The organism is Clostridium homopropionicum DSM 5847 (assembly GCF_001263795.1).
GTDB lineage: Bacteria > Bacillota > Clostridia > Clostridiales > Clostridiaceae > Clostridium_H > Clostridium_H homopropionicum.
Genome location: NZ_LHUR01000021.1, coordinates 1 through 107661, shown reverse-complemented (window position 1 = coordinate 107661; position 107661 = coordinate 1). Strand labels below are relative to the sequence as shown.

At 32.8% G+C, this 107661-nt stretch carries 97 protein-coding genes and 3 pseudogenes; 85 read left to right on the top strand and 15 right to left on the bottom strand.

All coding sequences use genetic code 11. The annotated features are described in order from the left end of the window. Nucleotides 1-70: 70 nt before the first annotated feature. The 34 genes and pseudogenes from CLHOM_RS08030 to CLHOM_RS18305 all read left to right on the top strand — a co-directional run bounded on the left by CLHOM_RS08030 (nt 71) and on the right by CLHOM_RS18305 (nt 32216). Nucleotides 71-1345, top strand: coding sequence for a recombinase family protein (locus CLHOM_RS08030; protein WP_242846753.1), 1275 nt, complete (start codon nt 71-73; stop codon nt 1343-1345). Between the two features lie 261 nt (nt 1346-1606). After that, nucleotides 1607-3370, top strand: coding sequence for a spore germination protein (locus CLHOM_RS08025; protein WP_052221180.1), 1764 nt, complete (start codon nt 1607-1609; stop codon nt 3368-3370). Further along, on the top strand, nt 3367-4464 hold the full coding sequence (locus CLHOM_RS08020) for a GerAB/ArcD/ProY family transporter (protein ID WP_052221179.1): 1098 nt from the start codon (nt 3367-3369) through the stop codon (nt 4462-4464). Before CLHOM_RS08025 ends, CLHOM_RS08020 begins: the two co-directional genes overlap by 4 nt. Then, nucleotides 4461-5723 carry a Ger(x)C family spore germination protein gene (locus CLHOM_RS08015; protein WP_052221178.1) on the top strand — a complete coding sequence of 421 codons (1263 nt, stop codon included), beginning with the start codon at nt 4461-4463 and terminating at the stop codon, nt 5721-5723. Before CLHOM_RS08020 ends, CLHOM_RS08015 begins: the two co-directional genes overlap by 4 nt. Before the next feature lie 3 nt (nt 5724-5726). Continuing rightward, the gene (locus CLHOM_RS18315; RefSeq protein ID WP_161803210.1) at nt 5727-5894 is read left to right on the top strand and encodes a hypothetical protein; all 168 of its coding nucleotides are present in this window, start codon (nt 5727-5729) and stop codon (nt 5892-5894) included. 22 nt (nt 5895-5916) lie between these two features. Next, complete coding sequence (locus tag CLHOM_RS08010) at nt 5917-6420, top strand: Csac_0668 family 2Fe-2S cluster-binding (seleno)protein (protein WP_052221177.1); 504 nt, start codon at nt 5917-5919, stop codon at nt 6418-6420. 97 nt (nt 6421-6517) lie between these two features. Then, on the top strand, nt 6518-6964 hold the full coding sequence (locus tag CLHOM_RS08005) for an Hsp20/alpha crystallin family protein (RefSeq protein WP_052221176.1): 447 nt from the start codon (nt 6518-6520) through the stop codon (nt 6962-6964). A gap of 739 nt (nt 6965-7703) precedes the next feature. After that, the gene (gene vanR, locus CLHOM_RS08000; RefSeq protein ID WP_052221175.1) at nt 7704-8402 is read left to right on the top strand and encodes a VanR-ABDEGLN family response regulator transcription factor; all 699 of its coding nucleotides are present in this window, start codon (nt 7704-7706) and stop codon (nt 8400-8402) included. After that, nucleotides 8380-9525 carry a vancomycin resistance histidine kinase VanS gene (gene vanS, locus CLHOM_RS07995; RefSeq protein ID WP_074782921.1) on the top strand — a complete coding sequence of 382 codons (1146 nt, stop codon included), beginning with the start codon at nt 8380-8382 and terminating at the stop codon, nt 9523-9525. Before vanR ends, vanS begins: the two co-directional genes overlap by 23 nt. 93 nt (nt 9526-9618) lie before the next feature. Beyond that, nucleotides 9619-10644: a D-alanyl-D-alanine carboxypeptidase family protein gene (locus tag CLHOM_RS07990; protein WP_052221173.1), complete on the top strand. Its 1026-nt coding sequence runs from the start codon at nt 9619-9621 to the stop codon at nt 10642-10644. Nucleotides 10645-10928: 284 nt separating this feature from the next. Next, nucleotides 10929-11480 (top strand): VanZ family protein, encoded by a 552-nt coding sequence (locus tag CLHOM_RS07985; RefSeq protein WP_052221185.1) that lies wholly within the window; start codon nt 10929-10931, stop codon nt 11478-11480. Nucleotides 11481-12132: 652 nt separating this feature from the next. Beyond that, a complete protein-coding gene (locus tag CLHOM_RS07980; RefSeq protein ID WP_052221172.1) occupies nt 12133-12456 on the top strand; it encodes a PadR family transcriptional regulator in 324 nt (107 codons plus the stop codon). Further along, nucleotides 12456-12803: a DUF1048 domain-containing protein gene (locus CLHOM_RS07975; protein ID WP_052221171.1), complete on the top strand. Its 348-nt coding sequence runs from the start codon at nt 12456-12458 to the stop codon at nt 12801-12803. The genes CLHOM_RS07980 and CLHOM_RS07975 overlap by 1 nt, the downstream gene beginning before the upstream one ends. Before the next feature lie 9 nt (nt 12804-12812). Further along, a pseudogene (locus tag CLHOM_RS07970) lies at nt 12813-13195 on the top strand (DUF1048 domain-containing protein). A gap of 112 nt (nt 13196-13307) precedes the next feature. Next, the gene (locus CLHOM_RS17880) at nt 13308-13496 is read left to right on the top strand and encodes a cysteine-rich KTR domain-containing protein (RefSeq protein WP_074782919.1); all 189 of its coding nucleotides are present in this window, start codon (nt 13308-13310) and stop codon (nt 13494-13496) included. A gap of 53 nt (nt 13497-13549) precedes the next feature. Continuing rightward, complete coding sequence (locus CLHOM_RS07965) at nt 13550-14311, top strand: ABC transporter ATP-binding protein (protein ID WP_052221169.1); 762 nt, start codon at nt 13550-13552, stop codon at nt 14309-14311. Further along, complete coding sequence (locus tag CLHOM_RS07960) at nt 14312-15076, top strand: ABC transporter permease (protein ID WP_052221168.1); 765 nt, start codon at nt 14312-14314, stop codon at nt 15074-15076. A gap of 529 nt (nt 15077-15605) precedes the next feature. Further along, nucleotides 15606-16340, top strand: coding sequence for a MerR family transcriptional regulator (locus CLHOM_RS07955; RefSeq protein ID WP_052221167.1), 735 nt, complete (start codon nt 15606-15608; stop codon nt 16338-16340). A gap of 18 nt (nt 16341-16358) precedes the next feature. Continuing rightward, complete coding sequence (locus tag CLHOM_RS07950) at nt 16359-17051, top strand: DUF6273 domain-containing protein (protein ID WP_242846752.1); 693 nt, start codon at nt 16359-16361, stop codon at nt 17049-17051. A 218-nt stretch (nt 17052-17269) separates the two neighbouring features. Further along, nucleotides 17270-19885: a phosphoenolpyruvate synthase gene (ppsA, locus tag CLHOM_RS07945; protein WP_052221166.1), complete on the top strand. Its 2616-nt coding sequence runs from the start codon at nt 17270-17272 to the stop codon at nt 19883-19885. Between the two features lie 178 nt (nt 19886-20063). Beyond that, nucleotides 20064-20315: a hypothetical protein gene (locus CLHOM_RS07940; RefSeq protein WP_052221165.1), complete on the top strand. Its 252-nt coding sequence runs from the start codon at nt 20064-20066 to the stop codon at nt 20313-20315. A 62-nt stretch (nt 20316-20377) separates the two neighbouring features. Continuing rightward, nucleotides 20378-20548, top strand: a complete 171-nt coding sequence (locus tag CLHOM_RS18310; protein WP_161803209.1) for a hypothetical protein — start codon at nt 20378-20380, stop codon at nt 20546-20548. 260 nt (nt 20549-20808) lie between these two features. Beyond that, the gene (locus tag CLHOM_RS07935; protein ID WP_242846751.1) at nt 20809-21861 is read left to right on the top strand and encodes an ABC transporter substrate-binding protein; all 1053 of its coding nucleotides are present in this window, start codon (nt 20809-20811) and stop codon (nt 21859-21861) included. A 13-nt stretch (nt 21862-21874) separates the two neighbouring features. Next, the gene (locus CLHOM_RS07930; protein WP_200903906.1) at nt 21875-22963 is read left to right on the top strand and encodes a FecCD family ABC transporter permease; all 1089 of its coding nucleotides are present in this window, start codon (nt 21875-21877) and stop codon (nt 22961-22963) included. A 3-nt stretch (nt 22964-22966) separates the two neighbouring features. After that, nucleotides 22967-24004, top strand: a complete 1038-nt coding sequence (locus CLHOM_RS07925; protein WP_052221162.1) for a FecCD family ABC transporter permease — start codon at nt 22967-22969, stop codon at nt 24002-24004. Nucleotides 24005-24037: 33 nt separating this feature from the next. Next, on the top strand, nt 24038-24859 hold the full coding sequence (locus CLHOM_RS07920) for an ABC transporter ATP-binding protein (protein ID WP_052221161.1): 822 nt from the start codon (nt 24038-24040) through the stop codon (nt 24857-24859). A gap of 502 nt (nt 24860-25361) precedes the next feature. After that, nucleotides 25362-25871, top strand: a complete 510-nt coding sequence (locus CLHOM_RS18495; RefSeq protein WP_200903905.1) for a hypothetical protein — start codon at nt 25362-25364, stop codon at nt 25869-25871. Nucleotides 25872-25960: 89 nt separating this feature from the next. Beyond that, nucleotides 25961-26545, top strand: coding sequence for a hypothetical protein (locus CLHOM_RS07910; RefSeq protein WP_052221160.1), 585 nt, complete (start codon nt 25961-25963; stop codon nt 26543-26545). A 726-nt stretch (nt 26546-27271) separates the two neighbouring features. Continuing rightward, nucleotides 27272-28018, top strand: coding sequence for a response regulator transcription factor (locus CLHOM_RS07905; RefSeq protein ID WP_052221159.1), 747 nt, complete (start codon nt 27272-27274; stop codon nt 28016-28018). Continuing rightward, nucleotides 27999-29426: a HAMP domain-containing sensor histidine kinase gene (locus CLHOM_RS07900; RefSeq protein WP_052221158.1), complete on the top strand. Its 1428-nt coding sequence runs from the start codon at nt 27999-28001 to the stop codon at nt 29424-29426. Before CLHOM_RS07905 ends, CLHOM_RS07900 begins: the two co-directional genes overlap by 20 nt. Nucleotides 29427-29754: 328 nt before the next feature. Next, nucleotides 29755-29907: an ATP-binding cassette domain-containing protein gene (locus CLHOM_RS18955; RefSeq protein ID WP_479723121.1), complete on the top strand. Its 153-nt coding sequence runs from the start codon at nt 29755-29757 to the stop codon at nt 29905-29907. Nucleotides 29908-30090: 183 nt separating this feature from the next. Next, nucleotides 30091-30897 (top strand): CPBP family glutamic-type intramembrane protease, encoded by an 807-nt coding sequence (locus CLHOM_RS07895; RefSeq protein WP_052221157.1) that lies wholly within the window; start codon nt 30091-30093, stop codon nt 30895-30897. A gap of 43 nt (nt 30898-30940) precedes the next feature. Beyond that, nucleotides 30941-32068, top strand: a complete 1128-nt coding sequence (locus tag CLHOM_RS07890) for a serine hydrolase (RefSeq protein WP_052221156.1) — start codon at nt 30941-30943, stop codon at nt 32066-32068. 10 nt (nt 32069-32078) lie between these two features. Then, complete coding sequence (locus CLHOM_RS18305; RefSeq protein WP_161803208.1) at nt 32079-32216, top strand: hypothetical protein; 138 nt, start codon at nt 32079-32081, stop codon at nt 32214-32216. A gap of 276 nt (nt 32217-32492) precedes the next feature. Here the strand turns inward: CLHOM_RS18305 and CLHOM_RS07885 are convergent, their stop codons facing one another. Beyond that, a complete protein-coding gene (locus CLHOM_RS07885; RefSeq protein WP_052221155.1) occupies nt 32493-33551 on the bottom strand; it encodes a hypothetical protein in 1059 nt (352 codons plus the stop codon). A 454-nt stretch (nt 33552-34005) separates the two neighbouring features. Here CLHOM_RS07885 and CLHOM_RS07880 point away from each other — a divergent pair, with 454 nt between their 5' ends. The 5 genes and pseudogenes from CLHOM_RS07880 to CLHOM_RS07860 all read left to right on the top strand — a co-directional run bounded on the left by CLHOM_RS07880 (nt 34006) and on the right by CLHOM_RS07860 (nt 40414). Further along, the gene (locus CLHOM_RS07880; RefSeq protein WP_242846750.1) at nt 34006-36297 is read left to right on the top strand and encodes a polyprenyl synthetase family protein; all 2292 of its coding nucleotides are present in this window, start codon (nt 34006-34008) and stop codon (nt 36295-36297) included. A gap of 124 nt (nt 36298-36421) precedes the next feature. After that, nucleotides 36422-36715 (top strand): helix-turn-helix domain-containing protein, encoded by a 294-nt coding sequence (locus tag CLHOM_RS07875; RefSeq protein ID WP_052221153.1) that lies wholly within the window; start codon nt 36422-36424, stop codon nt 36713-36715. 59 nt (nt 36716-36774) lie between these two features. Further along, nucleotides 36775-36930, top strand: a pseudogene (locus CLHOM_RS18670) (oxygen-binding di-iron domain-containing protein); the annotation flags it as partial. A gap of 322 nt (nt 36931-37252) precedes the next feature. Then, nucleotides 37253-39160, top strand: coding sequence for an acyl-CoA dehydrogenase family protein (locus tag CLHOM_RS17870; protein ID WP_074782915.1), 1908 nt, complete (start codon nt 37253-37255; stop codon nt 39158-39160). A gap of 54 nt (nt 39161-39214) precedes the next feature. After that, a complete protein-coding gene (locus tag CLHOM_RS07860) occupies nt 39215-40414 on the top strand; it encodes an FprA family A-type flavoprotein (RefSeq protein WP_052221151.1) in 1200 nt (399 codons plus the stop codon). Nucleotides 40415-40649: 235 nt separating this feature from the next. Here CLHOM_RS07860 and CLHOM_RS07855 read toward each other — a convergent pair whose 3' ends face one another. Then, nucleotides 40650-42257 carry a sensor domain-containing diguanylate cyclase gene (locus CLHOM_RS07855; RefSeq protein ID WP_052221150.1) on the bottom strand — a complete coding sequence of 536 codons (1608 nt, stop codon included), beginning with the start codon at nt 42255-42257 and terminating at the stop codon, nt 40650-40652. A 91-nt stretch (nt 42258-42348) separates the two neighbouring features. Further along, the gene (locus CLHOM_RS07850) at nt 42349-43263 is read right to left on the bottom strand and encodes a LysR family transcriptional regulator (RefSeq protein ID WP_052221149.1); all 915 of its coding nucleotides are present in this window, start codon (nt 43261-43263) and stop codon (nt 42349-42351) included. A 230-nt stretch (nt 43264-43493) separates the two neighbouring features. Between CLHOM_RS07850 and CLHOM_RS07845 the strand changes: the two genes are divergently transcribed. The 6 genes and pseudogenes from CLHOM_RS07845 to CLHOM_RS07820 all read left to right on the top strand — a co-directional run bounded on the left by CLHOM_RS07845 (nt 43494) and on the right by CLHOM_RS07820 (nt 47867). Next, the gene (locus tag CLHOM_RS07845) at nt 43494-44318 is read left to right on the top strand and encodes an alpha/beta fold hydrolase (protein WP_052221148.1); all 825 of its coding nucleotides are present in this window, start codon (nt 43494-43496) and stop codon (nt 44316-44318) included. A gap of 115 nt (nt 44319-44433) precedes the next feature. Beyond that, a complete protein-coding gene (locus CLHOM_RS07840; protein WP_052221147.1) occupies nt 44434-44880 on the top strand; it encodes a MarR family winged helix-turn-helix transcriptional regulator in 447 nt (148 codons plus the stop codon). Next, nucleotides 44881-46101, top strand: coding sequence for an MFS transporter (locus CLHOM_RS07835; protein WP_052221146.1), 1221 nt, complete (start codon nt 44881-44883; stop codon nt 46099-46101). A 203-nt stretch (nt 46102-46304) separates the two neighbouring features. Next, entirely contained in the window at nt 46305-46715 is a 411-nt protein-coding gene (locus CLHOM_RS07830) for a YjdF family protein (RefSeq protein ID WP_052221145.1), read from the top strand. A gap of 56 nt (nt 46716-46771) precedes the next feature. Beyond that, nucleotides 46772-47201: pseudogene (locus tag CLHOM_RS07825) on the top strand (helix-turn-helix transcriptional regulator); the annotation flags it as partial. 132 nt (nt 47202-47333) lie between these two features. Further along, nucleotides 47334-47867 carry a hypothetical protein gene (locus CLHOM_RS07820; protein ID WP_139205662.1) on the top strand — a complete coding sequence of 178 codons (534 nt, stop codon included), beginning with the start codon at nt 47334-47336 and terminating at the stop codon, nt 47865-47867. A gap of 328 nt (nt 47868-48195) precedes the next feature. Here CLHOM_RS07820 and CLHOM_RS07815 read toward each other — a convergent pair whose 3' ends face one another. Beyond that, nucleotides 48196-49038 (bottom strand): FMN-binding protein, encoded by an 843-nt coding sequence (locus tag CLHOM_RS07815; RefSeq protein ID WP_052221142.1) that lies wholly within the window; start codon nt 49036-49038, stop codon nt 48196-48198. Nucleotides 49039-49331: 293 nt separating this feature from the next. Here CLHOM_RS07815 and CLHOM_RS07810 point away from each other — a divergent pair, with 293 nt between their 5' ends. After that, nucleotides 49332-49889 carry a V4R domain-containing protein gene (locus CLHOM_RS07810; protein ID WP_052221141.1) on the top strand — a complete coding sequence of 186 codons (558 nt, stop codon included), beginning with the start codon at nt 49332-49334 and terminating at the stop codon, nt 49887-49889. Continuing rightward, nucleotides 49873-52437 (top strand): PAS domain S-box protein, encoded by a 2565-nt coding sequence (locus CLHOM_RS07805; RefSeq protein WP_052221140.1) that lies wholly within the window; start codon nt 49873-49875, stop codon nt 52435-52437. Before CLHOM_RS07810 ends, CLHOM_RS07805 begins: the two co-directional genes overlap by 17 nt. A gap of 134 nt (nt 52438-52571) precedes the next feature. Here the strand turns inward: CLHOM_RS07805 and CLHOM_RS07800 are convergent, their stop codons facing one another. Together CLHOM_RS07800 and CLHOM_RS07795 are read right to left on the bottom strand one after the other, a co-directional pair. Beyond that, entirely contained in the window at nt 52572-52760 is a 189-nt protein-coding gene (locus tag CLHOM_RS07800; RefSeq protein ID WP_052221139.1) for a hypothetical protein, read from the bottom strand. Nucleotides 52761-53125: 365 nt separating this feature from the next. Beyond that, nucleotides 53126-53437 (bottom strand): hypothetical protein, encoded by a 312-nt coding sequence (locus CLHOM_RS07795; RefSeq protein ID WP_139205661.1) that lies wholly within the window; start codon nt 53435-53437, stop codon nt 53126-53128. Between the two features lie 394 nt (nt 53438-53831). On the opposite strand from CLHOM_RS07795, the gene CLHOM_RS07790 reads away from it, so the two are divergent. Further along, nucleotides 53832-54398: a recombinase family protein gene (locus tag CLHOM_RS07790; protein WP_052221137.1), complete on the top strand. Its 567-nt coding sequence runs from the start codon at nt 53832-53834 to the stop codon at nt 54396-54398. A 104-nt stretch (nt 54399-54502) separates the two neighbouring features. On the opposite strand, the gene CLHOM_RS07785 is transcribed toward CLHOM_RS07790, so the two are convergent. Further along, on the bottom strand, nt 54503-55699 hold the full coding sequence (locus CLHOM_RS07785) for an acetate/propionate family kinase (RefSeq protein ID WP_052221136.1): 1197 nt from the start codon (nt 55697-55699) through the stop codon (nt 54503-54505). A gap of 126 nt (nt 55700-55825) precedes the next feature. On the opposite strand from CLHOM_RS07785, the gene CLHOM_RS07780 reads away from it, so the two are divergent. From CLHOM_RS07780 to argB, 14 genes are all read left to right on the top strand, one after another. Beyond that, entirely contained in the window at nt 55826-57010 is a 1185-nt protein-coding gene (locus tag CLHOM_RS07780; RefSeq protein ID WP_052221135.1) for an MFS transporter, read from the top strand. A 300-nt stretch (nt 57011-57310) separates the two neighbouring features. Continuing rightward, the gene (ilvB, locus tag CLHOM_RS07775) at nt 57311-58933 is read left to right on the top strand and encodes a biosynthetic-type acetolactate synthase large subunit (protein ID WP_341376970.1); all 1623 of its coding nucleotides are present in this window, start codon (nt 57311-57313) and stop codon (nt 58931-58933) included. A 15-nt stretch (nt 58934-58948) separates the two neighbouring features. Beyond that, on the top strand, nt 58949-59425 hold the full coding sequence (gene ilvN / locus CLHOM_RS07770; protein WP_052221134.1) for an acetolactate synthase small subunit: 477 nt from the start codon (nt 58949-58951) through the stop codon (nt 59423-59425). Between the two features lie 176 nt (nt 59426-59601). Next, nucleotides 59602-60513, top strand: a complete 912-nt coding sequence (locus CLHOM_RS07765) for a ketopantoate reductase family protein (protein ID WP_052221133.1) — start codon at nt 59602-59604, stop codon at nt 60511-60513. 81 nt (nt 60514-60594) lie between these two features. Further along, nucleotides 60595-61401 (top strand): transporter substrate-binding domain-containing protein, encoded by an 807-nt coding sequence (locus CLHOM_RS07760; RefSeq protein ID WP_052221181.1) that lies wholly within the window; start codon nt 60595-60597, stop codon nt 61399-61401. Between the two features lie 22 nt (nt 61402-61423). Continuing rightward, entirely contained in the window at nt 61424-62065 is a 642-nt protein-coding gene (locus CLHOM_RS07755) for an amino acid ABC transporter permease (RefSeq protein ID WP_052221132.1), read from the top strand. A gap of 10 nt (nt 62066-62075) precedes the next feature. Next, nucleotides 62076-62762, top strand: a complete 687-nt coding sequence (locus CLHOM_RS07750) for an amino acid ABC transporter ATP-binding protein (protein WP_052221131.1) — start codon at nt 62076-62078, stop codon at nt 62760-62762. Nucleotides 62763-62791: 29 nt separating this feature from the next. After that, nucleotides 62792-64045, top strand: a complete 1254-nt coding sequence (locus CLHOM_RS07745) for an EAL domain-containing protein (protein ID WP_052221130.1) — start codon at nt 62792-62794, stop codon at nt 64043-64045. Nucleotides 64046-64443: 398 nt separating this feature from the next. Then, nucleotides 64444-64923 (top strand): hypothetical protein, encoded by a 480-nt coding sequence (locus CLHOM_RS07740; RefSeq protein WP_052221129.1) that lies wholly within the window; start codon nt 64444-64446, stop codon nt 64921-64923. Further along, nucleotides 64898-65554 (top strand): accessory gene regulator ArgB-like protein, encoded by a 657-nt coding sequence (locus tag CLHOM_RS07735; RefSeq protein ID WP_052221128.1) that lies wholly within the window; start codon nt 64898-64900, stop codon nt 65552-65554. Before CLHOM_RS07740 ends, CLHOM_RS07735 begins: the two co-directional genes overlap by 26 nt. A 1-nt stretch (nt 65555) precedes the next feature. Next, on the top strand, nt 65556-65678 hold the full coding sequence (locus CLHOM_RS07730) for a cyclic lactone autoinducer peptide (protein WP_052221127.1): 123 nt from the start codon (nt 65556-65558) through the stop codon (nt 65676-65678). 106 nt (nt 65679-65784) lie between these two features. Next, nucleotides 65785-67647, top strand: coding sequence for a sensor histidine kinase (locus CLHOM_RS07725; RefSeq protein WP_052221126.1), 1863 nt, complete (start codon nt 65785-65787; stop codon nt 67645-67647). A gap of 180 nt (nt 67648-67827) precedes the next feature. After that, entirely contained in the window at nt 67828-69360 is a 1533-nt protein-coding gene (locus CLHOM_RS07720; protein ID WP_052221125.1) for a methyl-accepting chemotaxis protein, read from the top strand. Nucleotides 69361-69421: 61 nt separating this feature from the next. Beyond that, nucleotides 69422-70300 carry an acetylglutamate kinase gene (gene argB, locus CLHOM_RS07715; protein WP_052221124.1) on the top strand — a complete coding sequence of 293 codons (879 nt, stop codon included), beginning with the start codon at nt 69422-69424 and terminating at the stop codon, nt 70298-70300. Nucleotides 70301-70305: 5 nt separating this feature from the next. On the opposite strand, the gene CLHOM_RS07710 is transcribed toward argB, so the two are convergent. Next, nucleotides 70306-71181 carry a LysR substrate-binding domain-containing protein gene (locus CLHOM_RS07710; protein WP_052221123.1) on the bottom strand — a complete coding sequence of 292 codons (876 nt, stop codon included), beginning with the start codon at nt 71179-71181 and terminating at the stop codon, nt 70306-70308. 156 nt (nt 71182-71337) lie between these two features. Here CLHOM_RS07710 and CLHOM_RS07705 point away from each other — a divergent pair, with 156 nt between their 5' ends. The 4 genes from CLHOM_RS07705 (at nt 71338) to CLHOM_RS07690 (ending at nt 75603) form a co-directional block, all read left to right on the top strand. Next, entirely contained in the window at nt 71338-72363 is a 1026-nt protein-coding gene (locus CLHOM_RS07705) for a YeiH family protein (RefSeq protein ID WP_052221122.1), read from the top strand. Between the two features lie 122 nt (nt 72364-72485). After that, entirely contained in the window at nt 72486-72731 is a 246-nt protein-coding gene (locus tag CLHOM_RS07700) for a (2Fe-2S) ferredoxin domain-containing protein (protein WP_052221121.1), read from the top strand. Between the two features lie 2 nt (nt 72732-72733). Beyond that, entirely contained in the window at nt 72734-74443 is a 1710-nt protein-coding gene (locus CLHOM_RS07695; RefSeq protein WP_052221120.1) for a [Fe-Fe] hydrogenase large subunit C-terminal domain-containing protein, read from the top strand. Next, entirely contained in the window at nt 74443-75603 is a 1161-nt protein-coding gene (locus CLHOM_RS07690) for a SpoIIE family protein phosphatase (protein WP_052221119.1), read from the top strand. Before CLHOM_RS07695 ends, CLHOM_RS07690 begins: the two co-directional genes overlap by 1 nt. Before the next feature lie 90 nt (nt 75604-75693). Here the strand turns inward: CLHOM_RS07690 and CLHOM_RS07685 are convergent, their stop codons facing one another. Genes CLHOM_RS07685 through nuoE form a run of 3 tightly spaced genes read right to left on the bottom strand, consistent with a single transcriptional unit; the run spans nt 75694 to nt 79820 of the window. Further along, nucleotides 75694-77412 (bottom strand): NADH-dependent [FeFe] hydrogenase, group A6, encoded by a 1719-nt coding sequence (locus CLHOM_RS07685; protein ID WP_052221118.1) that lies wholly within the window; start codon nt 77410-77412, stop codon nt 75694-75696. Nucleotides 77413-77441: 29 nt separating this feature from the next. Then, nucleotides 77442-79328 carry an NADH-quinone oxidoreductase subunit NuoF gene (locus CLHOM_RS07680; protein WP_052221117.1) on the bottom strand — a complete coding sequence of 629 codons (1887 nt, stop codon included), beginning with the start codon at nt 79326-79328 and terminating at the stop codon, nt 77442-77444. A 12-nt stretch (nt 79329-79340) separates the two neighbouring features. Continuing rightward, nucleotides 79341-79820 (bottom strand): NADH-quinone oxidoreductase subunit NuoE, encoded by a 480-nt coding sequence (nuoE, locus tag CLHOM_RS07675; protein WP_052221116.1) that lies wholly within the window; start codon nt 79818-79820, stop codon nt 79341-79343. Between the two features lie 315 nt (nt 79821-80135). On the opposite strand from nuoE, the gene CLHOM_RS07670 reads away from it, so the two are divergent. Further along, a complete protein-coding gene (locus tag CLHOM_RS07670) occupies nt 80136-82226 on the top strand; it encodes a helix-turn-helix domain-containing protein (RefSeq protein ID WP_052221115.1) in 2091 nt (696 codons plus the stop codon). Between the two features lie 141 nt (nt 82227-82367). After that, the gene (locus tag CLHOM_RS07665) at nt 82368-83765 is read left to right on the top strand and encodes an MATE family efflux transporter (protein ID WP_052221114.1); all 1398 of its coding nucleotides are present in this window, start codon (nt 82368-82370) and stop codon (nt 83763-83765) included. 56 nt (nt 83766-83821) lie between these two features. Here CLHOM_RS07665 and CLHOM_RS07660 read toward each other — a convergent pair whose 3' ends face one another. Beyond that, nucleotides 83822-84259, bottom strand: a complete 438-nt coding sequence (locus CLHOM_RS07660; protein WP_082204388.1) for a hypothetical protein — start codon at nt 84257-84259, stop codon at nt 83822-83824. Between the two features lie 116 nt (nt 84260-84375). Continuing rightward, nucleotides 84376-84819, bottom strand: a complete 444-nt coding sequence (locus CLHOM_RS07655) for a cell wall hydrolase (protein ID WP_052221112.1) — start codon at nt 84817-84819, stop codon at nt 84376-84378. Nucleotides 84820-84971: 152 nt separating this feature from the next. Between CLHOM_RS07655 and lepB the strand changes: the two genes are divergently transcribed. The 10 genes from lepB (at nt 84972) to CLHOM_RS07605 (ending at nt 96615) form a co-directional block, all read left to right on the top strand. After that, on the top strand, nt 84972-85514 hold the full coding sequence (gene lepB / locus CLHOM_RS07650) for a signal peptidase I (protein ID WP_052221111.1): 543 nt from the start codon (nt 84972-84974) through the stop codon (nt 85512-85514). 343 nt (nt 85515-85857) lie between these two features. Continuing rightward, nucleotides 85858-87720 (top strand): ATP-dependent zinc metalloprotease FtsH, encoded by a 1863-nt coding sequence (gene ftsH, locus CLHOM_RS07645; RefSeq protein WP_052221110.1) that lies wholly within the window; start codon nt 85858-85860, stop codon nt 87718-87720. Then, nucleotides 87713-89839: a HelD family protein gene (locus tag CLHOM_RS07640; protein ID WP_052221109.1), complete on the top strand. Its 2127-nt coding sequence runs from the start codon at nt 87713-87715 to the stop codon at nt 89837-89839. The genes ftsH and CLHOM_RS07640 overlap by 8 nt, the downstream gene beginning before the upstream one ends. A gap of 454 nt (nt 89840-90293) precedes the next feature. Beyond that, nucleotides 90294-91706, top strand: a complete 1413-nt coding sequence (trpE, locus tag CLHOM_RS07635) for an anthranilate synthase component I (RefSeq protein ID WP_242846748.1) — start codon at nt 90294-90296, stop codon at nt 91704-91706. Then, nucleotides 91703-92290 (top strand): anthranilate synthase component II, encoded by a 588-nt coding sequence (locus CLHOM_RS07630; protein ID WP_052221107.1) that lies wholly within the window; start codon nt 91703-91705, stop codon nt 92288-92290. The genes trpE and CLHOM_RS07630 overlap by 4 nt, the downstream gene beginning before the upstream one ends. Continuing rightward, on the top strand, nt 92271-93287 hold the full coding sequence (trpD, locus tag CLHOM_RS07625) for an anthranilate phosphoribosyltransferase (RefSeq protein WP_052221106.1): 1017 nt from the start codon (nt 92271-92273) through the stop codon (nt 93285-93287). Before CLHOM_RS07630 ends, trpD begins: the two co-directional genes overlap by 20 nt. Next, nucleotides 93284-94063, top strand: coding sequence for an indole-3-glycerol phosphate synthase TrpC (trpC, locus tag CLHOM_RS07620; RefSeq protein WP_052221105.1), 780 nt, complete (start codon nt 93284-93286; stop codon nt 94061-94063). The genes trpD and trpC overlap by 4 nt, the downstream gene beginning before the upstream one ends. Further along, entirely contained in the window at nt 94053-94649 is a 597-nt protein-coding gene (locus CLHOM_RS07615; RefSeq protein ID WP_052221104.1) for a phosphoribosylanthranilate isomerase, read from the top strand. Before trpC ends, CLHOM_RS07615 begins: the two co-directional genes overlap by 11 nt. 97 nt (nt 94650-94746) lie before the next feature. Beyond that, nucleotides 94747-95220 (top strand): MarR family winged helix-turn-helix transcriptional regulator, encoded by a 474-nt coding sequence (locus CLHOM_RS07610; RefSeq protein WP_074782911.1) that lies wholly within the window; start codon nt 94747-94749, stop codon nt 95218-95220. A 12-nt stretch (nt 95221-95232) separates the two neighbouring features. Then, entirely contained in the window at nt 95233-96615 is a 1383-nt protein-coding gene (locus CLHOM_RS07605) for an MATE family efflux transporter (RefSeq protein WP_052221103.1), read from the top strand. A 137-nt stretch (nt 96616-96752) separates the two neighbouring features. Here the strand turns inward: CLHOM_RS07605 and CLHOM_RS07600 are convergent, their stop codons facing one another. Further along, the gene (locus CLHOM_RS07600) at nt 96753-97853 is read right to left on the bottom strand and encodes a PRK06851 family protein (RefSeq protein ID WP_052221102.1); all 1101 of its coding nucleotides are present in this window, start codon (nt 97851-97853) and stop codon (nt 96753-96755) included. A gap of 84 nt (nt 97854-97937) precedes the next feature. Further along, a complete protein-coding gene (locus CLHOM_RS07595; protein WP_052221101.1) occupies nt 97938-99119 on the bottom strand; it encodes a cation diffusion facilitator family transporter in 1182 nt (393 codons plus the stop codon). Nucleotides 99120-99381: 262 nt separating this feature from the next. On the opposite strand from CLHOM_RS07595, the gene CLHOM_RS07590 reads away from it, so the two are divergent. The 7 genes from CLHOM_RS07590 (at nt 99382) to CLHOM_RS07560 (ending at nt 106832) form a co-directional block, all read left to right on the top strand. Next, nucleotides 99382-100794: a hypothetical protein gene (locus CLHOM_RS07590; RefSeq protein WP_052221100.1), complete on the top strand. Its 1413-nt coding sequence runs from the start codon at nt 99382-99384 to the stop codon at nt 100792-100794. Nucleotides 100795-101158: 364 nt separating this feature from the next. After that, nucleotides 101159-102460 carry a M18 family aminopeptidase gene (locus CLHOM_RS07585; RefSeq protein WP_052221099.1) on the top strand — a complete coding sequence of 434 codons (1302 nt, stop codon included), beginning with the start codon at nt 101159-101161 and terminating at the stop codon, nt 102458-102460. A gap of 311 nt (nt 102461-102771) precedes the next feature. Continuing rightward, the gene (locus tag CLHOM_RS07580; RefSeq protein WP_052221098.1) at nt 102772-103302 is read left to right on the top strand and encodes an O-acetyl-ADP-ribose deacetylase; all 531 of its coding nucleotides are present in this window, start codon (nt 102772-102774) and stop codon (nt 103300-103302) included. A 12-nt stretch (nt 103303-103314) separates the two neighbouring features. Continuing rightward, nucleotides 103315-103764: a flavodoxin family protein gene (locus tag CLHOM_RS07575; RefSeq protein WP_052221097.1), complete on the top strand. Its 450-nt coding sequence runs from the start codon at nt 103315-103317 to the stop codon at nt 103762-103764. Between the two features lie 25 nt (nt 103765-103789). Beyond that, a complete protein-coding gene (locus CLHOM_RS07570) occupies nt 103790-104641 on the top strand; it encodes an NAD-dependent epimerase/dehydratase family protein (RefSeq protein WP_052221096.1) in 852 nt (283 codons plus the stop codon). 141 nt (nt 104642-104782) lie between these two features. Beyond that, entirely contained in the window at nt 104783-105325 is a 543-nt protein-coding gene (locus CLHOM_RS07565; protein ID WP_052221095.1) for a carbonic anhydrase, read from the top strand. Nucleotides 105326-105488: 163 nt separating this feature from the next. Then, complete coding sequence (locus CLHOM_RS07560; RefSeq protein ID WP_052221094.1) at nt 105489-106832, top strand: amino acid permease; 1344 nt, start codon at nt 105489-105491, stop codon at nt 106830-106832. Nucleotides 106833-107661: the final 829 nt, after the last annotated feature.

The following is a 107661-nucleotide window of genomic DNA, read 5'->3' as shown; positions in this document are numbered from 1 at the left end:
CATAAAATAGAATAATTTTTTTTTAGAAACAACTGGCGAGCCGAATACATTGAAAGGTGTACGTTCGGTTCTGAGGGAGGGCTATATAAATCTACCTATAAGGAAAGGCGATATAGTTCTACCCTACCTTAAATACATCCGTCAACTAAAGGATAAGAATATCGCCGTGTTCTTTGAAAAAGAGAATATCAACACAATGGATTCCAAGGGCGAAATCATGCTAACTATTATGGCCTCCCTTGCCCAGCAGGAGAGCCAGTCCTTAAGCCAGAATGTTAAGCTAGGTATCCAGTATCGATATCAGCAAGGTGAAATTCAGGTGAACCACAATCGTTTCTTGGGATATACCAAGGATGAAAACAAGCACCTGGTGATTGACCCAGAGGGTGCAGAAATTGTAAAAAGAATTTACAGAGAATACCTTGAGGGAGCGAGCCTTTTGCAGATAGCAAGAGGATTAGAGGCAGATGGTATTCTTACAGCAGCGGGCAAAGCAAAATGGAGACCAGAAACATTAAAGAAGATATTACAGAATGAAAAGTACATCGGAGATGCCCTCTTGCAAAAAACCTATACGGTAGATTTCCTTTCCAAAAAGCGAGTCAAGAATAACGGAATTGTTCCCCAGTACTATGTAGAAAACAGCCATGAGCTTATCATACCGCGTGACCTTTTTATGCAGGTTCAAGAAGAGATGGTAAGAAGGACGAACATCCGAAGCGGTAAGAGCAGTAAAAAGAGAGTTTATAGCAGCAAGTATGCTTTATCGAGCATAGTTTACTGTGGACAATGCGGTGATATTTACCGCAGGGTACACTGGAATAACCGAGGCTACAAGTCTATTGTTTGGAGATGCGTCAGCCGCTTGGAGGAAAAGGGGTCTGACTGTACCTCCCCTACCGTAAATGAGGAAACATTGCAGACAGCGGTTGTAAAAGCTATTAATGAACTATTAGCCAACAAAGAACCATTCCTTCAGGTACTGCTGAAAAACATAGCAACAGTACTTAATGAGGAAAATGATAATGCTACCGATGATATTGATAGCAAATTGGAAGAATTGCAGAAGGAGCTTCTCAAACAAGCAAAGTCAAAGAATGATTACGATGATGTGGCAGATGAGATATACCGTCTCCGGGAGTTGAAGCAAAATGCACTTGTGGAGAATGCGGAGCGTGAAGGAAAAAGGCAACGAATCACTGAGATGACAGACTTCCTAAATGAGCAGTCCTACGAGCTGGAGGAATATGATGAGCAACTGGTAAGGCGGCTTATTGAAAAAATTACGGTATTTGATGATAAACTCACCGTTGAATTCAAATCAGGTGTTGAAATTGATATATAGAAAGATATTATACTATAAAATATGAAGTTTAAAGATTCTATTCTCTGTTACTGCGGGTAAAAGTGATTGATGCAGGTTTAAGTCCGGGCAGCATACTAGTTATAGTTAATGTAGTCGTGACTAGTGGGTATGTATATTGCCAGATGTTGCTGGGTAAATGAATTATTTAGGCAAAAAAGGGCATAATCTTTTAATAAGAGTGGAATTACTAATATTTTTGGTAAATGCCCTTTAAATTTGCTTGAATAAGGAAGTGTGATAATGCTAAATGTGTTCTTAAAAATACTAAAACTTTTTAAATATACTAGACCAATGAATAATGAGGGCGGGTTCGAATTACTAGAAGACAAATATGAAATTGATAGAACCGAGAAGGTTGATTCCTCTGAATATGAAAAAGACCAAAAGCAAAATGAGCAGAAAGACAGGAATCAAAATGAAGTATCACAAATTATAAAACCAATTAAAGTTGAACAATGGAAGAGGGAGAGGAATAGTAGACCAGATGAGTATAGTCACTCTAAAAATATGCCTTCAGCTACCGTTTTCAAAAACATAGCATCCAATAAAAAATATATCGAAGAAATCTTTAGTATGCCTAGAAATCAAGATTTAATTATCAGGGAATTTAAAATGGCCAGAAAAACAAAAGCTTTTCTGGTCTTTGTTGATGGTATGGTTGATAAAACGTCTATAAATCAATTTATACTTCCTCAGTTAATGAGGCCTGAAAATTTTAATGATTTTTCTGGAACTTGCCCAATTGACTATATCAAGGATAGTGTATTATCCATATCGGAGATTACAAAAGCTACTAATTTTAATGAAATTAAACCTCAAATCCTTAATGGTTTGTCGGTTTTGTTTATCGATGATTGTTCAGAAGCGCTGATGATGGAAACACGGGGATTTGAAAAAAGAAACATTGACAGACCTATTACAGAACAGGTGGTAAAGGGGTCACAAGAAGGATTTACAGAGAACTTGAGAACGAATATTACCTTGCTTCGAAGAATAATAAAAAATGAAAAGCTTATCACTGAAATTATCCCGACTGGAAAATTAAATAAAGTCAACAGCGCAATAATTTACATTGAAGGGATTACTAACCCTAAAATAGTGGAAGAGGTGCGTCGTCGCATTACCGAAATTGACACCGACTTTATTGCTGGTAATGGTATGCTAGAGCAGTTAATTGAAGATAATTATCTCATGCCGTTTCCACAGGTCGTTTCCACTGAGAGACCTGATAGAGCTGCTTCGTTTTTAGTAGAAGGGCAGGTAGTGATTATTACAGAAGGTGATCCATTTGCTTTAGCTGCTCCGGTGACTTTTTACAGATTATTTCACTCCTCTGAAGATTCGATGCTGAGATGGCAATACGGTACTTTCCTGAGGATCATCAGATTTATTGGGGTCATGTCAGCTTTGTTAATTCCGGGACTGTATGTTGCCTTAGTGTTGTATCACCATCAAATGATTCCAACCCCTTTCTTGGAGTCAATCGTAAAGTCTAGGGAAGCTGTTCCTTTTCCAACAATTGTTGAGCTTCTGCTAATGGAAATTGCCTTTGAATTGGTCCGTGAAGGTGGGGTTCGAATACCTGGTGTGATTGGTCAGACATTGGGCATTGTTGGAGCTTTGATTTTGGGTCAGGTAGCAGTACAAGCGGGGCTTGTTAGTCCAATTCTAATTGTAATAATTGCTTTAACAGGCTTGGGTAGTTTCACCATGCCTAATTATTCTATGGCTTTAGCAGTTCGTATAATACGGTTTATCTTTGTTTTTGGGGGAGCGATAGCAGGTTTTTATGGAATATCTCTTGCTTTTATTCTAATTGCATCAATGGCGTGTTATATGAAATCTTTTGGTGTGCCTTTCTTGGCACCCGTTGCACCTAGCGCAAAGATTAATCCAGATTCAATCATTCGTCAACCCCTATTTAACCAAAGTATGCGCTCAGACCCTTTCAACACACCCAACCGAAAAAGAAATGGCAAAAATCAGCGAGGTGATGATGAATGATAAAGGATGGCAAGTTTGGAGCCCATGAAACCATAGCGTTGTTAACAATAACTATCTCATCAAAGGTATTTTTTTCCAGTCCTTCTGTAGTCGCCGCTAAAGTTGGAACAGCTGGCTGGTATATGACGATCATATCTGCATTTGTTGCTTTTATAGTTACTGTTTTGCTAATCAGGCTATTGTCGATATACCCAAACAAAACAATAATGGAGATATATGAAGTTGTATATGGAAGAGTAGTGGGGAAAATACTCTCATTTATTTTATTCGCATCAATTCTTGTTACTGTGGCTGCAAATAGCAGAGAATTTATTGAAATAATGGAGGTATACGACCTTCCTCAAAGTCCTCCAAGTTATCTTTTAATATTATTATTTGTGGCAGTAGGTGTTTTAGCTTACTGGGGACTTGAAACGATAGCACGGTTTTCCAAGCTAATGGCTTTTTTTCTGCTATTATTATATATTTCGGTGTTGGTATTGTCTATGAAGTTATATGAATTCCATCGCCTTTTCCCCATTTTAGGTAATGGATTAGATACAACAGTGCTGACAGGGATTCAAAGATCCTCTGTCTATGGTGAAATAATTATTATTGGAGTAATAATTGGTTCGCTTCATGGCATAAAGCATGCGAAACGAGCGGCTTATTTAAGCTTAATCTTCTCTGCTTCTATAGTAACTACAGCATTACTAGCATTTTCACTTGCTTTTCCTTATTATACAGGAGAGGAGATTACGGCTCCAATTTATTTGATGGTTTCGCTTATTGAATATGGAGAGTTTATACAAAGGATCGAACCATTATTCTTTTTCCTTTGGAATATCAGTACAGTTATATCTGTAGCAGCTTTATTTTATGTCCTGATTATCATATATGCTTATATATTTGAACTTGATGACAAAAGACCGATTATAATTCCCTTAGGGATTATCGTTGTTTTTCTTGCTTTAATTCCTCAAAACATTATTCAACTTACAAATGGCATAGTAAGTATGATTAGGAGCTATGGGTGGGCCTTTTATTTTATACCTCCTGTGATCACTCTCGCGATAGCTAAGATAAAAAAGAAATACGGAGGTAGCTCTCAATGAAGAAAAAAATCCTTTTAATTATTACCATTATAATGCAGATATTCACTTTGACCGCCTGTTATGATGCTAGAGAGGCGACTTCAGTTTCGTTTGTACAGATGATTGGTATTGATCAAGGTATTACAGACAAGTGGAGAATCACTGTAAAAATTGCAAGTATGCAAAATGGTGATGACAGTTCAAATAAAGGAAGTGAATCCTCACAGCAAACGCAGACCAAAACAATTACAATTGACGCCCCTTCTTTTAATGGAGGAATTGACTTGTTTAATACGAATATTCCTCAAAAACTGGATTTCACCCATGCTTCATTGCTTGTAATCTCTGAAGATCTTGCACAAAGTGGTTTAATGGGAGAATACATTACACCTCTTGTTCGCTTTAGGGAGATAAGAAGAACGTTGAATGTTATAGTTGTTCGGGGAAATGCTCAAGAATTTGTTGAAAAGACAGAAGAATGTAATCAAGGCAGCCCTTCCCGGGCAGTAGTGTCCTTGATAAGGCAAGGAGAAAACACAGGTTTTTATCCTAAAATATCCTTGAATGATTTTTACAATGGAATTAAGTCAACCTATAGACAGGCTGTCCTACCTTTAGGAAGTGTACACAAGAAAAACTTTGACGAGGAGGGGGAGTCTTATAATGAGGGGGTTAAAAATACAGGGCAATATTTTGCTGGAGATACACAAAGGAAGGGCGGCAATACTATCGAATTGCTTGGAAGTGCATTGTTTGTCAAAGATAACATGGTCGGTAAGCTAAATGGACATGAAACAAGAATGATGATGTTAATTAGAGGAGAATTTAAAAAAGGGATATTCACCATTCAAGATCCCGAGGCTTCTAAGTGGATAATACCTATTGATACAAGGGTTTCCAGGAAGCCGAATTTAAAAATTTATTTTGACAACGACAGACCGATAATAAGCCTAGAAGTTAAAACGGAAGGAGATATATTAGCAATTCAAAGTGGTATTAATTATGAAAGCGAAGAAATGATAGGAATAATTGAAAACGAAATGACCAGATACTTGGAAAAAGGCATCACTAGTGTTATTCATAAATGTCAATCACTAAATACAGATCCTTTCAATTTTGGGAGAACGGCAGTCAAGCACTTTTTGACCATTAATGAGTGGGAAAAATATAACTGGAATGAAAAATTCATGGAAGCAAAAGTAGAGGTTAAAGTAGATTTCAAAATAAGAAGAACTGGAGGCCTCCTGAGAAATTCAGATAACAATGTGAGGGATGAATAAAAAATGAACATGATTATTATGATGCTTATTATTGGTATGGTAGCCTACCCAATAAGCTATACAAACTATAATTTGTCTATTAAAAATAGATTAGGTGCGTTAGGAATGCTGCTTTTAATAGTGGCTACACTTGTGATATCTAGTTATGTTTTATTTTTTTTACGTAATTAATAAAGTTTAGGAGATTAATAATATGAAAATTGATAATGAATGTTGTTGTGAGTGCAATACTAAAAAAATTGAACAAACAAAGGATACTTGTCCGGTATGCAATAATGAAGGAGTTTCCGTTAGTGGGGTAACCGTTGAACACTTAGTAGAAGACAATTATCGCAATGCCGTTGAGGGAGGGCGATATAAGATTTGCATGAATGAAGAGTGCAGTGTTGTCTACTATAACGTGGATAATGGAATTAAGTTCTTGAAAAATCAAGTTAGAGTTCCTATCTGGTTTAAAAAAGATGCAAATCCGAAGTATGCATGCTATTGCAGTAAAGTTACCGAAGACCAAGTAATAGAGGCTGTAATTAAACACGATGCAAAAACAGTAAAAGAAGTAAATGCTATAACTGGAGCAATGAAAAATTCTAATTGCAAAGAAAACAATCCTCTAGGCGTATGTTGCCATAAGATTATTCAGGAAGCTATTGATAAAGGATTGACTATGAAATTTAAAAAAATAGAGAAAAAATATTGACAAGTAAAAATAAATGGTGTATAAAATAATTAAAGTTAGCACTCGTTAGTCGAGAGTGCTAACAAAAAAATTAAAAAAATGTAAAGGAGTGATTATCATGGCAGGATTAATTCCATTCAACAGAAAACGAAATGATTTGATGAACATTGGTTTTGATGATTTTTCCAACATGCTTGATGACTTTTTTACAGGCAGTTGGCCAGTCCAAAGAAGTTTAGCGGCAGATACATTTAAAATTGACATTCAAGACAACGATACAGAATATATAATAGAAGCTGAACTTCCAGGAGTAAAGAAAGAAGATGTAGAAATTACATTGAATGAAGGAAGACTCAATCTTTCTGTTAAGAAAGAGGAAGTTTCAGAAGACAAGAGCAAAAAATTCATTCATCGAGAGAGAAGATATGCTCAAATGTCACGAAGCATACTGCTTGCAGATTCAAATGATGAAGGGATTCAAGCAAAATTAGAAGAAGGCGTATTGACAATTAAAGTGCCTAAAAAGGAACAAGTTGACACTTCAAAACGCATTATGATCGAGTAATATACAAAAGCACACTGATAATTGATATCAGTGTGCTTTTGTATGTTAGAAAACTTAAACTATATAAGATTTTAATGCTAAATTTAAGCATAATGTTTCTAATGTTTTTTTGGTATGGAAAAAAAGGAAATTGCTATTATGTGGGCAATGCGAAAACTGGGCTACAGTGAAGAACAAACTCAACAAGTATTAGATCTAGCTAATAAAGCTTATCAGAAAAAAGAGTAGATTTTGTTTTACCAGCACATTCTGTTTATCTATGCTAATGTAGTGGATATGTTTCCGTCTACCGATAGTGAAAAAAATGCCGTGGATATGTTCCCGAGAACGGAAAGCTAGAAAGACATTCGTTCTGTCCTCTCGAGCCATGTGGAGTGTGTTATCTTGATGTCAAGAGTTGAGAAGTAAGATACGAAAAAGTGTAGAAAACAAGGGGTTTCCGAGAGCTAGAGTTGTACAGATGATGATTGTGACTCTCGGATTTTTAGTGAAATAAGTTCTTAGGTGCTGTACCTGGTACCATAGGCTTATTTTTCAAGTTGCAAATTGTAAAAATATACTTAGGCTGTCTATGAAAGTATTGTATTTCATATGGCAGTCTTTTATATTAGTATGGGAAATAGATTAAGCCTATATTAATAAAACCTTAAGGTTTTCATAAGAAAATTAATATGATATAAATTTTTGTTTTGCGGTACTATAATAATGAGTGCTTAATTAGGAAGAAGGGATAGAACTTATGAGTATAAATATTTTGGTTGTAGACGATGAGCAGTCCATAGCGGACCTAATTGAAGTTTATTTAAAAAATGAAGGTTTTACAATATACAAATTTTATAACGGTCAAGATGCGTTCCGGTGTGTTGAGTCGGAACAGTTAGAGCTTGCGATACTTGATGTCATGATGCCGGATATTGATGGCTTTACTCTCTGCCAGAAAATTAGGGAAAAACATAATTTCCCGGTTATCATGCTGACAGCCAAAGAAGAAGAAATCGATAAGATTACGGGGTTGACATTAGGTGCGGACGACTATATCACTAAACCGTTTCGCCCTTTGGAACTTGTTGCCCGTGTAAAGGCACAGCTCCGGAGATTTACCAAATATAATTCTGCGGTGCTAAACCAGGAAGAACACCAGATCACTTTTTCCAGCCTGGTTTTGGACATGGATACCCATGAATGTACGCTGAATGAAAAAAAGCTATCTCTCACTCCTACAGAGTTTTCAATTCTTTGGGTCCTTTGCTCAAATCGCGGACGGGTGGTCAGTTCGGAAGAATTGTTCCATGAGGTATGGGGAGACAAATATTTTACTAACAGCAATAATACGGTAATGGTTCATATCCGTCATTTAAGAGAAAAAATGCACGACAGCGCAGAGCATCCTAAATATATCAAAACGGTATGGGGGGTTGGCTATAAAATTGAAAAGTAAGAGAGATAAAAGGAGGAATGATTATACAAAATTAAAAAGGAAAGTATTTTTTCGAATGCTCCTTATTGTTTTTGTGACGGCTGCAACTGTTATCCTCCTACGTTTTACAATTCAAGAACGCTTTAGTTTTGGAGATACTATTGTACGCTTTTTAATGAATACGTTTCATTTGCGAGAAAACGTTGCGCTACTAATTTATCGGCTTATATTTTACAGGAATATAGAAACTGTTACATTAATTGTAATTTTTGTATTCCTGGTTATTTCACTTAAATTTTCGATTTCTTGGTTTACTAAATATTTCGATGAAGTCAGTGCTGGAATGAATAAACTTGCTGAGGAATCCGATGATAAAATTACATTATCACCGGAATTGGATTTTATGGAAAATAAGCTTAATCAGATAAAAAACAACTTGGAAAAACAAAAGAAAGCTGCACTTGATGCCGAGCAGCGCAAAAATGATTTGGTAGTTTACTTGGCTCATGATATAAAGACACCTCTGACCTCTGTTATAGGATACTTAAGTCTTTTGGATGAAGCTCCTGATATGCCTCCTGAACAGAAGGCAAAATATGTTGGCATTACCTTGGAAAAAGCTTATCGATTAGAGCAGCTTATAAATGAGTTTTTTGAGATCACAAGATTTAATCTTCAAACTATTGTTTTGAATAAAGAAAAAATCAATTTACTGTTCATGCTCCAGCAGATGGCAGATGAATTCTATCCTATGCTAACTCCACAGGAAAAGCAGGTGTCCGTCAATGTGCCTGACGGCCTCACTCTGTGGGGAGATGCAGACAAACTGGCTCGTGTGTTCAATAATATTCTGAAAAATGCCATAGCCTATAGCTATGAAAACAGCGTCATTGACATTTCTGCTAAACAGCAAGACAAAAATATTGTTATAACTTTTACTAATCAGGGAAATTCAATCCCGAAGGCAAAGCTTGAAACTATTTTTGAAAAATTTTATCGATTAGATTCTGCACGTTCCACAAACACCGGTGGAGCAGGGTTAGGTTTGGCAATAGCACAAGAAATTGTCACGGCTCACGATGGAACAATCTTTGTGGAAAGCAACACAGAAAATACTAAATTTACAGTAAAGCTTCCGTCATAAGAAAATCTTAAGAAGTTCATAAGATAGAATTCCAACATAGCTCCTTCTTCTGTGTTTAAATAATATCAGCACAGAATAAGGAGTTGTTTTATTATGGTACGAAAAGTAAAAAAGAAAAAGTCAAAAATACTCATATCTGTGGCATTTCTGTTGATGGTTGGAATTACTGCTTTTGTTTATAAATCCATCATTATTCTAGGATACCAGCACATCTTTGAGAAAGAATATGACGATAAAACCACGTTATATTCTTCTTTAAAGATAACGCCCTATTCTTCTGACGATAGAACAACATCGGCTCCCTCGTCAAACATAGAACTCGATCCCTCTGTTTCCATATCTCCCGATAAGCTGAACAGTCCTAATGCGATTCTGATCCGTTTAAAAGATTATACCATTCTGATGCAGAAAAATAGTGAAGAAAAAATCTATCCTGCTTCTTTGACTAAAATGATGACAGCCATTGTTGCGATAGAAAATTTACCTGATCTGAAGGAAGAAATCAAACTATCCAATTCTACGTTTCAGGGGCTGTACGAAGCAGATGCATCAATGGCAGGTTTCAAACTGGGTGAGCAGGTCAGGGCAATCGATCTGTTATACGGAGTAATGCTGCCGAGCGGTGCGGAGTGCTGTATTGGACTTGCTGATCAGATTGCGGGATCAGAGCAGAATTTTGTAAAAATAATGAATCAAAAGGCGGCAGATCTTGGTATGGGCAATACCCATTTTGAAAATGCAACCGGACTTCACAATGAAAACCACTACACAACAGTCAAAGATCTGGCTATTCTTCTAAGCTATGCTTTGCAAAATGATACTTTCCGGGAGATTTTTGCTCCATCCCATCATTTCACACCATCTACTAATAAGCACCCTGGTGGGATAACCTTGTACAGTACCATGTTTAAAGAACTCAACAATCAAAACATTATTGATGGGGAAATTTTAGAAGGAAAAACTGGATATACCGATGAAGCCGGCCTATGTCTCGCGAGTCTCGCCAAAGTAGGTAAACAAGAATATATTCTGATTTCAGCTGGTGCGAAAGGGGATCACCATTCGGAACAGTATAATATTACCGATGCATTAGCTGTATACAACAGTATAGGAAAATAATAAGTTCTTCATAAGAATTTATTAAGATTTTCATAAGCAAAAATTCCAACATCGCCTGCCTGATTTCGGTAAGATGAAATTGCCGGTGCGGACAGGCTTTTACATTCCCGAAAGGAGGTACGGACATGAAAAGAAAAAGAATTACTCAGTTGTTTCCATTCTTACTGCCGACCCGCAGGATACAAAGAAAAATAATCTTCTATGCCAAGATGTACTTTGACCGGAACCGCTATACAAAAACAAAGGTCAAAAACAATAGTGATGAAATGAAAAATGGAGGAATTATGAAGAAACGAAAACGAATTAAAGCAGTATTTCTATATGGTATTTTCATTTGTTACATACTTTTGTTAATTAAAATATTGCTCTTATCAAGAGCTTCACCTTTTGAGCTGTTTAATAGTCAAAGGACTTTATTTAGGTCAATCAATCTCATTCCTTTTCATAGTATAATGGAATATATATCTGGCAGCTCTGATACTTTAAGAAGATTCGCTTTCGGCAATGTGGTTGGAAATATAGTTATTTTTATTCCCCTTGGTATATATTTGCCATTATTTAAAAAAGATAAAAGAGTATTAGTCAATCTCTTATTTATATTCATAGTGAGTTTATTTGTTGAAATCATTCAGGGGCTTTTAGGCATCGGAGTATCAGATATTGATGATATAATTCTAAATTGTTTGGGTGGATGGATTGGTATTTTAGGGTATAAGTTTTTATTATTTATATTACGAGATGAGAAAAAAGTACATACTGCAATCACAATACTATCTGCTATCGTAGGATTACCTGCTATATTGTATTTATTATTCATGGTGAAAATGAGATTCTGAATATTTTTATTGCATATTCAAGAAGATACCCTACACAAAAGGAACGTAGAATTAAGCATTTTCAGTACCAAAACTACTGCGTAGCTCTTATAGAAAACGCAACCTGCAACAAATTCATAATATATGATACGGACAACTACAATATGTAGGTATACACCTATGTTAAGTTGATACCTAGGTAATATTATTGACATGTTCCCTCAGACTGATAGTTTGGGGGAATTTTGCTTTAGGGGGTCACACAAATACGCAGAACTAAGGATATTTGCGCTAAGGTATAGGTTTTGCGCATTTGTTTATGTTGATAGAGGAAAACGACCCCCTTATATAGATTTGAATACAATCAAACGTTAAATATAGAGATGGAGTGAGTTAAATGTCAAATATCTAGTGGTTGGGATTCTTCTTTTTCTGTTTTCAAGGCACCCTATGCTATAACTAAACAGCGTAGAGTGCCTTAAAGGCACTCATATTTAAGCTTAGCTTCTACTGGCACTATTATAAGGTGATTGTTATCATCCTTAGTATTATTTTAAATCCCGCTGATAAAAATAAACATATCATATTGACATTACCACTACTGTGTGATACTATATAGTAGTAGTAAGTAATGCTGAATACAAGTCATACAGAATAGCAAGGAGGGGTTACGTTGGAGAACCTTACAGAAATGCTCAAAGGCGTGCTGGAAGGCTGTGTTCTTGAAATCATCAGCCACGAGAAAATCTACGGTTACGAGATCACGCGGCGGCTGAACGCCCTCGGATTTTCGGACGTTGTGGATGGGACAGTTTACACCATTTTGGTGCGACTTGAGAAGAATAAACTCGTGGACATAGAAAAAAAACCATCCGATATGGGACCGCCGCGAAAGTTTTTCACGCTCAACGACGCGGGGCGTGAGGAGCTGAGGAGGTTCTGGGAAAGATGGGAATTCGTATCATCAAAAATTAATGAGTTAAAGGAGAAAAAATAATGAATTTTTGGGAAAAAATTACGGGAAGCGACATGACTAAAGAATTGAAAACTTTTGAATCGCGAGCCAAAAAGCTGCCGGCTGAGTATAAAGCGGCATGGGAAAAAATTAATGCCAATCTTTGGCTGCACTCAGATTTCACCGGTCGTAACCTCATGCCAATTCTTGACGGTGTGCTTGGACTGCTCGAAGAAACGGCGGCGAACGGTCAGAGTGTCCAAGAGGTTTTGGGTGACGATATCAAAGGCTTCTGTTCAGCGCTGGTCGGCGAAGAAGGGGCAAAGTCTTTTCGCGACAAGTGGCGCGAGCAACTCAACAATAATATCGCTAAAAAATTAGGTAAATAGGAGGATAAAATGAGAATACAAGATATCATCGAAGGCAAAAAAGAGTGGCGAGCGCACGTGGCGCGTGTCAAAGCGCTCCCGCAAGATTATCAGATTGTTTATAAAGAGATTCAAAAATATCTCTTTAAGGTCGGCCCTGTTGAGCTAACCGACGGGATGAGTTTGCTCTCGGGGATTATTGATCTTTTTGAAGAGGGCGCGGCATTGGGGAAAGGCGTGCTGGAAGTGACGGGCAGTGACGTAGCGGCTTTCTGCGACGATCTAATCAAAGATTCAAAAACTTACGCTGACATCTATCAAGAATCTGTTAACCAAGAAGTTAACAAGGCTATGAAAAAGGTTACGGATAAAACAAAGTAAAAGGCGGATATCGGGATGGAAAAAGCAATTGAAATGAAAGGTCTGCGCCTCCCGCAAAGGTGGAGTACATTGAAAAGCAGCTTAATATTTGCAGGCATTAAAATGATAGCGGTCAACAACAACATCAAGTAAGGGGATGGTAGAGTGTGTAAATACCAGTGGATATTATGCCCGGTCTGTGGCAACAAAACACGGGTCAAGATAGGTGTTGATACGGTACTTGAAAACTTCCCGCTATTTTGTCCTAAGTGTAAACAGGAAACGATAATCAATGTAAAACAACTGAATATATCAGTTATCAAAGAGCCAGACGCTAAGACGCAGAGCCGATAACCGTGAGTTAAATCACAGTTGTCGGCTCTTTATTTATAGAGGAGGAAAAGAGAATGAAAAAAAATATCATACAAATTAAAGGGGTAAAGAAATCTTATAAAGATGTAGAAGTACTCAAAGGAGTAGATTTTGAAGTAGAGCAGGGAGGTATCTTTGCATTACTAGGTTCCAATGGAGCCGGAAAAACAACGATGATTAGAATTATGGCTACTTTACTTAAAGCAGATGCTGGAAGTGTTGTGATCAATGGTTTTGATATTGAAAAAAATCCAGGGGACATTAGAGGTTCTATAAGTCTTACTGGTCAGTTTGCTGCTATTGATGAAATTTTGACTGGACGTGAAAATCTTCAAATGATTGCAAAACTTAGACATCTTAAAAATCCAAATCAAGCAGCAGATGCGTTAATTAATCGTTTTGGCATGTCAGAGGCTGCAGACCGCAGAGTGGGTACTTACTCTGGAGGTATGAAAAGAAGAATTGATATCGCAATGAGTCTTGTGGGAAATCCAAAGATTATTTTCCTAGATGAGCCATCAACAGGTCTTGATCCAGAAGCACGTTTAGAAGTTTGGAAGATTGTAAAAGAGTTAACAGCTGCAGGAACTACAGTATTCTTAACGACTCAATATTTAGATGAAGCAGAACAACTTGCAGATAAAATCGCTATTCTTCATGGTGGAAAAATAATTGCTCTAGATACACTCGAAGGATTGAAAAAATTATTCCCACCTGCAAAAGTTGAATATGTTGAAAAACAACCTACATTAGAAGAGATATTTCTAACAATCATTGGTAAAAAGGAGGAGAAATAAATGGAATCTACAAATAAATATTTTTTCAAAGATATGAGTGTTATGTTTGGACGTTCTATGCGTCATATTTCTAGAAGTATGGATACAATTATTACAGTTTGTATCACACCAATTGCAATGATGTTATTATTCGTTTATGTATTTGGTGGTGCAATCCAAACAGGTACAGAAAATTATGTTAATTATCTATTACCAGGTATAATGTTAATGGCTATTGGCAGCGGGATTGCATATGTAGCTTACCGTTTGTATATAGATAAAGAGCGTGGTATCTTTGAACGTTTTCACTCTATGCCTATTGCTCGTTCTACAGTATTATGGGGACATGTATTAACCTCATTAATTTCAAATGGAATTTCTGTAGTAGTAATTATACTTGTTGCATTATTAATGGGCTTCCGTTCTTCAGCAGGAATCTTAGAATGGTTAGCGGTATTTGGAATTCTTGGGATCTTTACACTTGCTTTGACTTGGATTGCTGTAATTGCGGGACTTGCTGCTAAAACACCAGATGGTGCAGGCGCATTCTCTTACCCAATCATCTTCTTGCCATTTATCAGTTCTGCCTTTGTACCAACGGATACTATGCCTTCAGCAGTACGTGCCTTTGCAGAAAATCAACCTGTAACTCCCATCGTAGAAGCTATTCGTAACTTATTAGCAAACCAGCCAGTAGGAAATGAGATATGGACTGCTTTGGCTTGGTGTATAGCAATAATAGTTGTTGCTTATATCTTTGCAATGAGGATTTATAAAAAATTATAACCTATCTTTATATAAGTACATCTAGTTTAGAAATTTAAAGAGCTCGTAATATTATTAGATGGTAATCCATTTGTAAAAATTACTCTATTTACATGTAATATAATTCCTGTATACAAATGTAATGGATATGCTAGAGTTGATAGAGCAGAAATAGGCATATATCATATGCTTTGAAGATTTTTAGATAAAAATTGAAATGTGTTTTATGTTCCCTCAGACTGATAGTTTGAGGGAATTTTTCTTTAGGGGGGTCTAATAAATATGCAGAACTAAGGATATTTGAGCTAAGGTTTGGGTTTTGCGTATTTGTTTATGTAAGTAGAGAAAAACGACCACCTTCTTTAGTATGGATTACATTTATAAGGCTTTAAGCAAAAAACAAAGAATAAGTGCTTATTTTGAGAACTTAAACATTGGCAGTAGAACACTTAGACAGTCAAAATATTAAAACCCTCCACTATCGCACCAGAGTTTTGATTGTATGCTATAATGAGAAATACAATTTGGGTAACAAAGAGGGAGGCATTCAATGAGAACCTATAGTACTTCTGAAATTTCCAGAATAATTGGGATACATCCAAACACTGTTATGTTATACGAGAAATGGGGGTATATAGCTCCCGTTGAAAGAAAGGAAAATGGCTACAGGGTTTACACCGAAACACATCTGAAGCAGATGAAACTGGTAAGAATGGCATTAAGAAGCGATATGATTAAATGGTATATGAAGTTTGAAGTTCAAAATATCATAAGAAGTGCAGCTCAGGGGGATTTGAGAAAGGCTTTAGAGCTAAGCAGAGAGTATTTAACACATATAAAAAATGAAAAGAATAATGAAATTGAGGTTATGAAAGTAATCAGGGAAATATTGAAAAGTGATTCACTTGAAGAAAAGAATATTTCACTAAATAGGAATGGAGCTGCAAAACTGCTTGGGGTGTCAATAAATGTCATTGTATACTGGGAGAGAAATGGACTTCTTGAAGTACCAAGAAGCAAAAATGGCTATCGCGTTTATGGGGAGGATGAAATAAAGCTGCTTAGAGTCATTAAAGCCTTGAGGCAGGAAAACTACAGTACACAGTGCATATGCAGGATGCTAAAAAAGCTGAAAACAAAAAGTAAGGGAAATGATACGCTTTTATCCGAAGAAATAGAGGATTCGGATGACTGGCTGTTGTCTTCCCTATCTGAGGCTGAGTGTAATACAAAGGAATTGGTTGGTTATATATGTGAGTTAATAAGTGAAAAACAGAATGTTTAAAATGAAAGGATGAATGCTATGAATAGAGAAAAACAGGATATGAAAGAAAACGTGCAAAATGCAAAACCCGGAGAAATTATTACTTTCGGTATTTATCCACATACGGCGGATGGCTCGGACAGGACGCCTATAGAGTGGCGGGTGATGCAAAATTCAGGAAGTGAGCTGTTCATTTTGAGCGAGTACATTTTGGATTGCAAGCGGTATCACGGCAAGTCTGCGGATATTAAGTGGCGTGATTGCGTGGATATTACGTGGCGTGACTGTGATTTACGCAAGTGGCTGAACGATGAATTCTATAACACCGCATTCACTGCCACTGAAAAGGAATTTATAAAGACGACTCATTGCACGGACAACGGAGAAGACAGCCCAGATACGGAGGACAAGGTTTTTTTGCTTAGCGTTAATGAGATAAAGCATTTATCTGATATACACGGCAAGGATTTACGGCGTGCCGTTGGAACGGATTTTGCCAAAACAAAAAAAAACGATGGATGCAGCTTATATGTATATGATAAAACGAGAAAAGTTAACTATATCATCAAAAACGGCGAAGAATTTGGCTGTTCCTGGTGGTGGCTGCGAACACAAGGAAACAAGGCTTCGCGTGCGTTTTTTATCGGTACAAATTGCAGTATTCGCAGCTATGCGAATAACAGCTCAGCCCGTGACGGCGTGCGCCCTGCACTAAAAATTAATCTTCAATGATAAAAAACATGATATTTCATCAACAGGATAGAAAAGAGGAAAATTAAATCCTCTCCACTTTAATTATAACATATAAAAAATTGTAAATGTAGACTATTTGTTCCGATTTGCTACTGCTATAATGCAATAGTATGTTAATACGATTTGTTGGAGAGGATTATTATGGAAAGGATATCATCAAAATTATCAAAGAAGGAATTGCTAAAGGAGGTAAATGTATGAGCTTCTATGTGCTTGGTTTTCAGGATATTCACAAAACAAAACTCATGGTTGTTGGGGGTAAAGGGGCGAACCTGGGGGAACTTTCCAAGATTGAAGGAATTCGTGTACCGGATGGCTTTTGTATTTCTACTGAAGCCTTTAAAAGAATCATTGGGGAAACATCGCTGATTAACGAATTACTTGATCAGTTATCGCTTCTTAAGGTGGAAGACCGGAATAAAATTGGTGAACTTAGCGGTGAGATTCGCAGGGTCATCGAAGGGATAGCCATCCCTGAAGACATTAATGAAGAGATCACCCACTTACTCTCCAGGCTTGGTGAGAAAGATGCCTATGCAATACGATCCAGCGCAACTGCAGAGGATTTACCGACGGCCTCCTTTGCAGGCCAGCAGGATACGTATTTGAACATTATCGGAAGAAAGGCAATCCTAAAGCATATCAGCAAGTGCTGGGCATCCCTATTTACCGAGAGGGCAGTAACATACCGCATTCAAAACGGTTTCGACCACCGTAATGTCCACCTGTCTGTGGTTGTTCAGAAGATGGTCTTCCCGCAGGCATCAGGAATTTTGTTTACTGCCGATCCCGTCACTTCTAATAGGAAAGTGTTATCCATTGACGCCAGCTTCGGACTTGGTGAGGCCCTGGTCTCCGGCCTGGTGAATACGGATACCTATAAAGTGTGTAATGGCAAAATTATCGATAAGAAGATATCCACCAAGAAGCTGGCTATTTATGCCTTAAAAGGTGGCGGTACGAAAAAGCATGATATTGAGCCTGAGCAGCAGAATAGGCAAGCTTTGACAGATGAGCAGATTTTGCAGCTTGAGCGCATAGGCAGAAAGATCGAAGAACATTTTTGCTGCCCTCAGGATATCGAATGGTGTTTGGTTGATGATACATTTTATATTGTCCAGAGTCGGCCAATCACTACTATATACCCCATCCCTGAAGCAAATGATCAGGAAAACCACGTTTATATATCTGTCGGCCATAACCAAATGATGACCGATTCCATGAAACCATTGGGATTATCTTTTTTCCTGTTAACGACGAATGCACCCATGTTTAAAGCTGGGGGAAGGTTGTTTGTTGATGTTACACCTATGCTGGCTTCACCTGACAGCAGAGAAGTTTTATTAAATAACTCTGGAAAATCGGATCCCCTCATAAAAGACACACTTATGACCATCATAGAGCGAGGAGATTTCATAAAATCGTTACCAAGTGATAAAAAAGAACAAATTCCCAGTAAAAGCAATAAAGGTATGCCGTCTACGGGTTTTCAAGCACAAATCGAAAACGATCCATCAATCGTTTCTGATTTGATTAAGCGTAGTCAAACATCGATAGATGAGTTAAAACAAAACATCCAAACCAAATCAGGATCAGATTTATTTGATTTTATTCTGGAAGATATCCAGCAATTAAAGAAGATCTTATTTGACCCACAAAGTTCAAGTGTGTTTATGGCCGCTATAGATGCTTCATCTTGGATTAATGAAAAAGTAAACGAGTGGTTAGGTGAAAAAAACGCAGCAGATACCCTTTCTCAATCTGTACAAAACAATATTACTTCGGAAATGGGTCTGGCGTTATTGGATGTTGCCGATGTGATTCGTCCTTATCCGGAAATCATTGATTATTTACAACATGTAAAAGATGATAGCTTTCTGGATGAACTGGTTAAGTTTGATGGTGGGCAGGAAACCCGGGAAGCTATCTATGCTTATCTCAACAAATACGGAATGCGATGTGTCGGGGAAATCGATATTACGAAAACTCGTTGGAGCGAAAAACCAGCTACACTTGTCCCTATGATTCTCAGTAACATCAAAAACTTTGGGCCTAATGCTAGCAAGCGGAAATTTGAGCAAGGGCTACAGGAAGCATTGAAAAAAGAACAAGAGTTAGTAGAGCGATTGAAGGAATTACCGGATGGTCAACAAAAAGCTAAAGAAACAAAACGAATGATTAGTCTCATCCGGAATTTCATCGGTTATCGTGAATATCCAAAATACGGCATGATTAATCGCTACTTCGTTTATAAACAGGCTTTACTGAAAGAAGCCGAGCAACTCGTACAAGCAAACGTTATTCAAGAAAAAGAAGATATATACTATCTCTCTTTTGAAGAACTTCGCGAAGTCGTACGCACAAATAAACTGGATTACCAGGTCATCAGCGAACGAAAGGACGAGTACAAATTTTATGAAAAACTAACTCCCCCACGTGTTATCACGTCTGATGGAGAAATCATTGCAGGTGAGTACAAACGAGAAAATCTCCCAGCGGGCGCTATTGTAGGTCTACCTGTTTCTTCCGGAGTGATAGAGGGAAGAGCACGTGTCATCTTAAACATGGAAGATGCTGATCTAGAAGATGGAGATATATTAGTAACCTCCTTTACTGACCCTAGCTGGACACCATTGTTTGTATCCATAAAAGGCCTAGTCACCGAAGTTGGTGGACTGATGACCCATGGAGCAGTTATCGCACGTGAATATGGCTTACCAGCAGTTGTCGGAGTGGAAAATGCTACAAAACTGATAAAAGATGGGCAACGAATTCGCGTACATGGAACAGAAGGGTATGTAGAAATCCTATAATGAGGAAGATGTTATCTTCCTCCTGGGGGGCTAAATAAAAGATGAAAGCTAGGAAGGCGGCTCAATTAAGGTCGCTTTCTCAGAAAGAAAAAGGTAATTACATGAGTCAATTTTATTTGGTGCAGTCTTATTAGCAGGATTGATTCCGAAAGGTGAGATTCTGCAAGGAGGTTTAATGTTGGAAATTGTTGGGATTGATCTTATTGATATAAGTTCTAATCTTCCTTTTCTTGTTAATATGAATGTTATTTTTGTTGGAGGAATTTCAGTTGCTGTACCAACGCTTATTTCTCCCATTGGTAACCTAGCCGAAGAATCTCGAGGGGTAGCTGTGTCATTATATGCTATTTTGTGTATTGGTTTTTTTATCTTTTCTTGTAAGAATGAACGAAAAATAACTCCTGTAAATGTGTCCGATAAAAATTTATGAAAGAAGTTTCATAATTTTAGACTTTAATACAGGATATAAAATATCAGTAAGGAGGGAAAATTGTGTCTATGTTAAATGAGATAAAAAGAATTTTAAAAGTTAACGGAAAGCTATTAACTATAGAGTTTCATAAAGAAAAGACACCAATGGGCCCACTAGTTGACCATAGAATATCAGAAGAAATATGTAATAGTAATGACTTTAAAACTATAGATAAAAAAATCCTTAGTTGAATTGATTTAGCTAAGGATTTTCTTATTATATAAATATGTCTTTAAGTTGAATTACATACATTGTTTTATATGGATTTCATAAATATGCTTGACATAATATATATTTTAAATTATTATAGACAATATAAATGATAATGATTTTCATTATCGATACCAAATTGCATAAAGGTACTATGTAACTTTGGTATCTTTATAGTTAGTGAGGATTTAAACAAAAAGGCGGTGGGATATAAAGAAATATAAGGATTAAGTACATATAAATGCTGATATTCAATCAAGTTTCACACATGGAATTATCTAATAAACTAGCTTTCAAAAATAGGGAGGAAAAAATGTTGAAGTTTAAAAAAGTTCTATTATCAGTATTAGTTTTAGTAGTAATAATAGCTGTTGTAGGTTGTGGGGTTAATAAGACGCCAGAAGCTTCTCAAAATGAAGCTGCTAGAGTAGTTGAACATGCTATGGGTAAAACAGAAATAAAGGGTACACCTATAAGAATTGTAACTCTATATCAAGGTGCTACTGATACTGCAATTGCGTTAGGGGTTAAACCAGTAGGAGTTGTTGAATCTTGGGTTGAGCCTCCTGTATATAAATATCTAAGAGATGACCTTGCAGATGCTGTAATCGTAGGGGAAGAGACACAGCCAAATTTAGAAGAAATCGCAAAGCTTAAGCCAGATTTAATAATTGCTTCAAAATTACGTCACGAAAAGATATATGATCAGCTTTCACAAATTGCTCCAACAGTAACTCATGAAACAGTTTTCAAGTTTAAAGACACAGTTAAACTGATGGGACAAGCAATGAACAAAGAAACAGAGGCGCAAAAGCTACTTTTGGACTGGGATAATAGAGTAGCAGACTTCAAAGCAAAGATTTCTGCGAAACTAGGAAATGAATGGCCAATAGAAGTGTCCGTGCTGAACTTCAGAGCCGACCACGCTCGTATTTATGTAACAGGTTTTGCTGGTGATATTTTAAATGAGCTTGGGTTTGTGAGATCTGAAGTCCAGAAGAAAGCTGCTGAAGAAGGAAATGTTGTTCTTAAGCTGACTACCATGGAAAGCATTCCTTCCATGAATGCGGAGGTGTTTTTCATCTTTGCTGCAGATGCTCATAATGCAGATGCCAAAGCCATTCAAAGGACTTTTGACGAATGGACAAATCATCCGCTCTGGAAGAACTTAGAAGCAGTAAAGAATAACCGTTTCTATACTGTAGATGAGGTCGCATGGAACATGGGTGGAGGTTATATTTCAGCTAATACGATGTTGGATCAGATTTATGAGCATTTTGGTTTAGACAAATAGAAGTCACCTTTAGTTGAAAATTGGAGTAAAACTTATTGAGCTCTACTCCAATTTTGATTTCTCATTAATAGCAATTGTTTTTGAAAGAGAGATAATTATGAATCCATTATTAACAAAACCAAGAGGAAAAATTGGGGGTCTGATGGCGGGCCTGGTTTTTTTAGGCTTAGTATTTATATTAAGTATGACACTGGGACAGGTTAAAACTCCCATAACAACATTGATAGAAGTCTTAATCAACTTTAATCCATCTTCTACTGAACATATTATTATTGCTACAACTCGGATTTCCAGAACCTTTATAGCCATACTGATTGGAGCTAGCTTAGCAATAGCAGGCGCATTGATGCAGGCTTTAACAAGAAATCCCTTGGCTTCTCCAAGTATTTTCGGAATTAATTCGGGTGCATTGTTTTTTGTAGTGTCTGCTACAGTATTTTTATCAATCAGTTCTTTGTTTCAGCTGATGTGGATTGCGTTTATAGGCGGCTCAATTGCAGCAGTGATGGTTTTCTTTCTAGGTTCACTTGGCAAGGACAGCTTATCTCCAATCAAAATCATATTAAGTGGTACTGCGATTACTGCCTTTTTCAGCTCTTTAACCCAGGGACTGTTGGTATTGGATGAACAGAGTCTGGAAGGGGTGTTGTTCTGGCTGGGAGGCTCAGTATCCGGAAGGAATCTGAATATGATTTTGCCTATCTTGCCCTTTATGGCTGCAGCTGGCGTTATAGCATTCTTATTAGGCAATTCGATCAATATTCTCACCTCTGGTGAAGATATCGCCAAAAGCTTGGGTCAGCGTGTCTTATTGATAAAGACTATAATGGGGATTGTGATAGTTTTTTTAGCAGGGGGATCTGTGGCAGTAGGAGGAGCAATTGGGTTTATTGGTCTGATTGTACCTCATCTGGTTCGTGCAGTGGTAGGCATAGACCATCGTTGGATAATACCCTACTGTGCTGTCTTCGGAGGAACCTTATTGTTGTTGGCAGATATAGTTGCCAGACTTGTCATTATACCTGAGGAAATGCCCATAGGAGTGATGACTGCCTTTATAGGAGTCCCGTTCTTCATCTATATGGCAAGGAGAGGGGCATAATTTATGAATAAGTATAAAATAATTCGAAGCAAATCTGATAGAGTATCTATATTGATAGAAAACAGAGTTCTTATTGTGATGGCTGCTTTATTGGCTTTGACGCTGACCTTATTTATATTGGGCTTGTCTGTGGGAAGCATAATGATTCACCCAGTTTCAGTAATAAGGTATATCACAGGTATTAGTAACGGTGAAAATACATTTGTCATTGAAACCCTAAGATTACCTAGAATGACTCTTGCTTTACTTGTAGGAATTTCTCTTGCAGTATCCGGTCTGATTCTACAAGGGCTTGTGCGCAACCCGCTAGCATCCCCTGATATCATTGGGATCACAGGTGGGGCTAAGGTGTCAGCAGTATTCTTCATTACGTTTTTCTCAACTGTAAGCGTAAAGTGGCTGCCCGTCGTAGCGATTATTGGAGCGGGAGTAGCATCTTTCATCATTTATGCTTTGGCTTGGAAGAAGGGAATAAGTCCTATTAGACTTGTGCTTATCGGCATTGGGATAGAAGCGGGGATGGGAGCTATGGTAACCATGATGATCGTGCTGAGCCCCACATATTCTACAAGCGAAGCATATATTTGGCTGACTGGAAGTGTTTATGGAGCCAACTGGAGAGATGTTTACACTATGCTGCCATGGGTAATGTTTTTTGTTCCTATTTCGATATTGATGGCAAGAAAGATCAACCTTTTAGAGCTGGGAGATGACTTAGCTTTGGGAATGGGTTCCCGTGTCCAGCTGAACCGATTTCTACTGACTTTTATTAGCGTAGCCTTAGCAGGGTCTGCAGTAGCTCTAGCGGGAGGAATAGGTTTTGTTGGTCTTATTGCACCTCACATTGCTAGGAAACTGGTAGGGCGTGCATTTGAAAGCTTAGTGCCGGTGACAGCCTTAATAGGGGGCTTGACGGTAATGCTGGCAGATGTAGCTGCTCGAACAGTGTTTTTACCATTGGATTTACCGGCTGGAGTCTTTGTATCAGGTATGGGAGCGCCATTCTTTATTTTTCTGATCTATAGAAATCGAAATATGTAATTGATGATATAAAGATATAAAGGAGTTAAAATAATGAGCATTTTACAGTCAAGCAAACTTACCTTAGGATATAATGATACAATTATTATTGATGAATTGGACCTAAAGATTCCTACTGGCCAAATCACTGTTTTTGTGGGAGCCAATGGTTGTGGAAAATCCACGTTGCTGCGTTCTCTTGCGCGTCTTCTAAAACCGAAATCGGGTCAAGTGCTATTAGAAGGTGAAGGATTTGATAGTTTATCAACCAAAGATATTGCCAAACGGCTTGCAATATTACCTCAAGGACCGATAGCACCAGAGGGACTAACGGTAATGCAGTTAGTCAAACAGGGAAGATATCCTCACCAAAGTTGGCTGAAACAATGGTCTCGTGAAGATGAAAAGATAGTGAATCAAGTTCTTGAAGCTACTAAAATGAAGGATTTGGAAGACAGGAATGTGAACTCCCTATCTGGAGGACAAAGGCAAAGGGCTTGGATTGCTATGAGCTTAGCTCAAAAAACTGATATCATCTTGCTGGATGAACCAACCACGTATTTGGATTTGGCCCATCAAATCGAAATTCTGGATTTATTGTTTGAGTTAAATGAAGTAGAGAAAAGAACTATTATAATGGTGTTGCACGATTTAAACCTTGCCTGCAGATATGCTCACAATATTGTAGCGATTCAAGATAAAAAAATCTATGCACAAGGAAAGCCGGAAGATATTATTACGAAAGAAATGGTTCGTGATGTCTTTCATATGGATAGTGAGATAACTGTAGATACCTTGTTTGGAACGCCATTGTGTATTCCGTACGGAAAAGGCAGAAAGTTGAAAAATGAAAACAATAGCCTAAGGGCCATTTAAATAAATAATAGGTACCTCACTTTGTCTTAACTTGCCTATGCACTAACTAGAACACACCCTCCATGTGGAGTGTGTTGCGTTGATAGAGAGGAAGTAGCTTGGTAGTAAGGCTTTTATGAGTTTAGGGCTAATTTTAAGATGTATTTTATGTTCCCTCAGACTAGTACTTGAACTTTGCATCATAACTTTCTTGAATGAATATTTCTGAAATAATGATAAAGCTACCTTGGGTACAAGGAAAAGCAGCACTAGCTTTTAGTGCTGTTTTATATGTCAAATTATACTACTCAATATTAATTAACATAATGGTTGATTCCTATTTCCTGCATAATTGTGCTTGAAAAATAACAAAGGGGGCTGTCGCATTAAGAAATTGGACTACAATATATTGTTTTAGAATTTAAAAATCTAATACAATATATTGTAGTTTTTATTCTTTGTGCGACACCCCCTTTTAAATTATATTTTCCAGATGTAGATTCTAAAAGGGAGTAAATTTATAATGAACATTAAGGACAAAGAGAAATTTAAATTAAGCAATTGGAAGAAGATGAAAGACAAAGGCAAAAAATTATATATTTGGAAAACCGAAGTTTTATATAGGGGGTTTTTAATAGGTATAGTATGGGCATTGTTATTTCAGATAACAGAAGAAGGATTTAAGTTTAATAGTCTAATGCATTTAAGTTTTTTAAGACGACTTTTAATAGGCATAGTTATCTTTTCAGTTGGTGGATGCTTTTATGCACTTTTAACATGGAGAAAATATGAAAGAAGATATACCAAAGTTAGTATGGAAGTAATTAAGGAAATATTTTCTCCGAGCCGAAAATATAAAGCAGAAGTCATTAAACGTGAAGATGGCTTATTTCATGTGGATGTTTGCAAATGGGACGAAGAATGGGAAACTTGGTTACAGGTTTCAAGGGGATTTTCTCTAACAGACACAGAAGAAAACGCTATAAAAATTGCTATTGAAAAACTTCGTAATTCTTCTGGAGAAGCCACTTAAAATTATTATACATTGTATAATAGTGTAAGCCGATAAGACAGACTTGTAATTAACTGTATCTGTAGGATTTGAGAATAGGAGGGTATACATTGGGTTGTACTATATTTTATAAGGGAAAGTTAAAGAGTGAATACACTTTTAATGATATAGTTTCTATTGTTCAAAAGCATGCCGAAACTTTTGAGTGTTTATTGAATATAAAGGAAAATATAGTTGAAATTAAGTTTTGCAATGATAAGAGTGAACCTCTCGTTCTAGGCCTTGAAGATACTAAAATAGATGGATTTTGCAAGTGGAATGGTGATATCGAAGAAGAATACTACAAAATACTCGACATGTTTATTGAACTAAAACCCTTATTTAAGCCATTTAGGATTGAAGATGATTTCGGGATATGGGAAAATTATCTTGTTCAAAACAAGCCATGTAAAATAATAAAACGTTCCATATGCACAGAGCAGGAACAAAAACTTCTACAACGCATTATTAATAATACAGAAAAAGGATATTCTGATATAGAAATGGAAGTATTAGATATTATGTACCGTCATACGGAGGTGGCTCCGTTTAGCAAAAACATTTGCCGTTTAATAGTACAGGATTTTATAGAACTATTTGATATAAAATCCTTGTCATCTGAAAAGCACAGTCAAATTATTAAAGCAGCAAATTAGCTGCATTGTATGGAATTGTGTCAAATTTTTTGAATTGTCATAGTGGGACTACTAACTCAAAGCATGCAGAAATAAATAAATTTATGGCAAAGTCTATTTCACACAATAATCCCTTTGTTTTATCAAATTTGGGAGCTGATATAGAACTTGAACTGCTGATTTCAGTACTCAACTACTTGGGATTTAAGTATGAAATAAAATGTAAACATAATTTGAAGTTTAAGTAGTTCACCCCTTCTTGTATGATGAAAAATCGTAAGAATTTGTGAAGGAATCTATGAAAAAAAGTTTAACGGTAATGATAACAATTCTCTTGTTTATAGTTTCATTAATATTTTTACTCATTGGCATTTGGAAAAATATTAATATAGCGAAAATTATAGGATTAATGCCAACCTAATTTAATATCATTAAAGGGTTTAAAAGGCGGAATAATGGTAAATGAGGATAAGCAAATTTGAAAGACTTGAAAAAAGGAAGGATTCAATAATAGGAAAGAGAAGAAGAAAGGGATAATAGAGGAGAATAATGAGCCTGTAGATATTAAAACTTTTAGTAAGTTAGGAAAATTTATCTATAGCTCCTACAGGTTTTATAGGTCTATAAACTTTGAAATTTTATTTCAAATTTCATCGTGAACTGTCTATACTTACAGGTTATTCGTAAATATGATATGATTAAAGTGTTACTTATCTTATTCTAAATATTAAAATAAAAGGTGAAGATATGAGTAGAAGAATTCTTATTGCTGATGACGAAAAGGAAATAATTGAATTGATTGAGCTATACCTCCAAAAGGAAAACTATGAAGTAATTACAGCTTTTAACGGCCTTGAAGCATGGGAAAAGGTAAAAAGTTATGAGATTGATCTTGCAGTTATAGATATAATGATGCCAGGCACGGATGGGTATCTATTAGTACGTAAAATAAGAGAAAAATACAATATACCGATTATTATTCTATCAGCCAGGAATACAAACAATGATATCATACTAGGTCTTGGCCTTGGAGCAGACGACTACGTAAGTAAGCCCTTTGACCCATTAGAACTTTTGGCAAGGATACAATCACAGCTTAGAAGATTTTATCAACTTAACAACAAAAGCAAAAAAGAAACGAAACAAGAAACTAAGATTGAATTGAAAAATATTATTATGGATACGGAAAGCTGTACTATATTCAAAAATGGTATTGAGATTTCTTTAACTTACACCGAATATAAAATTTTATACATGCTTATGAGAAGCCCGGGACGAGTGTTTACAAAAAAGCAAATATTTGAAAAGGTGTGGGATGATTCATATTATACCGATGATGGTACAATAATGGTTCATATAAGTAACTTAAGAGACAAACTTGAGGAAGATGTGAAAAATCTAAGGTATATAAAAACTGTAAGGGGCTTAGGATACAAATTTGAAGCTCCATCCAGATTACAAAAAGGTGATAATAATGAGGAAAAAAATAAATAGTCTTCATGCAACACTAGTTAATAATTATATTGTTTTCCTTATTCTAATGATTGTCACATTGTTTGCTGCAGTGGTTTTTATATATCTTATCACTACACAAAGTATTACAAAAACACAAATACCTTCAGGTTTATCCGCCAGCCACATTGCAAAAACTGATTATAGAAAAATTGATGCTAAAGAAATAAATAAATTAAATGGATGGGTAGAAATAATTGAGAATTATAAAATTGTTTATCTTATTGGAAATAAGAGCGATAACAATAATATTTACTCCCAAAAAGATATCGAAAATTTTTATAAATCAGGTTATATAGAAAATGGATACTTGCATTCAGCTGCATGGTTCCAAGGAGAAGACAGAAAAAATTATATATGCTTGGTAAAAATACCTCGGAAGTCTTTAAACGCACGATATACCTTGTTTTTCACAATAAATGATCCCATTGAAGGGTCAAGTAAACGCACTTTATTGTTTGTTTTAGAAAGCTTTTTAATTATTGTACTGCTGCTAATAATAAATATTTCCTTATACAGTAAGATTACTTACAGAAAGTTTACTAAACCTTTGGAACTCATTACTGCAGGGATAAAAAAGATGGCAAAAGAAAATTATGAAACCAGGCTGGATTATAAAGCGGAAAAAGAATTTGTGGCAATAAGAGATGCCTTTAATGATATGGCCGATAAGCTGCAGGCATCAGAAGCAGCAAGAAAAGAAACGGAAGAAAGAAAAAAACACATGTTATTAAATATATCTCATGACTTAAAAACACCTATAACCACTATATGTGGTTATGCCAAGGCATTAAATGCAGATATGGTTTCTGAAGAAAAAGACAAAAAGAAGTATCTGCAGTATATAATTGATAAATCAATAATGGTTAATAATCTCATAAATGAATTGTTCACATATACAAAACTAGATATGCAAAGCTATCCATTAAAAAAAGAGGTTGCTGATTTTTCAGAATTTTTAAGAGAAACTATAGCTTCTCTCTACATGGAGATGGAAGATAAGGACTTTGAACTTAATTTAGATATACCGGAATACGAAATAAGTTTTAGCTTTGCAAGTGTAGAATTGTATAGAGCAATAACAAATATATTAAATAACTGCCTGAAGTATAATCCTAAGGGGACTGTAATAAGCATTAATTTAACAGATGAGGAAGAGAAAGTTATTCTAACAATTCGTGATAATGGTATTGGTATGTCCGAGGAACTTCAAAAGAATGTATTTAATGAATTTATCAGGGGAGATGCTGCAAGACAAAGCGATGGTGGTACCGGGTTAGGGTTATCTATTGCAAAAACCATTATTGAACTTCATGGAGGCAGTATCATGTTAAATTCTCAACTGGGTAAGGGGAGTGAATTCATAATTACTGTAGGCAAAGGGAAATAAAGTGGTTTACCGTAACCTGTTTGATATGGATAAATAAGTACATTATGGTAGACCACATATTCTATAAAATTCAACACGAGTTACGTGGAGTGCGTAGTCTTGATAGAGCGGGTTTAGAACAGTTTCATTCTCCCTCAAACTGATTAGTTTGGGGGATTTTTATTACAAGCTTGTGTTTTTACATAGAAATAATCTTTAGGAAATCTTAAGGTTCTCTTTATGTGGATTAAAAAATGCAGGATTATAATAAAAATAAGAAAAAAATTCTATATGGTTTGTAGGCATTTTATGGGTCTATAAACAGCCGGTAAAAGACTTCTCTCTGGAGATGAAGCAAAGGCTTGGAATTGCAAGGGCTATTACAACGAAACCGGAATTTTTAATGCTGGATGAACCCGTCAATGGAATGGATCCCATTGCTAATTTCCAGCCATATTTTAGGGGAGATCGAACAAATAGCCGACACAATCGGCGTGATTAATAACGGAAGATTAGTAGAACAGGTTTCTATGAACAGTATCCGAGACAAGAATACTGATTATACTGTCCTTTGCTGCCGTAGGAGCGATCATTGCCTATTTGAGCATAAGAAATATAGAACATAGGGATGTATGCAATTAAGCAGGGGGTAGATGTTACGATATTTTAATGGGAGGAATGAATGATGAAAACATTGAACAAAACTGACTTAAAGGTAAGTCTTATTTTTACTGCCATAGGAATACTAGCGGGAGTATTTTTGGGACTTTTTCAGATTGATACTATTAAAGCAGACCCCAAACAAATGGAGATTGTGTTGAAACAGCTGCCGAGTCTTGAATTGTTAGTGGTTGTATCGATGCTTCAGACGGGATTATATGCTTTCTTATGCAGCTTTTCTGGGCTGAAATTGGCAAGAAAAGTGAATTTGGGTTCACCAATGATAGAGTCATTATTTTACAAGCATGAAAAGAAAATTCCTATCATAAGAAGCGGTATTATTGCAAGCACTGTGATAGGTATTTTATCTGCTGTCTTGATAGCTTTTTCTGATAAATTTATATTTCAAAATCTTATGCCACAAATAAAACCTTCAGCAGGCTATGTGTTTTCACCAGTATACTTTTTCGGCAGTGTGTTATACGGCGGTATTATCGAAGAAGTTATAATGAGACTTTTCTTTATTTCACTTATTGTGTTTGGACTTAATAAATTGTTTGCAAATCAGGGAAATAATAGTATAGGCACAATTTTGATCAATTGGGGGGCAATTCTGTTGGCAGCGCTGCTATTTGCTGCCGGTCATCTTCCTGCAACCGGGCAGCTTTTAGGCTTAAGTACGATTACTATTATAAGGAGTTTTGTGTTAAACGGTTTGGCGGGTATAGGATTCGGTTGGCTGTATTGGAGAAAGGGATTTGAATATGCTGTAATAGCTCATATGCTCACACATATGGTAAATCAGCTGATTTTAATGCACATATTGTATTAATTTTCAAGATTCGCCATTGGCGAAGTATTAAGGAGGAAGGATTATGAAAAAATCATATTGGATTATGGGCGGAGTTTTACTTGTTTCAGTTATCGCGTTTTTTGGTATAAAGCTGTTTGGAACTCCAAAGCCCAATGCAGAGAATGTACTGAAGTTTATCCAGAATCATCCTGAAAAAGCTTCTCTAACTATTATCCATAATGACAAAGTTATTGCAGATTACAACTCAAAACAGATGATGCCGTTAGCCAGCGTAGTGAAAATTATGGTGGCCGTCGAATATGCCGAGCAGGCAGCAGCGAGAGTCATCAACCCGGATGAATTGGTCAAGCTGGATGAATTGGAACGCTATTATTTGCCGAAATCGGATGGCGGTGCCCAGCCGGAATGGGTGAAAAGCCTCAAGGAACGGAAGGTGGTAAAGGATGATTCCGTTTCTTTGGAAGAAGTAGTCAAAGGGATGATAGAGCCCAGCAGCAACGCCAATACAGAGTACTTAATGGAACGATTGGGTCTGGATAATATAAATGACAATATTTCCCAACTTGGCCTAACACAGCATGAACCGCTTTATCCTTTTGTTTCCAGCCTTCTTATACCTTATGAACTGATGAAAAAGTATCCGGATTTGCCGCAAAAAGAGAAGGTGACAAAGGCTAAAGAGGAACTTAAGAATATGACAGCAGAGCAGTTCAGGGCGATGGCTGCGGATATACATGAAAAGCTGAAAAATGATGCAGATGGATCTTATAAAAAAGTAGCGGAGATTGCCAACTGGTATGATGAAGAGTTCGACAGGATGAATTCGGACAGGTTAATTGCTTCAACAACCAGTGATTATGCCTCACTTTTGATGAAAATCAACAGCCGCAAGTTTTTCTCGCCTGCAGCTCAGAAGTACCTGGAGAAGGTAATGGAAACACCTATGGAGAGTCCAGGCAACCAGGCTTTGTTTGAACACCTGGGATTTAAGGGTGGTTCAACTTCGTATATTATTAACACTGCGGCCTATGCTACCGACAAGGAAGGCAACCGTATGGAGATAGCCTTATTCACCAATAACTTGGAACCTCAGGAACTCCAAAATCTCCAGGCAAATATGAATGAATTCATAAAGAAAATCTTCATTGATCCAGCTTTTCTGGCAAAAGTGAATGAACAACTTTTTTAGTTTCTGTCCGATGAATAGTCAAAAAAAGCTGAAAGAATGGTCAACTGATAATAAGCAATTTGTAGTACAGGATACAAAGTATTACATACATCACTATCATCCAGAAATCATTGTTGATGAGATAGTTGATATGATAAATACAAAATAGATTTACATGGGATATATGGAATTTGGTGCCATATATTTAAACTCACCATGGTCTGGTATGGGTAGCATGGCAAAGTTTTGCTACAGTTGCGTTGAGAATACTTATTGTTTGGGCTTTATAACAATACTGGAAAAAGCGTGATGAGTTCAAACATCTATATAAAAACCACCTTCCTGATGAGAATGTTCATATCTAATTCACATCAAGAAAGTGGCATTTATTATCTTAATATTTTCTATAAGTTACATTTTAAATTAGCTAAAATATAATATGAATCTAGTCTAAATACATTTGTATTGCATCTATTTCATTACCAAAAGAACCTGCATAACCATTATTACTATCAGCTGTATTGTATCCGGTTACATATGGCAGCCATGTATTAGTTGTTCTTAAATGAACTCTGTAATGAATAGTTCTTCTAGTATCAGTTTTAACCATTAAGCCGTCAATAGGTGAGGTCAAGATGCCTGCGTAATCACTTCTGTTTGCTACTTCAGGTAACCAGCTTCCTCCTTTAACATGTACTTTGTAATATATATTTCCGCTTGATAAATTAGCATATACACCAGTAACATCGTGTCCAAATATTCCTGCATAATCTTGTGTATCGGTAACATTACTTAACCATGCATTATTAACATCATCATAAGTTTGATATGTTACACTTATATGGCTTTGAGATCCAAGAGTACTCCAAAGGCCACTATAATCAGTAGGTGCATTATTATAAACAGTATTACCAGGTGCAACTTTACCCTTATTTACTATAGAAGTTGTTTTATTTGGGTTAATGTAAAAAGCATTAAATGAATATGTGTTACCAAATTTTGAGAAATAAGTAGTAAAAGAGCTTGTCTTCCCTTTATAAACACCTATATCAAAGTGGTTAGCATATACTTGTGCACCGCCACTACCAGTTCCACCTATTTTATAGAAATCGGTTCCTTGTGCAATAACAGTACCATTGTCCATATATGATTTCCAAGTAGAATAATTGCTTCCATGCATAAACTGAACAGTCATATAATCTAAAGTACCATCTGGATAATATACTTTATCTGTACTTTGGAATAAACATACACCATATGATAAGCTAACGTTTACAACTTTCCCAGTAAAAGGGGCAAATGCATATGTTCCACCAACAGCGTCAATATGATTTGAATTTGAGTGAGAGTAACTTTCATAGGCTATTTGTGTAATATTCATTGAGGGAATTGGATACCAAGCAGATTCATAAGCTGATGCTATGGTAACGTTACCAGATTTCATTAAACTAAAACCAAGCAATAATGCTAGCATAAAAAAGAATGACATTAATTTTTTCTTCATAATTATTCTTCCTTTCTTTTTAGATTTATTTATGATCCTAGGATAAAAATAATTTATAATATAATAAGCTTAATATATTTTTTAATTAATTTAAATATATTATAACATTTTGGGTATTATATGTAAATAATCAATGTAAAAATTTATGATTTAATACAATATATAACATAATTGCATATACAATAACAATTTCTTTGCCAATATGAGTAAAAGAATGGTAAAATATATAAAGATATGTATGGCGGGATATATTCTCTTTTTGCCGAGCAGTATTCGATGTGCATATAGAAAACATGTGTATTGCTGTGTTATGCTAAAAAAGCTGAAAAATAAATTTCTGTGAGTAGAGGTAATGTTTAGTATGAATGAAAAGTTAACAAAAAATGCCGACGCATGCTATAGGATAGCTGAACAGAGGGCTGTTAATTATTTTAAATCACTTTATGATCAGATGATGCAAAAGTCGTATGTTCCTATTCTAACAAAACACATACAGTGGTGGAAGCATAATCATATCCATCATAATTCTTTATTATATTTTTTTTCATGTAAAAAGAGTAAACCTGATCCAAAGGATTATCATGCTTATATTCAATGGCTGAATTATACAGGTAAACTGGATAATTATCTAGATAGAAGCATTTCTTATATTTTTATGCGAGATTTAGGCAAAGACTTATGCTTACCTGAAACACAGACACGAATTCGATCTGTAGTTGACGATTTAAAGAAATATCTAACAGGTTTTAGTGGAAGAAATCAAGGAGAAAAAAATGATACCATTAGTATGGCTGGACTCTATCGCAGAGCACAGAAGGAAGGCATTGAATCTACTATAATTTGGTTGATAGAGAAGCTTAAGACTGTTTCAAATAATATTCCAAAGGGAATGGATGCTGAACAAGCACAGCGAAAACTTATTAAAATCATTGCTGGAGTAATGATGCATCAAGTTGAAGAGATGGGTGATCACATATCCTCTGAAGAGCGTTCTCGTAAGCTTGACGATGCTATTAGGTTAGGCTATTCCTATGGACTCACATATCCTTTCATTGACGATCTTTTGGATTCTAAGGTTTTATCAGCTAAAGAGAAAGAAGAATATTCCAATTTGATATGTATTACACTTGTCACAGGAGTTGTACCAGAATTGAGCAAGTGGTATGGAGATAATATAGATCTTATACGATATATTCATTCAGAACTCAAAGATGCTTTTGAATATATTAAGACACATCAGTCATCAGAGAGAGTAAAGTCATTTTTGGAGGAATCCTATGTGTTTTTTAATTCTCAGGAAGTAGATCGAGTAAAAAATTTATCTAATACTAATTACACTAATGAAGAGCTATATATACCAGTTATTTTAAAATCATCCTCTTCTAGATTGATTGCTCGATCCATAATAAGCGCTTCTGAGGATGAGGGCTTTGATAATAGAACCTTTTTTTATGGCATCTATAACCAGCTGGCGGATGATTTTGCAGATATGTTTGATGACATGAAGGATGGGGCAGTTACGCCATATACCTATTACATTAGATACCATGGTAAACGTTCCGATCTTATTAATCCATTTGAGTTATACTGGACGGTGATTTCCAATTTAATTAATAATGTGTATTACTCAGACAGTAAGACCTGTGAAGTAATTCTTGATCGTGCAATTAACGGGCTAAAAAGATTTAAAATACGAATGGGAACCCAAAAGTATAATGAAATTATGGAGTTGTTTGCTCCTAAAGATTCTGAATTTAATAATCTAATTCAAAACATGGTTGAAAAAGCTGATGATGTAGATTTCTTTGATAAACTTCTTCGGGACCATATGATTACTATCCTTAAGAATGAACGTAAAGAACGAGAAGACTTTTTAGATACTGTGGAAAAATTACAAAACAAAATCAATAATATGTTAAATATTCCTAAGACAGAGAACATTTCTTTGATAAATGAGCAAATAATTGACGCTGCAAATTACAGTCTAGAAGGTGATGGGAAGCGTTTGAGACCAATAGTGGCTTGGGTCATGGGCATTAAGGAATATGGATTAAGTGAGTCGGCAATCCTGCCCCTTATGAGATCATTGGAGTATATGCATACTGCATCACTGATCTTCGATGATCTTCCATCTGAAGATAATGCATCAACACGAAGAGGACGTCCAACCCTGCATCAAGTATACGACGTTGCTACAGCAGAATTAACCGGTTTGTTTCTGACTCAAAAGGCTATTGAGGAACAAGCATCTCTTAATCAGTTTGATTCAAAAACTGTGCTAGATTTGATTCAATATTCTACTCAAATAACAGAGAAGGTATGTAGAGGACAGAATATGGACTTGCATTCAAAAGGAAAACGATTGACATTAGAACAATTGAATATGATGGCACATTATAAAACAGGAATAGCATTTGAAGCTTCTCTTATAATGCCTGCTATTCTTGCTCATGCTAAGGAGACGGAAATTGAGGCTTTGAAAGAATTTGCTCATCATGTCGGCATTGCATTTCAAATTAAGGACGACTTACTTGATGTTGAAGGAGATCCTATGTTAATCGGTAAAGCAATAGGAAAAGATACTGAAAACAATAATTCCACCTATGTGTCAATCCTAGGAAATGAAGGAGCTAGAAAAGAGATGTGGGAACAGTACTGTCTTGCATTAGAATCGCTTCAAAGGGTACCACTTAATACTACTTTTTTAAAGCATTTATTGAATTATATCGTTAACCGAGATCATTAGAGATTGATATACCATAAGGCTTTCAAAACCGTTGGTCAATATAAGACTGACGGTTATTTTCATGGGAAAAAATTCTTGACATTATGTTATCAATAGAAATCCTCAAGATGAAATTAATAGTAAAATGGATAAGTTAAGTAAGCAGGAGCTATCAGAGTCGTTTTGTCAATTTATTATTTCTCTTTTATCTGATTTTGAAGAATATCTATCTAAAAGTGAAAATGTAAATATTATTGAAGATAAAGTTGGATTCAGAAGTTACCCATTGTATTTATCTGACGAGGAGTTTATGGAAATGATGGGTGAAATCCATACCAGTATCAGAAAAAGACTTGAAAATAAACCTTCTAGCAATAGAATACTTAGAAAATTTTCTACAGTAAATACGCCATATAAGCAAGACCAGACAATTATATAACACCATGGAAGCTTATACTGTCTATGATTTATAATTGGTGGTCTGCGATTTTTATCCCCTTCGGAAAACATAATGTTGTATTCGTATCTGCTCCAATGATACACTGGCTAGAAGCTATGGTAACATATGATACAACTAACGGAGTATTATTCTCAGCAGATGCTTTCGGGTCTTTCATATCATTAGACGGAAGATTATTCAATGACGAAGTTAACCTCTTATTTTCAATCTAATAAGTAAAAAAGCAGTCTCAAAGCCCTATAACAAGCCATTCCTTTTTCTTATGGATGAAAATTAAAAATTTTTTTAAAATTAGGGTTGAAAAGTGAACTAAATTGGTGTAGTATAAAACTATACGGTTTTGGTAAACATTTCACGGAGATATTTTAATCATGCTTAATGCAGTAAAACTTATTTATTAGATGGCTTCTAAATGTAAAAAATCAGATGAGCCGTCTTGGTTTTAGGGGTTTTGCTTGCGACAGCTCATCATTGAACTACATTCATGAAACCGTATTAATTAGGGGAGGTGTATTTATGTTTTTTAAGACTACGGAGCAACATGAAAATCTAAGGGCAAAAATCAGACAATTTGCTGAAGAGGAAGTTAAACCTATTGCATTTATGTTGGATCAGGAAAATAAATTCCCTTCAGAAGTAGTTGAAAAGCTAGCTGATATGGGTGTTATGGGTATCCCATATGCAAAAGAATACGGCGGAGCAGGCTTAGACGTAATAAGTTATGCAATCGCTGTTGAAGAATTATCAAGAGTAGATGGGGGTACAGGAGTAATTCTTTCTGCTCATACATCATTGGGTACATATCCAATTGCTGCCTATGGAACAGAAGAGCAAAAGCAAAAATATTTAGTTCCACTAGCAAAAGGAGAAAAACTTGGTGCCTTTGGTTTAACTGAAGAAAATGCTGGTAGTGACGCTGGAGGTACTGAGACAACTGCTGTATTAGATGGTGATCATTACATCTTAAATGGTGAGAAGATATTCATCACTAACGGCGGTGAAGCTGATATTTACATTGTTTTTGCAGTTACTACACCTGATATAGGTACTCGCGGAATCAGTGCATTTATCGTTGAAAAAGGTTGGGAAGGATTTACTTTCGGTCAACACTATGACAAAATGGGAATTCGCTCTTCTGCAACTTGTGAACTTATTTTCAATGATGTAAAAGTACCTAAGGAAAACTTATTAGGTAAAGAAGGAGAAGGCTTCAAAATTGCAATGTCCACATTAGACGGTGGTCGTATCGGTATTGCGGCTCAAGCTCTTGGTATAGCCCAAGGTGCTTATGAGAATGCACTAGAGTATTCAAAAGAAAGAGTTCAATTTGGAAAACCAATATGTCAACAACAAGTTGTTGCTTTCAAGTTAGCTGATATGGTTACAAAACTTAGAGCAGCTAGATTACTTATATATAGTGCAGCAGAGTTAAAAGAAAATCATGAAAATTACGGCATGGAATCTGCTATGGCTAAACAATACGCTTCTGATATTTGTCTTGAAGTTGTAAACGATGCTGTCCAAATATTTGGAGGAAGCGGATACCTAAAGGGTATGGAAGTTGAAAGAGCTTACAGAGATGCTAAGATTTGTACAATATATGAAGGAACTAATGAAATTCAACGTGTAGTTATTGCTGCTAATATCATCGGTAAAATGCCCAAGACAGAGCAAGTTGGGAAAGTCACTAAAACTGGACCCGCTACAGGTTACCGTAAAAAAGTTGTTTTCAAAACTGGAACTGCTGAAGAAAGAGTTTATGCTCTTGTGGATGCGTTAAAGGCAGATGGATATGACTTCACAGTTGGAATTCCTATAGATACTCCTATAACAAAAGCTGAAAGAGTAGTCAGTGTAGGTCAAGGTATAGGAGCAAAAGAAAACATGAAGCTTATAGAAGATTTGGCAGTTCAAGCTGGTGCTGCTATAGGTTCTTCTCGTCCAGTAGCTGAAACACTTAGATATGTACCAATAAACAGATATGTTGGTATGTCAGGACAAAAATTCAGAGGAAACCTTTATATTGCCTGTGGTATTTCAGGTGCAGGTCAACACTTAAAAGGTATAAAGGATGCTTCTACAATTGTAGCTATAAATAACAATCCTAATGCAAAAATATTTAAGAACGCAGACTATGGTATAGTTGGCGACTTAATGGAAATATTACCAATACTTACTGATGCTTTAGATAACGGAGAACCAAAGAAAGAAGCTCCACCAATGAAGAAGATAAAGAGAGCTGTTCCTAAGAAGGCTGCTCCAAGCTGGAAATATCATGTATGTAACGGATGCGGCTATGAATACGATCCTAGCGTGGGTGATCCTGAAGGAGAAGTACTTCCAGGAACATTATTTGAGAATCTACCTGATGAGTGGACTTGCCCTGCTTGTGGTGAAGAGAAAGATGTATTTATAGAAGTTTAATTTTTATGATAATTAAACAAAATAAGTGTTTTGGTGTAAAGGAGGATTAAGTCTATGTATTGTGTTAGAAATGTAACAGAGGATCTTTATTGGGTTGGTGGCAACGATCGTCGCCTTGCCTTATTTGAAAATATACATCCAATTGAAAGAGGTGTTTCCTATAACTCCTATCTGCTTTTAGATGAGAAGACTGTATTATTTGATACAGTGGACTGGTCAATTTGCCGTCAGTTCCTTGAAAATATTAAAGCAGTTCTAGGGGATAGAACTTTAGATTACATGGTAATTAACCATATGGAACCAGACCATGCAGCTTGCATTGAAGAAATAGTTCTTCGCTATCCAGATGTAAAAGTTGTCTGTACAGAAAAAGCAGCTATGTTTATGCACCAATTTGGTTTTGAAATAAGTGATTTGATAATACAAGTAAAAGAAGGAGACACTATGTCCTTCGGAAAACATAATGTTGTATTCGTATCTGCTCCAATGATACACTGGCCAGAAGCTATGGTAACATATGATACTACTAATGGAGTATTATTCTCAGCAGATGCTTTCGGGTCTTTCATATCATTAGACGGAAGATTATTCAATGACGAAGTTAACTTTGACCGTGATTGGATTGATGAAGCAAGAAGATACTATACAAACATTGTTGGTAAGTATGGTCCTCACGTTCAAGCTCTTTTAAAGAAGGCTGGAACTATCGACATTAAAATGATATGTCCACTACATGGACCAGTATGGCGTAATGATTTTGGATATATTTTAGACAAGTATATCAAGTGGAGCAGCTATGAACCAGAAGAAAAAGGTGTATTAATTGTTTATGGAACAATGTATGGAAATACTGAAGCAGCTGCTAATGATTTAGCAACAAGATTAGTTAAAAAAGGAATGACAAATATAGCTATGTATGATGTTTCAAAAACCCACATGTCATACTTAATTTCTGAGTCATTTAAATACAGCCATATAGTTCTTGCATCAGTAACATACAACCTAAAGATTTATCCACCAATGTTAGACTATATAATGGACATGAAGGCATTAAATCTTCAAAAACGTACATTTGCTATAATGGAAAATGGATCATGGGCTCCTCAATCAGGCAAATTAATGCGTGATCTTATAGAAGAAATGAAAGAAATGACTATATTAGATGCTGATATAACAGTTAACTCAAGCTTAAAAGAAGATGATGCAGATTCAATGGATGCTATTGCTGACAGCATTATAGAATCAATGAAGTAATTTTAAAAAGAATGTGAATTTAGAATCAGCTCATGATCTAATTCATGAGCTGATAATTTTGAGTATGCTTTTTAATATTAAATCTATTTTAAATTTTTTATGGGAAAATTAATTGGTATTAATGGGTTATGGTTTACTTTTATAAAAAGAACGGTTTTTTCAGATAATATTGTTGTAGTTTTCAGTAAGTTTAGACTTAGGGGATAAATCTCCTAAGTCATTTTTTAATAAAATACTATTTAAATAAATCCTCGTAACCATCAACTCGGTTTCTACCATTATTTTTACCATAGTAAAGTGCTTTGTCTGCATTTGAAATACATTGTTCTATACCGATACTGTCATCATATTTACTTACTCCAAATGTCATTGATAATTTAATTTCTACTTCCTTATGTTTTATAATCGTGTTTGCAATTGATGTCCTTAGTATTTCAGCTTTATTAATTGCTTCCTCATATTTAGTATTGTGCAATACTATTAAAAATTCTTCTCCACCCCATCTGGCTATAATATCATTACAATTAATTGAATTTTTTATTATATGTGCCACGTTAACAAGAACAGTATCTCCTATACTATGACCATAAATATCATTTATTCTTTTGAAAAAGTCAATATCTGTAATAATAATTGAAATTAGTTCTTTATTATTTGTCTTAGCTAGTAGTTCACTAAATTTTTCAAAAAATCCTCTTCTATTAAGTAGTGAAGTTAAAAAGTCATAAGAAGCAGATTTGTGTAAAAGACTTTGTGTTAAAGCTAATTCTTTTACGAGTCCTTTAAGATTGGTTTCAGTTTTTTTTCGTACATAAATTTCATAGCTTAATAATAATAGAAATGCACCTATTATGAATATAGGTAAAGTTGATATAAATGTTTCTATCAGAACTTTATCCACAGGTAAAATACAATATAAGGCCCAAGGAGCATCTTTAAAGCTTAATTTATAAATATAGTTATCCTGCCATTTAGCAACTTTATCTTTAGGTAGATCTTTTAATGCTTTTAACTGGGATTCTGTATACTCTGAAAGTAAATCATTTAGATTTAGCAGTTTAGTTTCCATCTCATGGTTATCAAAATTGGAACCAATAATTTGATTATATTCATTTAATAAAAAGGCATTATACTTTGATTGAAGAATATAGTTTAATTTGTTTACAGTAATGTCTATGGATACTACACCTAAAAAATTTTGATTATTATAAATTGACTTGGATATGGTTACCATGTTACCTTGACCAGCAGCATCATTATATATAGGTGTCCAAAAATGAGACTTATTTTTATTTACATTAGGTAACCCGCCAATAAAGAACTCTTTTTCTAATAAAACATCATTATAAACAAATTCTTTTGAGGAAATCCAAGGATAAATATTCATAAAGCCCTTTTTACTTGTATAATATATCCAAGTAATACCGGGTAAGGTTTTGTATATAGAATAAAAATACTTGTTATAGTTTAGGGCAAGATTTAGTTCTTTTATTGATTCAGAATCTATTGGTATGTAACCTTTACCTGTTAGATTTCCAACATAATTTGAATATCCTTTTACAGAAGCGCTATCAAGAGAATAGTAATTATTTGACTTGTTGTAATTTAAATCCTTAAGATATGAATTTGTATCGTGAGTATTTGACGTCATGTATTCATTACCATATATAGATAATATATCAATATAATCACAACTCAATTTAATATATTGATTTACTCTGTTTTCTGTAGATATTGCGGAATTAGTAAAATCATTAATAGAATATTGCTTTTTTAAATTGAAGTAAAACCCAGCAGTAAATACAATAATTATAATAATAAATGTTTGCCTAATTTTACTCATACTAAAACTCCTTAAAAGTTTATTAAGACTATATTCTTATATCGTGGATTTATAAAATATATTTATATTTTTAGGTAACAATATATAAAGATTACAGTATTCGTTTTTTTGTATCATCTGTAAGTCCTTCTGTGAGGTTTTTTAAAAATATGACAACCTCTTTTGAAATAGAAACATTTTTCCTATATGAAATGAAGCAATAGCACTGAGGAGATGGTTCTATAGGAATTATTCGCATATCTTTTAAAAGAGAATTAGCATTAATGTTATCGTAAATCATAGGCCTGTTCATTATACATATACCGTTGCCAAAGATAGTCATTTCAAGAAGAAGACCTATTTGTGAGCCTTGATACCCTATTCTTGGTTTATATCCTGCTTCATTACAGCCATCAATTATTTGTTGATATAGAACATTTCCACTTGTAACAATATTAAAGGTTTGTTCTTTTAAATCATTAAAGGTTACGCTATTTTCATCATAAAATTCACTATTTTTTCCAACGGCAACTGAAACATCATCCTGAAATCCTGAAAAAGTTTCAATATATTTTGAAGCTACTGGTTTTTCGGTCATAATTACATCAATTTCACCTTTAGACAATTTTTCTATTAAAATATCATGAGTTGCTTCTATAACATTTACATTAATGTCTGGAAGTTTTTCCTTAAAATCATATAAAAACATAGTAGTAAATGGCGTGCAGTAATAGGGTATTACTCCAAAATTTACATAGAATTTATTCATTCTAATGGTATCAATTGACTTTTCAAAGTTTTTATAGGCTTCAAGAACAATTTCCATATTATTTACTAAGTATTTGCCTTGTTCTGTAAGTACATTTTTAGTTCCAGCTTTTTTGAAGATATTAAATCCTAGATTTGATTCAATTTTTTTTAATGCTTTACTTAATGCAGGTTGAGATATGTATAGGTTTTCAGCAGCCTGAGTCATATTCTCACTTTCTGATAATTCCTTAATGTATTTCATTTCTCTTATATCCAAAGACATCACTTCCTTTGCTGTTATTATAGTATTTCTATAAATATAACTCAAGGTTATATTTATGCTGAGTTATAGATATTTGTATTTAAGTAAAAGAAGTATTAGTATTAATATTAGAAGAATCAAAGCAGTAATTTCGAAGTGTTATTATTGCTTAATTTAGATCCGGATTTAATGTTGTTCTTCTTCTAAACTAAAGTAAAAATTTTAATTTCGAAAGGAGAATACACATGTCATATTATGCAACTCTTGATAACACAAAATTATATTACGAGGTAAGGGGAGAAGGAAGGCCTGTAGTATTTATACATGGGTGGACATGTTCTACAGAGTTTTTTGCACCTGTTGTAGAAGTTCTTAGAAATAAGTATAAATGTATAAGCTATGATCATAGAGGACACGGAGCTTCGTCAGTACCTAATGGAGGATATACAATTACACAATTAGGAAAAGATTTAAGAGAATTGATTGAATATTTAGATCTTAAAGATGTTGTACTAGTGGGTCATTCAATGGGAGCAGCTACAGTATTTAGTTATGTATCTCAATTTGGCTGTGACAGAATATATAAAATTGTTCTCCTAGATATGAGTCCTAGAGTAGTCAATGATGATACATGGAAAGCAGGACTATTATCAGGTAAGTATACAATGGCTAATTATATGGAAGATATGGAAGAAATGGGACAGTCAATTGTAGAATTTATGTGGAAATTCTGGAAATTTGTACTTCCTGATTTTGCAGCGATTCCTGAAACAATGAAGGAACTTGTGGCACCGGGATTATTAGGTGTTAATAATCCACATGCTTTAACATGTTTATGGCATTCTATGATCCATGTAGATTATAGAAAAGATATTAAGAAAATAACAGTGCCTACCGCATACTTCCTTCCAGATTATCCTCTTTATCCAAGAGCAACTGCTGAATTTATAAGAGATAATGCTTCAGCAGCGGTTAAAATAGTAGATTTTCAAAAATGTACGCATATGATAGCTTCAGAGTATCCAGAAAAAACAGCAAAAGAAATAGATGATTTTATTAAAGAAAGTTAATTTAAAATCCTGTATTCGTAAACGAATACAGGATTTTGTGAGTTGACAATAAGATATAATACCAATATAATTAGTACAACAATTATTGTTGAGACAAGTATATGAGGTGAAATGAATGTGTATATCTTATGATGAATCTATTGGACAACTTACAAATCAAACTAATAAAAAACTAATGAGGTACTTAAATTCAAAGCTTGAACTGCATGATATTACTCTTGAACAGTGGAATGTATTACTAAAGCTATCTCAGCATGAGAAAATTAATCAAAAGCAACTAGCTGATAAAGTTGATAAAGATCAACCAACGCTTGCCAGGATTTTAGACATCTTAGAAAGAAAAAAGTTGGTAGAGAGAAAGCCAAATAAAGAAGATAAGAGAGCATTTACTTTACATATAACGGATAAAGGACTAAGTCTTAAGGAAAAAGTTGAACCTTTTCTTGAAAGCTTTTTTGAAATAATCATATTAGGTATTTCAAATGAAGATTTAGAAATTTACAAGCATGTTCTCACAAAAATAAATAGCAATATAAGCATTCAAGAAATGGGGGAGAAATAATTGAAAGAAATAAATTTGGAATCCCAGAATAAGCTGTGGTCAAAAGATTATATTTTAATTCTTGCAATAAACTTGCTTGTTTATATAGCATTTTATTTGCTGGTGCCGACTTTGCCTGCTTATGCAAAACAGATTGGAGGGAGCAATTTTCAGGCTAGTCTTGTGGTAAGTGGATTTTCTATATCTTCACTAATATGCAGGGCAGTCACTGGACATGCAGATGATAAAGTTAATAGGAAGCCGCTTTTACTAATAGGTCTATTGATTTTGTCTTTATGTACTTTTACATATATATTCCTTCCAATATCAGGATTAATAATAGTACGTATTTTTCAAGGTATAGGTTGGGGGATGTCATCAACAGCTATTGCTGCAGTAGTATCAGATATGGTACCAAATAAAAGGAGAGGTGAAGGCATGGGATATTATTCTCTATCTATGATAATTTCAATGTCCTTGGCACCAATCTTAGCTATTATGATTATGAATAGCTTTCAATTCAATATTGTAGCTGTAGTTTCAATAATTTTAGGTATAATTGCCATATTATCATTACAACTATTGAGTTTTCGTAAAAAAAGTAGGCTAGAAATGGTAGAAACTAATAAAGAAAAAATAATTGTATTAAAAAATTTATTTGAAAAAAGAGCTCTGATTCCATCATTACTCTGTTTTTTACTGGCTATAACTTTGTGCGGAGTTATGAGTTATATAATGCTATTTGGTAAAGAGATTAAGATATCAAATATCTGGGTATACTTTATTGGGCATGTCTTAATGATTCTACTAACAAGATCATTTGTGGGAAAATTATTTGATAAAAAAGGTCATGCTGTAGTAATTATACCTGGTGCAATATCCATGATTATTGGACTTATTGTATTATCCTATGTAGATTCTATTAGTTCTTTAGTTATTGCTTCACTATTATATGGTTTTGGATATGGAGCAGTTCAGCCATCCTTGCAGGCCTGGGCAGTCAATAGATCACCATTGGAACGAAGGGGTTCAGCAAATGGAACCTTCTTATCTTCCATGGATTTAAGTTTTACAATTGGTTCAGTTTTGCTAAGCTTCGTTGCAGAGAGTAAAAGCTATGCAGTGATGTATAGATTTTCTTCTATATTTATGATTATATTCATGTTAATTTATGGAGTTGCTCTATTAAAGGAAAAGATAAATGTAGAATCTGGTGAAAATGTACAAGAAAGCATAGGCTGATAAATTTTATTGACATGAAAATAATTATATGTAAAAATACAGATGTATTTATAAACATATATTGATAAAAATAGTATATTTTATAATAGAGAGATAAAAACACGATTCGGTTGGTAGTCCGAATGCAGTATATAAACTGTCAGTAACCTTCCCTCCTGGGGTTGTCCGTTCTCTTGAGATTAAATTTACAGGGGGAATTAAAAGTGAATATCAAATTAACCATCTTTTTTGAGGAGCCTTTTTGGGTTGGAGTATTTGAGAGAACTGACGGAGAAATGCTTCAAACTGCTAGAGTTGTTTTTGGATCTGAACCAAAGGATTATGAGGTATATGAATTTATACTAAAAAACTTTTATAAATTGAATTTTAGTATCCCTAATAAAATTCAGATTGTAAAACAAAAAACTGTAAATCCTAAAAGACTGAAAAGAATTATTAAAAAGGAAACATCCTCAAAAGGACTTGGAACAAAGGCACAGCAAACAATAAAATTGGATTATGAGAAAAGAAAAGAGGAATGTAAAAAATTATCTAAAGAAAAAAGAGAGGAACTAGAAAAGATTAAATTCAAGAAGCGACAAGTTAAAAAGAAAGAAAAGAAGAAAGGTCATTAACTTTCAAAACTACTATTTAATAGCTAAGAATTAAGTAGGAGGATATTAGTAAGTTTATGTCAAAGAATCAAAACATGCTATACATTTTGTGGATGCTGAATTCTGGCGGAAAAGTAACGGCAAAACAAATGTCAGAAAAACTTGAAATCAACATAAGAACTGTTTACCGATATATCGATGCATTGTGCGCAAGCGGTGTACCTATTATTTCAGAGCCAGGACATAATGGAGGATACAGCTTACTTAATAATTTTATCGAATCTCCATTAATTTTCGATTTAGAAGAACAAAAGGCTTTGTTTCATGCTGCAATCTTTGCGCAGGAGACAGGGTATCCTTTTGATAAAGCTTTAAGTCGTGCAACAACAAAGATAAGAATGTACTTAAATGAAGAACAAACAGATAAATAAATGGTATACAATTGCTTACTGTCATTTAAGAAATGAAATCAGAAGCTTTCGTGTAGATCGTATTAAAAAATATCTATTACCTTTTGCCATTTGGCAGGTCTATTCAAATTATTTTTATTAGTAGAGTCACTAAAGAGAATATAATGGATTGGATAAGAACAAACTATATCTGATAAAAATATTTTATATTTCAGAAGGGAAAATAAAAATGCATAAATATAAAAAACTAATGTTTTTTGCAGCAGTTCTTATAGTGACAGTTACAGGTTTTATTTTTTCAGGTATGATAACAAATTCCACAAAAGTTGTGTTAAATGAAACTAATATAAATCAAAATAAAACTGATGAGAATAGTCCTAGCATAGAGAGAGTAGCTAATTTAGTTAAAAATTTTGGAAGTAAACTGCAGCTGGTATCTCTTTTGGCCCCCGAAGATATTTTGAAAAAATCTATGAAAGAAAATTATGGCAGCCTTGTATCTGAGGCTCTCATTGAGAAGTGGATTAAAGATCCTTTGAATGCACCTGGTAGATTGACTTCTAGCCCATGGCCAGATCGTATAGAAATTATATCTATTTTAGAGCTATCTAAAGATACTTATGAAGTCAAGGGTGAAATAATTGAGGTAACTAGTCAGGAGAAGGGGACACCAAAAGCTGCTGCAAAGAGACCTATAAAACTTATAGTAAAGAATGAAAATGGATGGTTAATTGAGGATGTTATTTTAAGTCCTTATGAATAAATTATAACCTATGCCATTAGAGTAAAAATATAATATTTATTATTGAACCTTTATGCTTAAAAATGAAACTATCGGAAATTTCATACCGAGAATGCAACGAGCTTTGTTGAATATTTTGAAAATCTAGACTTTAGTCATGCACCGCTTTGGTCAACATGCTTCTGTAGATATTACCATACAACCTGTACAGAAAAAGAATGGAGAAATAGAACCGGTTTAGAAAACCGCTCAGAGGCTTTAAAAGAAATAGAAAAAGATACTGACATGAGTTTTATGTTATTAGAATTATAAATTAAAAGAGGGAAAGTTTATTCCCTCTTTTATTATGTTATTGGCGGCTTTCAAAATCAAATTTTCTTTCTCTATCTCCTTTACCATGACCGCGATTTTGTGGTAATGCCTTAGTATCTGGTAGGGTTCCACTTACTAATGCCTGAGATAAAGCATTATTAACTGCATTCATAATACCGATAGATGTAAAGGTTGCCCCTGAGGTTGCATCTACTTCGATACTTTGGCTGTTAAGAATAGCTTGTGGAATATTATCAAAAGCTTTTTGATAATATCTTGAATTAACCTCATTATGTTCAAGAATTTCAATGGATGTAATTTTATTATCTTTAATTTCAACAGATACCTTTAAGCCAGGTCTAAAGCCATCTGCTTCACCTGTATAAATACCATCCTTAAAGGTTGCTCCTGATAAAGTTTTATTAATATTGTTAGCAGTAACCTTTTGATTAGAAGCTACTCCACTTTCAAGTAATATTTTATGTACTTGAATGCCTCCAACCTGAACTACATGCAAGAGGATAGTCAAGATAAATATAACTGTTAATCCTCTATGATAATAAATCCAACCTCTATATTTGGATAATACTTTTCTTGCCATCCAGTTTAATCCTAATAGAATAGATACAACCCAGGCTACGGTGCCTAAGTTAAAGCTAAGAATCTCATCAGAAGAAAAGTATCCATGTATAAATCCTGTAATTACCAATGCTATTCCAAATTCCTTATGATATTTTCTAAGTGATTTATTAATTGATGCTAATACCTTATTCTCATATTTTGATTTTATAAGCATTTTTCTAAGTATATAAATAATACTTAAAATGATTGTTAATATAACAGAAATCCATGCAAATCCAAAGTTCAAAAGCAAATCCATAAAAGTCCTCCTAAACAGTATCTAAAATAAACAAGTATTTAAAACATAGCTTTATTTTAAAGTTTAAATGTGTCATTTATAAGTCAACTTGATTAAGTTTTTATGAACTAAGCAATATAAAATATATTCTTGAGAGTATTTTGAGAGTTTCATTTGATAGAATATAATAGTGATAATTAAATAATAATATTTACTTTTGTGCCAAATGTTGTAGAATATAATTAATAAGAGTCGGAATATAATTTAAATTGATAAATTCTATTTGTTACATATGCAAAAAGGGGTAATGGATTATGAATGGAGAACGTAGGTATAAGTTTTCTTGGGAGCTTATAGGAGATATTGAAAAAGGTCGTCCAAATCTAGGGAAGAGTGCAAGGCTAGAAGTATATCGTCTAATGCAATTTACTTTTAGAGATGTGATTGAGCAACAGCTTGGAACGAAAAAAACAGATGAATTATTTTTCAAAGCTGGAAAGCTTGCAGGGAAAGAATTTTATAAAAATATGATTACTCCAACGAATAGCATAAATGATTTTATTGGGCAACTTCAAAAAGTATTAACTGACCTAGGAATTGGAGTATTGAGAATAGAAAAAGCAGATATTGAGAAGCGTCAATTTGTACTTACGGTGTCAGAAGATTTGGATTGTTCAGGCTTGCCTGAATTAGATTATGAAATATGTACCTATGATGAAGGGTTCATTTCTTCGCTATTAGAAGGGTATTTTAAAGTCCCATTTCATGTAAAGGAAGTAGATTGCTGGTGTACAGGAGATAGAACTTGTAGATTTAAAGCAAATGCTTTAATGCTGAAGGGAGACATGGATATAAGTGAACAACTTAAGTAATTCAGGAGATACAATCAAAGTTTTACAAAGTCTGATTTCTGATGTAGAAATTCCATCTAATCCGCCTGAAGAAATGATGTGTATAGAAGGATTTGAAAGAATATATAATTCTTTACTTGATATTCGTAAGGCATGTATGACTATTGGAAATGGAGAATTAAATTATCAAATCAAGAGTAAAGGATATTTGCCTGGTGCTTTAAAAAATCTACAGGCTTCTATGCAGCATCTTACATGGAAAACAAAAGCAATAGCTTCAGGAGATTTCACTCAAAAAGTGGATTTTTTAGGTGAGTTTTCAGAAGCTTTTAATAATATGATTGAGCAGCTGGAGTCTTCACTAAACAATTATAAAGCCGCACAAAAAGAACTTATGGAAGCTAAGGAACACTTTGAGCAAATTTTTAAGACAAGCCCCGACGCAACCTTAATTACAAGGTTAAAAGATGGTCTGATTATTAATGTTAATCACGGCTTCTTAGATTTTTTAGGCTATGAACAAGCAGAAGTTATCGGTGAAAAGATATTTGATATAAATTTTTACGAAGACAAATCAGATCGCCATATAGTACTAAATGAACTTAGTAAAAATGGATATTGTGAAAATATAGAAGTTATTTTTAGGAGAAAAACAGGGGAAAAGCTTACTGGACTCTTTTCAGCAAGAATTATTACCTTAGAGGATGTACCTCACATTATTAGCGTAATAAGAAATATTACGGACCGTAAAAATTCAGAGGAAAAATTGAAGAAGAGCGAAGAAATGTATCGAGTTTTAGCTGAAAATATAACAGATGTTATATGGATTTTAGACCCTGAGACTATGAATTTTATATATGTTAGCCCATCTGTATACAATTTAAGAGGTTATACAGCAGAAGAAGTTATGGCAGAACCAATGGATGCAGCTCTTACTGAAGAGGGTGCTAAATATGTAAGAGAAGTTACAAAAAAGGGACTAGAAAATTATATAACAGGAAAAGAGAAACCTGATAAATATTATATTGATGAAATACAGCAGCCTTGCAAAGACGGAAGCCTTATTTGGACAGAAGTAATAACAACTTATTACACTAACAAAGAAACAGGAAAAGTCCAAGTTAGAGGGGTTACAAGAGATATTACTGAAAGAAAGGCTGCGGAGAAAAAAATAAAAGAATCAGAAGAAAAGTATAGACTTCTTTTTGAAAATGCTGTTGAAGCCATAGTGGTTATTCAGGATTATAAAATAAAAATATGGAATCCTATGATAGAGAATTTATCTGGATATTCAAAAGAGGAACTAACGTCAATGATTTTTTTGGATTTTATTCATACTGATGATAGAAAAATTGCTCTTGACAACCATCTAAAACGTTTAGCAGGAGAAGAGCTTGAAGGAAAATATCGTTTTAGACTAATGAGGAAAGATAACAATATTCGATGGATTGAAATGAATTTAATTAAAATTCTGTGGGAAGGTAAAGCTGCAACATTAAACTTTCTTACAGATATTACAGATCGTATAAAGAAGGAAAAAGAAATTCTTTTCTTAAGCTATCACGACCAATTGACAGGATTATACAACCGAAGATTTTATGAAGAAGAATTGATTAGAATAGATACAGAAAGTAATCTTCCTATTACAGTAGTTATGGCTGATGTAAATGGATTAAAGCTGACAAATGATGCCTTTGGACATTTACTAGGGGACAGGCTTTTAACTGAATTTGCAGATATTATGAAGAAAACAGAGAGACCAGAGGATATTATAGCAAGAATTGGAGGAGATGAATTTATTCTAGTACTTCCTAAGACCGATTCTAAAGGAGCGGAAAGAATTGTCAAAGATATAACTACTTTAGCTAGTGAGAAAAAAATAGAAAATCTTATTCTATCTATTTCATTTGGATGGGATACAAAAAAACATAGCTGGGAAGATATCAGTAAAATATCAACTCAGGCTGAAAATTATATGTATAAGCATAAGTTGGATGAAAGCCCTAAAATGAAGAGTGAGACAATAAAATTAATTACTAAAACTTTATATGAAAATAATAAAATAGAAGAGCACCATTCCGAAAATGTAGGTAGATTATGTGAAAGAATTGCATTTGCAATGGGCATGAATACTTCCGACGCAAGTGAACTAAAAATTGCTGGACAAATGCATGATATAGGGAAAATAGGAATCAGCAATATGATACTACATAAACAGGAAAAATTAAATGATTTAGAATATCTTGAAGTTAAAAAACATCCGGAAGTAGGCTATCATATTTTGAGGGCAGCAAATGAATTTTCTGAAATTGCAGAAATTGTTCTTGCGCACCATGAAAGAATAGATGGAAAAGGATATCCAAAAGGAATTAAGGGAGAAGAAATATCTTTAAAGTCAAGGATTATTTCTATTGCAGATGCCTATGATGGAATGACTAGTTTTAGAGAATATAAAGCTTGTTTAAGCAAAGATGAAGCTATAAGAGAACTTAAAAACAATGCTAATAGGCAATTTGATGCAGATATAGCTAAGATATTTGTTGAGAAAGTACTGCATGAAGTTTGGTAGTATAAAAATTTAATGTCTGTTGTCTAATGTATCAAAGAACTTTAAAAAAAGTGCTAGAAAGCAAAGTTTTCGATAATATTTAAAAATAAAATTATTAATTGCACAAAACTATCTAGTCTCTCGAGATATGTATACTATTCCTTTGTTTTGTTTTTATTGTATTCAATCTCTCTTTGTTTAATGACATTTATAATAATATTTTGTATAACATCTGAACTTTCATTTATAGCATGTTTAATTGATGTTTTAATTAACATATATATAATATAAAATCCAAGAGAGATAAGCCCTAGATATATTAATACACCAATGATACTTTTCATATTTATACCTCTTTTCTTATTTTATAATATCACAATAATAATTTTGGCACGGTAAATACCGTGCCTTCAAATTTTTAAAGACTAATTATAAATTTTTACATATAAAATTCTGTATATAAGTCAAGACCAGTTACATCATATTCAAATAAACTATTTTGAATTAAAATGTAACTTCTAACCAAACCACTTACATTAACAGCTAGAGTTCTTCCACCATCAATAATATTAGAAGAAGAATATTGTTGTTCCCATTCTTGGAGAAGGCTTGTCCCACTGATGAATGAACTTATTTGTGAACAACTAGAAAAACGTCCTGAACTATAAGTATACCATACTTTTATTGTTATTCCATTAACAACTTTAGATTAAATACCATTTGAAGCAGTTAAAGCAGATATAGTATTATTGCTAGCGTTTGATTCAATTGAATTTTTTGACAACCTATCTTCTTTAATTTTGGAAACTTTTGCATTATTTTCTTTGACCATTTTATCAGCATCAGCTAATATTTTTTCAAATTCTTTTATGCTATCAACTTTAAGTGGCTGAATTCCAGCTGGTAATTGACTAGGATCTATTTTATGTGCTGTAATATTGCCAACAGTTATTGTATCCCCTATATCTTCATTAGTTGTTTGAGCTAGCGAATTTATAGAGAAAGAACATAATATTGACATAGATAAAAACATGGATAAAAATACTTTTTTTACAATTTTCGTAATTTAACCCCTTTTATTAAATATATTTTATGTCATGACACTTTTTGTATTATAACATATTATACATACAATTACAATAGATGGAATTTGCAGATTTTGTGATTTTTAGGTATTAAAAGGTGATAAATTAACTATTATGTATATATAATAATATTTTACAATTAATTAAACTTTTCTATAGTGTATCATTTAACTATAGCTAAATGATACACTAAGAAAAAGAAAGAAAAACCCTATTTTTTTTACCAAATAAAATGACAAATAGAATTATAAAGTGTATCATGAGGTTTGATAGGTTTTATGATACACTTTATAATTAAGACATAGAAATAGTAAGAAAAGGTGTATTTATATGAATTATTCTTATGAGAGAGTAAGTACAGTAAAACAAGACCAGAAAAGGAAAGAAATATCCTTAGATAGTTACAAAATAGATAAAAGATATATAGATAAGGCAACAGGTAAAAATGCAGATAGATCTCAGTTAAATAAGTTGATGCTAGAAATAACTAAGGGAGATAATATTTATGTTGAGAGTATTTCAAGGCTAGGAAGAAATGTTGATGATTTAAGATCCTTATGTGAGTACTTTAAAGGTAAAGGTGTTATAGTTCATTTTATAAAAGAAGGGTTTACTACAGAGGGTAGTACTTATAAATTTATGCTAACAATTCTTGGAGCAGTTGCAGAGATGGAGAGAGAATTAATAGTTGAGAGAGTTAAAGAGGGAATAGAAAAGGCTAAAGAACATGGAACTAAAAGTGGGAAGCCTATAGGTAGACCTGAAAGAACTTTACCAAAGGATTTTAGAAAGTATTATAAGAAATGGAAAGCTGGAGAATGTACTGCAGTAGAATTTGCAAAGTTACTAGGTGTGAGTAGAGCTTCTTTGTATAGATACATTAAATTGTATGAATAATAGATAATTAAAATCTAAGAGATTTAAGGCTTTAGTAGTTATATAAATAAAAAAAGGATTAATGGGGAAATATGAAATTAAAATTTTATATTTCCCCATTCTTGTTATTTACTTATTAATTCAAAAGTATCTTCTGCTATAATTTTTTCTTCATTTGCATAAGTAACTAGGATTTTAACTTTAGAATTTTCTTTACTAATTATTCCTGCGCCTTTTAGGGCTTTGTTTTTATCTTTATCTAAATCAATGCCAATAAACTCAAGACCTTTGCAGACTTTTTCTCTAATATACCAGGCATTTTCGCCTACTCCACCAGAAAATACTAGCAGATCAATTCCTTCTAAAATAGCGGCATAAGCACCTATGTATTTTTTGAATCTATGACAAACAGTGTCAATAGTAATTTTAGCTCTTTCATTTCCTTCATTTGCACTATTGTAAATTTCCCTCATGTCATTATTGATACCTGATAATCCTTTCCAGCCGCTTTTCTTATTTATAAGGTCGTCAATCTGATCAACTGAAAGACTTTCCTTTTTCATAAGATACAGTAGGGCTGCGGCATCTAGATCTCCTGCCCTTGTTGATTGAATTAAACCTTCATGCGGTGTAAAACCAGTGCTAACTTCCATAGACTTTCCGTAAAGAACAGCGTTAGCTGTAGTGCCACTTCCAAGCATCATATTAACAATTTTAAATTCAGTAAAGGGGCGGTTTAGTAATTTTTTAACTCCTTCAGCCATACTTCTAAAAGCAATGCCATGAAATCCATATCTTCTAATTTTGTATTTTTCATAATATTCATAAGGCAATCCATATAGATAAGTGGATTTAGGAAGAGTACTATGAAATCCGTTATCAAATACTGCAACTTGAGGCACATTTGGTAATAGCTTTCGACATGCATAAATTCCAGCTAGGTGATTTGGATTATGTAAAGGTGCTAAGTCTTTAATCTCTTCTATATTGTTAATTACTGTATCATCAATAACTAAAGAAATGCTGTTTTTATCTCCACCTTGAACAACCCTATGTCCAATTGCACTAATATCTTCTAATTTAATATTCATACCTGTAGTTGGATCAAATAAGGTTTTTAAGATTAAATTAATTCCCTCTTCATGATTTAGAATAGGACAAATTACAAGCTTTTCATCAAGGCCTTTACCACTATATTTAAATTCAGAATCTTCATATCCAATTCTTCCAATGCTTCCTTTAGCTAAAACCTCATATTCAGGCATTTCAGCTACTTGAAACTTAATTGAGGAACTTCCACAATTCAAAACTAAGATCTTCATATAAAAACCTCCAGCTATTTTTCTTTTTATTATACCTTAATTATTAATGTAGTTAAATAATAAATGTGGTAACATATATTTATGTAATTTATGTGGAAATAAAATTAGTTCTAAGAGGAATAAGCCATGAATATAGAGAAAACATACACTGAAAAAAAGATTTTAGGACTTGAAAGAAATATTTTTTTTGTGGGGATTACCAGCTTTCTTACTGATACCACAACAAAAATGATATATGCAATTATGCCGCTTTTTTTAATAACCTTAGGAGCATCAAAAACAGAATTGTCATTAATTGAAGGGGTTGCAGAAAGCACAGCTTCTATAATTAAAGCTTTGTCAGGTTGGTGGAGCGATAAAATCAGAAAAAACAAACCTTTCATGATTATTGGATATGCTTTTACTATATTTCTTTCCCCACTTTTTGCATTTGTTAATACTCCATTTCAGGTTTTAGTTATAAGGTTTTCTGAAAGACTTGGGAAAGGAATAAGAACAGCCCCTAGAGATAGTTTAATTGCTGCTTCCTCTGAGGAGTCTTCAAAGGGAAAAAGCTTTGGTTTTCATAAGGCTATGGATAATAGTGGAGCAATAATAGGACCACTACTTGCTGCAGGAGTGCTATTGCTTTTCCCGGGCAATTATAGGAGAGTATTTTTATTTGCAGCAATTCCAGGTTTATTAGGATTAATTTCTGTTATTTACTTTGTGAAAGAAGCAAAAAGTGATAAGGTTAAGCCTTTAGGACCAATTTTATTTAAGGATTTTTCAAAAAAGTATTATATTTTTCTTTTCATAGTTTTTATTTTTACTCTTGGAAATTCAACAGATGCATTATTGCTAGTAAAAGCAAGTGACATTGGAATTGAAGCTGCATTTATACCTATTATATATCTTATATTCAACGCTGTATCGGTCATTTTTTCTATTTCTGCAGGAATTTTGTCAGATAAGATAGGAAGAGAAAAACTTATAATTTTTGGATATATTATATATTCAGTAATATATTTTGGATTTGGAAAAACAAGCAGTAAGACAGTATTAATTTTACTATTTGCCTTATATGGACTTTATAGTGCAACTACTGATGGAGTGCAAAAAGCATTAGTTTCAGATCTTATTGATAAAGATAAGCGTGGTACTGGACTTGGAATTTATAATTGTCTATTAGGATTTACTCTGTTACCTGCAAGTCTTATAGCAGGATTTCTTTACGATAACATAAATAACAGTGTCCCATTTTATTATGGATCAGTATTAGCACTAGTAGCCGCTATACTTATGATGATATTTTACAGAAAAACTATATGATTTGTATTTTACAGCCATAAAACAACTAAAAGGCCAGTCGATAGCTGTTCTAAGCTATATAGATCTAATTTCTGCAGTAATAATTGCATCAATTTTTTTAGGAGAAAAGATGAGTTATATCTAAGCAATTGGTGGAATACTTATACTTGGAGCCACATTTTTAAGCGAAAGGCAAGAGGGGAAAGCTTAACTACCTTACTCTTGACAATAAAACAATTAAAATAGTATATTATTATAATACAACAAACAATATGGGGTAGGTTATTATTTATAATAGCCAAGTTTGAAAGGATGGATAAAATGAAGATAACAGGGGCTCAAGCAATGGTTAAGTGTCTTGAAGAAGAAGGAATTTCTTTGTTATTTGGTTATCCGGGGGTTGCTATTTGTCCATTTTATGACAGCGTTTATAGTTCAAGCATAAAAAATGTTTTAGTACGAACAGAACAGAATGCAGGACATGCAGCCAATGGTTATGCAAGAGTAACAGGAAAACCGGCAGTATGTGTAGTGACAAGTGGCCCAGGGGCTACAAACCTAATTACAGCATTGGCAACAGCGTACATGGACAGCATACCTTTAATAGCTATATCAGGTCAGGTACCTAGTGATCAATTAGGCAGTGATGTATTTCAAGAGGTAGACATTACAGGTTCTGCAGAACCATTTACAAAGTACAGCTACTTAGTGAAAGATGCTAAAGATATTCCGCGTATATTTAAAGAAGCATTTCATATAGCCTCTACAGGAAGACCAGGACCAGTGCTTATCGATGTTCCTATGGATATACAGAATCAGTTGATAGATTTTGATGAGTATCCAAAGGAAGTTAACATTAGAGGATACAAGCCAAACGTTAAAGGACATGTAATGCAGATTAAAAGAGTTGCTAAAGCAATAGAAGATGCAAAACAACCTGTAATATGTGTTGGAGGAGGTATTTTCTCAAGCAAGGCACAAGATAAGCTAAGAGAATTTTGTGAAAAGCTTTCAATACCTGTTATATCCACAATGATGGGAATAGGTGCTTTGCCAACTGAACATCCATTGTATTTCGGAATGCTTGGTTCTAGTGGAAAATCCTATGCAAATAAAGCTTTAAATGAAAGCGATTTACTAATTATTATTGGTGCAAGAGTTGCAGATAGAGCTGTAACAAATCCAAGATTAGTTGAAAAAGATACAGTAACAGTTCATATTGATATTGACCCAGCAGAAATAGGGAAAATAATGGGGACAAATATTCCTATTGTTGGTGATGCAGGAAAGGTTTTAGATCAAATTTTACAAAATGAAATCAAATGTGATAATAGAGAATGGATATCAACTTTAAACAAGTGGAAAGAACAAATGACAAAGATTAAAGAAGATAGAGAGGGATATGTAAACCCTGCTAAATTCATTAGTAAATTGTCAGAAAAGTTAGACGAAGACGTTATATATGTTGCTGATGTAGGTCAAAATCAATTATGGTCTGCTAATAACCACATTGTAAGAAATGGAAGATTTTTTACAACTGGAGGAATGGGTACTATGGGATATTCTATACCTGCTGCCATGGGAGCAAAAGCAGCAGCACCAGATAGGCAGGTAGTAGCAGTATGCGGAGATGGATCCTTCCAAATGAGCTTTATGGAACTTGCTACCATCGTGCAATTTGGGATTAAAATAAAAGTAATTATTATGAGAAATACTTATTTAGGTTTGGTACGAGAATTTCAGCATAATAAAATGGAAGATAGATTTATGGCAGTAAGTCTTGAAGGAAGTCCTGATTTTGGCATTTTAGCTAGTGCCTATGGTATACCTTTTATTCGTGTAAAAGATATGAATGAAATGAATCAGTCAATTGAAAAGTTTATTGAAGAAAAGGGTTCGTGTATTATGGAACTTAATATATATCCTTTTGAAGTTACACAATAGAAAGGAGTAGAGCTTATGAGAAGAATATTTTCAGTTTTAGTTGAAAATAAATCAGGCGTTCTTTCAAGAACAGCAGGACTATTTTCAAGAAGAGGTTTTAATATCGAAAGCCTTGTTGTCGGGGAAACAGAGGATAGCTCTATTTCCAGAATGACCATTGTATCTAGTGGAGATGAGCGTACAATGGAGCAGGTTGAAAAACAATTAAATAAGCAAATTGATGTTATAAAAGTTCAAACGTTAGAGACAGAATGTTCAATTAGGAGAGAACTAGTACTTATAAAAGTTAATTCTCAAGGAAACAATCGTGGTGAGATACTAGATATATGTACCATATTGCAAGCTAAGATAGTTGACATGTCTCAATCAACTTTAACTATAGAATTTAGTGGAAAACCAGAAAAAATTGATTTATTGATTAAGATGATCACACCTTATGGAATTGTTGAGCTTGCAAGAACAGGGATGGTAGCTCTAAATAAGGGAGTATAGATAATATATCAATAGATTAATATAAAAAAGCATAATGATGTCTAGAACAACTTGGCTCCTGTTTAAACAGGAGCCGTCTTTATGTAATTTAATGGATAAATATGAAAGTTATATTTGACCTTTCAAAATAAAAGGTATATATTATCAATAAATTATTTAGAAATGGAGGGGTTAGTATGCAAAAAATTGGATTTGTAGGATTTGGAGCTATTGGTGGTACATATGGGGCTCAAATGATGGATGAAAGTATAGATATTTACGTGATTGTTGATGATTCACGAAAGGAAAGATATGAAAGAGAAGGTATTTTTGTAAATAACAAACATTATGATTTAAATATGCTAACTGATAAAGAAGATTCTATTAAGATGGATATAATTTTTGTATCTGTTAAATATCATGATTTGAAAGATGCAATTAAACTTATGAAGCCATTTGTGGGACAAGAAACTATAATTGTATCCTTGCTTAATGGTATTGATTCTGAAGAGATATTAGCGGATATTTTTGGAAAAGAAAAAGTATTATTTGGATTTTCAGTTGTAATAGATGCACTTAGGATAGGCAATAGAATTGAATATTTAAACCAAGGAACAATTGTATTTGGAGATGGTTTTGGTAAAAATCCTAAAGCTGTAGCTGAGGTTGAAGAACTGTTTAAAAAAGCTAAGATTTCTTATAAAATCTCTAATGAAATGATAAGGGAACAATGGTGGAAATTTTTAATCAATGTTGGAATTAACCAAACTTCGGCTGTACTTCTTGGGCCTTATGGTCTTTTCCAACAGAACGAAGAAGCTAGAAGCTTTATGATAAGTGCTATGAAGGAAGTAATTGAGCTTTCAAAGGTTATGAATATTAATTTAGAGGAAAGTGGTATAGATGATTTCATAGTAATTCTTAACAAGCTAGCACCGGAGAAAAAAACCTCAATGCTGCAAGATGTAGAAGCTAAAAGAAAAACAGAAGTGGAAATGCTTGCTGGTAAAGTTATAGAGCTTGGAAAAAGATTTGGTGTACCTACTCCTATTAATGAACTTTTATTTAAAATGATAAAAGCAATTGAGTACAAAAATGAGCATTTTTAACCTTTATATACATATTGACCTTATCAATTTAATGCGTTAAAGTAATAAGTGTATGAAGTAATTATTAATTAAATGGAGGATATAAAAATGAAAAAAAGCTTAAAAAGTATTATAGCAATTGCAGTAATTTCAGTATTAGCATTAAGTGTTGTAGGGTGTACTAAAAAGGCAGAACAAGGTGCATTATCTAAAGAAAAATTAGTTCTTGGTTTTGACGATACCTTTGTTCCAATGGGCTTTAAGGACGATAAAGGTGAAGTAGTGGGCTTTGATATAGACCTTGCAAAGGAAGTATCAAAGAGAATAGGAAAAGAAATAACATTCCAGCCAATAGATTGGTCTATGAAAGAATCAGAACTTACTTCAGGTAAAATAGATTTTATATGGAATGGTTATACAATAACTGAAGAAAGAAAAGAAAAAGTAAGCTTCTCTAGACCATACCTAGATAATAGACAAGTTATTGTAACTCTTGCAGATTCAAAGCTAAATGCAAAGGCTGATTTAAAAGGAGCGAAGGTAGGAGCTCAAAATCAATCTAGCGCTGTGGATGCAATAAACAAGGAACCAGAACTTGTAAAGAGCTTTAAGGATGGAAAGATCTATACTTTTGAAACTAACAATGATGCTTTAATGGATTTAGAAGCAAAGAGAATTGATGCAGTAGTAGCAGACGAAATATTAATAAGATATTACATCAGCAAAAAAGGACAAGAAAAATATAAAGTATTAAAAGAGGACTTCGGAAGTGAATCTTATGGCGTTGGTGTAAGAAAAGAAGACAAGGCTTTACTTGATAAATTAAACGCTGCTTTTGATGAAATGAAGAAAGATGGTAAAGCTGCTGAAATTTCTAAGAAGTGGTTTGGAGAAGACATATTTAAATAGTGGCTTATAGAGGAGGATTTCTATGAATAACATAATTAACCTATTACCTCAGATATTTGAAGGGCTTAAGGTTACTTTACAGGTATTTATATTGACTTTAGTCTTTTCAATACCACTTGGAGTATTAATTGCAGTAGGAAGATTATCTAAAAATAAAATAGTTAGCTCGGTAACTGGTTTTTATGTATTAATAATGAGAGGAACTCCTCTTCTTTTACAGATTGTATTTATTTTCTTTGGATTACCTATCATAGGCATTGCTTTTGATAGATTTCCAGCTGCAATCTTAGCCTTTGTTCTAAATTATGGAGCTTATTTAGCAGAGATATTTAGAGCGGGAATATCCTCTATAGATGAAGGTCAGTACGAAGGAGCAAAGGTTCTTGGACTTCCACCAAGACATATATTTATGAAGATAGTTCTTCCTCAGGCAACTAAAAGGATATTGCCAGCAGTAGCTAATGAAGTTATTACTCTTGTAAAGGATACTGCCCTTGTATATGTAGTTGGTTTAGATGAACTATTGAAAATTGGTAAGATTGCATCAAACAAGGAAGCCTCTTTAATACCATTGGTGGCAGTTGGTATCATTTATTTACTTTTAATTGCAGTATTTACGCAGCTATTTAAGCTTATAGAAAAAAGATACAGCTATTATCAATAGGAGGGCAATAATGCTTAAGGTAGAAGGATTAGAGAAAAACTTTGGTAAGAATAAAGTTCTAAAGGGTGTAAATCTTCAATTAAAGGAAGGGGAAATTACAGTAATTGTTGGACCATCTGGAGGAGGTAAGACAACCCTTTTAAGATGCATAAACGGATTAACAGATCCTGATAAGGGCTCTATTATAATAAATGGGAAGTACTTGTACAAGGATGGTGTAGCATCCTCTAAAAAAGATGAGATAGAAATTAGAAAAGATATAGGGCTGGTATTTCAAAGCTTTAATCTATTTCCACATATGAGTGTTTTAGAAAATATTACAGAAGCACCAAGAGTAGTATTAGGGCTTTCAAAGGAAATAGCAGAAAAAAAGGCTGTGGAAATACTAAGCTTTTTAGGGCTATTAGATAAGAAAGATAATTATCCTTGTGAGCTTTCAGGAGGTCAAAAGCAAAGGGTGGCTATAGGACGTGCTCTTGCTATGGAGCCTAAGCTTATATGTTTCGATGAGCCAACCTCTGCATTGGATCCAGGACTTACAGGAGAGGTGGCAAACCTTATAAAGAAACTTGCTGTGGAAAAGTCCATGACCGTTTTAATAATAACTCATGACATGACTTTCGGGACTAATGTTGCTGATAGGATTCTTTCTATGGACAAGGGCATATTAAACGAAGAGCACATGTATATGAAGTAAGGGATTTATTTAGGAGAAGAATTTATAGCATGAGAGAGAGCCGCTTATATGAAATTAATGAAATAAAAGAAATTATAGATAATGAAAGAATAATTCCATATTATCAACCAATTATATCTTTAGCAAAAAATAAAATTGTTGGCTTCGAAGGATTGTCAAGAGGAGTAAGTATATTAGATGGAAGCTTAATTTCTCCAATTAAAATCTTTGAATATGCTCATAAATACGGACTTGAAATAAATCTAGATAGGTTATGTCGTGAAAAATGTATTGAAGGATTTAATAAGTTAGATTTTCATAATAAAGATGTTCATTTGTTTGTAAATATTGATGCTTCAATTATTGAACAGGGTAGGGGCTCTAATTACCTTTTTCAGCAAGTATTAAGTCATGGAGTTTCTCCAGAAAATATTGTAATTGAAATTAATGAATCTCACGTAAAAGATATTAATGTATTAGTTGAATTCGTAAAAAAATACAGAAAAGAAGGATTTTTAATTGCCTTAGATGATTTGGGTGCAGGTTTTTCAAACTTTGAAAGAATACTACTTTTAGAACCAGATGTTATAAAATTAGATATAACTCTTATAAAAGATGTTGATAAAAGTTACTATAAGCAAGAAATATTTAAATGCCTTGTTAAGCTGGCAAATCATATAGGAGCAATAGTTGTAGCAGAAGGGGTAGAAACACAAGAGGAGCTGAATTGTGCAATTGAATATGGAGCTCATTTAATACAAGGATATTTTTTTTCAAAGCCTTTAAATTTATCAGAGGAATCAATTAGTAATATTGATTTTAGAATTAAAAGTGCTTCAATACAGTATAAAAGTTACATGAGTTTAAAGGTGAAGAAAGAGAGAATTTCTAAGAGGAAAATAGATTCTCTTTTAAATCACATAATATCAGAATTTGAAAGGGCAGATATAAATGAATTTGATAATTTGCTCTTAAACTTTGTTGAAATTAACAAGGACTTAAATTTAAATATGGAATGTGTATATATACTTGATGATAAAGGAATTCAAGTTAGTGATACTGTATTTTCGAGCATAACTAAGGACAATCCTAGAAAAGGACTAATATTTTATCCTTCAGTTAAGGGAGAAGATAATTCTCTAAAAAAATATTATTATGATCTTATTAATTCAAAGACTAACAAGTATACTTCCTCACCATATATATCACATGCAACAGGCAGCGTTTGCAGAACCATATCTCGTATATTTAAGCATGAGAACAATAAATATATATTGTGTGTAGATTTGATTCACAAATTATAATGATAAATTAAATGATATAGTTATCTTAAATATTAAAGCCGGTAATTTAAATTATCGGCTTTAATATTTTCTTAAACTTTTTTGTTGACATATATTTAACTACCTTTCTGTAAACGTTATCTATAATTATACTGCTATCAATAGGATATTTGAATTATTTTACTTAATATGAAATTATAATAATTAATGTTAAAAAGCAATAAAATTAAGTATATTGCAAAATTTGGCGAAATTCTTTTTTTAAAATAATATTTTAAAAAAAGGATTTTAGATAATGATGTAGAATAATACAATATAAGGTAATTATAACAAAGAATATATTTTAATTATGTATTTTACATTAATTTTCAAAAAAAATTAATAAAGACTAAAATGATGTTTAAAGGGGTAATTGTAGTATGTTAAAACTGGCAACTATTGAATTCTTTTTTAGAGTTATTCCAGAAATGATGATTTTTATGTGGGGAGTTTATGTGATTTCCAGGGAAAAGTTTAAATTAAAGAATTATATATTTGCTACTCTTATTTTAGCTGCAATTACCTTTGGAGTGAGAGAACTTCCTATACATTATGGGGTACATACGATACTGAATAATGTTTTAACTATTTGTATTTTAATTGTTATAGGGATACCTATAATAAAAGGGGTTTATAGTACATTAGTGTTGACTTTACTACTATTAGCATCTGAAATGCTAAACTATTTATTACTCTCTATATTTAAGATAAATATAGAAGTTCAATTAAGTAATATAGAGATGAAATTAATTTTGTACACCCCTTCACTAATTATACTTACTATTTTTATTTACTTTATTAATAAATTATTAAAAAAGAGAGAAGGTATTGATAGTGTTTCTAACGGAAAGAGTAGCTAGTAATATAGGAATAAAATCAAGAAAGATTTTAAACATTGATGAAAATCAAGAGAAAATTATAGTATATGGTGCTATTAGTCTACTGCAGATAGTTTGGAGTATAGGGTGGACTGCTATTTTTGGTTTAATATTTGGAGTATTTTATGAGGCTATGCTATTTTCAATTATTATAAGTGCACTAAGAAAATATTCAGGTGGCGTACATGCTTCTGCTCCTAATATATGTGTAATAATAGGAACAACTATATCAGTTGGGTTTGGAATTATCATGGACAAAATTCTGATCAGCATCGATACTTCAATTATGATAATAGTTGGTATTGTTTGTGTATTGATAGCTCTTATAATTATCATAAAGAATGCACCTGTGGATAGTCTTAAGAAGCCTATTACTAATCCTGTTATAAAACAGCGCTTCAAACTTTACTCCATAATACTTATTTGTTTTTATATGCTTTGTATGATAACTCTAATAGAATTTTACTCGGCATATGGAAATTTAATGTATTTTAAGGCTTTTCAATGTATTGCATTTGGTGCCTTGTGGCAAGCAATTACACTTACAAGCATTGGAGCAGTGATTTTAAATAAGGTTGACGCTGGTTTAAAATATATTTTAGGAGGTAATTAAAATGAAAAGAAAAATGGTAGCACTTATTGCAAGTATCTGCACTGTTATGGCTTTATCAATATCTGCATCAGCATGTGTATATGCATACTATCAACCAGAAGAACCAGAAGCTTTAAGAAAGTAATTAAATAATTACTAGAAAAACATCCTTCACATAGAAGATATGGTATTAATCATATCTTCTATGTGTGAGATGTTTTAAGTATTTTTATGGTATTTGGAGGTAACAAATGAAAGGGACCAGTGAAGTAAGTGAAAAAAATATAGGTATAATGATATTGATTGTAAAAATTGCTATGATATTTTTTGCTGAAATTACTATATATAAAAACCTGCCAAATTATTGGTCGTTATTTGGTGGAAGTAATGGAGCTTTTAATTTACAAGCAATGATATTGTTAATATGTAATACAATACTAATATATATATTTTGGATTGTTATGCGTAAAAAAATGATATATAAAAATCAAAAGTATGATGCATTTTCATGGATTGAAATATCCTTCTTCGTAGCTTTTTTATCATTCTCCATGTACCTTTCTAATTCCTATGAAAGTGAAGTGAAATACATATTCTTACTTTTAATTATAACCTCTGTTATTCAATATGGCTTACGTTATGGAATGGTTACAACTCTAATTTCTTCTTTTATAATACTAGGCTTTGATTTTTTATATGCTCCTATTATAAATGGAATTAATAATAATTTTGAAGGGGATTTAATTATTACTGGAATCTATGTATTTATAACCTGGATTCTTGGATATTACGTGGATTTTGAAAAAGAATATAAGCTGCGAACTACTGAGCAGATTAACATATTAAGTAATGAATTAGAAGAAAGCCACAAAAGTAGACATGACATTGAGGAGGCTCTATTAAAAAATAACATATGCTTTGAGATGTTATTTGAAAATGCACAAAATGCTATTCTAGTACATAAAGATGGGCAAATATTTTATGCTAATGAAAGGGCAGCAAAGCTTTTAGGCTATGAGAATGCGGAAAAGTTAAACGAAATATTTATGTATGAGCACTATCCCACAGAAGATAAGGAAAAAATAAAAAATAAGTATATAGATATATGCAATAATAATTTATCAAATGTTATAGAAGATGAAGATATAATAGACTATTTAGGAAATGCTATTTCGGTACGTAATACTTCGTCATTTTTTATTTATGAAGGTAAGCCAGCAGTACTAACCTTTTTACTTGATATAAGCTCTGAAAAACAAATACAAAACCTGATGAAGGATATAGAAACCAATGAGAAGCTTTTAAATGAAACAAGAGAGTATAATGCCCTTATTACTGAATTTTTAACAAATATTTCTCATGAGTTAAAGACACCAATAAATGTTATTTATGTAGCTCTTCAAACTATGCACATATATTTTGATGATTATAGCGAGAAAAGTATAAATAAATGCAAATCTTATGTAAATATGATGAAGCAAAATTGTTTTAGGCTTATAAGGTTAGTTAATAATCTTCTTGATGTAACTAAATTAGATTCAGGATTTTTAACCTTGAATAAGGTAAATGACAATATTGTAAGAGTAGTTGAAGATATTACTCTTTCAGTAGCTGCTTATATAGAAAGTAAAGATATAGAACTTATTTTTGACACCGACGTGGAAGAGAAGGTAATGGCTTTCGACCACGATAAAATAGAAAGAATAATTTTAAACTTACTATCTAATGCCTTTAAATATTCTCCATCAGGAGGAAAAATTTTAGTTAGTTTTCAGGATAAAGGATCGACAATTGCTATATCCATAAAAGATGAAGGAGATGGAGTACCAGAAGATAAATTGGATTTTATTTTTGAGCGTTTTGGACAAGTAAATAAATCTCTATCAAGACCAAATGAAGGCTCTGGCATAGGACTATATATAGTAAAATCCTTTGTAGAAATGCACGGTGGTAAAATAAGTGTTTCAAGTAAAGAGGGTGTCGGCAGCGAGTTTACTATTGAGCTTCCTGTAGAAGTAATTAATATAGAAGATCACATGAAAAATACGATTTTTGAAACTAATGTGGAAAGAATTAATATAGAATTTTCTGATATATATTCAATTTTAAATTAGATATAGCAACTGCAATATATTTTAAAATTATCCCTGGTTTATAAAGATAAACATTTTTAATAATTTAATATTATGCTATAATATAAATATGAAATTATTAATAAAGCGAACAATATATTAATAATTTGTGATTAAATATGTACCGTTATTAATATATTCGTTTTTGGAAGGGGGATTATAATGTATGCAGTTATCTTATTTTTAGGAGTAATTTTATTAATAGTTGTTTTAAGCAGGTATAAGGTAAATAAAAACCTTGTAATACTAAGAGAATATGTATCAGAAATATCTAAAGGGAATTATTCTTATACTATAAAGAAGGACAATTTAAACGGAATATTAAAGGATATATTTTATAAGGTTGATGAATTAAGAAACAACTTAATACAGAATGTTTTTGAAAGTCAAGTTATTGGAAATCAAGTAAGTTCTGTATCACAACAATTAACATTTACTTTAAATGAGAGTATTAATTTTACTGAGAAACTTACAAAAGAAGCAATAGAGATGGAAAAACTAAATACTTGCAGTTATGAGGATATAAAATTAGTAATAGATGAGATAAAAAATGTTGCAATAATGCTTGAAAATATAAAAATATCTTCAAATGATATGGATAATACTAGTATAAAGTCAAAAGAGATAATAGATAACAGCCTTTCTGAAATCATGGGAATAGTAGATTATGTAAAGGATATTGAAAAATCTACTGATGTTACAGTAAAGTATATTGAAGAATTAAAGGATACTTCTAATGAGATTAAATCTATTCTTGAGACAGTAGCTAAGATTGCTGGACAAACTCAGCTGTTAGCTCTTAATGCATCAATTGAATCTGCCAGAGCAGGAGTAGCAGGAAAAGGCTTTGCGGTAGTGGCTAATGAAATAGGAAAGCTATCTGAAGATAGCAAAAAATCAGTAGCATTAATTTCTGAACTGGTATACAAAATAACTAATCAGGTATCTCATGTTATTGAAGCTGTTAAACCTAATGTGTTAAATGTGAAAAAAAGTGTAGAATGCTCAGAAAACATTGAAAGCAGCTTAAATAGTATCAAAGATTCCTACGATGTAGTACAGGTTAAGATAACAAACATTATAGATAGTTCAGATAAAGTATATGGTTTAGTAAACAGTATAAATGGAAAAATAAATGTAGTTGAAGAATCTGTTGATGATTTAAGGGAAAGCGTTAAAGATGTTAATGAATCTATAATAAAACAAAATGACAATATTAAGGATATAAGCGCTATGGGAGAATTTATTAACAAGGTTTCTCAAAATCTTTCATCTCTTGTGGAAAAAGCAGATATTAATTTATTAGAAAGTAATTCTCAAAAGTTTCAGGCTAGTGCAGAGAATGCTTTAAATTTAATAAAAAGTGAAATATTGTCTTTAGAAAGCTTCACAGCATTAGAATACAATTTTCATAAAGATGTTTTAGATAAGTTTATGAGTAAATATGATTTTATCGAAGCTATATGGACCAATGATAGCAAAGGAAAGTTTATATATTCTAATCCTCCAGCTGGAATTGTAAATGCAAAGGTTAGAGAATGGTTTAAGGAAAGTATTGAGGGTAAAGAATTTGTTTCTTCCTTGTATATTTCTGCAATTACTCACAATCCTTGTATAACAGTTTCAATGCCAATAATGGACAAGGGAATTTGTAGTGGAGTAATAGGTGCTGACCTTAGAATAAGTGTTGAATAATTTGTATTAAGGTGTATAATTATTCATATAATAATTTACATTACCTATAGGGGGCTTTCTAATGTTTAGCAAAGATAGTGATACAAATGTTCAAAGAGCAGATATTTTAATTCAAGCATTGCCATATATTCAAAGATTCAATGGGAAAACTGTTGTAATAAAGTATGGCGGCAACGCTATGATAAATGAAGATTTAAAAAATACAGTTATTAGAGATATTGTACTAATGAACTGTGTTGGAATTAGAGTTGTTATTGTTCATGGTGGAGGACCAGAAATTAATGATTTTCTAAATAAGATCGGGAAGAAGAGTGAATTTATAAATGGTCTAAGAGTAACAGATGAAGAAACTATAGATGTTGTACAGATGGTTCTTGCAGGAAAGGTTAACAAGGATTTGGTTTCTTTAATTCACAAAAATGGTGGAAAAGCTGTAGGACTTTGCGGAATAGATGCAGGTCTATTAAAGGCAGAAAAAATGAAAGGCAAGGATGGAGCAGATATCGGATATGTAGGAAATGTAGTTGAAGTTGATGATGCAATTATAGAAAACTGTTTAAATGGAGGCTACATACCAGTTATTTCAACAGTTGCTCTTGGAAAAGAAGATGGAAAAGTTTATAATATAAATGCAGATTTAGCTGCAGCAAAAATAAGTGTGAAGCTAAACGCTGAAAAGTTCATTCTAATTACGGACGTTCCTGGGGTACTAACAGACCCAAAGGATGAAAGTACTTTAATACCCCAGCTAAAGGTTGAGGATATACCTGAATTAATCAAAAGAAAGGTTATTTCTGGAGGAATGATTCCTAAAATTGACTGCTGCATTGAAGCAGCGAATGGCGGGGTAAAAAGAACCCATATTATCGATGGGAGAGTAACTCACTCCTTATTGCTTGAAATTTTTTCAAACGAAGGTGTAGGGACAATGATTTATTGATAAAATCATTGCCCTTTAAGCATTTCGATAAATACTTTAATAGTTTTTAAGCTGGAGTTTTCTTTGGATAATATATACGAAAAATTACGATTATACTCTTTTGAAGTATCTACTACAGATACTTCTTTGTTTTTTATTGGATTGTCCAGCACAAAGGCAGAGATTATGGTAGCTCCTAAATTATTTCTTACAGCTTCCTTTACTGCATAGTTGCTTCCGAAAATCATTATATTTTTGGGAATGATATTATTAGAGGATAAGAAAAAGTGAAGATACTCACCGGTACCTGAGCCTTCTTCACGGCTTATCCAAGTCAAGTTCTGAAAATTATCAGGACAGAAGGATATTTTTGAAAGAGGATGATTGTAAGGTAAGGCTAAAACCATTGTATCTTTATAAAAATAATCATGTATGAAGCTGTTTGAGGGTACCATACCTTCTACTAGCCCTAAATCTAATTCCAGATTTTTAACCTTCTCACATATATGTTGAGTATTTTCTATAGTAACAGACAAGTCTAGGTTTGGATATTTTTTAGAGAACTTTCCTAAAAAGGAAGGTAAAAAATATTCACCTATGGTAAAGCTAGCTCCGATTTTTAGATGCCCCTTTACAACTTTTGAATAGTCCAAAAGCTCTTCTCTTGTTTCTTCAAGTAATCTAACAATTTCCTTTGAACGATCATATAGTAATTTTCCGCTTTCGGTAATAATAATATTCTTTTGTTTAACTGAACGTTTAATTAAGGTGGTTTGGAAATATTCTTCTAGGTGCTTTATATGTAAGCTTACACTAGGTTGAGATAAGTTAATTTCTTTAGCTGCCATAGTAAAGCTTTTATAATAAACAACAGAAATAAAGGTTTTTAATTCTTCAAGCAAACTATTCACCTCCTGTAAAATCATTAGAATTATTAATGATTATTATTAAATATATATATTTTACTTATGGCTATAGTTTTATTATACTTTAAAATATACAAAAATTCATTTATATTTTAAGTACTTAAAATTAATTTGCACAAAGGGGAATGATCTATGTTGAAAAATATAAATTTAAAGGATATATTTGAAATCCTGCCTGGATTGTTAATTTGTATAGCAATAGCTTATTTAGGTAAATTTATGGCAATATATATGCCGAGCGTTGGGGCTGGATCCTTAGCTATTTTCATAGGAATGGCAGTGGGGAATACCTTTGGAAATAGAAAAGAATTATCTAAAGGCACAAAGTTTTCTGAAAGCAATTTATTGTTTTATTCAATTATACTTTTAGGTGGAACTTTAAGTGCACAAACTTTAATGGAATTAGGCTTAAGGGGAGTAACTTTCATAATTATTCAAATGAGTATAACTATTATAGGGGCAATTTTTATAGGAAAAAAGCTAGGTTTTTCAGAAAACTTTCGTTATCTTATGGCCAGTGGAAATGCCGTTTGTGGTTCTTCTGCTATAGCGGCAACTGCTCCGGTTATAAATGCTGATGATAAGGACAAGGGTATCACTATTACAATAGTAAATGTTACAGGAACTGTTCTTATGCTTTTGTTACCTCTTCTTGGGAAATTAATATTTTCTTTAGACACTTTAAAAACCTCTGCTTTAATAGGAGGAGTTCTTCAATCTGTTGGACAGGTTGTTGCCAGTGGAAGCTTAGTTAATGAGGGAGTAAAGGATTTGGCAACTGTATTTAAGATAGTTCGTATTATATTTCTTGTAGTTGTTGTTATAGTGCTAGGTAATCTAAAAAATAGAACTTCAAGGGAGGGGAACTTACAAAATAAAAGTAGTAAAGGTAAGATAGTTAAGATACCTTGGTATGTAATTGGATTTTTCATTATGTGTTTTCTATTTACCATTGGAATTATATCTCCAGAAGTATCTAAAATGTTCAAGAAAGTTAGTAACATTTTTGAAATAATAGCCTTAGCAGGAATAGGAATGAGGGTTAACTTTAGAGAATTATTAAAACAAGGAGCAAGGGCATCTTATTATGCAATAACTCTTGCAGCAGTTCAAATAATTTGTGCAATTAGTTTGATAAGTATCTTATTAAAAAAATAGCTTTATAGTATATTTAATTAGTAATGGGGATATTAAAAATTAATATATAAATTCTAAATATTATGTTAATAAAGGGGATGAAATTATTTTGTGATATACTGTAGTAAAGTGAGGTTAGGTGTATGAAAAAAATTAGTATTTGCATAGGAAGTGCGTGTTATCTGAAGGGTTCTAATGAAATTATACAAGTTTTTCAAGATAAAATTAAAGAATATAATTTAGAAAAAGAAGTGGAATTAATTGCAGCCTTTTGCCAGGGAGAATGTGTAAAGGCTGTAGCAGTAAAAATTGATAATAATCCAATTATTTCTGTCAATCCGGAAGAAGCAGAAAAAGTATTCCGGGAGTATATATTAGAAGGGGAATAAAAATGGCAGTAATTAATTTTTCTAAGGCCAATTGCATGAATTGTTATAAGTGTGTTAGAGAATGCCCTGTAAAAGCTATTAAAGTTAAAGATGAACAGGCACAAATAGTAGAAGAATTGTGTATTGCTTGTGGGAATTGTTTAAGAATATGCCCACAAAATGCTAAAGAAATTCAAAGTGAGCTTGTTACAGTTAAAACCTATATCAATAAAGAATACAAGGTTGTTGCCAGTGTAGCCCCTGCTTTTATTGGAGCTTTTAAGTTTGACCATGCAGGTCAATTTGTAAGCGCTTTAAAAAGGCTTGGATTTTCTCACGTAGAACAAACAGCAGTAGGAGCAGCATTAGTATCAAAAGAATATAGTGAATTTTATAACAATCCTTGCGAAGATAATTATATTACTACAAGTTGTCCTGGAGTAAATTATTTAATTCAAAAATATTACCCAAGCCTCATAGCTTCTATGATACCAGTAATATCACCTATGGTTTGTCATGGGAAAACTATTAAAGAAAGATATGGAGAAGAAGCAAAAGTTGTTTTTCTAGGACCATGCCTAGCTAAAAAACTAGAAGCAATAGAAGACAACAGCATAGATGCAGTGCTTACCTTTGATGAGCTTAATAAGTGGTTTCAAAAAGAAAGAATAGTTTTAAATGAGCTTCCTATAGAAAGCTTTGATGCAGAGGATTTAGCTGCCAGTATATATCCAATAGCTGGTGGAATATCAGCAACCTTAGATAAAAAAATAGACAAGAAAATATTTAAAGTAGATGGTATAGATAATTGCGTACAAGTTCTAGGTTCTTTAGAAAAGAATGAAGTTAAAAGTACTTGGATTGAAATGAATTTATGCAATAATAGTTGTATTAATGGACCTGCAATGCCTGAAGAAGCGGAAAATTTATACTTAAGAAAGTATAAGATAGAAAAGTATGTCCATAATTGTGAAAAAAATAACAAAAGTTGGCAGCAGAAGGAGGTTTCCATTAATAATGCTTATCTAAAAAAGGAGTTTATAAATCTAAGTTCAAGTTTTGCAATTCCTAATGAAGAGGAAATAAGAGGCTTATTAAAGGATATAGGGAAGATTCGTGAAAAGGATGAACTTAACTGCGGTGCTTGCGGTTACAATACTTGTCGTGAAAAGGCCATAGCAGTTTATAATGGGATGGCTGAGAAAAACATGTGCCTACCATATATGAGACAAAGAGCTGAAATGCTGACTAATGTAATTTTTGATGTTACTCCAAATGCTATTTTTATTTTAAATGATGATTTAGATATAATTAATTTTAATCCTTCAGCAGAAACATTATTTAATGTAGCAAGGGATTTTGCGTTAAAGAAACCTGTTACTATACTTATGGAAGATGATGATTTTATTGATGTTAGAGATACAAAAAGATCTATTCTATCTAAAAAAGTAAAGCTAAAGCATTATAATCTTACAGTTCTAGAGACGGCAGTATATATTGAAGAACATAAAGCTATTTTAGTTATCATGATTGATATAACTAACAATGAGAAAAAAGAAAAAAAATTAGAGGAGCTAAAATTAAATACATTAGACATGGCTCAAGAAGTTATTGATAAGCAAATGAGAGTAGCTCAGGAAATAGCTAGTTTGCTTGGAGAAACTACAGCAGAGACAAAGGTAATTTTAACAAAACTAAAGAAAATAGTTCAAAGTAAAGAGGATGATATTTAATGAATAGCTTTATTGATATAGCAGCTGAAAGTCTCAACAAATTAGGAGAAGAACTTTGTGGAGATAAAACAGAGTTTTTTAGGACTAAAGATGGCATTATTGCAGTTTTATCTGATGGATTAGGAAGTGGAGTTAAGGCGAATATTTTAGCTACACTTACATCAAAGATAGCTATTACTATGTTAAAAGAAGGCTTAGAAATTGAAGAAGTAGTAGATACTATAACTAATACCTTGCCTATTTGTAGTGTAAGAAAGCTAGCATACTCTACTTTAAGTATAGTTAAGATTTTTAATAATAGACAAGCTTATATTGTTCAATTTGATAATCCAAATATATTTTTTATGAGAAATGGGAAGATTATAGATTTACAAAGTAAGGTTATAGAAATTAATAATAGAAAAGTTAAGGAAAGTATAGTAAGTTTAAAAGAAAATGATACTTTGGTTTTGGTAAGTGATGGAGTAATTCATGCAGGGGTAGGAAAAGTGTTGAATTTAGGATGGCAGTGGTCACATGTTGCTGATTATTTAGAAAAAGTTGTTGAGAATAATAATTCCGCAAAAGCCATTACAAATAGCCTTCTAGGTGCTTGTGCAGATTTATACTTAAATGAACCGGGAGATGATACTACAGTAATGACAATAAAGCTTAGAAGGGCTGAACATGTTACTTTATTTTCTGGGCCTCCTGAAAATAGAGCAAAGGATAGTGAAGTTGTAAAAGAGTTTATTAGTAATGAAGGAATGAAAATAATTTGTGGTGGTACTGCCGCAAATATTGTATCTAGAGAAATTGGAAGGCAACTTGTAACAAGCTTTGAAATTTATAATAAGAAAATTCCACCAACAGCAAGCTTAGAGGGAATAAACCTAGTTACAGAAGGGGTATTGACTTTAAATGCAGCAGTTGAAAAGCTAAAGGCCGTAAAAAGTTCTAAGGACTTGTCGTTTTTGTATAAGAAGGACGGTGCTTCAAGACTTGCAAAGATTATAGCAGAGAATTGCACCCACCTAAAAATGATTATTGGGAAAGCTACAAATCCTGTTCACCAAAATCCAAATTTCCCTAGGGAATTAAGTATAAAATTAAAGGTGCTAGAAGAACTAAAAAAGGCAGCAGAGGAAATAGGGAAAATAGTTACAATAGAATATTGTTAGTGAATAATAGATGTATGTTAAATATAAAGTAGGGAGCATCAAAATTAATGATGCTCCCTTTATATATATTTGGGGAAATATATAATAAACTTAAGATTTTCTGTATTTTGTATGAAGTAGTTTATGAGCTAATGGACTATTAGGTTCTCCTAAAAATTCTTCATAGATTTTCTTGATAGCTGGGTTTTCATGGGATTTTCTAATAGGTTTATTCTTATCCTCTTCGTAAATAGCATCCATTCGCTTATTAAGGATTCCATAGTTTCCATGAATGAATGGTTGACCACCACCATCAATACAGCCGCCAGGGCAAGCCATTATCTCTATTATTTCATAATTAGCCTCACCATTTCTTATTTTATTTAGAAGCTTTCTTGCATTACCAAGTCCACTTGCAATTGCAGCTTTTATTTCTTTATCTTTAATCTTTATAGTAGCTTCTTTTATTCCGTGCAAACCACGAACTACTTTAAAATCTACATCATCAAGGTTTTCTTCTGTAATCCATTCATAAGCAGTTCTAAGAGCAGCCTCCATAACTCCACCAGTTACGCCGAAGATTACTGCAGCCCCAGTAGATTCTCCTAGAATAGAGTCGAATTCCTCATCCTTAAGATCGTTAAAGCTGATACCAGCTTCTTTAATCATCTTTGCAAGCTCTCTTGTAGTTATTACTATATCTACATCATTTCCCATTTCAGGTCTTGCAGCTTCATATTTTTTAGCTAAGCAAGGCATTACGGAAACTACAATTATATCTTCTGGCTTTATATGCATTTTTTCAGCATAGTAGCTTTTTGCAACAGCACCAAACATTTGTTGAGGTGACTTACAGCTAGATGGTATATCCCAAAGGTCAGAGAATTCATGTTCAAAGAAGTTAATCCAACCTGGACAACAACTTGTTAGCATTGGAAGTCTGCCACCGTTTTTAATTCTATTCATAAGTTCGGTAGCTTCTTCCATTATAGTTAAGTCAGCAGCAAAGTCCGTATCAAAGACCTTATCAAAACCAAGTGCTTTAAGAGCTGCTACCATTTTACCTGTAACTGCAGTACCAGCTTCTATTCCAAAGGCTTCTCCTAGGGCAGCCCTTACTGCTGGAGCAGTCTGAACTATAACATATTTTTTTCTGTTGTTTAATGCGTCCCATACCTTTGAGGTATTTATTACTGTTGTTAAAGCACCAGTTGGGCAAACGGATACACACTGTCCGCAGAAGGTACAATTTGTATCTAACATATTGTCTCCAAAAGCAGGAGATATTACTGTTTCAAAACCTCTATCTACTGCAGATAGAACAGATACAGTTTGAACCTTATTACATACAGTTTCGCATCTTCTACATAAAATGCATTTATTTAAATCACGAACTATAGAGTGGCTAGATCTATCTATTGGGAATGTAGACATTTCCCCTTCATATTTCATTTCTCTTATTGCCATATCAGCAGCTAATTTTTGTAATTCACAGTATGTGTTTTTCTCACATAAAAGGCAATCTTGTGGGTGATCTGAAAGGAGAAGCTCAACTACTGTTCTACGAGATTTTATTGCCCAAATAGAATTGGTTTTTACAACCATACCATCAGCTACAGGAGTGCTGCAGGCTGGAGCTAAATTTTTTCTTCCAACTACCTCGACCATACATACTCTGCAAGATCCTGGATTATTCTCAACATTATCATGTAACTTTAAATGGCATAGAGTAGGAATATTAATATCTAATAGCTTTGCAGCTTCTAGAATGGTAGTTCCGCTATCTACTTTAACTTTTTTATCATTTATAGTAAGAGTTACTAAACTCAAATCTCACACCTCTTTCCTAGAATTATCAACTACTTCTTAATTACTGCAGCCACTGGACATACGTTGAAACATTCTCCGCATTTAATACATGCATTAGTATTAATAACATGTTTTTCTTTAACACTGCCGCTAATGCAAGATACAGGACATTTTTTAGCACATTTAGTACAACCTATGCATTTATCAGTAATTTCATAGCTTAATAGGTTTTTACATACACCAGATGGGCATCTTTTTTCAAATATATGAGCTTCATACTCATCTAAGAAATATTCCATAGTACTAAGTACAGGGTTTGGAGCAGTTTGTCCAAGACCGCATAAGGAAGTATCTTTAATTGTTTGAGAAAGTTCTCTTAATTTATCTAAATCCTCTGGAACACCTTGTCCATTAGTTATTCGCGTTAATATTTCTAATAGACGTTTATTTCCTATTCTACATGGAGTACATTTTCCGCAAGATTCATCAACAGTGAATTCTAAATAGAATTTAGCTATATCAACCATACAGTTATTTTCATCCATAACTATCATTCCGCCGGAACCCATCATTGAGCCTATAGAAGTAAGGGATTCATAATCTATAGCTATATCAAGGTGGGAAGCAGGGATACATCCACCAGATGGACCACCAGTTTGAACAGCTTTAAATTTATGTCCGTTCTTTATTCCACCACCTATTTCATAAATAATCTCTCTTAGAGTAGTTCCCATAGGAACCTCAACAAGACCAACATTATTAATATTTCCTGCTAATGCAAAAACCTTAGTTCCCTTTGAAGTAGAAGTTCCTATAGAACTATACCAAGTGCTACCATTCATTAAGATTGCAGGTATATTTGCTAAAGTTTCTACGTTGTTAACGCAGGTTGGCTTATTCCAAAGACCACTCTCAGCAGGGAAAGGTGGTTTGTTTGTTGGTTCTCCACGACATCCTTCAACGGAATGAATTAAGGCAGTTTCTTCACCGCAAACAAAGGCTCCAGCACCATATTTTATATCTATATCAAAATTAAATCCAGTATTTAGTATGTTTTCACCTAATAGTCCGAGGCTTCTAGCTTGATCAATTGCGATCTTTAATCTGTTTATTGCAAGAGGGTATTCAGCTCTAATGTAAATAACTCCTTTTGAGGCTCCGATTGAGTATCCTGCAATTGCCATTGCTTCAAGTACACTGTGGGGGTCTCCTTCAAGAATAGAACGATCCATGAAAGCACCTGGATCACCTTCATCAGCATTACAAATAATATACTTTTGGTCAGATTTATAAGATTTAGCAAAACTCCACTTTTTGCCAACAGGGAAGCCGCCGCCACCTCTTCCTCTTAATCCAGATTTATTCATTACATCAATTACTTCATCTGGAGTCATTTCTGTTAATATCTTACCTAAAGCTTGGTATCCTTGTACACCAATCGTTTCTTTAATATCCTCAGGATTAATAAGTCCACAATTTCTAAGAGCTATCCTTAGTTGTTTTTTATAGAAAGACATTTCATCTTGTCTTTGAACTTTTTTTTCAACAGAAGGCTCTTCATATAGTAATCTATCAACAAATTCCCCTTCAACTAAGTGTTTTTTTACAATTTCTTCAGCATCTTCAGGCTTTACGCTAACATAAAAGGTATTGTCAGGGCTTATTTTTACAATAGGACCTTTTTCACAGAAACCAAAGCAGCCTGTAATTTCAACAGTAGCCTTGTCAGATAAACCAGCTTTTTCGATTTCATTTCTTAAATTTTCTACAATTTTATCACTCTCTGCAGATTTACATCCGGTTCCACCGCATACAGTTAAATAGCGATTGCAATGTTCAGAACAGTCATGTTTAGAATGATCTTGTCTAATTTTCAATCCCTCAGAATATTGTTTGTATAGTTCTTTTAGTTCCTCTAAAGAATTTATTCTACTCAATGTAAGTTCCTCCTATTCCTCATATTCAGCCAAAACTTTATCTACCATTTGCTTAGTAAAATGACCGTAAACCTTATCATTGATAGTAACTACTGGTGCAAGTCCGCAAGCTCCTACGCATCTTAAAACCTGAACAGTGAATTTACCATCAGAGGTAGTTTCCCCTACCTTGATATTGAGTCTTTTTTCAAACTCTGCAAGCACGTCACCAGCTCCTCTAACAAAACAAGCTGTTCCCATACAAATATTTATTACATATTTACCGGTAGGCTTTTCAGTGAAATAAGAATAGAAGGTAACAACCCCATTAACCTTAGAAACAGGTATACTAAGTTTATTAGCTATAAACCTCTGTACGTCTTTAGATAAATAACCGAAAGTATTTTGAGCCTTATGAAGAACTTCAATTAACGCACCATTTTTATCTAGAAGGCTGTCGATAAACTGTTCAAGTTCTTCAAAATATTGTTTTTCACAACTATTACAAGACAAAAGATGTACCCCCTTAAAAATTAATATAAAATTAATAATTACTTTTGATTGTTTAAATTATATCAAACTTTTTGATGAATAAATAGTATTATTGAAAAAAAAGATAAAAAAATATCTAGTATTTTACGGAATAGTTTATGAGTAACTCCAAAATCAGTATATTATACTTACATAAATCGTTAAAATAACTATTAAAGTTTGTTAATTTTCAGACAATTATGAATTAAGTATATTTTGCAAATTGTCTATTTTAAAAATCAATAAGGGTTATAATGATGCTATAATATTATTACAGATATAAACAAGGAGGCTTTTATGAGAAGAGAATATGTAACCTTTATGGAACAACTTCCAATTTACATAAATTTAGATGCAATAGAGGATTATCCGCTTCATTGGCATAATTGTCTCGAAATTATTTTTGTTTTAAAAGGTACCATATTTGTACAAATGGAATCAGAAACCTATGAACTACGGGAAAGGGAGATTGAAATAGTAAATGCAGATGAACCACATAGAATATATTCTAATGATTTTGATAATAAGGTACTCACTTTTAAAATTGATTTAGATTTTTTTGAAAAATACTACAATGATGTGAAAAATATTTATTTTTATACCAATTCCTCAGAAGAAGGGGTTCAGGAAAAAGAAAAATATCAAGTACTTAGAAAATTCTTGTCCATATTAGCCTGTGAGGCTATTCAAAAAAGTGATGACTATGATGAAAAGATAGAAGAGGAAATGATAAAACTCTTATTCCATTTATTAAATAATTTTCATTATTTAATTTACGATGAAGAGGACTTAAGAGAGAATGAAGTTCAGTTTGAAAGGTACCACAGAATAACAAAGTTTATATATAATAACTACATGAATAAAATAAGCCTTAAAGACATAGCTAAGAGAGAATTCTTAAGTTCATATTATTTGTCTCATGAGATAAAAAACATGGCTGGAACTAATTTTATGGATTTTTTAAATTCTACAAGGGTTCATGAGTCTGTTAAGCTTCTTTTAGATACGGAAAAAACCATTTCAGAAATTTCCGAAGAAGTAGGATTTTCACATACTCGCTACTATAACAAATACTTTAAAATGTATTATAAAATGACACCTCTTCAGTTTAGAAAAAAGAATTATATCCAAGAAGAAAAATATGAAAGAGCAAAGAAATTAAAGGAGATACCAATATTAGAAGCAATAGACTATATTTCATATTACTTAGAGGACTATGATAGATTTAATTATAAAAAAGAAATAGTTAAAATTGAGGCAGATGTATCTAGTAACATTGGCAAACTTAATAACTATTGGAAAGAGGTAATCAATTTAGGAGATGCTCTTGAGCTTTTAAAGGAAAAAGAGCAAAGTTTTGTTAAAGATATTCAAAAGGATATAGGCTTTGAATATGGTATAGTTCAATATCTGTTTCATAAGGATATGAGAATATATTTCAATGAAAATGTAGATTTTCTCAATTGGAATGAGGTAGAAAAACTTATGGAATTTTTAGTTGATATACAGCTTAAGCCAATAATAATTCTTGATAAGGTATTTGAAAATATAGATGCATTCTTAAGGCTTATTGAAAGCTTTATTCTATATTTTGAAGAATTATATGGAATTGAAGAGGTGGGAAATTGGAAGTTTAGAGTATCTAAAGACCTTCCCAAGGAATATATTCTAGCAGCTCAAGAAATTTTTGATAAATATCAATTGGAGGACATCGTAGAAGAGCCCTTTATTGAAGATGAGAATGTAAATTTTATATATGATACTTCTTACATGGTACCTTATATAATCTATAATTTTATAAATGAAAAAGAGAATATGCTATTTTTAAAAGCTTATGACACAGTTGAGGAAAATTCTGTTATGAAAAATGAATTATTCTTTGGTGCACCAGGACTTACTGCACTCAATGGTATAAAAAAATCCTCCTATTATGCATATTACTTTTTATCAAAGCTTGGCGATGAGCTAGTTTCTAAAGGTGACGGGTACATTGTAACTTCTTGTGAAGATAATTATCAAATACTTTTATACAGTTTTACAGAAGATATAAATAAGCTTATTGATTTTGAAGCACTATCAAAGAAAAGAGGAGAAAAAAATATATCAGAAAAAGAAATATCACTTTCAATAAAAAATCTTCAATATGACTATAAGGTAACTATATATGAAATAGGTGAAAAGGTAGGATCTGCTTATAATAATTGGATTTCCATGGGAAGACCAAAAAGGCTTACAGAAGAGGAAGTAGAAATTATATATAATATTTCAAAGCCAAAAATATCTCTTCATTTTGCAAAAAAGAAACCAGTATATAACTTAATATCTAAGATACAAGGCTATGGAGCAGTATTAATTACATTACAAAAAGTACAAAAACACCTATTTTAAGGTGTTTTTTTGTTATTCTATAAAATGTAAATTAAGTAAGTTGAACAAATTTGTACTTTTTGTTCAGCAACCTAGTGAATGCTAAAGCCTCACTATAAACTCTATAATAATAGTATATTAATAGGTTATGAGGTGAAAATCATGTTAGCGGAGAAGAAAGTCACTAATAGTAATCAGATATTCTTAACAGAAAATGTAGGAAAACTTATAATAAAGTTCTCTATTCCTGTTATTATTTCCTTACTAGTGGCTGAAATGTATAATATGATAGACTCATTATTCGTGGGTCAGGTTATTGGAGCAAAAGGAATAGCAGCACTTACAATTGCATTTCCTGTACAAAGGCTTTTCCAGGCTATATCAATGCTTGTTGCTATTGGAGCATCTACAGCTGTTGCAAGATGCTGTGGAGAAAATGATTATTCTAAAATAAAAAGGATAATTCCCAATGCATTTTTAGTGCTTATAGTAATGCTATTATTTCTAACAGCAGGTACATTTATTTTTAGAGATGCTCTAATTGTAAAATTAGGTGCTAGTGAAGCAGTATTTCCATATGCTAAAGAATACATTTCAATTATTTTATTTGGTGTATTATTTCAAGGGCTTGTGTTTTTAATATCTTATATTTTAAATTCCTTTGGCAATAGCAAGATAATCTTATATAGTACATTAATAGGCGCAGTTTGTAATTTTATATTAGACTATATATTTGTAAGTATATTCAGTTTGGCAATTGAAGGAGCGGCATTTGCAACGGCTTTATCTCAATTAATTTCTTTCATATATGCTTTTAAAAAATTTATGGAGCTTAAAAAATATATGAATATAAGCTTTAACTTTAAGCTAGATAAAAGCATATACAAAGGAATACTTTTTGTTGGTTTTTCTACTTTTGTAATAGAAATATCTGATGCAGTAGTGGCAGTATTTTTAAACAAAATACTAGCAGAGATGGGTGGAGATATGGCAATAGTTGCAGTAGGACTAATAACTAGAATTTCTATGTTTATGTTCATTAATATTATAGGCATAAGCTCTGCTATGCAGCCTATTGCAGCATATAACTATGGGGCAGAAAATTATGATAGAGTTAGGAAAATTGTAAGATACTCAACAAAGCTAGTGTCTATAAGCTCAATATTATTCTGGATTGTTATAATGATATTTACTAGAGAGCTTCTTGGAATATTTGTAAATGATAAAGAAATTATAGATTACACAGTAAATGCTTTTAGAATTGTAGTTTCAATATTGCCATGTGTAGGAATATATTACGTAGTAATTTATTATTATCAGGCTATGGGAATGGCAAAGCTTTCTGTATTACTTTCGATTTTTAGACAGATAATTGTTTTCATACCACTAGTATATATTTTGGTTTATGGCTTTAATTTAGGAGTAGCAGGAGCTTGGATAGCTTATCCTGTATCAGATGTTATTTCCTTCTTCATTGCAATAATGTATATAAAGATTTACCATCTAGAAGAAAAGGAAAAAGTATTAATAAAAGACAAGTCAGCAGTTGCTGCAGTTTAAGTTTGATTATAGAAATGAAAAAACCCCTTCTGGGGTTTTTATAAGTATTTATAAAACTATTGATAAATGGTAACGAATTTAATCGAGTATATATCACACATTAATAGATCATCAGTATCTACTGGCTGAATAACTACATAGCTAATTCCAACCTCTAGAAGAGTTCCAATACGGTCTGTTACTATTCCAGTTCCAATTAGGAATTCAATTCTTACTCTTTTACCAATTTGAGTTTTTAAATATCCTTGAGTGTAATTTACATCCTGCTGCACTGGAGCACCTGGTTCTATGGCAAAGTCAGGAGAACCTGTGCTTCCAGGAGTAGGTATTTGAGCTATAGGAGTAGATGGAGGTGGGGTTATAGATGTTGGAGTCTGTACTTGATCCATAGGTTGATTTTCAGTATAAGTTTGTGGAGCATATGGTGCATATGGCATAGGCTTATATGGCATAGGCTGCATTTGCTGAGGCATCATCATTTGACCTAAAGGCATTTGTCCACATGCTCTATTTTGAATCATAGGCATTTGCATAAAGTCGAATTCTAACCAATCTTCCATTAAAAGACCTCCTTGTTATATTAATAATATAAAATAATAAAAGTGTTAACTTAAGTACTTGCATATAGCTCTGTTGGATTATAAAAACAGTGTTCTACTACTCTTACCTGGAAGCTTCCCGTGCCATTGCGTGGAAAAGTATATGGACAATTCGGCACAAAAGGATTAAAATACCATAAGGAATATCCTATAGTAAATAGTCTATTACCTGCAAGAGCCCAATCTGCAATATCATAATGTATCTGTTCTGGAGGACTTGCCCAAATAGTCTGAGGATTAGGTTTGCCATAAAGAGTAGACCGAACACAATCAAATTGGCCAGCTTGATATATTACTTTTCTAATATCTCCTTGACCAATTCTTTGATACTCCCCATAAGGAACTCTAACTCTATTCATTATAACGGTGGCAACAGCCTTCATTCCGTTTTCTCCTTCTCCACCAGCTTCGCATTTTATTATTCTTGCTAATAATTCCCTATCTGAATAAGCCAAAAGTTTCACCCCGTAAAAGTTGCTTACAATATAACTTATTCATTTAAGTATAAAAGGTACTAAAATTTTATAAAATTGTATTAAAATATTTTTTATACTAAGGTTTTTATGGTAAAATGTTTTGAGTAGCAAAAATAAAGGAGAGATATCTTATGAAATACAAAAATTTTTTAAAGGAATGGATAGTGCCTGTATTATCTGCAATCATAGTTGCTGTTGTAATAAATAAATTTATATTTTTCCAGGTATCAGTTCCTACAAAATCTATGTATCCGACTATAATACCAGGAGATAGAATTATAGTAACCAGAGTATACAATAAAGAGAAATTGCAAAAGGGAGATATCGTAGTATTTTATTCTAAAGAGCTTAATGAAACATTAATAAAGAGACTTATAGGTACACCAGGTGATACTATTAAAATTGATGAAAATAGAGATGTTTATGTAAACGGACAAAAGGTAGATCAACCTTATGTGGTTTATAATGGTGGAAAATCTGGAGAATACAAGGTTCCGGAAGGATATTATTTCTTCCTTGGAGATAATAGGGCTAATTCACTTGACGCAAGATATTGGGAAAATACTTTTATATCACAAGAGGATATTAAAGGTAAGGCAAGATTCGTATTATTTCCATTTAACAGATTTGGAGCTTTTAAATATGGAAATGATGCATTGGCTACAATAAAATAATTTTTAAATGTTAATAAATAATAAAATTAAGATACTAAGTATATTGGTATCTTTTTTATTATGATAATATTTATTTATATATTAGTAGATAATTAAAATAATATTTAAAATAAAAAAACGCCATACATGGATGTGGGAGGGAAATACAAAGATTTCTTTTATCCATGTATGACTTGTTGGTTACAAAATAATTATTAATATATCTAAAGATTAACATTAATGAAAATATAGGTTGGTATATTCGTCTATAACTCTTAATTTATATTGTATTATTAGTTGCTTTTAAAGTCAATAAAAGTATCACTATATTTTAAATTAATCTAAAAATTTATAGGAGGAAAAAATGTTTGGAAATAGAAAGCTAAAATATTTATTGTATTATGTAACTGCAGTCACAATATTGCTTATGCTTTTAAACTCTGTCATAAGGAATGCTAAAACTGAGCATATAAAATACAGTGATTTTGAAAAGATGATTGCAGAAAAAACAATTAAAGAAGTTCAAATAACTGATACTCAAATAACCATTGTTCCAAAAGAGCAAAAGGATGTGAATCAAAAAATAAAGTACACTACTAATATAGAGAGCGGAAATATTAGACCCTTATTGGATAAGCTAAATGAAGCTGGTGTTTCATATGATGGTCCAATTAGTAATAACGATCCAATAAAAAATTTTTTTCTTGAATGGGTGCTTCCAATCGTAATATTCATGATTATAGGTAGAATCATCTTTGGTTCCATGGAAAAAAGAATGGGAAGCGGAGTGATGTCCTTTGGTAAAAATAATGCTAAAATATACGCTGAAAGTGAAACAGGGAAAACCTTTAAGGATGTTGCTGGTCAAGATGAGGCTAAGGAATCCTTAGTAGAAATAGTTGATTTCCTGCATAATCCAGATAAGTATACAGAAATCGGAGCTAAGCTTCCAAAAGGGGCACTACTTGTAGGGCCTCCTGGAACAGGAAAAACACTTCTTGCAAAGGCAGTGGCAGGAGAAGCTAAAGTACCTTTCTTTTCACTTTCCGGCTCAAGCTTTGTAGAAATGTTCGTTGGTATGGGTGCTGCTAGAGTTAGAGATTTGTTTAAACAGGCAGAGGAGAAGGCTCCTTGCATAGTTTTTATTGACGAAATTGATGCCATAGGAAAAAGTAGAGATAATGCCATAGGTGGAGGAAATGATGAGAGGGAGCAAACCTTGAATCAGCTGTTAGCTGAGATGGATGGTTTTGATTCTTCAAAAGGGGTTGTTATTTTAGCTGCTACTAATAGACCCGAGGTGTTAGATAAGGCACTTTTAAGACCAGGTCGATTTGACAGAAGAGTCATAGTAGACACGCCAGATTTAAAAGGAAGAGAAGCTATACTAAGGGTTCATTCAAAAGAGGTTAAAATGTCAGAAGATGTGAAGCTGGAAGAGATAGCTAAAGCAATTCCAGGAGCAGTGGGAGCAGACCTTGCTAATATGGTTAATGAGGCTGCACTTCTTGCAGTTAAAAAGGGGAGAAAGTTGGTTATCCAAGAAGATTTGGAGGAAGCTATTGAAATTATAATTGCAGGTAAAGAGAAAAAAGATAGGATAATGTCTGATAGGGAAAAGAGGATTGTTGCTTTCCACGAAGTTGGTCACGCACTAGTGGCAGCCTTGTTAAAGCATACAGATCCTGTACACAAAATTACTATTATACCAAGAACACTTGGAGCTCTTGGATATACAATGCAGCTTCCAGAGAAGGAAAAATATTTAGTATCCAAGGAAGAAATGATGGATAAAATTGCTGTAATGCTTGGAGGAAGATCTGCAGAAGAAGTTCAATTTAACTATATATCTACAGGAGCTTCAAATGATATAGAAAAGGCTACTCAGGCTGCTAGAAATATGGTTACAATATACGGAATGACTGAAAAATTTGACATGATGGGACTAGAATCTGTATCTAATAGATACCTTGATGGAAGAGCAGTAAGAAACTGCAGTGCGGAAACCTCAGCTAAAATTGATGAGGAAATTTTAAAAATAATAAAGGAATCTCATGAGAAAGCTAGAAGTATATTAAAAGAAAATCAAAAACTATTAATAGCTATATCAGAAAGACTCATAGAAAAAGAAACTCTTACTGGTGATGAATTTATGGAAATTGTAAGAGATTTTAATGAGAAAAATAATAAAATAAATCAATTGGAAGAGGTAATTTCAAATGAGTAATAAAGATTATGAAAGTGAAGTAGAAAAAGAACTTCAGCTTGAAAGTGAAAGACAAAAACTAGAAGATACCATAAAGAAAATAAAAGAAGAAATAAGAGTATATATTGATAAAAGAACAAATATTACAGAATCCTTGGTAGATGCTAGGAAAAGAGCGTTAGATGATTATAGAGATGATGAAGATAAACTCATAGAATATTTTGATCATGAAAGATACGTAAGAGAAGAAACCTTTAAATCTTTTGACAGAAAGCTTAGAGAGTTAACAATTCTTCAAAGTGCTCCTTATTTTGGAAAAGTAAAATTTAAGGAAAAGGAATATGATGAAGAAGAAGTATACATTGGAAGGTTTGGAGTTACACAAGAGGATGCATATGAACCTTTAGTAGTGGATTGGAGAGCACCTATAGCAGCATTGTTTTATAAAGGTAAATTAGGAGAAGCCGAATATGAAGCACCTATGGGAAAAGTACCTGTAGATATATTAGGTAAAAGACAATTTATTATTAAAAGAGAAAAACTCATAGGCATGTTTGACTCTGAAGTTGATGTTAAAGATGAAATACTTCAAATGGTTTTAAGTGAAAATGCTAGCGAAAAGCTTAAAGACATAATAATGACTATTCAAGAAGAACAGGATAATATTATAAGACAGCCTAGAGAAAAGTCATTAGTTGTTAATGGTATCGCAGGAAGTGGAAAAACCACCATTGCACTTCATAGAGTAGCATATCTACTATATAACTATAGAAAAATTCTTCAGGATAAAGTATTAATACTTGGTCCCAATAGTATATTTATGGAATATATATCAACAGTATTGCCGAGCCTTGGAGAAATAGGTGTGAGACAGCAGACCTTTGCACAATTTGCACAGGATATTCTTGAATCCGTAGAGATAATAAGTTCTAAGGCATATATGGATAAGGTAATAAATAAGGATGAAGAATTTATAAAAGAAATTCTTTATAAAACCTCTGATATGTTTATAGCTGAATTAGATAAATTTATAAATACTTTAAATGAAAAGTATTTTATTTTAAAGGATTTGTCTTTTGACAATAATTTATTAGTGTCAAAGGTAGTAATTGAGGAACTTTTCCAGTACTATAAAGCAATGCCTTTGTTCAGAAGAAGTGCAAAGGTTAAAAGAATATTATTTTCAAAAATAAGAGATGAAAGAGATAATAGATTTAGAGAGATAGAGAAATGGTATAAAGAATCTCTTGAGAAAATGAATCTTGAAGAAAGAAATAGAGAAGGAAGCAACTTATCCTTTAAGAGAAGAATTAAGATAAGGGAGCTTATAAAGAAAGTACTTGAAGCTAAGGCTTCTTTAAGCTGGCTAGATAATGAAAGTTGCATAGATTTATACAATGGTATTAACAGAAACAAAATCTTAATAATAGATGATTTGGCTCCTATTTTATATCTAAAAATTAAGCTTGAAGGTTTAAAGCTTAAAGAGGAAATCAAACATGTAGTAATTGACGAAGCCCAAGATTATAGTTTATTACAATTTATGGTTATAAGAGAGCTTACAAATTCAAAGGGATATACAATAGTTGGAGATAAAAATCAAAGAATGATACCTATATCCGGTGAAGTTCCTATGATGAAACTTCAAGATGTTTTAGAGCAAGTAGAGTATTTTAATTTAAATAAAAGCTATAGATCTACTAAAGAAATCATGGAGTATGCAAATAAGTTTATTGGAGATGATAAAATTGTTCCTTTAGTTAGAAGTGGTAAGAATGTCTCTGAAAAATCAATTGACAGCAAAGAACTTTTAGTAGAAGAAATTAGCAGCATCGTAAAAGAATTGTCAAATGAAGGTCTTGAGAGTATAGCTATTATCTGTAAAAATGCAGAAATAACAGATAAGATAGCTTATATTATAAGGAATAGGGTGACAGTAAAAGTAATTGATAAAGAAGATGTTATATATACTAAGGGGCAAGTTATAATGCCATCTTATTTTGCAAAGGGCCTAGAATTTGATGGAGTAATAGTAATTACAGAGGAAGAAGATTCTAAGTTAAATAAAATGATGTATGTTATGTCAACAAGAGCACTTCACCAGCTGCATGTGTTAAAGATAAATAAAAGTATTATATAAAATAAAAAAGCATTGACAAATTTCAGATAAAAGTATAAATTAATATTAATAGAATTTTATATAACTAAAGTCAGTGATTGGGAAGAGTAGTTTTAATTGTTTGTTTCAGCGAGTCGGGGTTAGGTGTGATGCCCGATAACAAAGGTTATTATGAATGGTTCCATGAGACATTAGGCGAAAACAAAATAGGCTTTAAACTATTTTGATAGTAGCTAAATTCGTGTTCTCACGTTATAGAGATAGGATATATGGTAAGTTTATTTACTCCGTATCTGAAAAGAGAGAGTGTGTTTGTTTATTTAGTAGACTACAGGTATTTTATCTTATTCAGATAGAATGCCTTTTATTTTTTTATAAAAGCATACTTTGAAATTGGGTGGCACCACGTATACCACTTCGTCCCATATAAGGCTCGGAGTGGTATTTTTTTTATTTTAAATCGGGAGGAATGAAAATGAAAAATTCAAATTTGATACCATACACAAAAATTTTATCAGGAGACATTGAAACTCCAATTACACTTTTTAAGAAATATGTTGGTGAGGAAGTAGGATTTTTATTAGAGAGCTATGACTCTGAAAGTAAAAGATTTTCATTTATCGGAAAAAGACCAAGTGCAATTATTAAAAGTAAAAATTATGAGACAGAAATAATGGAAGAAGATAACATAATGGTTTTGAAAGGAAAAGCATTAGATCAGGTTAGAGATTACCTAAGTAAATACAATATAAAAAACAATACAAATTACTCCTTTATAGGAGGTGCTGTTGGGGCTATAGCTTATGATATTATTCGCCAATATGAGAGGATACCTGAAGAAAATATAGATAAACTTGTGCTTCCGGATTTGCATTTAATGGTTGCAAAGGAACTGGTTATTTATGATCACTTTCATAATCAAATTGTCTTAATGGTTTTGGAGGAAGAAGAGGAAAAAGGAAGAGAAGAAGCTGAAAGAAAATTAAATTTGATGGAAGAGGAAATAAAAAATTCTAATCTAAGCTTTAATGATTTAACCATAAATGAAGAGGTAAAAAAGAATAAAGTAAAAGGAAATACCACTAAAAAAAGCTTTATGGAAATGGTAGAAAAGGCTAAGAAATACATATATGAAGGTGACATATTTCAAGTTGTTTTATCTCAAAGATGGGAAGTGGAAACAAAAGAACATCCATTTACACTATATAGAAGGCTAAGAGAATTAAATCCTTCTCAATATCTTTTCTATTTTAACTTTGGTGATTACAAGGTAGTGGGAAGTTCTCCAGAAATGCTTGTAAAGGTTCAAAATGATCAGGTATTTACTTGTCCTATAGCAGGCACAAGAAAAAGAGGAAAGAATTTAAAAGAAGATGAGAGATTGGCTGAGGAGTTATTAAGTGATGAAAAGGAAAAAGCAGAGCATGTAATGTTAGTTGATTTAGCTAGAAATGATGTTGGCAGGATTTCAAAAATTGGCTCAGTTAAAGTAACAGAGTTTATGAAGGTTAAAAACTATTCACATGTAATGCATATAGTTTCAATGGTAGAAGGGGAAAAAGAAAAAAGCAAAAGTTCCTTTGATATACTTTCATCAATTCTTCCAGCAGGAACCTTGTCAGGAGCACCAAAGATAAGAGCAATGGAAATAATTGAGGAACTTGAAAAAGAAAAAAGAGGTATATACGGAGGTGCGGTTGGATACTTTGGCTTTGACGGAAATATGGATATGTGTATAGCTATTAGAATGATGGTTATAAAAGACAATAAGGCCTTTGTCCAAGCTGGTGCAGGAATAGTAGCTGATTCAATATCAGAAAAAGAATATGAAGAATGTGAGAATAAGGCTAAAGCTATTATTAAGATTTTAGGAGGAGATATGGAATGATTTTATTAATAGATAACTATGATTCATTTACTTATAATTTATATCAATATTTAGGGCAGCATGATGAGGTGAAGGTTTTTAGAAATGATGAGTTAAGCATAGAAGAAATAGAAAATATAAAACCTGATAGAATAGTAATTTCACCTGGGCCAAAGACCCCTGACGAAGCAGGAAATTCCATAGAGATTATAAAAAGATTTTATAAACAAATTCCTATACTTGGTATTTGCTTAGGACATCAGTGCATTGGAAAGGCTTTTGGAGCTGAAATAACCTATGCAAAAAGCTTATTTCATGGAAAGACCTCTAATATAAAGCATGAGGGCAAAGGAATTTTTAAAGGAATTGAAAACAACATACAAGTGGCAAGGTATCATTCCTTAGCTATAAAAGAAGATACTCTTCCAGAGGAATTACAGTTATTAGCAGTAACAGAAGATGATGAAATTATGGCAGTTCAGCATAAAGAGTATCCACTAGTAGGACTTCAATTTCATCCAGAGTCAATATACACACCTTGCGGTATGAAATTAATAGAGAATTTTATAAAAGGAGAGGATTATAATGTTATCAAAAGCAATTAACAAATTAATAAAAAAGGAAAGTCTATCTGAAGAAGAAATGATTTTAGCTCTAGATGAAATAATGGAGGGAAGAGCAACCGACGCATTAGTAGGAAGCTTCTTAACAGCTCTAACTATAAAAGGTGAAACCATCGAGGAAATAACTGGTGGAGCAAAAGTAATGAGACAAAAGGCAGAAAAGATAAATTTAGATTCTTTATATACACTAGATAGCTGCGGAACAGGTGGAGATATGGCGGGAACCTTTAACATTTCTACAGCTACAGCTTTTATATGTGCAGCAGCTGGTATTCCAGTAGTTAAGCATGGAAATCGTTCAGTTTCAAGCAAGTGTGGAAGTGCAGATGTACTAGAGGCACTAGGAGCAAATATTATGTTAATGCCAAGTGAAGTAGAAAACTGTGTTAAGAGTCAAGGTATAGGATTTTTATTTGCACCAAGCTTCCATAAGGCAATGAAAAATGTGGTTAAGCCTAGAAAAGAATTAGGATTTAGAACAATATTTAATATTTTAGGACCACTAACTAATCCTGCAAAAGCTAAGACTCAAATTTTAGGAGTATACAAAGAAACTCTAACAGAGCCTATAGCAAGAGTGCTGCAAAATCTTGGTGTTGAGCATGCTCTTGTAGTTCATGGAATGGACGGCTTAGACGAGATAACTATTACAAGAGAGACAAAAGTTACAGAGTTAAAGAATAATAATATAAGTACCTATACAATTTCTCCAGAAGATTTCAATTTATCTAGAGGAGAAGCAAAGGATATAGTAGGTGGAGATGCTGAAGAAAATGCAAATATTATTAAAGAATTATTTAAGGGAAATAAGAGCAAAAAAAGAGACATCCTACTTCTAAATAGTGGAGCTGCCCTATATCTAGGTAAGAAAGCAAATTCCATAAGTGAAGGAATTGAAATGGCCAAAGAGATTATTGATAGCGGCTTAGCAGAGAGGAAAATGAATGATTATATTGAATTTACTAGGAGGCTAGCATGATTTTAGATAAAATAGTTCAAAGGAAAAGAGAAGCTTTATTGATTCAAAAAGAAAAGGAAAGTATATATGATATTAAAGAAAAAATAAAAAATATGAAAGAACCTCCAAGTTTTTATGATGCTATAGCTAAAAAAGGATTATCGATAATTGGAGAGATTAAAAAAGCATCTCCTTCTAAAGGCTTAATTAGAGAGGATTTCAATCCAGTAGAAATTGCAAGTGAATATGAAGTGGCAGTGGACGCAATATCAGTGCTTACAGAAGAGGATTTCTTCATGGGAAAACCTGAATATTTACGGGAGGTAAGCAAAACTGTTTCACTTCCTACTTTAAGAAAAGACTTTATAATTGATGAATTTCAAATTTATGAGGCTAGAGAGCTTGGAGCAAGTTGTATTCTATTAATAGTAGCAATTTTAGAGCAAGAAAAACTGTTAGAATATATTAGAATTGCAGAAAGTATAAAAATGGATGCACTGGTAGAGGCTCATACTGAAGAAGAGGTAGAAAGGGCAATTGCAGCAGGAGCAAAAATAATTGGAATAAATAATAGAAATTTAAAGGATTTCTCAGTAGATTTTAATAGCACTATTAAACTTAAGGCAATCATTCCAGAAGGAATATTGGTAATAAGTGAAAGTGGAATAGAAAATAAGGAACAGATAAAAATCTTGAAAAAGGCAGCTATTGATGGAGTTTTAGTAGGAGAGTCCTTCATGAAATCAGGAAGTATAAAGAATATGGCTAGGGAGTTTAAAGGAGCATATGAAGACTAAGGTTAAGATTTGCGGACTAAGAAGTGTTAGAGATATAGAAATTGTTAATAAGTATTCTGTAGATTATGTAGGCTTTGTCTTTGCTGAAAGTAAAAGAAAAGTATCAATTCATGTGGCAAAGGCTATGATAGAGGCTTTAAGAAAAGATATAAAGGCAGTGGGGGTTTTTGTAAATACATTGCCTGAGGAAATAAATAAAATTACAGATTATTGCAAGCTAGACATTGTTCAGCTCCATGGAAATGAAACTTTAGAGGATTGTGAAAAAATAAAAGCTCCTATTTGGAAAAGTATATCTGTGAAAAGCAAAGCTGATGTAGCAAAAATAGAACTATATAAAAATGCTCAAGGAATCTTGCTTGATGGTCTTAAACCAGGCAGCGGAGAATGTTTCAAGTGGGATTTAGCTAAAGGTATTTCAGATAAATATTTTACAATTCTTGCCGGGGGGCTGACCCATGGAAATGTTAGTAAGGCTATTCAGGAGGTAAAACCTCAAGTTGTAGATGTTAGTTCGGGAGTAGAAACTGATTCAATAAAGGATGAAGAAAAAATTAGAGGATTTGTTAGTAAGGTAAAAGAATAAGAAAAATTAAATTTGCAAAAATAGTTGCAGGCACAACTAAAAGAAAGTATAATAATAGTTGCGTCTGCAATTATTTTTTTGAAAGGAAAGGCTAGTGATGAAAAAACATGAATCCATAGGAAAATGGGTATCAATTATGTATAGATACGGTCAAAGCTACATTAATAAAGAACTTAAAGAGTATAACCTTGGTAGTGGACAGTTTACTTTTTTAATTAATCTGTATAAAAAAGATGGTATAAGTCAAGAAGAGATAGCTGATAATCTAAATATTGATAAGGGAACTACTGCTAGGGCTATAGGTAAACTTGAAGAAGAAGGTTATGTTAAAAGGGAGAAAGATTTAAAAGATAAAAGAACAAACAAGGTATTTCTTACTGAGAAGGCTCGAGAAGTTGAGCCGAAGATATATAAAATTCTTTGTCAATGGAATAGTATTATTTCTAAAGGATTATCCGAGGAAGAAATGCAAATGAGTATAAACTTGTTGCAAAAGATGTGTGCTAATGCTTGCAGCCATATTAAGGGTAAACAGGCTGAAAATAATATTAGTGTTAAAGTTAAATTATAAAGGGGTGGTAAGATGGATAAATCTAAAGAATTAGGACAAGAGAAAATTACAAAATTATTAATAAAGTTTTTGATACCTGCTTTAGTGGGTACTCTAGTCAATGCATTTTACAATATCGTTGATAGAATTTACATAGGAAGAGGTGTTGATGCTTTAGCTCTTGCAGGATTAAGCGTTACTTTCCCTATCATGTTAATAACAGCAGGTTTTGCTATGCTTATAGGAATGGGTGGAGGAGTACTTATATCAATAAACCTTGGTAAAAAGGATAAAAATAAAGCGGAGAAAATCCTTGGAAATACTTTTGTACTGTTATGTATCAGTGCAATTTTAGTTAGCTTACTATGCTTTGTTATAAAAGGTCCAATACTTAAATCCTTTGGAGCTAGCGAAAATACTATAGCTTATGCTAATGATTATCTTTCAATAGTATTGCTAGGAACTATTTTCCAAAACTTAAGCTTTGGAATGAATAATCTTATTCGTTCTGAAGGAAATGCCGTAACTGCAATGGTTACAATGCTAATAGGAGCTATTTTAAATATCATACTTGATCCTATATTTATATTTGTATTTCATATGGGAGTTCAGGGGGCAGCTATAGCAACTGTATTTTCTCAATTTGTGAACACAGTTTGGGTATTATCACATTTTAGAGGAAAAAGAAGCGTACTGAAATTAAAAAGAGAAAATTTTAAAATAGAATTTGATATTTTAAAAGGAATTTTAGCTATAGGCATGTCACCTTTTGCAATGCAGATTGTTGGAAGTGTTATTAATATAATATTTAATAAACAACTAATGACCTATGGTGGAGACCTAGCTGTAGGAGCAATGGGTGTAATAAATAGTATTGCAATGCTTTTAGTCATGTGTATGGTAGCGGTAAACCAAGCTGCTCAGCCGATAATTGGATTTAACTATGGAGCTAAAAAATATGATAGGGTAAAGGAAACCTTGAAGTCAGCAATTATAGTTGCCATGGGATTTGGGTTTATAGGTTTTATAGCTGTAGAAGTATTCCCAGAAGTGCTAATTAGAGCTTTCAATAAGGAGAGTGAAGAACTCTTATTTATAGGTGTAAACGGAATAAGAAAGTTCTTATTTGCTTTACCATTGATTGGTTTCCAAATTGTAGGATCAAATTATTTTCAAGCCATAGGTAAAGCAAAGATTTCTATGTTATTATCAATGCTAAGACAGGTAATAATATTAATACCATTGCTCTTAATTCTTCCAAATATTTTAAAGATAAATGGAGTATGGCTAGCAGCACCGGTTTCTGATACAATATCCTTTGCAATAACTGCCGTATGTTTATATAAGGGACTTAAACTACTAGATAAAGAAAAACAGGAAATATCAGAAAAAGTTGAAGCGGTAGTGGAAGTGTAAGCTGTATAAAAGAAAAATGCGACGCATTTTTCTTAGGTAACCAGTAACCAGTAACCAGTTGCCAGTAGGATTAATAACACTGGTTACTGGGAATTGGTTACTGGTCACTAAAAATTTTACGTCGTAAAATTCTTATATTATCTCCTTCTATATTCTTTTTCGTACTTTAAAAACTTATTAATAATTTCAGTATACTTTTCATCAGTCTTATCAAAATCCATATTTGGAATATAGCATTTCTCTAATTCATCATGAAGAACTTTTGCTTCACTAATTATACTCAGCGCCTTATTTAATAGAAGATAGAAATTTTCTTTATCTTCGTCTATATCAGCAAGTGGCTTATCGAGTAATCTTTTATTGATAAATTCTTCCATGTGAATTTGATTTCCAACAAAATTTCTCTTGTTTATTTCATTAGAGGTTACAAAAGCAATATTTAATGAAGGAATTAGTAAATGTTCAATCCTTTCTGGTATTAGAGGGTCATGATATACTTCTACACACAATCCTCTTTTAATGGATTCGTCAAATATGAAGGATAAGAGATTTGTCTTTCCAGTACCTGGTTCTCCGTTTATAACATAAATTCTTTTATAATTCTCAATTAAACTATCAATATATGTTATGATACCATTAGGAGTAAAAGCAGTAGCAAATAAGTGCCTGTCAATTCCAGTATTTGAAACATTCATGCCTGCAAAAATCTCATTTTTTAAATCCTCTTTAAAAGCATTTAACTTTGATGTATTAATTACCTCTGAATTGAAAGAACTCCAATCATCATGAATAGCTTTTGCTGCCCCAATATATCGATAAGCCCTTTTGAAGGTTTTTCCAACTTGTTTATTTATAGATATAATTGTATTCCTGTAATCCCTGAAACCTTGCTCATTCCAACAGTTACCTAAATTTAATATTTCATCAACAGCTCCAGGGTTTATTGGGTCTACTACATGGGGGGCTGTTCCATCAAGTAGAGCTACATTTAGATCCTTAATTAGTATTCCATCTAAGGAATTATTATCTGAGGAACAATGATGATATTCAATATCATAACCTTTTTCATTAAAATATTGAGCAACTTTTTTCATTAGAGAAGATTTACCTGTACCTGGTCCACCTTTCAGGCATATTATTCTTCTTGCTGTTTCTTGAGGGAGAATATACCTGTAAAAGGAATAAAAACCCTTAGAAGTATTTCCGGCAGGAAATAAGTGCACGAAATTGCCTTTCATAAAATCACACTCCTAATTTTATATCAATATATTTATATTAATAAATAGGAGATTAATACTTTCTTTAATGGGATTTTATAAAAATTATGAAAAGTCAATATCAATAGTTATAATAACATTATAGTTAGGATGAATTTTTTTAATTTCACTCTTAGTTTTATTAATGAAGTTGGTTCTAGCTTCAGATGAGTTAAGTGGGTTAGCTTTATCAATAACTACATCGAAAAGCAAGCTCTTATCTTCACCCTCTCCAACGATTCTAAAATCATGATAAGATTTAACTTCGGGGAAATTTTTTAATATGTCAGCTACTTCTTCTTTAGCTTTATTAATTTCATCATCATCTATGTTTACTGGATCCATATGAATAACTAAAAAAATATTTAATTTTTGAGAAATTTCTTTTTCAGCTTTATCTATTACATCGTGAATTTTCATAATAGATAGGTTATAAGGAACCTCTGCATGAAGGGAAGCCATACGTCTTCCAGGACCATAATTATGAATTACTAAGTCATGAACTCCTGTGATAATATTATATTTTAGCACTTCCTTTTGTATCTCTTCAACTAACTCAGGATCTGGAGCTTCTCCTAGGAGAGGGTTTATAGTTTCTTTAATTAAATTGAAACCGGAATACAAAATAAATAAGGAAACAAGAACTCCAATATAACCATCAATGGGGAATATAATCCAATTTGAAAGCAATAGAGAAAGTGCTACTGTACTAGAAGTTATAACATCACCTAAAGCATCTAAAGAAGAAGCCTGAAGTGCTGAAGAATTTATTTTTACACCTATGAATTTATTAAATCTGCTAAGCCATATCTTTGCAAAGATTGATATTAATATTAAAACAAAGGGAATTAATTCGAAGTTTATTATTTCAGGATTTACAATTCTATTGTAAGATGACTTAATAAACTGAAGACCAACAATAATAACCATAAATGAAACTATAAGCCCAGAGATATACTCAATTCTTCCATGGCCAAAAGGATGCTCAGCATCCGCGGGTTTTGAAGCCAGTTTAAATCCAGCAATAGTAATTATTGATGAGAAGGCATCTGAAAGATTGTTAAAGGCATCAGCGGTAACGGCAATACTTTTTACTATTAATCCAACAGATAATTTTACAATAAATAAAATTATATTTACAGTTATACCAACAATTCCTCCTAGATATCCATAGGAATCCCTGACTTTACTATCTTCTACGTTTTCATGATTTTTTATAAATTGTTTTATTAAAAATTGAGAGAACATATTTTTCCTCCGTAATAAAAAATTTACCTAATACAATTACAGTATTTATATAATAACATTTTTACAGGGAATTTTAAAATAAAAATACTTTAAAATATTCATTAAGACCTAATTACATACGATATAGAATAGTATAAGCAATATTAATAGCTTTTAGTGAGATATTTGCAACTTGCAAAAAATCATTATATGAGGTAAATTATAGAATAAGCCTTAAAAATTGGGTGATAGAATGTTAATAAAAATAGAGGGGAGTATATAAATGAAAAAGAAAAAGATTATTTCAATGGTTTTAGCAGCAGGACTTACTGTAGGTGGAACCGGTTTTTTACCTGTAAAAGCATTAGCTGCAACAAATGATAAGGTACAAGTCATTAATGCAGTAGTCAGCCAAAAGGATTTAAAACAACAGTCTTATGATTTACTTAATAAGATTAAAGAAAATCCTACAGAAGCAGATATAAAAGCAGCTAGAAAAATGATAAGCGGTATTTCTGATTTAAGATATACTTCAGCATATATTTATTTATTAAATCTATACGTAGATAAAAATATTGATAAGGGTATTTCACCAATCGATGAACTATTAAATGCTTCCGCAAAAAATCAAAGTATAACTTCAATGGAACAAAAGTTTGGATTAAACACTAGTTTATTAGCTGAAAATTTATCAGAGGAAGAGCAAATGGCGATGGCCCAAATCCTACCAATAATAAATACTTTAAGTTTTGGTATGGATTCAAAAATGAAAACCAGTGACGAAAATAAGAAGATACAAATTGAAGGAACAATAGACATAAGTGTGATGAACATGCCAGTAGAAGCAAAAATGTGGATAGACATGGACATTACTGGAGCAACTCCAAAAATGAAATATATTATTGAAATTCCAAATAGTATAAAAATGTTCTTGCCTGCAGAGTTTAAGGACAAACAATACCTAGTTTATGATATGGAAACCATACTTAAAGCTTCAGGTGCAAATGGTGCACAAATGGCAGGTTTTGGGGACATAATGAAGTCAGCAGAAGTATTTAATAAGAAGTTCACTGCAAGTTTTAATGATTTTATTAAAATTGCTGATGGAAAATATGATTTAGTTTCAAGAGGAGATTTAGCTACTTTAGATAAAGAAACAGCTCAAGAAGTCTCAAAGTTATATAAAATTGATCTGAATAATGAAAAATTGCTAGGCATAGTTAATGATGCTCTAAAAGATTATTCAATGAAAAAAGTTATTAAAAACTATATTAATGATAGTATGAAGCTTGATCCTACAATAAAAGGACAAGAAATGACTGATAAGGACTTTGAAGAAGGAATTGGAGAAATAACAAAAGCTCTTGGTCAGCTAGGAGATTCATTAAGATTGGACATGACATTAGAATGTGGAGTTAATAAAGAAGGGTATATTTCTTATCAAAAAGGAAGCTTAAAAGTTACAGTTGATTCAGCTAAGTTAAATGCTTTAAATGCAGCAGAAAATCAAAAACAAAATGCAGCAAATACTAAGGCTGCTAGTTCAAAATATACTTTCACATTAAACTTTGACTCTAAACTATCAAATATTAATAAAGAAATAAAATTAGCTCCTATGCCAGAAGTTAATGAACAAAATTCAATAGATATTATGCAATTATTAATTGCAAGTTCATCTGTACAACCAGGAATGTAAGATTAAACTAACACAAATTAATAAAACTTTTAAAAGTGTACAAATTATTGTACACTTTTTTAAAGTGATAAAATACTTTATTTTTGGTATACTTATTATATTACTATTTCTTTAAGTTTAAATTAGAATAGAAGAATTTTACGACGTAAAATTCTTCTAAATTGACAATTGACAATTGAGAATTGACAATGGACAATGAAGGAAGTAATTAAGCAAAGCTTAATTACCAATTTTAATAATTGCAGCTTTGCTGCAATATAAAATCTAGTTTTGCCTTAGCAAAACATCCTTCATTGTCAATTGTCCATTGTGCATTGTCAATTTTAAAATGCGTCGCATTTTTCTAAAATTACGGAGGTGTCTTATGTCAAAGGAAATAAAACTTGCTGAGGAATTAATAGAATTTATATATAATAGCCCTACAGCTTTTCATGCTGTAAATAGTTTAAAGGAAGTATTAAAAAGGGAAGGATTTAAAGAAATTAAGGAAGAAGAACAGTGGAAGCTTGAGAAAGGTTTAAAATATTTTATGACTAAAAATGACTCTGCTTTAATTGCTTTTGTAGTTGGAAAAGGTAAAATACATGAAAATGGATTTAAGATAATAGGAACTCATACAGATTCACCAAGCTTTAGAATAAAGCCAAATCCAGAGATGGTTTCAGAAAATACATATATTAAATTAAATACAGAAGTATATGGAGGTCCAATCCTTAATACTTGGTTAGATAGACCTCTTGCCATTGCAGGAAGGGTAATTTTAAAAGGAGATAATCCATTATTTCCGGAGTCAAAGCTTGTGAACATAAATAAACCAATAATGATAATACCGAGCCTAGCTATACACATGAACCGAGGAGTAAATGATGGAATAGCATTAAATAAACAAGTAGATATGCTTCCAATGGCTGGACTTATAAATGAGCAATTTGAAAAGGATAATTTCCTTGTAAGAATTCTTTCAAAGGAACTAAATATAGATTATAAAGAGATACTAGACTTTGATTTATTTCTTTATGAATATGAAAAGGGAAGTATTATAGGACTAGAAAAGGAGTTTATTTCATCAGGAAGATTAGATGACCTGGAGGCAGTTCACGGAGGAATTAAGGCACTTATAAAATCACAAGCATCAAAGGCTACAAATGTGTTAGTATGCTTTGATAATGAAGAAGTGGGAAGCTCTACAAAGCAAGGAGCTGATTCACCTATGCTTACAAATGTTCTAGAGAGAATAGTTTTAGCTTTAGAGGGAGATAGAGAAGATTATTTTAGAGCTCTGTCAAAATCTTTCATTATTTCAGCTGATGCAGCTCATGCAGTTCATCCAAACAAAGGAGAAAAGAGCGATCCAACCAATAAGCCTCTAATAAATAAGGGACCTGTAATAAAGCTTGCAGCTAATCAAAGTTATACTTCAGACAGTGATTCTAGCTCTGTATTTAAAGCTCTATGTGAAAGGGCACAGGTGCCAGTGCAAAAATTCGTAAATCGCTCAGATGAAAGAGGAGGTTCTACTATAGGGCCAATATCCTCAACTCATATAAATATTCGCTCAGTAGATATAGGAACTCCCATGCTTGCAATGCATTCTGTAAGAGAGCTTTGTGGAGTAATGGATCACTATTATGCAGCAAAGGTGTTTGAGGAGTTTTATAATTTATAGACTATATTTTAAGAGATTATTGAGTTCGTATTTAAAACATATACAATATATGAAATATTGCATATAAGTTTTTTATAGAAGAAGGATATTTTTGGATGTTCTTCTTTTTTCTTTAATACAGAAGACTTTGGGTTATCACATTTTACTACTATAATATGGTATAATTGTAATATGAAGTTCATACTAAGATGGCAAAAGATAAATAAATAAGGAACTTTAAGTTGGAAATAGAAAATTGAATTTAACCTAAAGGGTGGTGCAAACTTAGCAGATTATGATGTATGCAGAAAAAGTAAAGGAGAATTGAATAAATGGATTTAGAATTAAAAGGAAATAGAATAAGTATTATTAAAGGGGATATTACAAAATTAGAAGTAAATGCCATTGTAAATGCTGCAAATAATAGCTTGCTTGGAGGTGGTGGTGTAGATGGGGCCATACATAAAGTTGGTGGAAGGCAAATTCTTGAAGAATGCATGATAATAAGAAATAGACAAGGTGGATGTGAAACAGGAGAAGCTGTTATTACAACAGGAGGCTTGTTAAAAGCCAGATACGTAATACATACAGTTGGACCTATTTGGCATGGTGGAAATAATGATGAGGATAAACTATTATCCAACTGTTATATTAATTCTTTAAGATTAGCTGAAGAAAATAATATAAAAACAATAGCTTTTCCTAATATAAGTACTGGAGTATATAGATTTCCAAAAGAAAGAGCTGCTGAAATAGCAGTAAATACAGTAAAGAAATTTATGCTTGAAAATAAAAGCATTGAAAAAGTAATATTTGTTTGTTTTGATGAAGAAAATTACAGCTTATATTCAAAAATGATTTAGGAGGGAATTGATTTGAAAACTTTAATAATATATGCATCCGTACATCATGGAAATACTGAAAAAATAGGAAAGACAATGGCAGAAATTTTAAATGCTGACATAGTTAAATTTAATGAAATTAATGTGGATACTTTGAAGGATTATGATTTAATAGGTTTTGGTTCAGGGATATTCTATGGTAAATTCCACAAAGGTATAATTGAATTAATTGAAAATATCCCAGCTTTATCTAATAAAAAGGCCTTTATTTTTTCTACTAGCGGTCAAGGGAAAGAGGATTATAATAATTCTATTAAAGATAAATTAGAGGAAAAAGGCTTTAAAGTTCTTGGTCACTTTGCATGTAAGGGCTTTGATACTTTTGGACCATTCAAATTAATTGGAGGAATTGCAAAGGGTAGACCAAATGAAGATGATTTTCAAAAGGCTAAAGACTTTGCTAAGGCAATGATTGTAGGATAAATCGCCATGGAAGGGGAAAATTAACATGAAAAAGGTTTTAGTTTTTGGGGGAACAAGATTTTTTGGCAAAAAACTAGTGAAAGCACTTATTGACAATGGACATGATGTAACAATTGCAACAAGAGGAATTACAAAGGATAACTTTAGTGATAAAGTTAAAAGAGTAATAGTGGATAGAGATGATGAAAATGCTTTAATGGAAGCTTTTAGAGATAAAAGCTATGATGTCATTTACGATAATATATGTTACAGTCCCAATGCAGCAAAATACGCTTGCAATGTTTTTAATGATAATGTGAATAAGTATATTTTTACATCTACTCTATCTGTGTATGATGCGGGATTAAATTTGAAGGAAGAGAATTTTGATCCTTATGGTTATAAAATTAAATATGGAAAAAGAGATGATTTTGATTATGGAGAAGGAAAGAGATTAGCAGAGGCAGTATTTTTTCAGGAGGCACCTTTTCAAGTAGTAGCAGTGAGATTTCCTGTTGTAATTGGAGAGGAGGATTATACTAATAGGCTAATTTCATATTCAGATAATATTTGTAAGGGAGAAGCATTTTATGTAGACAATCTAGATAGTACTATGAGCTTTATTAGCTCACAAGAGGCTGGAGAATTTTTACATTGGATAAGTACTAAAGATTTCCAAGGCCCTATAAATGCATGTTGTAATGGAACTATAAAGATTAAAGAAATCATTAAATTATGTGAAGAAAAATACAATAAAAAGTGGATTTCAGCAGAAGACAACAGTGAAAAGGCTGGAGCATTTAATGGTTTTTACAAATTCACCTTAGAAAATAAAAAAGCTAGAGAAATGGGTTTTAGGTTTAAAAATGTATTTGAAGAAACTAAAAAACTAATCTAGTATAAGGCTATGTTTCAAGTTAAAACAAAGCCTTATATTAAAACACAATAATTATTATAAAAACATGTAAATTAAATTGAAGATGTAGTATAATTATGCATAAGCAGAATGGCGAGATTTTAATTAATTTAAGGAGGAAATATGAAAAGATTAGTAAAAGTAACAAAGGAAGAAGATATTTTTGAAAAATATAAGGGGACACCTATAGAGGCTTTGCTAAAATACCATAACCTAGATTATCCACATGATACCTTCGCAAAGGCAGAGATACTAATAGGAATGTGCATGGACAATAGAAAAAGTCTTAGAATTCCAGATAACTTTGCCTTTATACTTAGAAGTGGAGGGGGAAATTTAAGATATAGTGAATTTAAAGTGTCTTATGCAATTGCAATTGGTGGAGTAAAGACCATTGCGTTAATTGCTCACAACAATTGCGGAATGGTTAATTTAATGTCAAAAAAGAAAAATTTTATTAATGGATTAGTGGATGTAGCTGGATGGGACAGACAATGGGCTGAGGAACATTTTATGAACTTCTCTCCAATGTTTGAGATAGGAAACGAAATAGATTTCGTATTGAGTGAAGCAAAAAGATTGAGGCTAAGATATCCTAATATTTTAGTTGCTCCATTATATTACAATATTGATGATAATAAGTTATATCTTGTAAATGAAGACTAATTGTATTAGGGATGTATAGTCTGCATAAATATACTCAAAGCCACTTTAGGTGTTTTTTTTGTTTTCAAATTATTATCTGTATTAATTATAAAAATGGGCAAAATATCAGTAGTAATGTTATACAAAAGTTCCGAAATATATTTACAATAATGGAGGTAATAATATGGAAAACAAAAAAGGAGGCTTATCTCCGCTGCATCTTTCGATGATGGCATTGGGAACAGTTATAGGAGGTTCATTTTTTTTAGGATCATCTATTGGTATTAAGGCAGCAGGGCCTTCAATTATATTAGTATACCTACTTGTAGGAATTCTAGTATACTTTATACTATACGCATTATCAGAAATGACAGTAGCAGACCCAGCACCTGGATCTTTTAGAACTTTTGCTGAGAGGGCTTTTGGGCCTGGAGTTGGGTTTGTTGTAGGGTGGGTTTACTGGACTGGGCTTATTTTAGCAATGTCAAGCGAAGCAACTGCGGTTTCGGTGTTCTTAAGGATTTGGTTTGGGAATATACCTATTCCAATATTAGGCAGTGGAATAATTGTTCTTATAACTGTACTTAATCTTTTAGGAGCAGAAAAGCTAAGTAAACTTGAAAGCAGTCTTTCAGCTATAAAGTTATTAGCTATTGCAGGATTTATAGTTATAGCTATAGCAATAATTATAGGGATACTTCCTAATATTCCATCAACTGGGTTAGGAGAAATACAAAGAGAGGCATTGGTTCCAAGTGGTATTTCTGGTGTTTTAGGAAGTGCACTTATTGTAATGTTTACTTATGCAGGCTTTGAAGTTATTGGTCTTGCGGCTTCTGAAGCAGAGAATCCTCATGTAACTATACCAAAGGCTATTACTTATACTGTTGTTGGATTGGTTGGTTTATATTCTATTGCAATAGCAGTATTGTTACCCTTAATTAATACTAACAAACTAACAGGAGATGCTAGTCCCTTTGTTTTGGCATTAGAATCTAGAGGTATAAGTTGGGCCGCAAGAGTAATGAATATTATTCTAGTTATTGCCATATTATCTACTATGTTAGCGGCAATGTTTGGTCTTGGAAGAATGTTGCGTTCATTAGCGGAGGAAGGGCACGCACCTAGAATACTAAAGGATACTGGAGAAATACCCTATAAAGGGATTATATTTTCAGGTATATCTATGCTCATTGGCCTTGGATTAGGTTTTTTGCTCCCAAAACAGGTATATATTTTTCTTGTTAGCTCAGGTGGTTTTTCGCTATTATTTACATATTTTATTATTTTAATTACTCACAATAGGTTTAGAAAAAATCATGGATGTCCACCTAAAGGAAAATGCAGATTCCCAGGATATCCATATACTTCATGGATTTCAAGTATAGCTGTAATCGTAATTATTGCTTCTATGCCTTTTATTGAGGGCCAAGGAGCAGGGTTATTAGCAGGGTTATTCTTAGTGATTTTCTACTCTTCAATATACGTAATAGTATATAAAAAAAGCTTTAAGGTTCAGAGGGAATAAAAATTCCCTCTGAAATTTTTACTATTTAATATTTCTTTTATCAAAAGATCTTGGAAATTAGTTTATTATATTACTTAGTAAATTTTGTAGGTTATTATGGTATAATTGTAATTAAGTGCGAGCTGCGAAGCAACACGCGAAAGCGTGAAGCTTCCTCTTGAAATGGAAGAAATTCTATTTCATTAGTAAGTTATTAATATATAGTGGGAAAATCCCATCAGGTAATACCTAACCAGTAGCCTGTACCTAGTTCCTTGGAGCCGAAGTGGTAACACTAGGTTTAAGCGTAGGACAGGGAGCAAACGAGCCGAAACGAAAGTGAAGCTATAGAGCCACGAAATTATTATCTAAATGAAGAGGTCGATGCCCTTTGATTGGTCGCAGACAACATTCTATAATTCGTTAGGGTGAGATTTATAGAACTCTTCCGGGGTCTGAGGGCTTGGCGAGTTTGATGATAAGTATATTAATAGAACAGCTGAGGTCCTATGATATCTGAAAAAAAATCAGTATGCAAAATCAAGCAAGGAAACGAGTAAGATGAGCAAAAGTGTTATAGGAAGTCCGACTAACTCGTAGTACTGCAGAAACCTGCGAAAGCAGGTGGAGGGAAGGGGTTAGCACAACATAGCTTCAAGTAAGCTTGGAATTATGCAGACAGGAGAGCTGAAGAACATGGTTAACGAGCTACTTGGAATACAATATAATATAGAAAAGTCTAGGTTAGATGGTAAAGTTCAAAATCTTGCGATTTATATCAATGAAGATAATTTAAGTACTATTCACAAAGAAATGAATAGGAAGAAGGCTAAAGGCATTGATGGAATAT

Bases quoted from the DNA above. Each gene is read 5' to 3' on its own strand.
- CLHOM_RS08025 (WP_052221180.1), top strand. From the start codon at position 1,607: ATGCTAAATGTGTTCTTAAAAATACTAAAACTTTTTAAATATACTAGA.
- CLHOM_RS08020 (WP_052221179.1), top strand. From the start codon at position 3,367: ATGATAAAGGATGGCAAGTTTGGAGCCCATGAAACCATAGCGTTGTTA.
- CLHOM_RS08015 (WP_052221178.1), top strand. From the start codon at position 4,461: ATGAAGAAAAAAATCCTTTTAATTATTACCATTATAATGCAGATATTC.
- CLHOM_RS18315 (WP_161803210.1), top strand. From the start codon at position 5,727: ATGAACATGATTATTATGATGCTTATTATTGGTATGGTAGCCTACCCA.
- CLHOM_RS08010 (WP_052221177.1), top strand. From the start codon at position 5,917: ATGAAAATTGATAATGAATGTTGTTGTGAGTGCAATACTAAAAAAATT.
- CLHOM_RS08005 (WP_052221176.1), top strand. From the start codon at position 6,518: ATGGCAGGATTAATTCCATTCAACAGAAAACGAAATGATTTGATGAAC.
- vanR (WP_052221175.1), top strand. From the start codon at position 7,704: ATGAGTATAAATATTTTGGTTGTAGACGATGAGCAGTCCATAGCGGAC.
- CLHOM_RS07990 (WP_052221173.1), top strand. From the start codon at position 9,619: ATGGTACGAAAAGTAAAAAAGAAAAAGTCAAAAATACTCATATCTGTG.
- CLHOM_RS07985 (WP_052221185.1), top strand. From the start codon at position 10,929: ATGAAGAAACGAAAACGAATTAAAGCAGTATTTCTATATGGTATTTTC.
- CLHOM_RS07975 (WP_052221171.1), top strand. From the start codon at position 12,456: ATGAATTTTTGGGAAAAAATTACGGGAAGCGACATGACTAAAGAATTG.
- CLHOM_RS07965 (WP_052221169.1), top strand. From the start codon at position 13,550: ATGAAAAAAAATATCATACAAATTAAAGGGGTAAAGAAATCTTATAAA.
- CLHOM_RS07960 (WP_052221168.1), top strand. From the start codon at position 14,312: ATGGAATCTACAAATAAATATTTTTTCAAAGATATGAGTGTTATGTTT.
- CLHOM_RS07955 (WP_052221167.1), top strand. From the start codon at position 15,606: ATGAGAACCTATAGTACTTCTGAAATTTCCAGAATAATTGGGATACAT.
- CLHOM_RS07950 (WP_242846752.1), top strand. From the start codon at position 16,359: ATGAATAGAGAAAAACAGGATATGAAAGAAAACGTGCAAAATGCAAAA.
- ppsA (WP_052221166.1), top strand. From the start codon at position 17,270: ATGAGCTTCTATGTGCTTGGTTTTCAGGATATTCACAAAACAAAACTC.
- CLHOM_RS07935 (WP_242846751.1), top strand. From the start codon at position 20,809: ATGCTGATATTCAATCAAGTTTCACACATGGAATTATCTAATAAACTA.
- CLHOM_RS07925 (WP_052221162.1), top strand. From the start codon at position 22,967: ATGAATAAGTATAAAATAATTCGAAGCAAATCTGATAGAGTATCTATA.
- CLHOM_RS07920 (WP_052221161.1), top strand. From the start codon at position 24,038: ATGAGCATTTTACAGTCAAGCAAACTTACCTTAGGATATAATGATACA.
- CLHOM_RS18495 (WP_200903905.1), top strand. From the start codon at position 25,362: ATGAACATTAAGGACAAAGAGAAATTTAAATTAAGCAATTGGAAGAAG.
- CLHOM_RS07905 (WP_052221159.1), top strand. From the start codon at position 27,272: ATGAGTAGAAGAATTCTTATTGCTGATGACGAAAAGGAAATAATTGAA.
- CLHOM_RS07900 (WP_052221158.1), top strand. From the start codon at position 27,999: ATGAGGAAAAAAATAAATAGTCTTCATGCAACACTAGTTAATAATTAT.
- CLHOM_RS18955 (WP_479723121.1), top strand. From the start codon at position 29,755: ATGAAGCAAAGGCTTGGAATTGCAAGGGCTATTACAACGAAACCGGAA.
- CLHOM_RS07895 (WP_052221157.1), top strand. From the start codon at position 30,091: ATGAAAACATTGAACAAAACTGACTTAAAGGTAAGTCTTATTTTTACT.
- CLHOM_RS07890 (WP_052221156.1), top strand. From the start codon at position 30,941: ATGAAAAAATCATATTGGATTATGGGCGGAGTTTTACTTGTTTCAGTT.
- CLHOM_RS18305 (WP_161803208.1), top strand. From the start codon at position 32,079: ATGAATAGTCAAAAAAAGCTGAAAGAATGGTCAACTGATAATAAGCAA.
- CLHOM_RS07885 (WP_052221155.1), bottom strand. From the start codon at position 33,551: ATGAAGAAAAAATTAATGTCATTCTTTTTTATGCTAGCATTATTGCTT.
- CLHOM_RS07880 (WP_242846750.1), top strand. From the start codon at position 34,006: ATGCAAAAGTCGTATGTTCCTATTCTAACAAAACACATACAGTGGTGG.
- CLHOM_RS07875 (WP_052221153.1), top strand. From the start codon at position 36,422: ATGGATAAGTTAAGTAAGCAGGAGCTATCAGAGTCGTTTTGTCAATTT.
- CLHOM_RS17870 (WP_074782915.1), top strand. From the start codon at position 37,253: ATGTTTTTTAAGACTACGGAGCAACATGAAAATCTAAGGGCAAAAATC.
- CLHOM_RS07860 (WP_052221151.1), top strand. From the start codon at position 39,215: ATGTATTGTGTTAGAAATGTAACAGAGGATCTTTATTGGGTTGGTGGC.
- CLHOM_RS07855 (WP_052221150.1), bottom strand. From the start codon at position 42,257: ATGAGTAAAATTAGGCAAACATTTATTATTATAATTATTGTATTTACT.
- CLHOM_RS07845 (WP_052221148.1), top strand. From the start codon at position 43,494: ATGTCATATTATGCAACTCTTGATAACACAAAATTATATTACGAGGTA.
- CLHOM_RS07840 (WP_052221147.1), top strand. From the start codon at position 44,434: ATGTGTATATCTTATGATGAATCTATTGGACAACTTACAAATCAAACT.
- CLHOM_RS07820 (WP_139205662.1), top strand. From the start codon at position 47,334: ATGCATAAATATAAAAAACTAATGTTTTTTGCAGCAGTTCTTATAGTG.
- CLHOM_RS07815 (WP_052221142.1), bottom strand. From the start codon at position 49,038: ATGGATTTGCTTTTGAACTTTGGATTTGCATGGATTTCTGTTATATTA.
- CLHOM_RS07810 (WP_052221141.1), top strand. From the start codon at position 49,332: ATGAATGGAGAACGTAGGTATAAGTTTTCTTGGGAGCTTATAGGAGAT.
- CLHOM_RS07800 (WP_052221139.1), bottom strand. From the start codon at position 52,760: ATGAAAAGTATCATTGGTGTATTAATATATCTAGGGCTTATCTCTCTT.
- CLHOM_RS07795 (WP_139205661.1), bottom strand. From the start codon at position 53,437: ATGTCAATATTATGTTCTTTCTCTATAAATTCGCTAGCTCAAACAACT.
- CLHOM_RS07790 (WP_052221137.1), top strand. From the start codon at position 53,832: ATGAATTATTCTTATGAGAGAGTAAGTACAGTAAAACAAGACCAGAAA.
- CLHOM_RS07785 (WP_052221136.1), bottom strand. From the start codon at position 55,699: ATGAAGATCTTAGTTTTGAATTGTGGAAGTTCCTCAATTAAGTTTCAA.
- CLHOM_RS07780 (WP_052221135.1), top strand. From the start codon at position 55,826: ATGAATATAGAGAAAACATACACTGAAAAAAAGATTTTAGGACTTGAA.
- ilvB (WP_341376970.1), top strand. From the start codon at position 57,311: ATGAAGATAACAGGGGCTCAAGCAATGGTTAAGTGTCTTGAAGAAGAA.
- ilvN (WP_052221134.1), top strand. From the start codon at position 58,949: ATGAGAAGAATATTTTCAGTTTTAGTTGAAAATAAATCAGGCGTTCTT.
- CLHOM_RS07765 (WP_052221133.1), top strand. From the start codon at position 59,602: ATGCAAAAAATTGGATTTGTAGGATTTGGAGCTATTGGTGGTACATAT.
- CLHOM_RS07755 (WP_052221132.1), top strand. From the start codon at position 61,424: ATGAATAACATAATTAACCTATTACCTCAGATATTTGAAGGGCTTAAG.
- CLHOM_RS07750 (WP_052221131.1), top strand. From the start codon at position 62,076: ATGCTTAAGGTAGAAGGATTAGAGAAAAACTTTGGTAAGAATAAAGTT.
- CLHOM_RS07745 (WP_052221130.1), top strand. From the start codon at position 62,792: ATGAGAGAGAGCCGCTTATATGAAATTAATGAAATAAAAGAAATTATA.
- CLHOM_RS07740 (WP_052221129.1), top strand. From the start codon at position 64,444: ATGTTAAAACTGGCAACTATTGAATTCTTTTTTAGAGTTATTCCAGAA.
- CLHOM_RS07730 (WP_052221127.1), top strand. From the start codon at position 65,556: ATGAAAAGAAAAATGGTAGCACTTATTGCAAGTATCTGCACTGTTATG.
- CLHOM_RS07725 (WP_052221126.1), top strand. From the start codon at position 65,785: ATGAAAGGGACCAGTGAAGTAAGTGAAAAAAATATAGGTATAATGATA.
- CLHOM_RS07720 (WP_052221125.1), top strand. From the start codon at position 67,828: ATGTATGCAGTTATCTTATTTTTAGGAGTAATTTTATTAATAGTTGTT.
- argB (WP_052221124.1), top strand. From the start codon at position 69,422: ATGTTTAGCAAAGATAGTGATACAAATGTTCAAAGAGCAGATATTTTA.
- CLHOM_RS07705 (WP_052221122.1), top strand. From the start codon at position 71,338: ATGTTGAAAAATATAAATTTAAAGGATATATTTGAAATCCTGCCTGGA.
- CLHOM_RS07700 (WP_052221121.1), top strand. From the start codon at position 72,486: ATGAAAAAAATTAGTATTTGCATAGGAAGTGCGTGTTATCTGAAGGGT.
- CLHOM_RS07695 (WP_052221120.1), top strand. From the start codon at position 72,734: ATGGCAGTAATTAATTTTTCTAAGGCCAATTGCATGAATTGTTATAAG.
- CLHOM_RS07690 (WP_052221119.1), top strand. From the start codon at position 74,443: ATGAATAGCTTTATTGATATAGCAGCTGAAAGTCTCAACAAATTAGGA.
- CLHOM_RS07670 (WP_052221115.1), top strand. From the start codon at position 80,136: ATGAGAAGAGAATATGTAACCTTTATGGAACAACTTCCAATTTACATA.
- CLHOM_RS07665 (WP_052221114.1), top strand. From the start codon at position 82,368: ATGTTAGCGGAGAAGAAAGTCACTAATAGTAATCAGATATTCTTAACA.
- CLHOM_RS07660 (WP_082204388.1), bottom strand. From the start codon at position 84,259: ATGCCTTTAGGTCAAATGATGATGCCTCAGCAAATGCAGCCTATGCCA.
- lepB (WP_052221111.1), top strand. From the start codon at position 84,972: ATGAAATACAAAAATTTTTTAAAGGAATGGATAGTGCCTGTATTATCT.
- ftsH (WP_052221110.1), top strand. From the start codon at position 85,858: ATGTTTGGAAATAGAAAGCTAAAATATTTATTGTATTATGTAACTGCA.
- CLHOM_RS07640 (WP_052221109.1), top strand. From the start codon at position 87,713: ATGAGTAATAAAGATTATGAAAGTGAAGTAGAAAAAGAACTTCAGCTT.
- trpE (WP_242846748.1), top strand. From the start codon at position 90,294: ATGAAAAATTCAAATTTGATACCATACACAAAAATTTTATCAGGAGAC.
- CLHOM_RS07630 (WP_052221107.1), top strand. From the start codon at position 91,703: ATGATTTTATTAATAGATAACTATGATTCATTTACTTATAATTTATAT.
- trpD (WP_052221106.1), top strand. From the start codon at position 92,271: ATGTTATCAAAAGCAATTAACAAATTAATAAAAAAGGAAAGTCTATCT.
- trpC (WP_052221105.1), top strand. From the start codon at position 93,284: ATGATTTTAGATAAAATAGTTCAAAGGAAAAGAGAAGCTTTATTGATT.
- CLHOM_RS07615 (WP_052221104.1), top strand. From the start codon at position 94,053: ATGAAGACTAAGGTTAAGATTTGCGGACTAAGAAGTGTTAGAGATATA.
- CLHOM_RS07610 (WP_074782911.1), top strand. From the start codon at position 94,747: ATGAAAAAACATGAATCCATAGGAAAATGGGTATCAATTATGTATAGA.
- CLHOM_RS07605 (WP_052221103.1), top strand. From the start codon at position 95,233: ATGGATAAATCTAAAGAATTAGGACAAGAGAAAATTACAAAATTATTA.
- CLHOM_RS07600 (WP_052221102.1), bottom strand. From the start codon at position 97,853: ATGAAAGGCAATTTCGTGCACTTATTTCCTGCCGGAAATACTTCTAAG.
- CLHOM_RS07595 (WP_052221101.1), bottom strand. From the start codon at position 99,119: ATGTTCTCTCAATTTTTAATAAAACAATTTATAAAAAATCATGAAAAC.
- CLHOM_RS07590 (WP_052221100.1), top strand. From the start codon at position 99,382: ATGAAAAAGAAAAAGATTATTTCAATGGTTTTAGCAGCAGGACTTACT.
- CLHOM_RS07585 (WP_052221099.1), top strand. From the start codon at position 101,159: ATGTCAAAGGAAATAAAACTTGCTGAGGAATTAATAGAATTTATATAT.
- CLHOM_RS07580 (WP_052221098.1), top strand. From the start codon at position 102,772: ATGGATTTAGAATTAAAAGGAAATAGAATAAGTATTATTAAAGGGGAT.
- CLHOM_RS07570 (WP_052221096.1), top strand. From the start codon at position 103,790: ATGAAAAAGGTTTTAGTTTTTGGGGGAACAAGATTTTTTGGCAAAAAA.
- CLHOM_RS07565 (WP_052221095.1), top strand. From the start codon at position 104,783: ATGAAAAGATTAGTAAAAGTAACAAAGGAAGAAGATATTTTTGAAAAA.
- CLHOM_RS07560 (WP_052221094.1), top strand. From the start codon at position 105,489: ATGGAAAACAAAAAAGGAGGCTTATCTCCGCTGCATCTTTCGATGATG.